Origin of the sequence: Streptomyces sp. NBC_00016, assembly GCF_045040885.1 — a bacterium.
GTDB lineage: Bacteria > Actinomycetota > Actinomycetes > Streptomycetales > Streptomycetaceae > Streptomyces > Streptomyces coriariae.
Genome location: NZ_CP108304.1, coordinates 6521976 through 6637318 on the forward strand (window position 1 = coordinate 6521976; position 115343 = coordinate 6637318).

97 protein-coding genes (2 of these 97 cut by a window edge) are annotated in these 115343 nt (G+C 71.2%); 55 read left to right on the forward strand and 42 right to left on the reverse strand.

The genetic code is table 11. From position 1 onward, the window contains the following. The 4 genes from OG933_RS28885 to OG933_RS28900 form a co-directional block, all read left to right on the forward strand. Positions 1-962 carry the 3' portion of a S41 family peptidase gene (locus OG933_RS28885; protein ID WP_405629552.1) on the forward strand. It extends 2245 nt beyond the left edge of the window, so 962 of the gene's 3207 nt are visible here — the last part of the coding sequence; its start codon lies off the left edge, out of view; its stop codon occupies positions 960-962. A gap of 157 nt (positions 963-1119) precedes the next feature. Next, positions 1120-1473 (forward strand): histidine triad nucleotide-binding protein, encoded by a 354-nt coding sequence (locus OG933_RS28890; RefSeq protein WP_054244874.1) that lies wholly within the window; start codon positions 1120-1122, stop codon positions 1471-1473. A gap of 6 nt (positions 1474-1479) precedes the next feature. Next, the gene (locus tag OG933_RS28895; protein ID WP_405629554.1) at positions 1480-2385 is read left to right on the forward strand and encodes a ribonuclease Z; all 906 of its coding nucleotides are present in this window, start codon (positions 1480-1482) and stop codon (positions 2383-2385) included. A 20-nt stretch (positions 2386-2405) separates the two neighbouring features. After that, on the forward strand, positions 2406-3395 hold the full coding sequence (locus tag OG933_RS28900) for an adenosine deaminase (protein ID WP_362524705.1): 990 nt from the start codon (positions 2406-2408) through the stop codon (positions 3393-3395). A gap of 12 nt (positions 3396-3407) precedes the next feature. On the opposite strand, the gene OG933_RS28905 is transcribed toward OG933_RS28900, so the two are convergent. Beyond that, complete coding sequence (locus OG933_RS28905) at positions 3408-4460, reverse strand: hemin ABC transporter substrate-binding protein (RefSeq protein ID WP_405629556.1); 1053 nt, start codon at positions 4458-4460, stop codon at positions 3408-3410. A gap of 85 nt (positions 4461-4545) precedes the next feature. On the opposite strand from OG933_RS28905, the gene OG933_RS28910 reads away from it, so the two are divergent. The 4 genes from OG933_RS28910 to OG933_RS28925 all read left to right on the forward strand — a co-directional run bounded on the left by OG933_RS28910 (position 4546) and on the right by OG933_RS28925 (position 9863). Beyond that, positions 4546-5334, forward strand: a complete 789-nt coding sequence (locus OG933_RS28910) for a hypothetical protein (RefSeq protein ID WP_405629559.1) — start codon at positions 4546-4548, stop codon at positions 5332-5334. A gap of 32 nt (positions 5335-5366) precedes the next feature. Beyond that, a complete protein-coding gene (locus OG933_RS28915; RefSeq protein WP_405629562.1) occupies positions 5367-6362 on the forward strand; it encodes an HtaA domain-containing protein in 996 nt (331 codons plus the stop codon). A 205-nt stretch (positions 6363-6567) separates the two neighbouring features. Beyond that, positions 6568-7104, forward strand: a complete 537-nt coding sequence (locus OG933_RS28920) for a hypothetical protein (RefSeq protein ID WP_405629563.1) — start codon at positions 6568-6570, stop codon at positions 7102-7104. Positions 7105-7238: 134 nt separating this feature from the next. Beyond that, the gene (locus OG933_RS28925; RefSeq protein WP_405629564.1) at positions 7239-9863 is read left to right on the forward strand and encodes an immunoglobulin I-set domain protein; all 2625 of its coding nucleotides are present in this window, start codon (positions 7239-7241) and stop codon (positions 9861-9863) included. A gap of 28 nt (positions 9864-9891) precedes the next feature. Here OG933_RS28925 and OG933_RS28930 read toward each other — a convergent pair whose 3' ends face one another. Next, complete coding sequence (locus OG933_RS28930; protein WP_405629566.1) at positions 9892-11172, reverse strand: MFS transporter; 1281 nt, start codon at positions 11170-11172, stop codon at positions 9892-9894. A gap of 184 nt (positions 11173-11356) precedes the next feature. Next, positions 11357-12139 carry an IclR family transcriptional regulator gene (locus OG933_RS28935; protein WP_405629567.1) on the reverse strand — a complete coding sequence of 261 codons (783 nt, stop codon included), beginning with the start codon at positions 12137-12139 and terminating at the stop codon, positions 11357-11359. A 116-nt stretch (positions 12140-12255) separates the two neighbouring features. Here OG933_RS28935 and OG933_RS28940 point away from each other — a divergent pair, with 116 nt between their 5' ends. From OG933_RS28940 to OG933_RS28995, 12 genes are all read left to right on the forward strand, one after another. Further along, a complete protein-coding gene (locus OG933_RS28940; RefSeq protein ID WP_362524687.1) occupies positions 12256-13194 on the forward strand; it encodes a 5-dehydro-4-deoxyglucarate dehydratase in 939 nt (312 codons plus the stop codon). Next, positions 13191-14480 (forward strand): glucarate dehydratase family protein, encoded by a 1290-nt coding sequence (locus tag OG933_RS28945; protein ID WP_362524685.1) that lies wholly within the window; start codon positions 13191-13193, stop codon positions 14478-14480. The genes OG933_RS28940 and OG933_RS28945 overlap by 4 nt, the downstream gene beginning before the upstream one ends. Positions 14481-14642: 162 nt before the next feature. Next, positions 14643-15134 (forward strand): hypothetical protein, encoded by a 492-nt coding sequence (locus tag OG933_RS28950; RefSeq protein ID WP_405629570.1) that lies wholly within the window; start codon positions 14643-14645, stop codon positions 15132-15134. Between the two features lie 222 nt (positions 15135-15356). Then, positions 15357-16538, forward strand: coding sequence for a carbohydrate kinase family protein (locus tag OG933_RS28955; RefSeq protein ID WP_405629572.1), 1182 nt, complete (start codon positions 15357-15359; stop codon positions 16536-16538). Between the two features lie 171 nt (positions 16539-16709). Continuing rightward, positions 16710-17768 (forward strand): PhoH family protein, encoded by a 1059-nt coding sequence (locus OG933_RS28960; RefSeq protein ID WP_028806498.1) that lies wholly within the window; start codon positions 16710-16712, stop codon positions 17766-17768. A 13-nt stretch (positions 17769-17781) separates the two neighbouring features. Beyond that, positions 17782-18279: an rRNA maturation RNase YbeY gene (gene ybeY, locus OG933_RS28965; protein ID WP_020127737.1), complete on the forward strand. Its 498-nt coding sequence runs from the start codon at positions 17782-17784 to the stop codon at positions 18277-18279. Beyond that, the gene (locus OG933_RS28970) at positions 18276-19583 is read left to right on the forward strand and encodes a hemolysin family protein (protein ID WP_020127736.1); all 1308 of its coding nucleotides are present in this window, start codon (positions 18276-18278) and stop codon (positions 19581-19583) included. Before ybeY ends, OG933_RS28970 begins: the two co-directional genes overlap by 4 nt. Positions 19584-19595: 12 nt before the next feature. Further along, the gene (locus OG933_RS28975) at positions 19596-19955 is read left to right on the forward strand and encodes an MmcQ/YjbR family DNA-binding protein (protein WP_362524680.1); all 360 of its coding nucleotides are present in this window, start codon (positions 19596-19598) and stop codon (positions 19953-19955) included. Positions 19956-20109: 154 nt separating this feature from the next. Next, the gene (locus OG933_RS28980) at positions 20110-20463 is read left to right on the forward strand and encodes a cytidine deaminase (protein ID WP_028806497.1); all 354 of its coding nucleotides are present in this window, start codon (positions 20110-20112) and stop codon (positions 20461-20463) included. A 266-nt stretch (positions 20464-20729) separates the two neighbouring features. After that, positions 20730-21206, forward strand: a complete 477-nt coding sequence (locus OG933_RS28985; protein WP_362524676.1) for a hypothetical protein — start codon at positions 20730-20732, stop codon at positions 21204-21206. A gap of 171 nt (positions 21207-21377) precedes the next feature. Further along, entirely contained in the window at positions 21378-22718 is a 1341-nt protein-coding gene (locus OG933_RS28990) for a beta-xylosidase (protein WP_405629577.1), read from the forward strand. 173 nt (positions 22719-22891) lie between these two features. Then, on the forward strand, positions 22892-23920 hold the full coding sequence (locus OG933_RS28995) for a WxL protein peptidoglycan domain-containing protein (protein ID WP_405629578.1): 1029 nt from the start codon (positions 22892-22894) through the stop codon (positions 23918-23920). Here the strand turns inward: OG933_RS28995 and OG933_RS29000 are convergent. Both OG933_RS29000 and OG933_RS29005 read right to left on the reverse strand, forming a co-directional pair. Further along, entirely contained in the window at positions 23917-24255 is a 339-nt protein-coding gene (locus OG933_RS29000) for a P-II family nitrogen regulator (RefSeq protein ID WP_142264251.1), read from the reverse strand. The genes OG933_RS28995 and OG933_RS29000 overlap by 4 nt on opposite strands. Beyond that, on the reverse strand, positions 24252-25562 hold the full coding sequence (locus OG933_RS29005) for an ammonium transporter (protein WP_362264579.1): 1311 nt from the start codon (positions 25560-25562) through the stop codon (positions 24252-24254). Before OG933_RS29005 ends, OG933_RS29000 begins: the two co-directional genes overlap by 4 nt. Positions 25563-25736: 174 nt before the next feature. Here OG933_RS29005 and era point away from each other — a divergent pair, with 174 nt between their 5' ends. Continuing rightward, positions 25737-26690 (forward strand): GTPase Era, encoded by a 954-nt coding sequence (era, locus tag OG933_RS29010; RefSeq protein WP_020127728.1) that lies wholly within the window; start codon positions 25737-25739, stop codon positions 26688-26690. A 75-nt stretch (positions 26691-26765) separates the two neighbouring features. Here the strand turns inward: era and OG933_RS29015 are convergent, their stop codons facing one another. From OG933_RS29015 to OG933_RS29035, 5 genes are all read right to left on the reverse strand, one after another. Beyond that, positions 26766-27713, reverse strand: a complete 948-nt coding sequence (locus tag OG933_RS29015) for a hypothetical protein (RefSeq protein ID WP_362524670.1) — start codon at positions 27711-27713, stop codon at positions 26766-26768. A gap of 39 nt (positions 27714-27752) precedes the next feature. After that, entirely contained in the window at positions 27753-28616 is an 864-nt protein-coding gene (locus tag OG933_RS29020) for a CHAT domain-containing protein (RefSeq protein WP_362264583.1), read from the reverse strand. Further along, positions 28613-33445 carry a tetratricopeptide repeat protein gene (locus OG933_RS29025; RefSeq protein WP_405629581.1) on the reverse strand — a complete coding sequence of 1611 codons (4833 nt, stop codon included), beginning with the start codon at positions 33443-33445 and terminating at the stop codon, positions 28613-28615. Before OG933_RS29025 ends, OG933_RS29020 begins: the two co-directional genes overlap by 4 nt. A 320-nt stretch (positions 33446-33765) precedes the next feature. After that, positions 33766-35169 carry an esterase/lipase family protein gene (locus tag OG933_RS29030; protein WP_405629584.1) on the reverse strand — a complete coding sequence of 468 codons (1404 nt, stop codon included), beginning with the start codon at positions 35167-35169 and terminating at the stop codon, positions 33766-33768. Between the two features lie 132 nt (positions 35170-35301). Further along, a complete protein-coding gene (locus tag OG933_RS29035; RefSeq protein WP_362524663.1) occupies positions 35302-36165 on the reverse strand; it encodes a helix-turn-helix transcriptional regulator in 864 nt (287 codons plus the stop codon). A 137-nt stretch (positions 36166-36302) separates the two neighbouring features. Here OG933_RS29035 and OG933_RS29040 point away from each other — a divergent pair, with 137 nt between their 5' ends. Continuing rightward, entirely contained in the window at positions 36303-37160 is an 858-nt protein-coding gene (locus OG933_RS29040) for an NAD(P)-dependent oxidoreductase (RefSeq protein WP_054244954.1), read from the forward strand. A gap of 4 nt (positions 37161-37164) precedes the next feature. Here the strand turns inward: OG933_RS29040 and OG933_RS29045 are convergent, their stop codons facing one another. The 4 genes from OG933_RS29045 to OG933_RS29060 form a co-directional block, all read right to left on the reverse strand. Then, positions 37165-38424 (reverse strand): MFS transporter, encoded by a 1260-nt coding sequence (locus tag OG933_RS29045; RefSeq protein ID WP_405629588.1) that lies wholly within the window; start codon positions 38422-38424, stop codon positions 37165-37167. Beyond that, positions 38421-39743 carry a GH1 family beta-glucosidase gene (locus OG933_RS29050; protein ID WP_362524658.1) on the reverse strand — a complete coding sequence of 441 codons (1323 nt, stop codon included), beginning with the start codon at positions 39741-39743 and terminating at the stop codon, positions 38421-38423. Before OG933_RS29050 ends, OG933_RS29045 begins: the two co-directional genes overlap by 4 nt. A 125-nt stretch (positions 39744-39868) precedes the next feature. Continuing rightward, positions 39869-40135 carry a protealysin inhibitor emfourin gene (locus OG933_RS29055; protein WP_171397159.1) on the reverse strand — a complete coding sequence of 89 codons (267 nt, stop codon included), beginning with the start codon at positions 40133-40135 and terminating at the stop codon, positions 39869-39871. A gap of 21 nt (positions 40136-40156) precedes the next feature. Continuing rightward, positions 40157-41227: a M4 family metallopeptidase gene (locus OG933_RS29060; protein ID WP_362524656.1), complete on the reverse strand. Its 1071-nt coding sequence runs from the start codon at positions 41225-41227 to the stop codon at positions 40157-40159. Between the two features lie 366 nt (positions 41228-41593). Here OG933_RS29060 and leuA point away from each other — a divergent pair, with 366 nt between their 5' ends. The 5 genes from leuA (at position 41594) to OG933_RS29085 (ending at position 48495) form a co-directional block, all read left to right on the forward strand. Beyond that, the gene (leuA, locus tag OG933_RS29065) at positions 41594-43315 is read left to right on the forward strand and encodes a 2-isopropylmalate synthase (protein WP_054244848.1); all 1722 of its coding nucleotides are present in this window, start codon (positions 41594-41596) and stop codon (positions 43313-43315) included. Positions 43316-43501: 186 nt separating this feature from the next. Beyond that, on the forward strand, positions 43502-44197 hold the full coding sequence (locus OG933_RS29070) for a TerB family tellurite resistance protein (protein WP_405629592.1): 696 nt from the start codon (positions 43502-43504) through the stop codon (positions 44195-44197). A gap of 160 nt (positions 44198-44357) precedes the next feature. After that, complete coding sequence (locus OG933_RS29075; RefSeq protein WP_405629594.1) at positions 44358-46451, forward strand: MMPL family transporter; 2094 nt, start codon at positions 44358-44360, stop codon at positions 46449-46451. A 68-nt stretch (positions 46452-46519) separates the two neighbouring features. Beyond that, a complete protein-coding gene (locus OG933_RS29080; protein WP_405629596.1) occupies positions 46520-47824 on the forward strand; it encodes a sensor histidine kinase in 1305 nt (434 codons plus the stop codon). Beyond that, a complete protein-coding gene (locus OG933_RS29085) occupies positions 47821-48495 on the forward strand; it encodes a response regulator transcription factor (RefSeq protein WP_362524650.1) in 675 nt (224 codons plus the stop codon). Before OG933_RS29080 ends, OG933_RS29085 begins: the two co-directional genes overlap by 4 nt. Here the strand turns inward: OG933_RS29085 and OG933_RS29090 are convergent. Beyond that, on the reverse strand, positions 48492-49436 hold the full coding sequence (locus tag OG933_RS29090) for a hypothetical protein (RefSeq protein WP_362524648.1): 945 nt from the start codon (positions 49434-49436) through the stop codon (positions 48492-48494). The two genes, OG933_RS29085 and OG933_RS29090, sit on opposite strands and share 4 nt — an antisense overlap. Continuing rightward, entirely contained in the window at positions 49433-50026 is a 594-nt protein-coding gene (locus tag OG933_RS29095) for a SigE family RNA polymerase sigma factor (RefSeq protein WP_405629597.1), read from the reverse strand. The genes OG933_RS29090 and OG933_RS29095 overlap by 4 nt, the downstream gene beginning before the upstream one ends. Before the next feature lie 80 nt (positions 50027-50106). Here OG933_RS29095 and OG933_RS29100 point away from each other — a divergent pair, with 80 nt between their 5' ends. Beyond that, positions 50107-50559 carry a hypothetical protein gene (locus OG933_RS29100; protein WP_020127712.1) on the forward strand — a complete coding sequence of 151 codons (453 nt, stop codon included), beginning with the start codon at positions 50107-50109 and terminating at the stop codon, positions 50557-50559. Between the two features lie 31 nt (positions 50560-50590). On the opposite strand, the gene OG933_RS29105 is transcribed toward OG933_RS29100, so the two are convergent. Continuing rightward, positions 50591-51061, reverse strand: a complete 471-nt coding sequence (locus OG933_RS29105) for an N-acetyltransferase (RefSeq protein WP_323178963.1) — start codon at positions 51059-51061, stop codon at positions 50591-50593. 168 nt (positions 51062-51229) lie between these two features. Between OG933_RS29105 and OG933_RS29110 the strand changes: the two genes are divergently transcribed. The 6 genes from OG933_RS29110 to OG933_RS29135 are packed head-to-tail and all read left to right on the forward strand — an operon-like array spanning position 51230 to position 57830. Further along, complete coding sequence (locus OG933_RS29110; protein ID WP_405629601.1) at positions 51230-52015, forward strand: SCO2525 family SAM-dependent methyltransferase; 786 nt, start codon at positions 51230-51232, stop codon at positions 52013-52015. Between the two features lie 50 nt (positions 52016-52065). After that, positions 52066-53925, forward strand: coding sequence for an SCO2524 family protein (locus tag OG933_RS29115; RefSeq protein WP_405629604.1), 1860 nt, complete (start codon positions 52066-52068; stop codon positions 53923-53925). Between the two features lie 2 nt (positions 53926-53927). Beyond that, a complete protein-coding gene (locus OG933_RS29120) occupies positions 53928-54848 on the forward strand; it encodes an SCO2523 family variant P-loop protein (RefSeq protein ID WP_028806490.1) in 921 nt (306 codons plus the stop codon). Then, on the forward strand, positions 54845-55843 hold the full coding sequence (locus OG933_RS29125; RefSeq protein WP_405629605.1) for an SCO2522 family protein: 999 nt from the start codon (positions 54845-54847) through the stop codon (positions 55841-55843). Before OG933_RS29120 ends, OG933_RS29125 begins: the two co-directional genes overlap by 4 nt. Position 55844: 1 nt before the next feature. Beyond that, positions 55845-56810: an SCO2521 family protein gene (locus OG933_RS29130; RefSeq protein ID WP_142264235.1), complete on the forward strand. Its 966-nt coding sequence runs from the start codon at positions 55845-55847 to the stop codon at positions 56808-56810. A gap of 51 nt (positions 56811-56861) precedes the next feature. Beyond that, positions 56862-57830, forward strand: coding sequence for a hypothetical protein (locus OG933_RS29135; RefSeq protein ID WP_267020001.1), 969 nt, complete (start codon positions 56862-56864; stop codon positions 57828-57830). Between the two features lie 27 nt (positions 57831-57857). On the opposite strand, the gene bla is transcribed toward OG933_RS29135, so the two are convergent. Then, entirely contained in the window at positions 57858-58760 is a 903-nt protein-coding gene (bla, locus tag OG933_RS29140) for a class A beta-lactamase (protein WP_405629609.1), read from the reverse strand. A gap of 255 nt (positions 58761-59015) precedes the next feature. Here bla and recO point away from each other — a divergent pair, with 255 nt between their 5' ends. The 3 genes from recO to OG933_RS29155 all read left to right on the forward strand — a co-directional run bounded on the left by recO (position 59016) and on the right by OG933_RS29155 (position 62085). Continuing rightward, positions 59016-59765 carry a DNA repair protein RecO gene (recO, locus tag OG933_RS29145; RefSeq protein WP_062649449.1) on the forward strand — a complete coding sequence of 250 codons (750 nt, stop codon included), beginning with the start codon at positions 59016-59018 and terminating at the stop codon, positions 59763-59765. 31 nt (positions 59766-59796) lie between these two features. Beyond that, positions 59797-60648: an isoprenyl transferase gene (locus OG933_RS29150; protein WP_020127702.1), complete on the forward strand. Its 852-nt coding sequence runs from the start codon at positions 59797-59799 to the stop codon at positions 60646-60648. 81 nt (positions 60649-60729) lie between these two features. Continuing rightward, positions 60730-62085, forward strand: coding sequence for a histidine-type phosphatase (locus tag OG933_RS29155; RefSeq protein WP_405629611.1), 1356 nt, complete (start codon positions 60730-60732; stop codon positions 62083-62085). Between the two features lie 114 nt (positions 62086-62199). On the opposite strand, the gene OG933_RS29160 is transcribed toward OG933_RS29155, so the two are convergent. Genes OG933_RS29160 through OG933_RS29175 form a run of 4 tightly spaced genes read right to left on the reverse strand, consistent with a single transcriptional unit; the run spans position 62200 to position 65379 of the window. After that, entirely contained in the window at positions 62200-62619 is a 420-nt protein-coding gene (locus OG933_RS29160) for a Fur family transcriptional regulator (protein WP_028806487.1), read from the reverse strand. A gap of 59 nt (positions 62620-62678) precedes the next feature. Next, positions 62679-63581, reverse strand: a complete 903-nt coding sequence (locus tag OG933_RS29165; RefSeq protein WP_405629614.1) for a metal ABC transporter permease — start codon at positions 63579-63581, stop codon at positions 62679-62681. After that, positions 63581-64402, reverse strand: a complete 822-nt coding sequence (locus OG933_RS29170) for a metal ABC transporter ATP-binding protein (protein ID WP_362524624.1) — start codon at positions 64400-64402, stop codon at positions 63581-63583. The genes OG933_RS29165 and OG933_RS29170 overlap by 1 nt, the downstream gene beginning before the upstream one ends. A gap of 17 nt (positions 64403-64419) precedes the next feature. Further along, the gene (locus OG933_RS29175) at positions 64420-65379 is read right to left on the reverse strand and encodes a metal ABC transporter substrate-binding protein (protein WP_054244835.1); all 960 of its coding nucleotides are present in this window, start codon (positions 65377-65379) and stop codon (positions 64420-64422) included. Between the two features lie 173 nt (positions 65380-65552). On the opposite strand from OG933_RS29175, the gene OG933_RS29180 reads away from it, so the two are divergent. Then, on the forward strand, positions 65553-66935 hold the full coding sequence (locus OG933_RS29180) for a glycine--tRNA ligase (protein ID WP_362524621.1): 1383 nt from the start codon (positions 65553-65555) through the stop codon (positions 66933-66935). Between the two features lie 82 nt (positions 66936-67017). Here the strand turns inward: OG933_RS29180 and OG933_RS29185 are convergent, their stop codons facing one another. Both OG933_RS29185 and OG933_RS29190 read right to left on the reverse strand, forming a co-directional pair. After that, entirely contained in the window at positions 67018-67992 is a 975-nt protein-coding gene (locus tag OG933_RS29185) for an SGNH/GDSL hydrolase family protein (RefSeq protein ID WP_405629618.1), read from the reverse strand. A gap of 244 nt (positions 67993-68236) precedes the next feature. Beyond that, positions 68237-68626, reverse strand: a complete 390-nt coding sequence (locus OG933_RS29190) for a hypothetical protein (protein WP_405629621.1) — start codon at positions 68624-68626, stop codon at positions 68237-68239. 165 nt (positions 68627-68791) lie between these two features. Between OG933_RS29190 and OG933_RS29195 the strand changes: the two genes are divergently transcribed. Continuing rightward, positions 68792-69634 (forward strand): helix-turn-helix transcriptional regulator, encoded by an 843-nt coding sequence (locus tag OG933_RS29195; RefSeq protein WP_362524828.1) that lies wholly within the window; start codon positions 68792-68794, stop codon positions 69632-69634. Further along, complete coding sequence (locus tag OG933_RS29200) at positions 69616-69819, forward strand: DUF397 domain-containing protein (RefSeq protein ID WP_362524614.1); 204 nt, start codon at positions 69616-69618, stop codon at positions 69817-69819. The genes OG933_RS29195 and OG933_RS29200 overlap by 19 nt, the downstream gene beginning before the upstream one ends. On the opposite strand, the gene OG933_RS29205 is transcribed toward OG933_RS29200, so the two are convergent. Next, positions 69798-70910: an endonuclease/exonuclease/phosphatase family protein gene (locus OG933_RS29205; protein ID WP_171397137.1), complete on the reverse strand. Its 1113-nt coding sequence runs from the start codon at positions 70908-70910 to the stop codon at positions 69798-69800. The two genes, OG933_RS29200 and OG933_RS29205, sit on opposite strands and share 22 nt — an antisense overlap. A gap of 188 nt (positions 70911-71098) precedes the next feature. On the opposite strand from OG933_RS29205, the gene OG933_RS29210 reads away from it, so the two are divergent. From OG933_RS29210 to OG933_RS29220, 3 genes are read left to right on the forward strand one after another with little or no spacing between them, the layout of a single operon-like run. Then, entirely contained in the window at positions 71099-72109 is a 1011-nt protein-coding gene (locus OG933_RS29210; protein WP_362524611.1) for an aldo/keto reductase, read from the forward strand. Positions 72110-72134: 25 nt separating this feature from the next. Next, positions 72135-72731, forward strand: coding sequence for a TetR family transcriptional regulator (locus OG933_RS29215; protein ID WP_362524609.1), 597 nt, complete (start codon positions 72135-72137; stop codon positions 72729-72731). After that, on the forward strand, positions 72731-73687 hold the full coding sequence (locus OG933_RS29220) for a UTP--glucose-1-phosphate uridylyltransferase (RefSeq protein ID WP_405629625.1): 957 nt from the start codon (positions 72731-72733) through the stop codon (positions 73685-73687). The genes OG933_RS29215 and OG933_RS29220 overlap by 1 nt, the downstream gene beginning before the upstream one ends. 11 nt (positions 73688-73698) lie before the next feature. Here the strand turns inward: OG933_RS29220 and OG933_RS29225 are convergent, their stop codons facing one another. Further along, positions 73699-74634, reverse strand: a complete 936-nt coding sequence (locus OG933_RS29225; RefSeq protein ID WP_405629628.1) for a LysR family transcriptional regulator — start codon at positions 74632-74634, stop codon at positions 73699-73701. A gap of 134 nt (positions 74635-74768) precedes the next feature. Between OG933_RS29225 and OG933_RS29230 the strand changes: the two genes are divergently transcribed. Next, the gene (locus OG933_RS29230; RefSeq protein WP_405629630.1) at positions 74769-76109 is read left to right on the forward strand and encodes an MFS transporter; all 1341 of its coding nucleotides are present in this window, start codon (positions 74769-74771) and stop codon (positions 76107-76109) included. A 69-nt stretch (positions 76110-76178) separates the two neighbouring features. Here OG933_RS29230 and OG933_RS29235 read toward each other — a convergent pair whose 3' ends face one another. Both OG933_RS29235 and OG933_RS29240 read right to left on the reverse strand, forming a co-directional pair. Further along, entirely contained in the window at positions 76179-76397 is a 219-nt protein-coding gene (locus OG933_RS29235) for a hypothetical protein (RefSeq protein ID WP_020132980.1), read from the reverse strand. A 115-nt stretch (positions 76398-76512) separates the two neighbouring features. After that, complete coding sequence (locus tag OG933_RS29240; protein ID WP_362524600.1) at positions 76513-77943, reverse strand: MFS transporter; 1431 nt, start codon at positions 77941-77943, stop codon at positions 76513-76515. 101 nt (positions 77944-78044) lie between these two features. On the opposite strand from OG933_RS29240, the gene OG933_RS29245 reads away from it, so the two are divergent. Continuing rightward, positions 78045-79133: a helix-turn-helix transcriptional regulator gene (locus tag OG933_RS29245; RefSeq protein ID WP_405629632.1), complete on the forward strand. Its 1089-nt coding sequence runs from the start codon at positions 78045-78047 to the stop codon at positions 79131-79133. On the opposite strand, the gene OG933_RS29250 is transcribed toward OG933_RS29245, so the two are convergent. Then, a complete protein-coding gene (locus OG933_RS29250; RefSeq protein ID WP_405629634.1) occupies positions 79123-80568 on the reverse strand; it encodes an MFS transporter in 1446 nt (481 codons plus the stop codon). The two genes, OG933_RS29245 and OG933_RS29250, sit on opposite strands and share 11 nt — an antisense overlap. A 211-nt stretch (positions 80569-80779) precedes the next feature. Between OG933_RS29250 and dusB the strand changes: the two genes are divergently transcribed. Then, positions 80780-81934, forward strand: a complete 1155-nt coding sequence (gene dusB, locus OG933_RS29255) for a tRNA dihydrouridine synthase DusB (protein WP_405629637.1) — start codon at positions 80780-80782, stop codon at positions 81932-81934. A gap of 20 nt (positions 81935-81954) precedes the next feature. Here dusB and OG933_RS29260 read toward each other — a convergent pair whose 3' ends face one another. The 3 genes from OG933_RS29260 to OG933_RS29270 all read right to left on the reverse strand — a co-directional run bounded on the left by OG933_RS29260 (position 81955) and on the right by OG933_RS29270 (position 87821). Further along, positions 81955-83943 carry a CDP-alcohol phosphatidyltransferase gene (locus tag OG933_RS29260; RefSeq protein ID WP_405629638.1) on the reverse strand — a complete coding sequence of 663 codons (1989 nt, stop codon included), beginning with the start codon at positions 83941-83943 and terminating at the stop codon, positions 81955-81957. A gap of 153 nt (positions 83944-84096) precedes the next feature. Next, positions 84097-86046: a glycogen debranching N-terminal domain-containing protein gene (locus OG933_RS29265; RefSeq protein ID WP_362524591.1), complete on the reverse strand. Its 1950-nt coding sequence runs from the start codon at positions 86044-86046 to the stop codon at positions 84097-84099. Further along, on the reverse strand, positions 86043-87821 hold the full coding sequence (locus OG933_RS29270) for an MGH1-like glycoside hydrolase domain-containing protein (protein WP_405629640.1): 1779 nt from the start codon (positions 87819-87821) through the stop codon (positions 86043-86045). The genes OG933_RS29265 and OG933_RS29270 overlap by 4 nt, the downstream gene beginning before the upstream one ends. Before the next feature lie 120 nt (positions 87822-87941). Between OG933_RS29270 and OG933_RS29275 the strand changes: the two genes are divergently transcribed. From OG933_RS29275 to OG933_RS29300, 6 genes are all read left to right on the forward strand, one after another. Further along, on the forward strand, positions 87942-89165 hold the full coding sequence (locus tag OG933_RS29275; protein ID WP_405629643.1) for an ROK family protein: 1224 nt from the start codon (positions 87942-87944) through the stop codon (positions 89163-89165). Positions 89166-89655: 490 nt separating this feature from the next. Continuing rightward, entirely contained in the window at positions 89656-92403 is a 2748-nt protein-coding gene (gene ppdK, locus OG933_RS29280; protein ID WP_362524585.1) for a pyruvate, phosphate dikinase, read from the forward strand. Between the two features lie 905 nt (positions 92404-93308). Continuing rightward, positions 93309-95024: an ABC transporter ATP-binding protein gene (locus OG933_RS29285; RefSeq protein ID WP_405633553.1), complete on the forward strand. Its 1716-nt coding sequence runs from the start codon at positions 93309-93311 to the stop codon at positions 95022-95024. 480 nt (positions 95025-95504) lie between these two features. After that, a complete protein-coding gene (locus OG933_RS29290) occupies positions 95505-95921 on the forward strand; it encodes a hypothetical protein (RefSeq protein ID WP_405629646.1) in 417 nt (138 codons plus the stop codon). A gap of 66 nt (positions 95922-95987) precedes the next feature. Then, on the forward strand, positions 95988-96674 hold the full coding sequence (locus tag OG933_RS29295; protein WP_405633554.1) for an ABC transporter ATP-binding protein: 687 nt from the start codon (positions 95988-95990) through the stop codon (positions 96672-96674). Beyond that, positions 96671-98968, forward strand: a complete 2298-nt coding sequence (locus OG933_RS29300; RefSeq protein ID WP_405629648.1) for an FtsX-like permease family protein — start codon at positions 96671-96673, stop codon at positions 98966-98968. Before OG933_RS29295 ends, OG933_RS29300 begins: the two co-directional genes overlap by 4 nt. A gap of 73 nt (positions 98969-99041) precedes the next feature. Here the strand turns inward: OG933_RS29300 and OG933_RS29305 are convergent, their stop codons facing one another. From OG933_RS29305 to OG933_RS29320, 4 genes are all read right to left on the reverse strand, one after another. After that, positions 99042-100055, reverse strand: coding sequence for an alpha/beta fold hydrolase (locus OG933_RS29305; protein ID WP_405629650.1), 1014 nt, complete (start codon positions 100053-100055; stop codon positions 99042-99044). 156 nt (positions 100056-100211) lie between these two features. Then, the gene (locus OG933_RS29310; RefSeq protein WP_171397120.1) at positions 100212-100700 is read right to left on the reverse strand and encodes an excalibur calcium-binding domain-containing protein; all 489 of its coding nucleotides are present in this window, start codon (positions 100698-100700) and stop codon (positions 100212-100214) included. Positions 100701-100893: 193 nt separating this feature from the next. Further along, entirely contained in the window at positions 100894-101889 is a 996-nt protein-coding gene (locus tag OG933_RS29315; RefSeq protein WP_405629653.1) for an SMP-30/gluconolactonase/LRE family protein, read from the reverse strand. A gap of 282 nt (positions 101890-102171) precedes the next feature. Next, a complete protein-coding gene (locus tag OG933_RS29320; protein ID WP_362529371.1) occupies positions 102172-103329 on the reverse strand; it encodes an alkaline phosphatase PhoX in 1158 nt (385 codons plus the stop codon). Positions 103330-103568: 239 nt separating this feature from the next. On the opposite strand from OG933_RS29320, the gene OG933_RS29325 reads away from it, so the two are divergent. Further along, positions 103569-104510 (forward strand): oxidoreductase, encoded by a 942-nt coding sequence (locus OG933_RS29325; RefSeq protein ID WP_405629657.1) that lies wholly within the window; start codon positions 103569-103571, stop codon positions 104508-104510. Positions 104511-104705: 195 nt separating this feature from the next. Here the strand turns inward: OG933_RS29325 and OG933_RS29330 are convergent, their stop codons facing one another. Further along, complete coding sequence (locus tag OG933_RS29330) at positions 104706-106493, reverse strand: SulP family inorganic anion transporter (protein WP_405633555.1); 1788 nt, start codon at positions 106491-106493, stop codon at positions 104706-104708. 383 nt (positions 106494-106876) lie between these two features. Next, a complete protein-coding gene (locus OG933_RS29335; protein ID WP_362265101.1) occupies positions 106877-107482 on the reverse strand; it encodes a carbonic anhydrase in 606 nt (201 codons plus the stop codon). 244 nt (positions 107483-107726) lie between these two features. Between OG933_RS29335 and OG933_RS29340 the strand changes: the two genes are divergently transcribed. Both OG933_RS29340 and OG933_RS29345 read left to right on the forward strand, forming a co-directional pair. Further along, positions 107727-108824: a response regulator transcription factor gene (locus OG933_RS29340; RefSeq protein WP_405629659.1), complete on the forward strand. Its 1098-nt coding sequence runs from the start codon at positions 107727-107729 to the stop codon at positions 108822-108824. Next, complete coding sequence (locus OG933_RS29345; RefSeq protein WP_405629661.1) at positions 108821-110398, forward strand: sensor histidine kinase; 1578 nt, start codon at positions 108821-108823, stop codon at positions 110396-110398. The genes OG933_RS29340 and OG933_RS29345 overlap by 4 nt, the downstream gene beginning before the upstream one ends. A gap of 14 nt (positions 110399-110412) precedes the next feature. Here OG933_RS29345 and nirD read toward each other — a convergent pair whose 3' ends face one another. The 4 genes from nirD to OG933_RS29365 form a co-directional block, all read right to left on the reverse strand. After that, positions 110413-110763, reverse strand: coding sequence for a nitrite reductase small subunit NirD (gene nirD / locus OG933_RS29350; RefSeq protein WP_362264674.1), 351 nt, complete (start codon positions 110761-110763; stop codon positions 110413-110415). Further along, positions 110760-113363, reverse strand: coding sequence for a nitrite reductase large subunit NirB (gene nirB / locus OG933_RS29355; protein ID WP_142264200.1), 2604 nt, complete (start codon positions 113361-113363; stop codon positions 110760-110762). Before nirB ends, nirD begins: the two co-directional genes overlap by 4 nt. Further along, positions 113363-114577 carry an FAD-dependent oxidoreductase gene (locus OG933_RS29360; protein ID WP_362529385.1) on the reverse strand — a complete coding sequence of 405 codons (1215 nt, stop codon included), beginning with the start codon at positions 114575-114577 and terminating at the stop codon, positions 113363-113365. Before OG933_RS29360 ends, nirB begins: the two co-directional genes overlap by 1 nt. 130 nt (positions 114578-114707) lie before the next feature. Next, positions 114708-115343, reverse strand: partial view of a DUF4157 domain-containing protein gene (locus OG933_RS29365; RefSeq protein WP_405629666.1) — the final stretch only. It continues 2448 nt past the right edge of the window; only the last 636 of its 3084 coding nucleotides appear in the window; the start codon falls outside the window, past its right edge — the gene reads right to left on this strand; the stop codon is at positions 114708-114710.

Consider the following 115343-nt stretch of genomic DNA (forward strand, 5'->3'; position numbering starts at 1 on the left):
GCGGCGGCGCCCGGCAGGGCCTGCTGGGCGCCGACATCTCCCGTCACGAGGACGGCAGTTGGCGTATCGACCGGGTCCTGCCCTCGGAGACCTCCGACCCCGACGCGCGCTCCCCGCTCGCCGCGCCCGGCGTCGCGGTGCGGGCCGGTGACGCCGTCGTCGCCGTCGGCGGGCAGAGCGTGGACCCGGTCGCCGGGCCCGGACCGCTGCTCGTCGGCACCGCGGGCAAGGTCGTCGAGCTGACGATCTCGCCGTCCGGCGGGGGCGAGCCGAGGCACGCCGTCGTCGTCCCCGTCGCGGACGAGGAGGCGCTGCGCTACCACGCGTGGGTCTCGGACCGGCGGGCGTACGTGCACGAGGCCTCCGGCGGGCGGCTGGGGTATCTGCACGTGCCCGACATGCAGGCGCCCGGCTGGGCCCAGATCCACCGCGACCTGCGGGTGGAGGTGGCGCGGGAGGGACTGATCGTGGACGTCCGGGAGAACCGGGGCGGGCACACCTCGCAGCTGGTCGTCGAGAAGCTCGCCCGGCGCATCGTCGGCTGGGACCTGCCGCGCGGGATGCGGGCGTCCAGCTATCCGGAGGACGCGCCCCGGGGGCCCGTCGTCGCCGTCGCCAACGAGTTCTCCGGGTCCGACGGGGACATCGTCAACGCGGCGATCAAGGCGCTCGGGATCGGGCCGGTGGTGGGCACGCGCACGTGGGGCGGGACGATCGGGATCGACAGCCGGTACCGGTTGGTCGACGGGACGCTCGTCACGCAGCCCAAGTACGCGTTCTGGCTGGAGGGGTACGAGTGGGGCGTGGAGAACCACGGTGTCGACCCGGACGTCGAGGTGGTCTGCGCTCCTCAGGACTACGCGGCGGAGCGGGATGTCCAGCTGGACGAGGCGGTCTCGCTGGCGCTGGCCGCTCTTGAGGAGACCCCGGCGAAGACGCCTCCGCTGCTGCCCGGGTCATAGCTCACCCGGCGTCGTCGTGACCGTCTCCGGGGGCTGCCGCCCCCGGGCCCCCGATTCGGCCTGAACGGCCTCGTCCTCAAACGCCGGACGGGCTGGAACAACGTACCCCCGCTACCATGCCCCCGTACTGATCACAACCGTCTGAGGAGGAACCCGCATGGCAGGGGAACCGCAGGACGACTGTCTGTTCTGCAAGATCGTCGCGGGGAACATCCCGGCGACGATCGTGCGGGAGACCGAGACGACCATCGCCTTCCGGGACATCAACCCGCAGGCGCCCACCCACGTCCTGGTGATCCCGAAGGCGCACTACCGGGACGCCGCAGCGCTGGCCGCCGGCGCGCCGGAGCTCGCCGCCGACGTGCTGCGCGAGACGCAGGCGGTCGCGGACGAGGACAAGCTGGAGAGCTACCGCGTCGTCTTCAACACCGGCGCGGGCGCCGGTCAGACCGTCTGGCACGCCCACGCGCACGTCGTCGGCGGCCGGGGCCTGCACTGGCCTCCCGGATAGGCCGCCGTGTCCGTACGTGAACTGGTGGTCCTCGGCACCGCCAGCCAGGTCCCCACCCGGCATCGCAACCACAACGGCTACCTGCTGCGCTGGGACGGCGAGGGTCTCCTCTTCGACCCGGGCGAGGGCACCCAGCGGCAGATGCTGCGCGCCGGGGTCGCCGCGCACGACCTCAACCGGATCTGCGTCACGCACTTCCACGGGGACCACTCCCTCGGTCTCGCCGGTGTCATCCAGCGCATCAACCTGGACAAGGTCCCGCACCCGGTCACCGCGCACTATCCGCGCTCCGGGCAGCGCTTCTTCGACCGGCTGCGCTACTCCACCGCCTACCGCGAGACCGTCGGCATCACCGAGGTCCCGGTGGACGCGGACGGCGTGCTCGCCACCACCGCGTCCTACCGTCTCGAAGCCGCGCGGCTCTCCCATCCCGTCGAGTCCTACGGCTACCGGATCGTCGAGCCGGACGGCCGCCGCATGCTGCCCGAGCAGCTGGCCGCGCACGGCATCAAGGGGCCGGACGTCGGCCGGATCCAGCGGGAGGGTGCGATCGGCGGGGTGTCGCTGGACGAGGTCAGCGAGGTGCGGACCGGACAGCGGTTCGCGTTCATCATGGACACCCGGCTGTGCGAGGGCGTGCACGCGCTCGCCGACGGCGCCGACCTGCTCGTCATCGAGTCGACCTTCCTCGACGAGGACGAGCAACTCGCCGTCGACCACGGTCATCTGACCGCCGGCCAGGCCGCCCGGGTGGCCCGTGACGCCGGGGTGCGGCATCTCGTCCTCACCCACTTCAGCCAGCGCTACGCGGAGCCGGAGGAATTCGAGCGGCAGGCGCGGGCGGCCGGGTTCGAGGGCGAGCTGACCGTGGCGCACGACCTGCTGCGAGTGCCGGTTCCGAAACGCCGATAAAACGGCCGTACGATGCTTTGATGCCCCTCCCCAAAGCTGAACTGCACCTGCACATCGAAGGAACCCTGGAGCCCGAGCTGGCTTTCGAGCTGGCCGCCCGCAACGGGGTCGCACTGCCGTACGCCGACACGGACGAGCTCCGCAAGGCGTATCAGTTCGAGGACCTCCAGTCGTTCCTGAACCTGTACTACGAGCTCATGGCGGTCCTGCGCACCGAGCGCGACTTCGAGGACCTCGCGAACGCCTACCTCGCGCGGGCCGCCGCGCAGGGCGTGCGGCACGCGGAGATCTTCTTCGACCCGCAGGCCCACCTCGCCCGCGGGGTGAGCATGGGCACGGTCGTGGACGGGCTGTGGCGCGCGCTGGGCGCCAGTGAGGCCGAGCACGGCATCTCGACCCGGCTGATCCTGTGTTTCCTGCGCGACGAGTCCGCCGAGTCGGCGCTGGAGACGCTGGAGGCGGCGCGGCCCCACCTCGACCGGATCACCGGTGTGGGTCTGGACTCCGCCGAGGTCGGGCATCCGCCGGTGAAGTTCCGCGAGGTGTACGAGGCGGCGGCCGCTCTGGGACTGCGGCGCGTCGCGCACGCCGGTGAGGAGGGGCCGCCGGAGTACATCACCGAGGCCCTGGACGTGCTCGGCGTGGAGCGCGTCGACCACGGGCTCCGGTGCATGGAGGACCCGGCCCTCGTCGAGCGGCTGGTGCGGGAGCGGATCCCGCTGACGCTGTGCCCGCTGTCCAACGTGCGGCTGCGCACCGTCGACGTCCTCGCCGACCACCCGCTGCCCGCCATGCTCGACGCCGGGCTGCTGTGCACGGTCAACTCCGACGACCCGGCCTACTTCGGCGGGTACGCCGGCGACAACTTCGACGCCGTGGGCGCCGCCCTGGGCCTGGGCGAGGAGCGGCTGCGCGAGCTGGCCCGCAACTCCTTCGTCGCCTCCTTCCTGGAGGACGACGAGGAGCGGCGGGCGCGGTATCTCGCGGAGGTCGACGCCTACACGTTCTAGGACCCGTCCTGGTCAGGCCCGGTGGATGCGGTCGACCAGGATGTCGATGACGAGGGGCGTGCGGGGGCCGAAGCTCAGCAGCACGCCGTCCTCCAGGTCGACGACCCTGCGGTCCATGCCCGCCGGGGTCTGGGCGATGCCGGGGATCCGGAGGAGGCCGTCGAGGCCGCCGACCGATTCCAGGCCCTTGGTCATCATCAGGATGACGTCCGGCTGGGCCTGGGCGAGCGCCTCGGTGGTGATGGGGGTGAAGGGCTTGTCCAGCCCGGCAGCCGTGCCCGCGTCCACCGCGCCCGCCGCGGCCAGCAGCGAGTCGGCGCCGGATCCCTTGCCGCCGATCAGATAGACGGCCGCGCTGCCGCGCAGGTAGAGGAAGGCGACCTTGGGCGTGCTGCCCTCGGGTACGCCCGCGCGGGCCGCGTCGAGTTCGGCGCTCATGCGCGCGTCGAGTGCCTTCCCGGCGGCCGGGACGCCCAGGGCCTGGGCGATGCGCGTGGTGCGGGTGGTGACGTCGGAGAGTTTCGTCGCCGGATCGAGTACGACGACCGGGATCCCGGCGTCCCGGATCTGCTCGACCGCCTCCTCGGGGCCGGTGTCCGTGTCGGCCAGTACCACCGTCGGCCTCAGTGACAGCACGCTCTCGGCGCTCACGTCGTGCGCCTTGGTGACCTGGGGGAGCTTCTTAGCCTCCGCGAAGGTGGCCGTGATGTCCCGGCCGACGACCCGGTCGCCGAGCCCGAGCGTGAACACGATCTCCGCCACGCCCCCGTTGAGCGGCAGGATGCGCGAGGCGTCCTTCACGGTGACCCGGCGGCCGTCGGAGGAGTCGACGGTGACCGGCAACTTCGGGATGGGGGCCGGTCCTTCGAGGGGGACGAGGGAGTTCTTCGCGAGCTGTTCCTGCGCGGCGGCGGCCCGCGCGCTCGCGGTCGTGGGGGTTGCGTCCCGGTCTCCCGCGTTCCCGCTTCCCGCGCCGCTTCCCGCGCAGGCCCCCGTCAGTACGGCGAGGGCCAGCCCGAGGGCGGCGAGGCATCTTCCGGACCGGCGTCTCCCGGCTGCGCGCATGGCCTTTCCTTTCCGCTCCGCTGGTGCACAGTTGAGGAATAGTTTAGGTTAGCCTTCCCTTAGTTTCGCATGGTGGGGGTGTTCCATGATCTCGGCAAGTGGCCTGCGCGGCCACGGAGTTGGCTGTTCCCTGGCGGTCGCCTCGGCGTCCGTCCTGCTGTTCCCGGCGGCCTCGGCGGCCGTGGCGGCGGGTGGAACGGCGACCGGTCCCGAGGGTCAGAAACTCACGGTGTCCAAGTCGTCCGGCCTCGATCCGGCGGGCGAGACGGTCACCGTGACCGGCTCCGGCTACAACACCGAGAAGGGCGTCTACGTCGCCTTCTGCGTCGACAACGGCGCCGGCAAGACCCCCACCCCCTGCGTCGGCGGCGTCGACATGTCCGGCGAGTCGGGCGCGTCCGTGTGGGTCTCCTCCAACCCGCCGTCCTATGGCGAGGGGCTGGCGAAACCGTACGGCGGCAGTGGGCACGAGGGCACGTTCGGCGTGCGGCTCAAGGTGCGCGCCAAGGACGCCAACACCGACTGCACCGCCGCCGGGGTGACCTGCGCCGTCATCACCCGCAACGACCACACCCGGGGCGGCGACCAGACCCAGACGGTCCGGATCCCGGTGACGTTCGGGGCGTCGGGGGCGACGGGCGGTTCCGGTGCGTCGGCGACGCCGAGCGCGAGTGCGACGGCCGGGTCCGGCGCGACCGGGGGTTCCGGCACCACCAAGGCGGCGGACGGGGCGGCCGACGGGTCGATGGCCAGTACCGGGTCCGACCTCGCGCTGCCCGTCGGGCTCACCGCCGCCGGACTGGTCGGCGCCGGGACCGGCGTCTGGTTCTGGGCGCGCCGACGCCGTACCGGAAGCGCCCCGGACCCGAGCTGATACCACCTCATATACCCGAGGGAGAACCGAAGATGGCGAAGAGACCCGGCGTTCGGTCGCGCGCCGCGGCCCTGGCGGCCGGCGCCCTGTTCGCGCTGTGCTGTCCGACCGTGGCGGCCGCGCAGGTCCGGGCCGAGGGGGAGGCGCTGTCGCGCGAGGTGTCCGGTGGCTCCGCGAGCTGGGCCACGGGCGGCTCCGCGCTGACCGGCCGGGGTGTGTCGCTCGACGTCACGCGGCCTGCCGTACATGCGAGCGCGGACCGCGCCTCGTTCCCGGCCCTCGGTGGTGCCGCCGATCCCGAAAGCGGCTCCGCCGAAATGGAGTTGGGCGGCGCGGCCCGTTTCGAGGGCTCGGGGGCGCGGTCGCTCGTCCTCGCCGGGCTGCGGCTGCGGCTCGCCGGTGACGGGGGTGCCCTGTACGGCCGTACGGTCGTCGACGGGCGGGCGCGCGAGCTGGCCCTGGCCGAGGTGGCGACGGCCGGCGCCGACCCCGTCGTACGGGCGACCGCGGTGACCTGGACCGGGCTGCGGGCGTCCCTGACGGCGGAGGGGGCGGCGCTGCTGTCCTCCTGGAGCGGGGCGCGGTTCACGGCGGGGGACGGGCTCGGCGTCCTCGAGGTGACAGCGGGGACGGGGGAGACGGGAGAGGTGGGGGAGGCGGCGGAGGTCGGCGAGACCGGGGCCGCGGTCCCGGAGGGTGCCGGATCGCCACAGGCGTCCCCGGGCGCCGCAGCGCAAACGCGGGCGGGCGGGCAGGAGGGACCCACCGTCGCCGTGGCCCGAGCCGCGCTCACCGCGGGCGCCGAACAGACGGTCACCGGCGCGGGGTTCACGCCCGGCGCGGTCGTGCTGGTCGCCATCGACGGGGACACGCGCTACCAGGTGGTGGCCGACGCGCGGGGCGGGATCGCGCGGAGTTTCCCGGTGTACGCCAATGCCTTCGAGGGGGAGCACACGGTCGTTCTGACCGTCGTGGGCGGTGAACGGAGCGCGCCGAGCGCCCGGTTCGGGGTCGAGGCCCCCCACTGAGCGGCGTGTCACGCCGTTCGCAGTCGCAGCGAGGAGCGGGCCGGTCGGTCCGCTCCTCGGCATGCCCGAAATCACTGAAAACACAGGTCAGTTGGCATTCTTTGCCGTCCGTTGACAAACGACCGGAGATCGTACTTAGGTTTGCCTTACCTAAGTTTCTTCTTGCGGCACCGCCCGCAGGATCGGACAAGAGAGGCCTTCCGTCATGAGAGTCCCCGCCACCCGCACCGTCGCCCGCGCCGGTCTCGCCGTCGCCGCCTCCGCCGCCCTCACCCTGGGCCTGGCCACCTCCGCCTCGGCCGCCACCTCGACCCGCAGCGTCGTCGACGGCGGCACCACCTACAACCTGTCGCTGACGGCCCCCGACACCGCGTCCGCGGCCGGCCAGGTCGTCACCGTCACCGGTTCCGGCTACAACACCGGCCAGGGCATCTACGTCGGCCTGTGTGTCGTCGACGGCGCCGCGGGCGTGAACAAGCCCACCCCGTGCCTCGGCGGCCAGGACGAGTCCGGCTCCACCGGCGCCTCGCACTGGATCAACAACGTCTTCGGCGGCCTGTTCGCCAACAGTTCCAAGTTCGGCACCGGCGGCACCTTCAGCGTGCAGATCTACGTCCGGGCCACCCTCGAGGACGGCAGCGTCTGCGGCCAGGACGTCGAGTGCGCCGTCGTCACGCGCGCCGACCACTTCGACACCAACGACCGCAAGTACGACGTGCACGTCCCGGTCACCTTCCAGTAGGCGTTCATGGCCCCGACCGGATGCACGGGCCGGTCACCCGGGCCGTCGAACGGGCCGGTCACCCGGCCGGCCCGTTCCGGCCCGTCCGGCTCGTCCCACCTTCCAGTGACCGTCCGTCACCCTAGGAACCCCTCATGACAGACGACAGAACCGGCCGGCAGCGGCGCGGCGGTACGACCGGACCCCGGCTCAGGCGTCCCGCGGCGCTCCTTGGAGCCGTCGCGCTGGTGGCCGCCGGAGCTCTGGCCGTCACCTTCGGCTCACCCGCCGAGGCCGCCGACACCCCCAGGACGGCGCTCGGCAAGGACGGCCAGAAACTCACGGTCTCCGCTTCCGCCGGTCTCGACCCGGACGGCGAGACCCTGCGCGTCACGGGTTCCGGCTACGACGACACCCTCGGTATCTACGTCGCCGTGTGCAAGGACAACGGCGACAACCGCGTTCCCACCCCCTGCCTCGGCGGCGCCGACCAGTCGGGGAACAGCGGCTCCTCGATCTGGATCATCCCCAGGGACGCCTCGGACGAGGGCGCGGGCACGGTCGCCGTCCGGTGGGGCGAAGGCGGCACCTTCGACGTCGACCTCGGCGTCAAGGCCAAGGACGCGGGCCTCGACTGCCTTCAGGTCGCCTGCTCGGTCGTCACCCGCGTCGACCACAACGGCTCCGGCAACCGCTCCCAGGACGTCCGCATCCCGCTCTCCTTCGTGGGCCAGGGCCCGGGCGACGGAGGCGGCGACGGCGACGGCGTGGACGTCCCGGCGGGCACCGTCAGCTATGTGGAGGCGAAGGCCGGCGAGTTCGCCGGCACCAACGCCGGCCGCCCCCTGGACCTGCTGCTGCACCCCGACTCCGGAAAGCTGTACGTCGGTGCGGACAACATCCCCGACACCTCGACCGTGGCCGAACAGGGCCTGTACGTCCTGGACGCGGCGAACGGCACCGCGCTCGGCCACATCGCGCAGGCCCCCGGCCTGAACGGCGCCATGGCCGCGCGGGTGGTCCGCCGGATCATCGCCCCGCTCCCCGGCGACGGCGTCGTCTTCCACTACCCGCTGCGCGGCATAGGCACCGCCAAGAACGGCGACACGGCCGCGCAGGGCATCTGGGCCAACGGCGCGACCTACACCGGCGTCGGCCAGGACGCCGACACCTCCACCGTGCTGATCGCGGCCGGACCCGAGCTGCGCCGCGTCGAGATCGCCACCGGCACCGTGAAGGACACCGTCACCCTGGAGGGCGGCGGCGAGCTCGGCGTGGACGCCGCCCACGGCGCCGCCTGGTCCCTCGGCACCGCCGGCGGCAAGACCGTGCTGCGCCGCGTCGACACCGGCACCTTCGAGGTCACCGCCACGGCCGAACTCACCCCCGACGTCCTCACCTTCGTCGAGCCGGATCCGGCGACCGGCAACGTCTGGGTCGGCAACGGGACGTCCGTGCTCGTCCTCGACCGGGACGCCAAGCCGCTGACCACCCTGACCGGCGTGGACCGGGCCATGGCGGTGGCCTTCGACAAGGTGACCGGGCGGGCGTTCGTGCTGCGCGAGGACCTCGCCGACGGCACCACGGACAACGCCGGTTCGCTGGAGATCCTCGACAGCGCGACCTTCGAGCCGGCCGCCGCCGCGGTCGCCCTGCCGGGCAGTGTCCGGGTCGGCACCTACGCGGGCGTCGCCGTGACCCCCGGCGCCACGTCCGTCTACGTCACCAAGGCGGCCGAGAGCAAGGTCGTCAGGTTCGACGTCCGGATGTCCCCCAAGGTCGTCCAGTCGCCCACCAACCAGGCGGTCGCCCCCGGCGACGAGGTCACCTTCGTCGCGGCGGCCGAGGGCACCCCCGACCCCACCGTGAGCTGGAGCGTCAGCCCCGACGGCGGTCAGACCTGGTCGAGGATCGAGGGCGCGACGAAGAACGCGTACACCTTCACCGCGAAGGCCGGCCAGGACGGCTACGGGTACCGTGCCGAGTTCACCAACGCGGTGGGCACCACCCGCACGTCACCGATCACGCTGACCGTCACGCAGGCGAGCGGCGACGGCGGTACCACCGGCGGTGGCGAGACCCCGTCCGGCCCGTCCGGCACGAGGACCGGCACCGGTACCGCGGGTCAGAAGCTCACCGTCACCCCGGTCAACGACCTCGCCACCGAGGGCCAGGTGGTGAAGGTCATCGGCTCCGGCTACGACGTCGGCAAGGGCATCTACGTCGCGCTCTGCGTCGACAACGGCGACGGCGAGCTGCCGACCCCGTGCGTCGGCGGCGTCGACATGACCGGCGGTTCGCACAGCTCGGCGTGGATCTCCTCCGATCCGCCGGACTACGGCGAGGAACTGGCCACCCCGTACGGCACCGGCGGCACCTTCTCGGTCGAACTCACCGTGGACGCGAAGGACGAGTTCACCGACTGCTTCAAGGCGAAGTGCGTCCTCGCCACCCGCGCCGACCACACCCTCTCCGGCGACCGCTCCCAGGACGTGAAGGTCCCGGTCGCGTTCGTCGGCCAGGACCCGGTGGACACCGACGACGACACCACCACCGGCGGCACGGACGGCGGTTCGACCTCGGGCACCTCCGGCGGCACGACGTCCGGCTCCGGCACGGGCGGGACCGGCGGCACGGGCACCTCGACGACCGGCACCACCTCCGGCGGCAGTCTCGCCTCCACCGGCGCCACCGTCGGCACGGTGGCCGGCCTGGCACTGCTGCTCACCGCGGCCGGCTGGTACGTCCACCGGCGGGCGAGGACGGCGCGAGCCGGGTAGCGGGCGACGACAGGCCGGTCGCGCGGCCTCAGGCACTGGACCCCGGCGCGGCACCAGCCCGCCGGGGTCCGGCCGTGCCGTACGCGTCCCGGACGGGTACCGCCGAGCCCTCCACCGCAATCTCCACCACCTGCGGCTCCGGGGTGCCGCCCCGCCGCCGGACCGAGCCCGCGACCTGCGGGCCGCCGCCCGTGCGCAGGGCGACGGCGGTCATCGGCACCGCGACGACGAGCAGCCCGGCCCCCAGCAGCAGTCCCATCACCGGGAACCCGGCCCACGCCGACAGCACGCTCCCGGTCAGCGGCCCCGCCGCCGTCCCCAGTGAGGACGCCGACCCGACGAGCACCGCCCAGCGGCCGCGCGGGTCGAGCGAGGCGGCCAGTCCGATCAGGTACGACAGCACGATCGGGTAGAGCGTGTTCCAGGCGATCTCGCCGGCCGCGAAACTCACCGGCCCGGTGGCGCGGGCGCTGGCGACGACACAGCCGGCGATCAGGACGGTCCCGGCGCCGATGGGCACCGCCCGCCCGAGCCGCGTCCCGAGCGCCCCCGCGCCCAGCACCCCCGTGAGCCCGGCTCCCAGCGCCACCGCGAAGACGACACCGACGCCGGCCTCGGTGAGGTGCGCCTGGGTCAGGCCGATGCGTCCGCTGACGCCCCAGAGGGAGTTCTGGACCAGGGACCAGCAGGGCATGGCTGCGGCCAGGACGAGTCCGGCCCGCAGCCGGGGCAGCCGCGACCGGTCCTCGCGGCGGGTCCGGACCGGGGCCGCCCGGCCGGGCAGACGCCCCGTCAGCGGCCAGACGGCGAGCGCGGTGAGGGCGATCGCGGCCAGCGGCTGACCGTGTCCCGCACCCAGGTGCGGCACCGTCAGATAGACGGCGCCCGCGAGCGCGGAGACCCCGAGCAGGCCCGCCGTGGAGACGCGGTGCGGGTCGGGATGGGCGGCGATCCGGGTGGCGGCGACCGTGGTGACCGTGCCGGAGCCGAAGCCGCCGAGGACCGCGCCCGCGATGACGGCGGTCACCCCACCGGCGAGGGCGGCACCGCCGTAGCCGAGCACGGCGAGGGTCAGTCCGATCCGGGCGAGGGTCCGCGCCCCGATCCGCTCCACGCGGGAGGCGAGCAGGAAACCGGCGGCGGCCGAACCGAGCAGCAGCGCACTGCCGACGGCTCCGGCCTCGGTGGCGGACAGCGGCAGCCCGGCGTCCAGTCGGCCGACCACGGTCGGCAGCAGATAGGGGGCGAGGTACCCGGCCGTGAACAGGGCGACGACGGGCCAGGGCAGGGTGGTGCGTGGGGCGAACACGGGCGTTCCAGGGCATGCGAAAGGGACGGCTCGGAAGGGGCCGGAGGAGGGGTGGGGCGCCGACCGTCGACGGACAGGAACGCGCGGGCAATTTGTATCAAGCACGCGGTGCGAGATGAAGGGCAGGGTGGGTGATGTGGATCACCATGCGTTTGGGGTGCTGGAGAGCGGGTAGCGGCGGGCGCTAACGCCAGTCGGCGGCGCCGCCGGAACCCGGTGCCGTCGCCTCGATCTTCGCCCTGATCTCCCGCATCACCGCGACGATCCGCTCCTCGTGCTCCGGCGTCAGCCGGGCCACCGGCACCGAGCAGCTGACCGCGTCCTGCGCGGGGGTGTCGTAGCGCAGCGCGAACCCGAACCCGACGATGCCGAGGACGCCCTCCTCGCGGTCCACGGAGTACCCGCGCGCCCGCACCCCGGCGAGATCGTCGAGCAGCGCCTGCCGGCTCGTGCGGGTGTGCGGGGTGAACGCCTCGTACGGCCCGTGGGGCAGCTCGCTGTCCGGCCGTTGCGCCAGCAGTGCCTTGCCGAGCGCGCCGACGTGCGCCGGGAGCCGCCGCCCGACCCGGCTGATCGTGCGCAGGTACTCGTGCGACTCGCGCGTCGCCAGATACGCCACGCCCCGGCCGTCCAGCCGGCCCAGGTGGATCGTCTCGCCCAGCGCCTCGGACGCCTCGTCGAGGTAGGGCCGCACCAGCCGCACGCGCGGGTCGGAGTCGAGATAGCTGGTGCCGGTCAGCAGGGCGTGGATGCCGATGCCGTAGAGGGAGCCGGTCACGTCCGTGCGTACCCAGCCCCGGCTGATCAGGGTCTGGAGCAGCGCGTACATCGAGCTGCGCGGTACCCCCAGCTCGTCCGCCAGCTCCTGGAGCCGCGCCGGCCGGTCGCCGCGCGCCGCGAGCAGTTCCAGCAGCTCGACCGTGCGCGCCGCGGACTTCACCTCGCGGACGCCGCCTGTCTCCGACATGTGCCGATCGTAAGGGTGTGCGGGTCGGGGGGCGCGCACCCATTGACGGTCGGCGTTCGCGTATCTAACCTCCATCTTCATACGTGGATGACGTCTACATAGGGAGATGACCGAGGGTGAGCCTCGACAGGGAAACGGTCCGACGCCTGCGGGACGGCATGGCACAGGGGGTGCTGTCGTTCCCGCTCACGAGCTTCCACGACGACGGCTCCCTCGACCCCGACGGCTTCCGCGCGCATGTCGCGGCGCAGATCGCGACCGCACCCGGCGCCGTCTTCCCCGCCTGTGGCACCGGAGAGTTCTTCTCCCTCGACGAGGACGAGTACCGCCGGGTGGTCACGATCGCCGTCGAGGAGGCGGGCGGCCGCCTGCCCGTCGTCGCCGGGGTCGGCTACGGCTGGGCCCAGGCCACCCGGTTCGCGCGCATCGCGCAGGAGGCCGGCGCCGACGCCCTCCTCGTCCTGCCGCACTACCTCGTCGCCGCCCCGCAGGACGGCCTCGTCGCCCAGCTGGAGCAGCTCGCCGCCCGCACCCGGCTGCCCCTCATCGCCTACCAGCGAGGCCAGGTCACCTTCACCGCCGCCTCGCTGCGGCGGGTCGCCGCGATCCCGGGCGTCATCGGCCTCAAGGACGGCCACAGCGACCTCGACCGCCTCCAGCGGCTCACCCTCGCCGCCCCCGACGGCTTCCTCTTCTTCAACGGCGCCGCCACCGCCGAGATCCAGGCCCGCGCCTACGCCACCGTCGGCGTCCCCGCCTACTCCTCCGCCGTCCACGCCTTCGCCCCGGAGATCGCGAACGCCTTCTTCACCGCGCTGCGCGACGGCGACGACAAATCGGTGGACCGGCTGCTGCGCGACTTCTACGTCCCGCTCGTCGAACTCCGCGACCGGGTACCGGGATACGCCGTGTCCCTGGTGAAGGCGGCGGCCCGGCTGCGCGGCCGCCCCGTCGGACCCGTCCGCGCACCGCTCACCGACCCCTCGCCCACCGACCTCGCCGAGCTCAGGGCCCTCCTGGGCGCCGGCCTCGACCTCGTAGGAGCCGCGCTGTGAACCTCACGATCACCGACGTCCGCCTGACCCCGATCCTGGTCGCCGACCCGCCGCTGCTCAACACCCAGGGCGTGCACCAGCCGTACACGCCCCGGCTGATCGTGGAGGTCGAGACGGCGGACGGGGTCACGGGCGTCGGCGAGACGTACGGCGACACCAAGTACCTGGAACTGGCCCGCCCGTTCGCCGAGAAGCTGCGCGGCCGCCCGGTGAGCGACCTGAACGGCCTGTTCACCATCGCCGACGAGGTGGCCGTCGACAGCTCCCGGGTCTTTGGGCAGGTGGACGTCGGCGGGCTGCGCGGCGTCCAGACCGCCGACAAGCTGCGGCTGTCCGTCGTCTCCGCCTTCGAGGTCGCCTGCCTCGACGCCCTCGGCAAGGCGCTCGGCCTGCCCGTGCACACCCTGCTCGGCGGCAAGGTGCGCGACGCGGTCGAATACAGCGCCTACCTCTTCTACAAGTGGGCCGACCACCCCGAGGGCGTCCCCGCGGAGAAGGACGACTGGGGCGCCGCCGTCGACCCGGCCGGGGTGGTCGAGCAGGCCCGGCGCTTCAAGGAGCGCTACGGCTTCACCTCCTTCAAGCTCAAGGGCGGCGTCTTCCCGCCGGACGAGGAGATCGCCGCCGTACGGGCGCTGGCCGAGGCGTTCCCCGGCCACCCGCTGCGGCTCGACCCCAACGGCGCCTGGTCCGTGGCGACCTCACTCAAGGTGGCCGACGAGATCGGCGGCATCCTCGAATACCTGGAGGACCCGGCCCTCGGCACTCCGGCCATGGCCGAGGTGGCCGCGAAGACCGACGTGCCGCTCGCCACCAACATGTGCGTGACGACGTTCGCCGAGATCAAGGAGGCGTTCACCCGCGACGCCGTCCAGGTCGTCCTCTCCGACCACCACTACTGGGGCGGACTGCGCAACACCCGGCAACTCGCCGAGATCTGCCGGACCTTCGGCGTCGGCATCTCCATGCACTCCAACACCCACCTGGGCATCTCGCTGGCCGCCATGACCCACGTGGCGTCCACCGTGCCGAACCTCCACCACGCCTGCGACTCCCACTACCCCTGGCAGTCGGAGGACGTCCTCACCGAACGCCTCACCTTCGACGACGGCAAGGTCACCGTGTCGGACGCGCCCGGCCTCGGCGTCGAACTCGACCGGGACAAGCTCCGGTTCCTGCACCGGCGCTGGCTCGACGACGACGGCGCGCTGCGCGAGCGCGACGACGCGGCGGCCATGCGCCTGGCCGACCCCGACTGGGTCACCCCGGCCGTCCCCCGCTGGTGACTCCGTGCCGGTGGACCCGCACCGGCAACTCCCCCTACCGGGCCGGCGGCGGGATCGGCGCACGCGGGGCCGACGAGGCGCGCGGTACGATCCGCGCCCGGCCGCCGCGGCCCGGCCGCCGTCCGGCGCCGACCGGTCGGCGAGGCGAAGGGGACGCGTGACGTGACGATCATCGCGGTGACCGGGCACATGGACCTGACCGAGGACAGCCTCCCCCTGGTCCGCTCGGCCCTGGACGACCTGCTCGGGCGGTACACCCGCGACGGCCGGCTCGTCGGCGTCTCCTGCCTCGCCAGGGGCGCCGACCTGCTGTTCGCCGAGGCCGTCCTCGCGGCCGGTGGACGTCTGACGGTCGTCGTCCCGTCGCGGGACTACCGGCTGAGCCAGGTGGGGCCCGCCGAGGCACCCCTCTTCGACCGCCTGCTCGAAGCCGCCGCGGAGATCCTCGTCCTTCCTCGGGAGAAGGCCGGCCGGCAGGCGTACGAGGCCGCCAACACCGTACTGATCGAACGCGCCGACCGGCTCGTCGCCGTGTGGAACGGCGAACCGCCCGCCGGCCGGGGCGGCGGCACCGCCGACACCGTCCTCGAAGCGCGGGCGGCGGGCCTGCCGGTGGACGTGGTGTGGCCGGAAGGCGCTGCCCGCAGCGGCTGAGGCGATCTCCGTACCTCAGCAGCCCCGTACCCCCAGGACCTCAGCAGCCCCGTACCCCCGGGACCTCAGCAGCCCCGTACCCCCGCACATCCCGTACCCCCGCGTCTCCCGTACCTGCTGCGTACCGAAGGGTGGTTGTCCCCGGCTCGCGTGTGACGGACCGCGTGTTGTCGGTGGGGTGGTGCACACTGGCCAGATCGGCACCACGTCAGGGAGCGCACCGTGACCGCGTCCAACGCGTCCACCGGAGAGGGACACCACCGCCAGACCGGCAAGGCCGGCCAGATCTGCCAGGCTGCCCGGGTCGACCCCCTGGCGGTCCGGCGCGCCCCCGACGATCCGCCGTGGGACGTCTACCTCACCGGCACCGTCTTCCTCGACATCATCTTCACCGGGCTCGACTCCGCCCCGGTGCGCGGGACCGAGTCCTGGGCGCGCGGAATGGGCTCGAGCCCCGGCGGCGTCGCCAACATGGCCACCGCGCTCGCCCGGCTCGGCCTGCGCACCTCCCTGGCCGCGGCCTTCGGGGACGACCACTACGGCGAGTACTGCTGGGACGCCCTCGAACAGGGCGAGGGCATCGATCTCAGCGCCTCGCGCTCCGTCCCCGGCTGGCACTCGCCGGTCACCGTCTCCATGGCCTACGAGGGCGAGCGGACCATGGTCTCCCACGGCCACGAACCGCCCGTCGAGGCCGTGCTGACGCAGGAAGGGGCGCCCGAACACCCGCCGCACGCCCGCGCCGCCGTCGCCTCCCTCACCCCCGGCAAGCCCGCCCCCTGGATCGAGCGGGCCGCCGGTCGCGGCACTCGCATCTTCGCCGACGTCGGCTGGGACGACACCGGTGCCTGGGACCTGGCCGGCCTCACCGACCTGGCGCACTGCGAGGCCTTCCTGCCGAACGCGGAGGAGGCCATGCGCTACACCGGCGCCACCTGTCCCCGCGCCGCCGCCCACGCCCTCACCGAGCACGTACCGCTCGCGGTCGTGACCCTCGGTGCGGAGGGCGCCTACGCCGTGGACCGGCGCACCGGCGAGTCCGCCGAGGTCCCGGCCATCGCCGTCGAGGCCCTCGACCCCACCGGCGCGGGGGACGTCTTCGTGGCCGGCTTCGTCACCGGCACGCTGGCCGACTGGCCGCTCGCCGACCGCCTGGCCTTCGCCGGCCTCACCGCGGCCCTCTCCGTGCAGGAGTTCGGCGGCTCGCTCTCCGCCCCCGGCTGGTCCGAGATCGCGGCCTGGTGGCGCAGGGTCCAGTCGGTCGAGAGCCAGGACCCCGAGGCGCTGCTGAGGTACGCGTTCCTGGACGCCCTGCTCCCGACGCTGCTCCCGGCGGCGGAGGAGGCCACCCCGTGGCCGCTGCGCAGAGCCGTGCCGACGATCGGTTTCGGCCGCTCGGCATAGCCGCCGGACGCGGTCGCCGGCCCCCTTGTCCGACCCGTCGCCGGACGCGTCGCCGGACCCGGAAAAGCCCTACGGCGTTGTCAGTCCCCTGGCGTACCCTTGAACTCGCCAGGCCGCCCTCGTGGCAGGCGAGACGCATCCGGGAGGACGTAGAGGCCCTCGGGCCGGCCTATGACTCAGACACCCACAGCTCACACGCCCGCGCAGGGCAAGGCGAGAGCACAGTTCACCGTTCCCGCCCAGCACCCCATGGTGACGGTGCTGGGATCCGGAGACTCCCTCCTGCGCGTGATAGAGACGGCTTTCCCGGCGGCTGACATCCATGTCCGGGGCAATGAGATCAGCGCGGTCGGCGACCCACGGGAAGTCGCTCTCGTCCAGCGCCTGTTCGACGAGATGATGCTGGTGCTCCGCACCGGACAGCCGATGACGGAGGACGCAGTGGAACGCTCGATCGCCATGCTGCGGGCGAGTGAGAACGGGACGAGTGACGGCCAGGAGACCCCGGCCGAGGTTCTGACCCAGAACATCCTGTCCTCGCGCGGTCGCACGATCAGACCCAAGACCCTCAACCAGAAGCGGTACGTCGACGCGATCGACAAGCACACGATCGTCTTCGGCATCGGCCCGGCCGGTACCGGCAAGACCTACCTGGCCATGGCCAAGGCGGTCCAGGCCCTCCAGTCCAAGCAGGTCAACCGCATCATCCTGACCCGCCCGGCGGTCGAGGCGGGGGAGCGGCTCGGCTTCCTCCCGGGCACGCTGTACGAGAAGATCGACCCCTACCTGCGCCCGCTGTACGACGCGCTGCACGACATGCTGGACCCGGACTCGATCCCGAAGCTGATGGCCTCGGGCACGATCGAGGTCGCCCCGCTGGCCTACATGCGTGGCCGTACCCTGAACGACGCCTTCATCATCCTGGACGAGGCCCAGAACACGAGCCCCGAGCAGATGAAGATGTTCCTCACCCGGCTCGGCTTCGACTCGAAGATCGTGATCACGGGTGACGTGACCCAGGTCGACCTGCCGAACGGCACGAAGTCGGGTCTGCGGCAGGTCCAGGACATCCTGGAGGGGCTCGACGACGTCCACTTCTCCCGCCTGTCGTCCCAGGACGTCGTCCGGCACAAGCTCGTCGGCCGTATCGTCGACGCGTACGAGCAGTACGACAGCGAGAACGGTACGGAGAACGGCACCCACAAGGGCGGCCGTAACAAGCGGAAGTAGACAAGCCAGCACCATGTCGATCGACGTCAACAACGAGTCCGGAACCGAGGTCGACGAGCAGGCGATCCTCGACATCGCCCGCTACGCGCTCGCGCGGATGCGCATCCACCCGCTCTCCGAGCTCTCGGTGATCGTCGTGGACACCGATGCCATGGAGCAGCTGCACATCCAGTGGATGGACCTGCCGGGGCCGACGGACGTCATGTCCTTCCCGATGGACGAGCTGCGTCCGCCGTCGAAGGACGACGACGAGCCCCCGCAGGGCCTCCTCGGCGACATCGTGCTGTGCCCCGAGGTCGCCGCCCGGCAGGGCACCGAGGCGCCGACGCAGCACTCCATGGACGAGGAGCTCCAACTGCTCACCGTCCACGGGGTGCTGCACCTGCTGGGGTACGACCACGAGGAGCCCGACGAGAAGGCCGAGATGTTCGGTCTCCAGGCCGCCATCGTCGACGGCTGGCGTGCGGAGAAGGGCCTGACCGGCCCGTCCCCGGCCCCGACCGTCTCATGAGCCCCACCCTCGTCGCCGGCGCGATCGCCCTGGTCGTCGTCGCCTGGCTCGCCGCCTGCGCGGAGGCGGGCCTCGCGCGCGTCTCCAGTTTCCGCGCCGAGGAGGCCGTACGGTCCGGCCGGCGGGGCAGTGCCAAGCTCGCGCAGATCGCCGCCGACCCCACCCGCTATCTGAACGTGGCGCTGCTGGTCCGCGTCGCCTGCGAGATGGCGGCCGCCGCGCTGGTCACCTACGCCTGCCTCCAGGAGATCGACGGCACGACCGGGGCCCTGTTCGCGGCGATCGGCGTGATGGTCCTCGTCTCGTACGTCGCCGTCGGCGTCTCCCCGCGCACGATCGGCCGCCAGCACCCGCTGAACACCGCGACGGCGGCCGCGTACGTGCTGCTTCCGCTGGCGCGGATCATGGGCCCGATCCCGTCGCTGCTGATCCTCATCGGCAACGCGCTGACCCCCGGCAAGGGCTTCCGCCGGGGTCCCTTCGCCTCCGAGGCGGAGCTGCGCGCGCTGGTCGACCTCGCCGAGAAGGAGTCCCTGATCGAGGACGACGAGCGCCGCATGGTGCACTCCGTCTTCGAACTCGGCGACACCCTCGTACGCGAGGTCATGGTCCCGCGGACCGACCTCGTCGTCATCGAGCGGTACAAGACCATCCGCCAGGCGCTGACCCTCGCCCTGCGCTCCGGTTTCTCCCGCATACCGGTGACCGGGGAGAACGAGGACGACATCGTCGGCATCGTGTATCTGAAGGACCTGGTCCGCAAGACGCACATCAACCGGGACGCCGAGGGCGAGCTGGTGTCGACGGCGATGCGGCCCGCCGCCTTCGTGCCCGACACCAAGAACGCCGGTGACCTGCTGCGGGAGATGCAGCAGGACCGCAACCACGTCGCCGTCGTCATCGACGAGTACGGCGGCACGGCCGGCATCGTCACCATCGAGGACATCCTCGAGGAGATCGTCGGCGAGATCACCGACGAGTACGACCGTGAACTCCCGCCGGTGGAGGAACTCGGCGACGACCGTCACCGGGTCACCGCCCGCCTCGACATCACCGACCTCGGCGAGCTGTACGGCCTCGAGGAGTACGACGACGAGGACGTGGAGACCGTCGGCGGGCTGCTCGCCAAGGCGCTGGGCCGGGTGCCCATCGCCGGGGCGTCGAGCGTGGTCGACCTGCCGGACGGGCGCGCGCTGCGGCTGACGGCGGAGGCCGCGGCCGGCCGCCGGAACAAGATCGTCACGGTGCTGGTGGAGCCGCTGGAAGCTGCGGACCGGCCACAGGACGAGACGAAACCGGAGTGACGGAGTGACGGAGTGACACCTCAGGAACTGCGTGCCTTGTGCCTCTCCTTCAACGCGGCGGTGGAGGACTTCCCCTTCCGGCCGGAGATCTCGGTCTTCAAGGTCGGCGGCAAGCTGTTCGCCCTGACGACCCTGGACGCGCGGCCCCTGACGGTGAACCTCAAGTGCGACCCGGACGACGCGGTGCGTCTGCGCGGGGAGCACGAGGGGCTGATCGTCCCCGGGTGGCACATGAACAAGCGGCACTGGAACACGGTGACGGCCGACGGGGAGCTCCCGGACCGGCTGGTCCGAGAGCTCGTGGAGGACTCCTACGACCTGGTGGTCGCCGGTCTGCCGCGGGCCGAGCGGCTGCGGCTCGACCGTCCCTGAGCCCGTCCGGCGGCCGCGCGGCCGTGCGACCCGAGCCCTTCCGGCCATCGGAACGGGCGGGGGACTCGCCCCTGCCGGTGGTGGCGGCACCACCCGTCACGCCGGCGCGCAGGGCAGACGCGGTGCGCGGATCGGTTCTTCGTATGCTCGGGGCATGACCGACAGCAACGCGCTCGATCCCGAGGACCGCAAGATCGTCACCCTGGCCCGCTCCGCGCGGGCCCGCAACGGTGTGCCCGAGGGGGCCGCCGTACGGGACGAGACCGGACGTACCTATGTCGCGGCGACGGTGGAGCTGCCGTCGCTGCGGTTGAGCGCGCTGCGGACGGCGGTGGCGATGGCGGTGGCCTCGGGGGCGGAGTCGCTGGAGGCGGCGGCGGTGGTGACCGCGTCGGAGACGGCCGACGAGGCCGATCTGGCCGCCGTGCGGGATCTCGGCGGGGCGGGGACGCCGGTGCTGGTGGCCGCGCCGGACGGGACCGTCCGGCGCACCGTCTCCGCGGGCTGACGCAGCCGGAAGCAGGGGGCACGAGGGGCGGCCGGAGGTAGGCCGGAATTCAACCTTGCCGTTCTCGCATCGCTCGCGCATCAATGGAACCGCAAGTTCCGACGGACCGTCAGATTCTGACGCCGGATCCGGATGTCGGATCCGGATGTCGGATCTCCACCTGGGCAGGGTGTCCGCACCCATCCCTCCCGGGCGGTGGTCCGTCGGCATCTCCCGTCCATCCACCCCCCACATGGATTCCCGTACTCGGGAAGGGAGCGGATCCCATGAGAGGCAAGCGAATCGGATCAGGTGCGGCAATGCTGGTCGGGGCCCTCGCGGTCACCGGACTGGCCCTCGCGCCCTCGGCTGTCGCCGTCACCCCGCTGACGGCGAACGTCACTGCGAGCTGCGGTCTCTTCGGAGGCGGCGCAGCCACCCTCACGGCCACCCAGACGGGCACGGCCGCCACCCTCAAGCTGACGTCCACCGCGATCACCACGCCGATCGCGATCGGCGCGAACAGCATCAGTTCCACGCTCACGATGGCGAACTCGACCGGTTCCGCCAGGGTCTTCTCCGGCACGGTGAACCCCGCCATGCCGGCCGGCTCGACGATCACGGTCGGTCCGCTCAACGGGACCGTGGCCTCCGGTGACAGCCTGAACTTCTACGGCGGCTCCCTGAAGATGGTCGTCTTCGGGATCACCGTCACCTGTACGACGAGCGCGGCGCAGACGCCGGGTCCGTTCGTGTTCAGCTGATAGCGGTTGGAAACTGAGCCGACAGGCCGTCAGTTTTCCGGCTGTGCCAGGAAGCTGACGGCCCATCAGTTCACCGCGTGATGTCCATTGACTTCTCACGCGATCCGCACCTCAATGCCCCCTGTCGGCGCAGAAGAGCCGCTGCGCCCGCACCCTGGAGGAGGGGGCAACATGGGTTCACCCCGAAGTTCCGGAAGCACCCGAGGTTCCCGAAGACGGCGCTGGGCGTCGCTGCTCGGGGCGACCGCGCTCGCGGTCACCGCCGGCGGGGCGCTGGCGGCCCCGGCCGTCGCCGCGTCCAACGTCGACTTCGCCACGCACTGCATCCCGCCGGCCATCGCGGGCCTCCCGCCGATCGACGGCACCACCACCGCGAAGATCACGGCGGACAACACCAGTCCGCAGGTCGGCGACACCGTCACCGTCACCTACACGGTGGTCACGCCCGCCGCGAGCAACCCCACCGACCTGGCCCTGCCGGCCGACATCATGACGCCGACGGGCAAGGTCACCCTCGGTGGCGCGCAGACCGGCAGCGTCACGGTCACGGGGCCGAGGCAGAACCCCCCGGTACCCGGCAGGGGGGCCTTCCCGTCGTTCTCCATGACCGGCACCTTCACGGTCACCACGCCCGGCGCGATCACCCTCTCGCCCGGTGACTACAACATCCACACCAGCTACATCCTGGAGCTGGACACGCCCTGCACGGTGACCGACCCGCCCGCCCCGGTCTCGGAGACCGTCACCGCCGCCGACAACCCGCCGGCCAACACCCGTGCGATCTCGCTGGGTTCGGCCTCCGGCAGTCCGGGCGCGGCCGTCGCCGTCACCGGCAGCGGCTTCACCGCGGGCGCGACCGTGACGCTGGCCGGGCGTTCCGCGTCCGCCCAGACCGCGGACACGGCGACCGTGACCGCGGACGCGCAGGGCGGCATCTCCGGCTCGCTCGTCGTCAGCGACCTCACCACGACCGGTGTCGTGGCGTACGAGGGCGGCGCGTGGAGCTCGGACCTCGGTGCCGGGCCGGTCGCGTACGTCGTCATCGACGACCAGCCCGTACCGGAGGGCAGCCAGAAGGTGACCACCACGGTCCGGGCGGGCGCGCTGTCGATGTCCCAGGCCGGGGACGCCGTCCAGCTGTCCGCGGTCGACTTCGGCCAGGGCGGGGCCTCGACCGGTGCGCTCCAGACCGTGACCGTCAAGGACTTCCGCGGCGGACCCGCCGGCTGGTCCCTGACCGGCAAGGTCACCGACTTCAGCGGCCCCGGCGCCAAGATCGATGCCGGCAAGCTGAGCTGGACGCCCGCGTGCACCACCAAGGCGGGCAGCCCGAGCACCTGTCAGGCCGGTTCGGCGGGCACGGTCGGCGCCTCGGGGGCGACCCTGGCGTCCACACCCGACGGCACGGCCACCGGCGGCGAGTTCACCACCGGCGCCCAACTGTCCCTCGACGTACCGTCGTTCACGCCTCCGGGCAGCTACGCCGGCGTCCTGACCCTCACGCTCACCTGAGCCGTACGCACCACGTCCACCGGTGGCCGGGCGCCCGCCCCACAGGTCCGCACCCGCCCGACCACCCAGCCGTCGAAGCCCGTTCGTGAAAGCCCGCTCGTCGAAGCCCGTTCATCGAAGCCCGTTCGCCGGGGCCCGCCGACCGGGGCCCGTCCGCTGGGGGGTCCGCACCCATGCGCAAGCCGTACGTCCTCCTCCTGCCGCTGCTGTTGTTCCTGACGCTCGCGACCCCCGCCCGCGCCGCCGACAACGGCAGCTGGTCGGTCTACCCCGTCTCCTCGGCCGTCGCCGCGCGGCCCTATTTCTACGTCTCCGCCGATCCCGGCCAGACGATCGAGGACAAGGTCGTCGTCGCCAACAAGACGGCCGAGCCCCTCACCTTCCGGCTGTACGCGGCCGACGCCTACAACACCGCGCGCGACGGCGGGTTCGCCGTGAAGTCGCTCGGCGAGAAGATGCGCGGCGTGGGCGCCTGGGCCGAGCTGCCGAAGGACCGGGTCACCGTGCCCGGCCGGGCGACGGTCACCGTGCCGTTCACCGTCCGGGTGCCCGAGGGGGCCGAGCCCGGCGACCATCCGGGGGCCATCGTCGCCCTCGACGAACGGGTCGAGCAGGGCGAGGGCGGGGTCGCGCTGGGCGTCCAGCGGGCCGTCGGCGCCCGCGTCTACCTCCAGGTCGGCGGGCCCACGCTGCCCGCGCTCGCCGTCGAGAACGTCACGGTCGGACACGACCAGCCGCTGGTCCCCGGCCTCGGCGACAGCACGGCGACGATCTCCTACACCCTGCACAACACCGGCAACGTCACCCTCGCACCGAAGGTGGAGCTGAAGGCGAGCGGCCTGTTCGGCCGCACCCTCCTGACCCGGGACCTGACGAAACTTCCCTCCCAGCTCCTCCCGGGCCAACGCGTCCGCCTCACCGAACGCTGGCGCGACGCCCCCCAGCTCGACTGGACCGACGTCAAACTGACGGCGACCGCCAAGAACACGAAGGAATCGGCGACAGCGTCCTTCGTGGCGGTGCCGTGGCTGGTGACGGCCTTGCTGGCGGCCGGGGTCGGAGCAGGCGTCTGGCTGCTGATCAGACGCCGGCGAACGCGCCCTGAAGGGGCGCGGGGCGCTGACATTCTGCGGCTCCGCCGCGGGGCGCGACAGGTCCCCACGGACCCGCAGCCGAAACTCAGCCGAACCGCCGGAGGTTAAAGCGCGTCGGGCCCCCGCTCGCCCGTCCGCACCCGCACGACCGTCTCGACCGGCAGCGCCCACACCTTGCCGTCACCGATCTTCCCGGTGTGCGCGGCACGCACGATCGCGTCGATCACGGCCTCGGACTCCGCGTCGTCGACGACGACCTCGATGCGCACCTTGGGCACGAGGTCGACCTGGTACTCGGCGCCCCGGTACACCTCGGTGTGGCCGCGCTGCCGGCCGTAGCCGCTGGCCTCGGTCACGGTCAGGCCGTGCACACCGAGCTCCTGGAGAGCCGTCTTGACCTCGTCGAGGCGGTAGGGCTTGACGATCGCGGTGATGAGCTTCATTCCTGTGGCTTGACCTTCTGGGCGGAGAGGACGGAGTGCGAGCCGACCGGGGCGCCGTGGCCCAGGACGCCGTGATCGTATGCCGTCTCGGCGTGCACCGTAAGGTCCAGGCCGGTGTGCTCGTGGTCCTCGTGCGCGCGCAGGCCGATCGCCTTGTCGAGCACCTTGGCGATGCCGTACGTGACGGTGAAGGCGTACGCCCCCACGACGACCACGGCGACCAGCTGCCTGCCGAGCTGGCCGAGCCCGCCGCCGTAGAGGAGCCCCTCGGCGCCGCCGGTCATGGTGTCCACCGCGAAGACGCCGATGAGCAGCGTGCCGATGATCCCGCCGACCAGGTGGACCCCCACCACGTCGAGGGAGTCGTCGTAGTTCAGCTTGAACTTCCAGCTCACCGCATAGGAGCAGACGACACCGGCCGCGAGGCCGACGGCCAGGGCGCCGAGCAGGGAGACCGAGCCGCAGGAGGGCGTGATGGCCACCAGGCCCGCGACCGCGCCGGACGCCGCGCCCAGCGTCGTCGGATGGCCGTCGCGCCGCTGCTCGACGAAGAGCCAGCCGAGCAGACCGGTGCAGCCCGCGGCGAGGGTGTTGAGGAAGGCGGCCGCCGCCAGACCGTTCGCGCCCAGTGCCGAGCCCGCGTTGAAGCCGAACCAGCCGAACCAGAGCAGACCCGCGCCCAGCATCACCATGGGGAGGTTGTGCGGACGCATCGCGTCCTTCTTGAAGCCCAGGCGCGGGCCCAGGACCAGGCACAACGCCAGACCCGAGGCACCCGAGGTGATCTCGACGGGGAGACCGCCGGCGAAGTCGAGGGCGCCGAGCCGGTCGAGGATCCAGCCACCGGGGCCCCACACCCAGTGCGCCACGGGAACGTATACGAGGAGCGCCCAGACCGGCACGAAGACCAGCCAGGCGCCGAATTTCGCCCGGTCCGCGATCGCGCCGCTGATCAGGGCGGCTGTGATGATCGCGAAGGTGAGCTGGAAGGTGGCGAACAGGAGGGTGGGGACCGTGCCCTGCACGCTGTCCGGGCCGAGGCCCGCCATGCCGGCGTGCTCGAGGCCGCCGATCAGCCCGCCCCCGGCGTCGTCGCCGAACGCGAGCGAGTAGCCGGCCGTCAGCCACACCACCGTGACCAGCGCGATCGACACGAAGCTCATCATGAGCATGTTGAGGACGCTCTTCGTGCGGACCATGCCTCCGTAGAAGAGGGCGAGACCCGGGGTCATCAGCAGGACGAGGGCGGTGGCGGCGAGCAGCCAGGCGGTGTCGCCGGTGTTCGCGTGGGCGGCGGCCAGAGTCACGGGAGTCTCCAACGATGCGGGGGCTCGTCAGAGGTTCACCGCTCCCGGTTTCCGGTCGCGTACAGGTGTGTTTCCGTGACGTTTCGTTGCGTGGAGGTTTCCGGGAGCTCACGGTGGAGGGTGCTGCCGCTCGTGTGTGCGGCGGGGCTTCGTGGATCAGGGAGAATGGGGGCCATGAGCGTTCGTAACCAGTCATCCGAGCAGTCGGCCGAGGCCATCCACCGCGCCGGCTTCGCCTGCTTCGTGGGCCGTCCCAACGCGGGCAAGTCCACCCTCACGAACGCTCTGGTCGGGAAGAAGGTGGCGATCACCTCCAACCGTCCCCAGACCACCCGGCACACGGTGCGGGGCATCGTGCACCGCCCTGACGCCCAGCTGATCCTGGTCGACACACCGGGCCTGCACAAGCCGCGCACCCTGCTCGGCGAGCGGCTCAACGACGTCGTGCGCGCCACCTGGGCCGAGGTCGACGTCATCGGCTTCTGCCTGCCGGCCAACGAGAAGCTGGGCCCCGGCGACCGCTTCATCGCCAAGGAGCTGGCCGGGATCAAGCGGACCCCGAAGGTCGCGGTCGTGACGAAGACCGACCTCGTGGACTCCAAGACGCTCGCCGAGCAGCTCATCGCGATCGACCAGCTCGGCAAGGAGCTGGGGTTCGAGTGGGCGGAGATCGTGCCGGTCTCGGCGGTCGGCGACCAGCAGGTCGGACTGCTGGCGGACCTGCTCGCCCCGATGCTCCCGGAGAGCCCGCCGCTCTACCCCGAGGGCGACCTGACGGACGAGCCCGAGCAGGTGATGGTCGCCGAGCTGATCCGCGAGGCGGCGCTGGAGGGCGTCCGGGACGAGCTCCCGCACTCCATCGCGGTGGTCGTCGAGGAGATGCTCCCGCGCGAGGACCGTCCGGCGGACAAGCCGCTGCTCGACATCCACGCGAACATCTACATCGAGCGGCCCAGCCAGAAGGGCATCATCATCGGCCCCAAGGGCAAGCGCCTGAAGGACGTGGGCATCAAGTCCCGCAAGCAGATCGAAGCCCTGCTGGGCACGCCGGTCTTCCTCGACCTGCACGTGAAGGTCGCGAAGGACTGGCAACGCGACCCGAAGCAGCTGCGCAAGCTGGGCTTCTGAGAACCGGGGCTCCGGGCTTCTGAGAACCGGGGCCTCCGGGCCCCGGCTCCCCCGGGGCTGGTCACCCCCGGCCGTTCATACCGGCCGGGGCGCCGGCGCGGAGAGCTGGCCGGTGGCCGCGAGGGCCAGCCGCGAGAACAGCGTGCCCGAGAAGCCGAAGAGCAGGGCTGTGGCCAGCGCGATCGGGCGGGTAGGGGCGGTCCAGGAGTTCTCGTAGAAGACCTGGCCCAGAAGGTTCAGATCCGGGTCGGCGAGCATGCGCACGAGCAGCAGGCCGCCGATCGCGGCAAGGGCACCGCCCACCGGCGCGAGGACCAGCACACCCCAGGACGAGGACCGCTGGGAGCGCATCGCCCCGATGACAGGGGACAGAAAGCCGCCCAGCGCACCGAGCAGCATCGTTTCCCGGTGGTCGAGCACCCTGCCGATCAGCAGGATCGCGCACAGTCCGGTCAGGGCCAGCCACAGGGCGATGCGCTGCTGGTCGTAGTCCCGCTCGGCCGCGTCGTCCTCGAGGTCGTGGACGCGCTGCGCGGCGGCCAGCACCAGCGCCCGCGCCTGCGTCGAGCCGGTCTCGGCGGCGGCGAGCTTCACGGCCAGCTCCTCATCGACCGGATCGCCCGTCGAGGCGAGCTGGATCAGCAGCAACTCCCGTTGCGCGAGCACCTCCTCCAGAGGTTCGGCCCCGAGGAGCCGACGCTCCGAGGCGTGCAGCGCGCGCCAGGCCGCGGCGAGCTTCGAGAGGGGGATCGCGATCACCCCGTACCGGGAACTCAGCCGCCACACCACCGTGCCGCCCTGCTCCAGATCCGCCAGCCGCCCTGCCACGGCGGCCACCGCCGCCTTCTCCGGCGAGCCGTCACCACAGGTACCGTCCAGATACTCGGCCCGCGCCCGGCAGTCCCGCAGCCGCGCCTGCAGCAGACGGTAGCGGGGTGCGGCTATCAGCCCCCGGCTGGTGATGTAGACGATCAACAGGTAGCAGACACAGACCAGTTCCAGCCCCCAACTGCCGACTCGCATCAGCTGTTCCCCCATTCGTCCCGCGACGCGCGGATCATGTCAGGTGCCCTCCCGACCCGGCGACTGCATGGTGTTGTCGGTATCGTCGAAGCGCATCCACTCGACCTCCATGCCGTCGAACGTGGAGGCGAGACCGGCACGCAACGTGGCCTCGGAGGCTGCCGTTCCTGTGATCAGAGCGGTGAACTTCTTGGCGCTGCCCGCCTGGCGAGCGGTGAGCGCGGTGGGGTCTGGAAGGGCTCCCGGCCGGGTCGCCGGCACTTGGTGTGCGGCGTTCAGCAGGAAGCACGCTTCGGGTTCGACGTCCGGGCGGGACTTGAGCCGTGGCCGCAGATGCTCCGGGGTCCCGAAGGTCCACAGGGACGCCACGGCAGCCCTGTGTGCGGCCCCCACGGACATCCCCGTGCCTACGCAGTGGTACAGACTCCGGGCGAAGGCGATCGTGGTCTGGTCGTCGACGCGTTCCGGATAGCCGATCGCGCATCCCGTGATCTGCGCGAGCTTGTCCGCCGCCGCCTCGGTGTAGCAGGCGTTGAGTACCGCCAGACGGATGCCTTTGGCGGCTGCGGCCAGTAGCTCCCCCAGCCCGTCCGTGTCCAGCGGGGCGTCTCCTCCGTCGGCGGTCAGCACACGCAGGCCGTCGTTGGCTGCGTGACCCGAGAAGTGGAGAACGGTGGGGTCGTGGGCGAGCAGAAGCGGCAGGATGTCCTCGCCCTGGACGGCGGGCGCGGTCTGTAGGGCCAGCGCTTCGCGGTAGCGGACCACCTGGATGACCTGGGCGACCTCCCGTTGCTCGCGTCCGGTGTCCGGACCCCCGCGTTGCGTTCCTACCGCGGACAGCATGAGGACGCACACCGGCGGCGGCGCCGGCGCGTCGGCTGGAGGCAGGGGCGGTCTGTTCATGGACCGGACGGTGGGCTGTCGGCAAGGGCCGCCTGAAGGATGGCGATCAGCTCGGTGGCCTTGTCCGGGCGGGCGCTGATCAGGGCAGCGACTTCGGAAGCGGCTCGGTTGCGCTCCTCCAGGGTGGGTTCGCCGAGCAGAGCCGCGGACGCGAAGGTGGCTTCGATGACAGACCCGGCAGGGAGAGCGGCCGGGGTGGCGCGAATCACTGGGCCGGGCGCGCCGGACACCCGGCTGGTCTCGGGGGCGTCGGCGAGGGCACGGGCTGTCAGCCAGTGCACCGCGGCGGGCCACGCGTCGTCGTAGACACTGTCCTCCGTGACCGAGAGCCACCCCAGTGTGTGCGCGTCCACAGCAAGCAGTGCCCGCTGGACACGGGCATGGAGCCTCTGACGGTCCTGCAACAGGTCGTAGGCGCCCTCGACGCCGTCGCTGATGGCCAGCACCCGCAGAGCCCGGTGGGTCTGGAGCACCGCGTTCGAACCTGGATCGTCTTCCGCCATGCCCGCCAGCACGGCGTCGGTGTGCGGGGAGAACAGGTCTGCGGCGTGCGTGGCGAGGTACGCCGCCGATGCGCTCCAGTCGGCTGCCCCACCGCTGCAGGCGATCCATGCAGTGACGGTCTCCTGCAGGAGCAGGCGACGGTAGGCGTCGTCGACAGAGGTGCCGGCGTCGATCTCCTCCAGCAAGCGCGCATGGGCGATGGCGACGTCGGTGATCAAGGCCCACTCCCGCAACGCGAGCGCGGCCTCAGGCTCCCTCAGCTGCGGATGGGCCAGAAGGAATTCGCGCGAGTCGGCCCAGGTCGGGGTGTTGATCCAGAGCGCGGTCTCCCGCAGGCTCTCTTCGCCGACCTCCAGCCACGCCGGCGGACTCTCGTTCGCGCCGATACGGCGCGCGACCGTCGCACGCTGGTCCGGGTCGGCCTCCAGCGTTTGGACCAGCAGCCGGTGGGCCTGGAAGACGCTCTGTCCGTCGGCCTCGACCGGCGTCGTCAGCAGTTCGCACAGGGTGTCCACGGCCGCCGCCGTGGCTTCGCGAAACAGGAGGAACTCCGCGAGTTCGCAGGTGATCCGCCACACGATCAGGGGGTGCTGTCGGTACGAGTCGATGACGCTTCTGTAGGCCAGCTCGGCCTCCGTTGCGCGGCCGGCGTCCGACAGCTGAACGGCGAGGTTGTTCAGCGAGGAGGCCAGATGGGGGAGAAACGCAGCGGGATCGACTTGGGTGAGTTCCCGGTAGATGTGCACGGCTTCGTCGGCCGCCTCGACGGCTCCCTCCAACTGTCCTATGTTCGCGCGCCGAACGGCGAGGTTGTTGAGTGAGGTCGCCAGGTCGGGGTGATATGCGGTCGGGTTCTGTCGGCTGAGGGCGCGGTGGATGTCGACTGCTTCCTCCGCGAGGGCCAGGGCCTCCGGCAGTTGGCGCGCCTTGGCCTTCTGGACGGCGAGGTTGTTGAGTGAGGTCGCCAGGTCGGGGTGATATGCGGTCGGGTTCTGTCGGCTGAGGGCGCGGTGGATGTCGACTGCTTCCTCCGCGAGGGCCAGGGCCTCCGGCAGTTGGCGCGCCTTGGCCTTCTGGACGGCGAGGTTGTTGAGTGAGGTCGCCAGATGGGGCAGGTGGGCGTCGGGGTTCTGTTCGTAGAGCCGACGGCGAATGGTGACTGCTTCCTCAGCCATGTTGACGGCGTCCTGCAGCCGTCCGACGTCCGCCATCCGGTTGGCGAGATTGTTGAGTGAGGCTGCCAGATGGGAAAGATGAGCCGGGTTGTCTGCCGAGAGCTGACGGCGGATCGCCACCGCTTCCTCCGACAGGTCCATGGCCTCCGGCAGTCGGCCGGTTCTGGTTCTCAGCACGGCGAGGGTGTTGAGTGACGTCGCCAGGTCGGGGAGGAAGGCGGCGGGATGGGCAGCCGTGAGCTCCCGATGGATACGGAGTGCTTCCTCGGCAGGCGCCATCGCCTCCTGCCGCAGCCCGACGTCGGCCAGCCGGTTGGCGAGGTTGTTGAGTGAGGCGGCGAGGTCCGGGAGGTGGGCGGTGGGGTTGGTGGCGGCGAGTTCGCGGCGGATGCGGACGGCTTCCTCGGAGAGTCCGAGGGCTTCGTCCCGGCGTCCGGTTTCGGCGAGTTGGACGGCGAGATTGTTGAGGGAGCTCGCCAGGGCCGGGCGGTAGACAGCCGGGTTGGCGGCGGCGAGTTCGCGGCGGATGCGGACGGCTTCCGCACCCCTGAACGCGGCTTCGTCCCGGCGTCCGCATTCCGCGAGTCGGACGGCGAGGTTGTCGAGTGAGGCGGCGAGGTCCGGGAGGTGGGCGGTGGGGTTGGTATTCGCGAGTTCGCGGCGGATGTGGACGGCTTCCTCGGAGAGTCCGAGGGCTTCGTCCCGGCGTCCGGTTTCGGCGAGTTGGACGGCGAGATTGTTGAGCGAGCTCGCTAGCCCGGGGACGTACGCGGTGGGGTTGCTCTCGGCGAGTACGCGACAAAGCGAAACGGCCTCCGCGGCCGGAGCGACGGCTTCTTGCCGCCGCCCGATGCCGGCCAGCCGGTTGGCGAGGTTGTTGAGTGAGGTCGCGAGGTCGGGGAGGTGGGCGGTGGGGTTGGTATTCGCGAGTTCGCGGCGGATGGCGACGGCCTCCTCCGCCGGGCCCATGGCCTCCGACAGGAGTCCGTTTTCCGCGAGTCGGACGGCGAGGTTGTTGAGTGAGGTCGCGAGGTCGGGGAGGTGGGCGGTGGGGTTGGTATTCGCGAGTTCGCGGCGGATGGCGACGGCCTCCTCCGCCGGGCCCATGGCCTCCGACAGGAGTCCGTTTTCCGCGAGTCGGACGGCGAGGTTGTTGAGTGAGGTCGCCAGGTCGGGGAGATACGCGGTGGCGTGCTTGTCGGCGAGCCAGCGGTAGATGCGGACCGCTTCGTGCCCGGGATCTACGCCCGCCTCACTCAGTCCCGACTCGCCCAAGCGGACGGAGAGGGAGAGCAGGGCCGTGGCCAAGAGGGGCAGAAACGCTGCGGAATTGATCTCGGCGAGCCTGCGCAGTGCGGCGATTCCGCGCCCTCCCGCGAGCACTGCGTGATCAGGCAGGTGACGCAGCAGGTAGGTGTTGGCGTCCTCCAGGTGCTCCCCGTCGCCAGTCTGCCGCAGCACGAGCTCTACCAACGTCTGGACGACAGCCTCCGCGTCCCGGGTACCCTCCTCGGCGGACCGGAGGGCACCGATGCCCCTCCGCAGGTGCTCGATGAGCTCCCGGTGGTAGAGCCGGTACACCGCCTGCTCTTTGTCGCTGTCCTCGACGATGTACCGCCCGTACTGCCGCAGCAACCAGTCGATGTCTGCGGGGTGATAGACCGTCCCCTCTCGGCTGATCGCCTCCCCCGCCTTCTCCCACACCCCGTGTGCCGGCATGCCGTTGCCTGCGGACCAGGCCAGGGCCGTGAGTAGATCGCTTGCCGCGTGCGGCAGTACCACGCCGTCGTCGCGTACCCGTGTCGCACCCGACGCCAGATCGAGGGCGAGCGCATCGGCGATGCTCTCGGGGATCCGCGCTCGTGCCGGACGGCTGAGGTCCGCCGTGTGCTGCCGGACCATGGCCGATGTCACGATGTGGGCGAAGAGGAATCCGCCGCTGCTCGCGACAGCCCGTTCCGCCAGTGTCCGGGCGGTCTTGGCAGCCGTGTCCTCGGGGATGCCGACGGCCAGCAGCCGTCTGTGGATGTATGCGGCGATGTCCTCGGCCGTGTTCGTCTCCTCATCGAGGTCGATCACCTGCACCCTGGCCCCGATGGCGCGGCTCAGCTCGGCGTCCAGCGGCTCCGCAGACACGATGTGGGGCTGGAACGGGCGGGCGCGTGAGGCCAGCAGCACGGCACACAGCCGACTGAGCGGAACCAGTAGTTGCTGGACGATGGGGACGGCCTGGTCCGGAGCCGCCTCGTCCAGGCCGTCCAGTACCAGGACGCGCCGTCCTGCGCCGTCCGCCTCCAGCGCCTCCAGTTCCGCGATCAGGCCGGCTGGAGTCGGCGGTGCTGCAAGGCCCAGCCTCTCCGCCAGTGCCTCGGCCACATCCATCACCCGCATGCCCCTCAGGTGCAGAGCCGCGTCGACGCTGCCTTCACCGGGGTCCGGGTCGTCGACGGTCGGGGGTGTGTGATGGAGGACCTCCTGCCGTTCTCTCGGGTCGGCCAACGACGCGATGCGGCCCGCGATCGCCGACTTTCCCGAGCCCGCGCTGCCGGTCAGCAGCAAGAGGCCTGTCCGGCCCGTGGCGAGCCACGTCGTGATCTCTCGCATGACCCGGAGCCGCCCTGTGAAGAACCAGCCCTCCTCCGTGGGATCGACGCCCCGTGAGGCGAGGAGCAGGTGATCCGTCAGGTCCTTGCCCGCGTCCGGGCGCCACAAGGGGTTGGGGAAGATCGGCTCGGGGAGGCCTCTGGACACCCGGACCAGGGTTTCGTCATCGCCCGGCCAGTCCGCCATGACGCCCCGGGCCAAGGCCTCACCGCTGATGTCTTTATTACGTACGCTCCACTCGTGCAGCAGCAGTCCGTCTCGGTTCCGCTCGGGTCCGTCGCGCAGGACTCGCCGGACTGTGTCCAGCAGATGGCCTGGAGTGTCGTCGCCCCGCTCGTGGGACCTGGAGGCGGCCAACACGCCTACCCAGGCCTTGCGGGAATTCGGCGGGGTTTGCGTGATCATGGAGTTCAGGGCCTGGTTCAGGGCTGAAGCGGCGATGCCCGATCCCGTTTGGCAGATGTCCAGGAGGATCAGTGTCTGTTCGGCCCGGCCGGACAGTGCCCAGTCCGCCAGGTGTTGGGCGGTGAAGCGGTCCTCGTGCACCGCAGGATCCCACGTGGGCCGCGTGATGAGTTGTAGTTCCCCCGCCGTAGTGATCTTGCCGTGTCCCGACCAGATCACTACGGCGGGTCTGTGCCCGCCTTCTGCCTTCCACTGGTTCGACCACCGCGTGAGTCCTGCCGTCAAGGCGTCCTGGTCCGATTCGGTGAGGAGCGTCGGCTGAAAACCGAACGGACTCAATTCCCTTGCCAAGTCCTCTACCGGCCGGATTGCCTCCTCGCGCGGCACGAAGGGTGATGCGTCGTACGATTGGCATGCAACGACCAGGAGCGTTCCCCTGAGTCCCGATGCAGCATCCGCGTTCACATGCCCTCGCTTTCGTCCCCCACCAGCACCAGTGCTGTCACCGCACCGGCGATGTCGTCCCCTGCCGCCCGCACGGTCACTCGGTATGCCCCCGCGGTCCGAGTGGGGAGGGCACCGCCGTAGCGGCCGTCACCGAGGTTGCGCAGAGTGTGCTCCTCGCGTGAGCCGTCGGGGCGTTCGAGTCTTGCCAGAACCGTCAGTTCGTCCGAGCTCGAGCCGGCCGTGGCCCGCACGGGCAGGCACCGACCCGTCGGCACCTCGTCCGGGACACGCAGGCCCATCGGGTACGCCACCCGCGGGCCGCGATAGACGCGCGGGGCGGGAGCCAGCCAGTCGTACAGGTCGTCCCGGACGCCCTCGTGGGTCTTGAGCGCGCCGTGTCTTGCGAAGGCCGACCGGGCTGCCGGGCTGTTCATGGGGACTTCGTCGGGGAAGGCCGCGAACCGTGGCACTCGTCCGTCGCCGCCCTCGTCCTCGCCCAGGATGGTCTCGATCAGCCGCAGGCGTTCGCCCTCCAGCGCCGCGGTCGTCGCCGTGGGCTGCCGTACCCCGATCACCGGCAGGCATTGATGGTCGCTTCCGCCTCGCCGGACGCGCTCCCGTGCGGCCTCGCGGATCTCGGTGTGGAACGCTCCCGCGTCCTCAAGGAGGGAGGAGTCGAGTCCGGGCAGGCCGCCGGGCACTTCGCGTGGGTAGAGCAGCCCCCCGGGGCTCTCCAGGCAGGCGTAGTCGGGGGTGAGCTGGTGCAGAGACGGGAGGCTGCGGGCGAAGCCCGTGAGCGGGCCCACCCTCGGCCCGCGCCGGCTCAGGCGGGGGCCGCTCAGCAGCGAGTCCAGTGCGCCGATGGTGCCCCGGTGCGGGGTGCCGAGGGTGATCAGCTGACGGGTGACCTCCGCACCACCCAGGCATTCGACGTAGTAGCGGCCGACCAGACCGCCCATGGAGTGACAGATCAGCCGTACCTCGGCGTTCGTACGCCGTGGGTCCGATGCCCGCCAGCGGCCCAGCGCCTCGTCGATCCGGCGGGCCAGGAGACCGGCGTTGTAGCGACACGACAGCCGCCAGTCGTACGCGAATTCGATCAGGTTCGACGAGGGCTGGAGCGTGAACATGCGCCGCAGCCAGATCAGGAGGGTGTCGTATCCGTCGGTCAGCGGCCACACTCCGGGTAAGGCGTGGAGGGCCGGGAACAGTCCGACCGGTTCGACGCCGTCCCCCGGATGGCCGTCGCCGACGTCCTTCGGCAGGGTCAGCTGCCGCACCGATCCCGAGAACGTCCTGATGGCCTCCCACACGGCCCCCGCCGATGGCCCCCACACCTCGCGTCCGTCGACAGCCAGACGGCTGCCCATGATGCCCGGGACGACCACCACCAGGTCCTCGACCGACTCACGCCGCATTGCGCACCCCCCGTTCATCGTGCGCAGCGTTTCTAGCAGCCGGGTGATGCCCGATGGGGGCGTATGCCCAAACAGCAGCCCTTGGGTGATGCGACGCGGTGGGGCGCCCGGGTCACCCGGACGCCGGTCGTCTCAGTGACCGCCGGCCTCCACCCCGCTGTGGGTGAAGTCCTGCAATCCCACCACCCGGAGCAACTGGAGCCGTTCGTAGGCCTCCGTGCCCGGGCGGGCCGTGTGGATGACCAGGAGTTGGTGGTGCTCGTGGCTGAGGAGGACCTCGCAGTCCAGTTCCAGCAGGCCGACCAGCGGGTGCAGGAAGCGTTTGGTCGCCTTGTGGCGCAGGGACACCTCGTGTTCGTCCCAGAGGCGGGCGAACTCCTCGCTCGATGAACGGAGTTCGGCGACCAGCGCGGCCGGTTCGGGGTCGTCGGGGCGGGCGGCGGTCACCGCGCGCAGGTTGGCCACCTGGGCGCGGGCGTGGTCCGGCCGGTCCTCCTCCGGGAACAGGCTGCGGGCCTGCGGATCCAGGAAGTAGAGACGGAGCAGGTTGCGCTCGCGCCGGGGGCGGGACATCACATCGCGGGTCAGCGCCCTGCCCATCGCGTTCTGGGCCAGGACCTCGCCGCAGTCGGTCACGACCTGCGCCGGGGTGTCGTGCAGGCGGTCCAGGATCAGCATCAGGCCGGGCGGGACGTGTGCCGACGCCGTCTCGCGGCGCGGGGGCTCCTCGCCGGTCAGGTGGAACAGGTGGTCGCGCTCGTCTTCGGTGAGGCGCAGGGCGCGGGCCAGCGCCGTCAGCATCTGGCGGGACGGGCGCGGGCCGCGGCACTGTTCCAGGCGCGTGTAGTAGTCGACCGACATGCCCGCCAGCTGGGCCACCTCCTCGCGGCGCAGTCCGGGCGTACGGCGGCGGGCCCCCGGCGTCAGACCCACGTCCGACGGGGTCAGACGGGCCCGGCCGCGGCGCAGGAAGTCGGCGAGTTCGGTTCGGTTCACCCCTCCAGGCTGCGGCAGGCCGCCCGTCTTATCCAGGGACTGTCGGTCCCCTGATCGACGGGTCTCTCCCGGTCGTCCCGGCTCCGTCCGAGGCTGGTGGCACCGGACGAACACCGGACGAAGAGGAGTGAACGACGATGTTGACACTGGTGACGGGTACGACGGGACAGGTCGGCCGGCGCTTTGTGCCGAGGCTGCTGGCGCAGGCCGCGGCGGGGGAGAAGGTGCGGGTCCTGGTGCGGGACGCGGCGCGGGGGGAGCGGTTCGCGGAGCTGGGCGCCGAGGTCGTGCTCGGGGATCTGCGGGACACGGAGGTGCTCGGCAAGGCGGTGGCCGGGGTGGACGCGGTCGTGAATGTCGCGGCGTCCTTCCGCGGGGTGCCGGACGAGGAGGCGTGGGCCGTCAACCGGGACGCGGCGGTGGAACTGGGCCGCGCCGCGCTGGCCTCGGGTGTGCGGCGCTTCGTGCAGGTCAGCACGGGACTGGTGTACGGCCTCGGGCGGGGCCGCCCGCTGGTCGAGGACGACGAGGTCCGGCCCGGCGGCGGCGCGATGTGGGGCGCCTACCCCGAGGCGAAGGGGGTGGCCGAGCGGGAGCTGTTCGCGCTGGACGGCCTGGACGTGCGCGTCGGCCGCCTCGCCTTCGTCTACGGCGAGGGCGATCCGCACCTCGCCCAGTCGCTGATGTGGGCCGGCGACTGGGCGGCGGCGCAGCGGCTGCACATGGTCCATCACGTGGACGTCGCCCAGGGACTGCTGCGTCTCCTGCACGCGCCGGGAGCCGCGGGACGGGCCTACAACATCGCCGACGACGCCCCCGTCACGGCGGTCGAACTGCACCAGCTCAACGGGGTCGAGGTGCCCGCCGAGCTCTACGAGCGCACCGACCCCGACCCGTTCTTCCAGCTGACCTCCACCGAACGCATCCGCCGCGAACTCGGCTTCCGTCCGCTGTACCCCAGCGTCTACGCGGCCCGGGACGCCGGAGCCCTCTGACGGGTCAGTCCACCCCCCTGATCCGGCCCACCAGCACCGCCCCCGCCAGCCCGACCGCCGCCGCCACCAGGTACAGCACCCGGTAGCCGCCCAGGTAGGTGACGATCGGCGCGGCGAGGGCGGGGGCCGCGACCTGGGGCAGGGCGTTGGCCACGTTGATGACGCCCAGGTCCTTGCCCCGGTCCCCGGCCTTCGGCAGCACGTCGGTCATCAGCGCGAAGTCGACCGACGTGAACACGCCGAAGCCGACGCCCAGCACGGCCGCCGCGACGATCGCGCCCGGCCAGGTCTGCCAGACCGCCAGTCCCGCCGTCGCCACCGCCATCAGCACGCCCGACCAGATCACGAACGGCTTGCGCCTGCCGACCCGGTCCGACCAGGCGCCCCCGACGACCACCGTGGCGAGCAGCGTCAGCCCGTTCACCGCGGTCAGGATCAGCACGCCCTGCTCGGGGTCGGAGTGGTGCAGGCGGTCGCGCAGGTAGTAGAGGAGGTACAGCAGCACCAGCGCGTTGCTCAGGTTCATCAGGAAGCGGGTCAGCCACGCCCAGCCAAGGTCGGGGTAGGTGCGCGGGCTCAGCCAGAACCCGGCCGCGAAGCCCCGCCAGGACCAGGCCGGCCGGTCCGCCACGGCCAGCCGCAGATCCTCGTACCGGAGCACGTACGGCAGCACGCCCAGCGTCGTGAACACCGCGCACGCCACGTACCCCGCTCCGACGCCCCCGGCGGCCGTCGCGAGCCCGGTGCCGCCGACCACGCCGAGGATCTGCGCGGCGCCCAGCCAGCCGCCGACCGAGCCCCGTTGGAGCCGGGGGACCCGGTCGGGGACGGCGGCCGTCACCGCCGCGAAGGCCGCGTTCAGCGTCAGCTGGACCAGGCACCAGCCCGCCGCCATGGTCCAGACGCCGTCCGCTCCCGCGAGCAGCAGGAGCGAGAGGGCGCCGCCCGCGGTCCCCGCCACGATCCACGGCGTACGGCGGCCCCGGGGGGAGGCCGTACGGTCCGACAGCGCGCCGAAGAGGGGGTTCGCGGCCAGGGAGACCACCGCGCCCACGCCCGTCACCCAGGCCAGCACGGTCTCCTTCGACATGCCCGAGCCGGGCGCGAAGTCCTCGGCCTGGGAGGCCAGCAGGATCTGGAGGGGGCCGTACCAGCCCACCCAGATCGCTCCGTTGGCGAGGGACAGGGCCGAGGTCCAGCCCCGGCCGACCCGCTCGACGGGCTCGGCCAGCGCGGCAGCCGGGGCCCTGTCCGCCGTCGTCATCTCTGCGCCCGCAGGACGTCCCGCAGCCAGGCGTACGAGGCCTTCGGGGTCCGGGCCAGGGTCTCGAAGTCCACGTGGACCAGGCCGAAGCGGCGCTCGTAGCCCTCCGCCCACTCGAAGTTGTCCAGCAGCGACCACACGAAGTAGCCGCGCACGTCGACGCCCGCCTCCACGGCCCGGTGCAGGGCGCGCAGATGACCGTCCAGGTAGGCGATGCGCTCCTGGTCGTCGACGCCCTCGTAGCTGCATCCGTTCTCCGTGATGACGATCGGGGGGAGCCGGTCGCCGTAACGGTCGCGGAAGGTGGTCAGGAGCTCCGTCAGGCCCTCCGGGACGACCGGCCAGCCGAAGTCCGTCACCGGGACGTCCTCTATCTGCTGGACGGAGAAGGGCAGTTCGGCCGGCATGCGGATGCCGCCGAACTCGATCTCCGTGCCCTGCGGGGCGCCCACCTTCGTCGGGGCGTAGTAGTTGATCCCGTACCAGTCGAGCGGCTCCGAGATCACCTTGAGGTCGGCCTGGACGTCCCCCGGCATCAGATCGCCGAGTCCTTCCGGGTATTCGCCCAGCAGCACGGGCTCCGCGAACAGCCGGTTCAGCAGGAGGTCGTAGAAGGCGGCCGCCTCCACGTCGGCGGGTTCCCGGGAGGCCGGCCAGGTCGGGCCGTGCGAGTTGGCGATGCCGATGTCCGTGGCACCGGCCGCGCGCAGCGCCTGGACGGCGAGGCCGTGTCCCAGCAACTGGTGGTGGGCGGCCGGGAGCGCGTCGAACAGCAGTTGCTTGCCGGGCGCGTGGGTGCCGAGGGCGTGCCCCAACAGGGTGTGCTCGGCGGGCTCGTTGACGGTGATCCACTTGGTCACGCGGTCACCGAGACGCCCGGCCACCACGGACACGTACTCGGCGAAACGGGCCGCCGTGTCCCGCTCCAGCCAGTCGAGCCGGACCGGCAGGTCCCAGTGGAAGAGGGTGGGGACCGGGCGGACACCGGCCGCGCACAGCTCGTCGACGAGCCGGTCGTAGAAGTCGAGGCCGCCGGGCGAGTTCACCCGCGGCCACGAGATCGAGAAGCGGTAGGCGTCCACGCCCAGGCCCGACAGGAGCGCCACGTCCTCGGGGTAGCGGTGGTAGTGGTCGCAGGCCACCGCTGCCGTGGAGCCGTCCTTCACCCGTCCCGGCGCGGCGGTGAAGGTGTCCCAGACCGAAGGTTCGCGCCGGTCCGCCGCGCCCTCGATCTGATGCGCGGAGGTGGACACGCCCCACAGGAAGTCTGCCGGAAACCGGGGCATCGGGTTCGCCGCGTCGCGCGGATCGTTCGCCATGGGCGGGATCATCCTTACCGCTGGGTAAGGAAGTCAACGTCCCGGCGTGAACTGCCAGTTATGCCCCTCCCGCAAGCCTGCCGCAAGCGCCCCGCAACCACCCCGCGCGCCCCCGGCGAGCCCCCTCAGGCCCCTTCCTTCAGCACCCGTGAGATCAGCTTGCGCTGCTCCTCCGTGAGCCGGGGATCGGCCGCGTACACCGTCCTGCCGTCCACGGTGATCTCGTAGCTGAAGCCGTCCGGTACGCCGACCGAAGGCACGCCCCGGCCGGCGGCGACCGCCCGCTCGGCCAGGGCGTGCCATTCGTGGGCGTCGGGCCGTCCCGAGGTGTCCACCTCGGCACGGCGCTCGATGCCCGCGAACCCGCCCGTGCGACTCACCTGAATACGCATGGGTCCCTGTCTATTACGGACTCAGAGAATCCGCACCCCCACCTGCTCCCACGCCTTCTCCACGGCCTGGAGCTCCTCCCCGCCGCTGCCGAAGCGCTCGCGCGCGGCTCGCACCGTCAGCTTGGCGAAGTCGGTGAAGAAGGCCCGCTCGGAGAGTTCGCCGCCGGTCAGGACGTCGTACCAGATCTGGCCGGCCTTCTCCCAGGCGTAGCCGCCGAGGGCCGTGGCGGCCAGGTAGAACGCGTGGTTGGGGATGCCGGAGTTGATGTGGACGCCGCCGTTGTCGCGCCCGGTGCGGACGTACTCGTCCATCGTCGCGGGCTGCGGGTCCTTGCCGAGGACGTCGTCGTCGTACGCGGTGCCCGGCGCCTTCATGGAGCGCAGGGCGGTGCCGGTGACGTCCGGGGCGAGCAGGCCCGCGCCGATCAGCCAGTCGGCCTCGGCGGCGGTCTGGCCGAGGGAGTACTGCTTGATGAGCGAGCCGAAGACGTCGGACATCGACTCGTTGAGGGCGCCCGGCTGGCCGTTGTAGGTCAGGTTCGCCGTGTACTGCGTGACGCCGTGGGTGAGCTCGTGCCCGATGACGTCGATGGAGTTGGTGAAGTCGACGAAGATCTCGCCGTCGCCGTCGCCGAACACCATCTGCTCGCCGTTCCAGAAGGCGTTGTTGTAGCCCTCGTCGTAGTGCACGGTGGCGTCGAGGGCCAGGCCGTCGCCGTCGATCGAGTGGCGCTGGTAGGCCTTCAGATACAGGTCGAAGGTGGCGCCGAGCCCGGAGTAGGCGCGGTTGACGGTGGCGTCCCGGCCGGGGTCCTGGCCCTCGGCGCGGACCTTGGTGCCGGGCAGCGAGGTGCCGTGCTCGGCGTCGTAGATCGTGCGCAGCGGCTGGTCCGACGGTGCCTTCGCCGTCGGGGCGGCCAGGAGGCCGTACTCGGTGTTCACCTGGCGCAGGGCGCGCAGCTCGCTGTCGCGCAGGATGGTGCGCCGGGCGGGACCGGAGAGAGCGGGGTTGTCGTTGCGCGCCAGCCGGTCGAGGACGTGTGGTGGTACGACGGTGCAGAAGACGGGCTCGAAGCCCCCGTGAGTCGTCATGCCCGGCACCCTTGCACTGCGTTATGCGGCTGTCACCACCGGCAACCATGATTGGTGAAATACGGTGACAAAGGGGCCTGATCTGCGGCGCCGGGTGGTATGGCGGGAGGGTGACGAGTGGCGTGGCGCACGTTCTGCACCTTTTCCTGTGGTTCATCCCGCCGGTCCCGCATACTGGAACGAACCCGCGCGACCAGAGCGGCTCCGCTAGGCTGCCGAGCACTATGCATTTCGGGCTGCTTCTCCTTAGCTGCCGCGGCGAGGGCCTGTAGTCGAGGCCGACCCCCTCCCCGCGGTGCTTGGTGTTGCGCGTCGGCCGTCCTTCCGCCCGGACATTCTCCGGTCACCCCGAGGAGCCCACGCCCCATGGCGAACCGCCAGCAGCCCAGCCGCATGCCGATCCACAAGTACGGACAGTACGACCAGGTCGACATCCCCGACCGCACCTGGCCCGACAACCGGATCACCGTCGCCCCCCGCTGGCTCTCCACCGACCTGCGTGACGGCAACCAGGCCCTGATCGACCCCATGTCGCCCGAGCGCAAGCGCCGGATGTTCGACCAGCTGGTCACGATGGGCTACAAGGAGATCGAGGTCGGCTTCCCCGCCTCCGGCCAGACCGACTTCGACTTCGTGCGCTCGATCATCGAGGAAGAGGGCGCGATCCCGGACGACGTCACCATCTCCGTACTGACCCAGGCCCGCGAGGACCTGATCGAGCGGACCGTGGAGTCCCTGAAGGGCGCCAAGCGGGCGACCGTCCACCTGTACAACGCCACGGCCCCCGTGTTCCGCCGGGTCGTCTTCCGCGGCTCCAAGGACGACATCAAGCAGATCGCCGTCGACGGCACCCGTCTGGTCGTCGAGTACGCGGAGAAGCTGCTGGGCCCCGAAACGGAATTCGGCTACCAGTACAGCCCCGAGATCTTCACCGACACCGAGCTGGACTTCGCCCTGGAGGTCTGCGAAGCGGTCATGGACGTCTGGCAGCCCGGTCCGGGCCGCGAGATCATCCTGAACCTGCCGGCCACCGTCGAGCGCTCCACGCCGTCCACCCACGCCGACCGCTTCGAGTGGATGAGCCGCAACCTCTCCCGTCGCGAGCACGTCTGCGTCTCCGTCCACCCGCACAACGACCGCGGCACGGCCGTCGCCGCCGCCGAGCTGGCGCTGATGGCCGGCGCCGACCGCGTCGAGGGCTGTCTGTTCGGGCAGGGCGAGCGCACCGGCAACGTCGACCTGGTCACCCTGGGCATGAACCTGTTCTCCCAGGGCGTCGACCCGCAGATCGACTTCTCCGACATCGACGAGATCCGTCGTACGTGGGAGTACTGCAACCAGATGGAGGTCCACCCGCGCCACCCGTACGTGGGCGACCTGGTCTACACGTCCTTCTCCGGCTCCCACCAGGACGCCATCAAGAAGGGCTTCGACGCGATGGAGGCCGACGCGGCCGCCAAGGGCGTCACCGTCGACGACATCGAGTGGGCGGTCCCGTACCTGCCGATCGACCCGAAGGACGTCGGCCGCTCCTACGAGGCCGTCATCCGCGTCAACTCGCAGTCCGGCAAGGGCGGTATCGCGTACGTCCTGAAGAACGACCACAAGCTGGACCTGCCGCGCCGCATGCAGATCGAGTTCTCCAAGCTCATCCAGGCGAAGACGGACGCCGAGGGCGGCGAGGTCACCGGCGGCGCCATCTGGTCGGTCTTCCAGGACGAGTACCTGCCGAACCCGGAGAACCCCTGGGGCCGCATCCAGGTCCGCGCGGGCCAGTCCACGACCGACACCGACGGCGTCGACACCCTGACCGTCGAGGCCACGGTCGACGGCGAGGACACCGTCCTGACCGGCACCGGGAACGGTCCGATCTCGGCCTTCTTCAACGCCCTGGAGTCCGTCGGCATCGACGTACGCCTGTTGGACTACCAGGAGCACACGATGAGCGAGGGCGCCTCCGCGCAGGCCGCCTCCTACATCGAATGCGCGATCGACGACAAGATCCTGTGGGGGATCGGCATCGACGCGAACACGACGCGTGCGTCGCTGAAGGCGGTCGTCTCCGCCGTCAACCGCGCGACCCGCTGACCGGCCTGACCGGGACTTTCGGGGCCCTGACCGCTGTATACGGCGGTCGGGGCCCCGTCGTTTATCGGCCATCCCGCTGTGGAGGTCACGGGAAGGTCTCGTCCTGGGTGCTGACTACACCTCATGGATGTGGCTAACATCACGGAGGCGTGCGGCGATGTTGCCGCGGGGTTACGGAGGTGCGACGTGCTGCCAGAACGGGGACGTGACGGCCGTGTCACCGGGCTTGCCCGCATCCTGGGGACCCGCACCGCGTGGACGCCCGCGGGCGACGGTGAGTTCTTCTGCCCGGGCTGCGGAGGCGACCGCAACTACCAGCGGCTGACCGGCCACCGCCGCTTCACCCTCCTCGGCATGCCGGTCGTGCCACGCGGCGAGACCGGCCCGGTCGTCGAGTGCGCGGCCTGCCGCCGCCACTTCGGCACCGACGTCCTCGACCACCCCACCACCATCCGCTTCTCGGCGATGCTCCGCGACGCCGTCCACACCGTCGCCCTCGCGGTCCTGTCCGCGGGCGGCACCTGTTCCCGTACGTCCCTGGAGACGGCGGCGGGCGCCGTGCGCGCGGCCGGCTTCACCGACTGCACGGAGGAGCAGCTCGCCGCGCTCGTCGCCGCCGTCGCCTCCGACACCGGTCACAACTACGGCGAACCGTACGGCGCGGGCCTCGCCATAGAGCTCCACGAGGCCCTCGACCCGCTCGCCCCGCACCTTGCCGCGGTCGGCCGCGAATCGATCCTGCTCCAGGGCGCCCGCATCGCCCTCGCGGACGGCCCGTACACCCCGGCCGAACGAGAGGTCCTCACGACGGTGGGCGCGGCCCTGACGATCCGCGCGGAAGACGTGACCCGCCTGCTGGTCGCGGCCCGGACGCCGTCCTGATACTCCCCAGGGAGTAGTCCCCCCGTCCGGTCACCCCCGGCAGTACTCCCGAACTCGCCCTCACGCGCGACGCTCCGCCCCCTGCGTGCCGGAAGTCTGGAGAGCGCAACCAGACAGCCGTGCCGAAGGGAGGGCCCGTTTCATGGGGGCCGGAGATTTCATGGGGGCAGCGAAGACGAAGGGCCGGCGCAGTGCCATCCCCTGGGTGGTGCTCGCGCTGTGGGTGGGTGTGCTCGCGCTCGCCTCGCCGTTCGCCGCCAAGCTCGCCGACGTACAGCACGACCGGGTCACCGACTACCTGCCGGCGAGCGCCGACTCGACCAGGGTCGCGAGGCTCCAGGAGCAGTTGCCCGGCGGTGAGAGCACCGAGCTGGTGCTGGTCTACCACCGCGACGGCGGCCTGACCGCCGCCGACCGGACGACGGCGCGGGAGCAGGTCGCCCGGGTCGCCGGGGACCACGCGCTGACCGGGGCCCCGCGAGGCGTCCCGTCCGCCGACGGAGCCACGCTCATGTACCCGGTCGCCACCAACGAGCCCGGCACCGACGAGGAGAAACGGGACGCCTTCGTCGAAGACGTACGCGAAGTCGCCCACAGCGAGGGCGGGTTGACCGTCGAGGTGGGCGGGACGGGGGCGCTGGCCACCGACGCCGCCAAGGTCTACGACTCGCTCGGCGGGCCACTGCTCTACACCACCGTGGGTGTCGTCGCCGTCCTGCTGATCCTGATCTACCGCAGCCCGGTGCTGTGGCTGGTGCCGCTCGCCGTGGCCGGGATCGCCGACTACCTGTCCATGGGGGTCGCCTACGGCCTCAACCAGGCCTTCGGCACCACGGTGTCGGGGCAGAGCTCCGGCATCATGACCATCCTCGTCTTCGGCGCGGGGACGGACTACGCCCTGTTGCTCGTCTCCCGCTACCGGGAGGAGCTGCGGCGCGTGGAGCGGCCGTACGACGCCATGCGGGCCGCGCTGCGCGGCTGCGGGCCGGCCGTGCTGGCCTCCTCCGGGACCGTCGCCGCCGGACTGCTGTGCCTGCTCGCCGCCGACCTCAACTCCAACCGGGGCATGGGACCGCTGGGCACGGTGGGCGTGCTGTGCGCGCTCGTCACGATGCTGACGCTGCTGCCCGCGCTCCTCGTCCTGCTGGGCCGCCGGGTGTTCTGGCCGCTGGTGCCCGCCTACGGCAGCACGCCCAAGGTCCGCCGGTCGCTGTTCGCCGCGATGGGCACCTCGGCGGGGCGGCGTCCGCGGACCGTCCTGGCGGCCGGCGCCGTCCTGCTCGGCGCCCTCGCGCTGGGCGCGCTGAACCTGCCCGGCGCGGTCAAGCAGCAGGACTCCTTCGTCGACCGGCCCGAGTCGGTCGTCGCCATGGAGACCCTGGCCAAGGCCTTCCCGGAGCAGTCCGCCCAGCCCATCGACGTGCTGACCCCGACCGGCCGGGCCGAGGCCACCCTCGCCGCGATCCGGGACACGGACGGCGTCGCCGACGCACGCCGGGGCCGTACCGGAGAAGGCTGGACGGAGATCGCGGTGACCGCCGCCGCACCGCCGCAGTCCGCGGCCGAGACGGCGACCATCGAGGCGCTGCGGGACCGGCTGACCGGCTCCTACGTCGGCGGGCCGAGCGCCCAGCAGATCGACCTGGTGGACACCAACGCCCGCGACCGGCTGATCGTCGTGCCGCTCGTCCTCGTCTCCGTCCTGCTGATCCTGATCGTGCTGCTGCGGTCGCTCGTCGCGCCGCTGATGCTCGTCGCCGCCGTGGTCGCGGTGTGGGGCGCGGCGCTCGGCATCGGCGGGCTGGTGTTCGGGCCGGTGTTCGGCTTCGAGGGCACGGATCCGGGGCTGGGGCTGCTGTCCTTCGTGTTCCTGGTCGCCCTCGGCGTCGACTACGGCATCTTCCTCATGCACCGGATGCGGGAGGAGTCGATGCGCGGCGTCGATCCCGTCGCCGCGGCGCTGACCGCGCTGCGCACGACCGGCGGGGTCATCGCCTCCGCCGGCCTCGTCCTCGCCGCGACCTTCGCCGTGCTGACGAACATGGGGCTCGTCCAACTCGTCGAGCTGGGCTTCGTGATCGCGGTGGGCGTGCTGCTGGACACCTTCCTCGTCCGCACCTATCTCGTGACCAGCGCGAGCGTGGCGCTGGGCAGCAAGGTGTGGTGGCCGGGGCGGCTGTCGCGGGCGCCGGAGACCGAGCAGCGGCGGCCCGAGCAGCCGGGCCGACCGGAGCGGCAGACGGAGCCGGTGTGAGCCGCTCGCGGACCGGCGGGGCGCCCCTTCTCTCCCGGAGGGGCGCCCTCGTGCCGCAGGATGAACCCGTGCAGGAGACCACGACAACGGTGAGGCCCCGCCGGGGCGAGCGGATCATGGCGGCGATCAACCGCGACCCCCGCACCGCCCCGCACGGCACCCGCAACGACGTACTGCTGGCCGCGGCGACGACCGCCCTCGCCACGGCCCTCGCCCTGCTCGGCGTCGACGGGCCCCGGCCCGACGCGCTGGGCTGGACGCTGCTGCTCACCGCGAACGTGCCCCTCGCGTGGCGGCGCCGCCGTCCGGTGCCGGCCCTGCTCGCGGTGGTGGTATGCGTCGTCCCGTACCACGCCCTCGACAACAACCACGCCGCGCCCGTCCCCGCGACCATGGTGGCGCTCTACACGGTCGCGGCGACCGGCACGGTGCGCCGGACACTGATCACCGGGTGCGCCGTCCTCGGCCCGGCACTGATCATCAACGCCCTCACCAACCCGGACGAGGCGCTGGAGCTCCTGCGGATCTCCGGCTGGATCATCGCCGTCCTCTTCTGCGGCATCGACGTCCGCTACTACCGCCGGTACGTCGCCGCCATCGTCGAGCGCGCCGAGCGCGCCGAGCGCACCCGGGAGGAGGAGGCCCGCCGCCGCGTCGCCGAGGAACGCCTGCGCATCGCCCGTGACCTGCACGACCTGCTCGCCCACACCATCACCCTGATCGGCGTGCAGACCTCCGTCGCCGCGCACGTCCTGGCCGCCGACCCCGACCGCCTGGACCGCGCGGCCGTCGCCAAGGCCCTCGACGACATCGCCGGGACCTGCCGCAGCGCGCGCGGCGAACTCCGTACGACACTGGAGGTGTTGCGCGACCTCGGCACGCCGGACGCCCGGGGTTCGCTCCCCGGTCTGCACGGCCTGTCCGACCTCGCGCAGACGGCCCGTGCGGCCGGTGCGCGGGTCGAACTGACGGTACGGTCCGGGGAGGTACCGCCCGCGGTCGGCGCGGCCGCCTACCGGATCGTCCAGGAGGCACTGACGAACGCGGTGCGGCACGGCGGCCGGGACGGCGGACCCGACGACCCGACGGCGGGCGTCGGGGTCCGGGTCCGGGTGTACGAGGAGCAGGACGCCCTGCGGCTCAGGGTCACCGACGACGGAGCGGGCGTGGACACGGGGGGAGACGGCGGCATGGGGAGAAGCGGCGCGGGGGGAGGCGGCCGTGCGGCGGAAGGCGGTCGTGCGCCCGGTTTCGGGATCGTCGGGATGCGGGAGCGGGCGCGCAGCGTCGGCGGCTCGCTGCAGGCCGGACCGCGCGACGACGGGAAGGGCTTCGAAGTGAGCGCCGTACTGCCGCACGGGAAGGACCGATGAAGCCGCTCAGAGTGCTGCTCGCGGACGACCAGACCCTCGTGCGGGAGGCGTTCGCGATGCTCGTCGAGTCGGCGCCGGACATGCGGGTGATCGGGCAGGCCGGTACCGGCCGGGAGACGGTGGCGCTGGCCCGCGGTGAACGCCCCGACCTGGTGCTGATGGACATCCGCATGCCCGACCTCGACGGCATCGAGGCGACCCGGCTGATCGCCGCCGACGAGGAGCTGGCCGGGGTCCGCGTCCTCGTCCTGACCACGTACGACACCGACGAGAACATCGTCGAGGCGCTGCGTGCGGGGGCGGCCGGCTTCCTGGTGAAGGACACCCGGCCCGCCGAGCTCCTCGACGCCATCCGCACGGTCGCCGCCGGCGAGGCCCTGCTGTCGCCGGGGCCCACCGCCCGGCTGATCGCCCGGTTCCTGCGCGGCCCCTTGGGACCGCCCACGGCGGGCGGCCCGGAGTGTCTCTCCGAACGGGAGTGCGAGGTGCTGGCCCTGGTGGCCCGTGGCCTGACCAACGCCGGGATCGCCGAGGAGCTGGGTCTCAGCCCGCTCACCGCGAAGACCCACGTCAGCCGGATCATGAGCAAGCTGGGCGCCCGGGACCGGGCCCAACTCGTCATCGTGGCCTACGAGTCGGGGTTGGTGACGCCGGGGCCGAGCGCGCCCTAGGGCAGCGTGCGCTGGTACGTCCCGTCCTGGTCGGAGTCGTAGACCAGCTTGCCGGAGCCGTCGTAGCCCTTGACGTGCGGGGCCAGCGTGACCTGCTGGTTCAGCAGACCGGCGACGGCGAACCAGCCGTGGTCCAGGGTCGCGGTCACGGGGCCGCCGTCGCCGTAGGACACGGTCACCTTGGCCACCGACGCCTCGACGGTGCCGATCATTCCCCACCTGAACGGCAGCTTCCACCTGCCCTTGTCCATGAACGACTGCTGGTACAGCTGCTCGCCGTTGCTGTCGACCACGACCGGGCCCGTGCCCGGCACCCCGGTGTCGATCGTGCCGGCGCTGATGCCCGAGGCCACACCGTCCTTGACGGAGCAGACCACCCAGCGGCCCGTGGACCGCTGCTCCACCGCGGTGACGTAGATGCCGTCGCCGGGAGCGTTGGAGTCTCCGGTGCTCTTGATCGCCAGGATGATCCGGTAGTTCTCGGGCTCGCCCAGATCCGCGGCGCTCCCGGGCGGCCCGCTCTCGGCGGCCAGGCACTTCTTCAGCCCGTCCGCCGCCTGCGTGAAGGTGATCCCGTCGAGCAACTGCCCGCTCGTGGCCGGCTGCGCGGGCCCGGCCGCCGTGCCGCCCGTGGTCGCCCGCGGGCTCCCGGCCGGGCTGTGCGGGGCGCTGACCGACGGCTTCGGTGCCGCCGTGTCCGCGCCCCGCTCCCCGTTCCCCCCGGCCACGGCGTACGCCCCCACGGGCACCGCGGCCAGCGTCATCAGCGCCGCCCCGGTCATCGCCACGCGCCGCCGCCGCTCGGCCAGTCCACGCCGTCGGATCGCCGGATACGGCGCCGACGAGGGCTGGATGGTGTACGCGTCCTCGGCGAGCAGTTCACGCATCCGCTCCTCGAACCCGAAGTCCCCCTGGTTCACCCGCTCTCCCGCCCCGTTCACCTGCTGCCTCCCTGAACCTGATCCTGAATCGGAACGTGACTGTGGCCCTGACCTCGAGGGCCCTGACCCTGCCCCCGGCCACCGGACACCGTGCGGTCGGCGGCCAGCCCCGGATACATGCGCAACTTCGCGAGCCCCTTCGACGCCTGGCTCTTGACCGTGCCGGGGGAGCAGCCGAGCACGTCGGCCACCTCCGCCTCGGACAGGTCCTCCCAGTACCTCAGGACCACCACCGCCCTCTGCTTCGGCGGCAGTTGGGCCAGCCCGGCCAGCAGGGAGCCGCGCTCCTCCACCCGCCCCGCGCCCTCGTCGCGCCCCGCCCGCTCCGGCGGCGCCGCGGTCAGCGCCTCGGTGACCCGCCGCTTGCGGAACCGGTCACTGTTGCAACTGACCAGCATCCGCCGCACGTACGCCTCCGGGTTGTCGCTGCGCGAGATCCGCCGCCACGACCGGTACGCCTTGGCCAGCGCGGTCTGCGTCAGGTCCTCCGCGTGGTGGACGTCCCCCGTGAGCAGATACGCGGTCCGTACGAGCCGGGACCACCGGGCTCTGACGAACTCCTGGAACCGGTCTTCTTGTTCGGCCTGCATCAAGCACCCTCCTCGCCCTCCAGACCACCGGTTGCGCCGAATCGGTTGCCCGTCCCCCGTGACCGCGTTCGAATGGGGAGATGAGAAACGACGCGTGGGTCTGGCGTGAGGGTGACCCCGGGGTGCTCCTGCTGCCGTCCGGCCGCCTGATCCGCGGCCGCGGCCTGCGCCGCCCGCTCGACCGTACGGCCCCCACCCCCGCGTACGGCGTCTATCTCCTCGGCGCGCGGCCTCCACGGCCGCCCTGGGAGTCCCGCTGGCTCCGCTGGCCCGACTTCCGCCTCCCGAGCGACCGCGCGCAGGCGCGTGCGACCCTCACCGAGGCGTGGCGCCGCGCGGCCGACGAACGCGTGGAGATCGCCTGCGCCGGCGGCCGCGGCCGCACCGGAACGGCCCTGGCCTGTGTGGCGGTCCTGGACGGCGTACCGGCGGCCGAGGCGGTGGACTACGTCCGCCGCCACTACGACCGGCGCGCGGTGGAGACGCCCTGGCAGCGCCGGTACGTGCGGGGGTTCGGGGAGCTCACCGAGTGAGCTTCACGGGGTGAGCGTCACCGGGTGAGTCTCACAGGGTGAGCGTCATGAGGAGACGGTCCTCGCCCGGGCCGAAGTAGTCCGCGCGCGGCCCGCCGGGATCCGGGACGAAGCCCAGGGAGCGGTACAACGCGATGGCCGAGTCGTTGCGCGGCTCCACCGAGAGCCGGACGGAATGGGTGCCCTTCGTCCGTAGCAGGCCGAGCAGTTTCGTCATCAGCTGCCGGCCGAGACCCTTTCCGCGCAGCCCAGGAGTGATGGCGAGGCTGAGAACCCAGCTCTGCGCGTCGTTCGGCGAGGTCGCGAGCACGTATCCGTAGAGGTCCGTGCCGTCGTCCACGACGTACACGAGGCCGGCGCAGGCGGCGACGAGCTGGCGCAGGACGAAGTAGGGGTAGGGGCCGTGAGGGAACGCGTCGGCATCGAGGCGCACGATATGGGGTAGATCCGCCTCGGTGACCGCTCTGATCCGTAAGGGTCTTTCTCCGGACATCTGGCTCATTATCGAACCGGTGCCCGACGGAAAACGATCTCCGGGAAGAGGAGTCATACCGTCCCCTTGTGAATGTCGACAAATCGAATTGCAGCCAGTGTGATTTGCGTACCTGATCTCCATCATTGCTCTGTGCACCCACTCCTTCAAGACCCATGCGTCCTGCTACGCTGAATCATGACCTCGGTACCGCCCGCCGCTGACCAAAAGCTGAATGATGATGTGCTCTGGGACGACTTCGATCCCGGCGTGTACATCAGCCACAATTACCTCGAGATGCAGGCCGTGGACGAGGAGATCCTCTCCCATGTGCGCGATCACTTCAGTGATCACTTCCGAGGTCGTGGGCGGGTCGCTTCCGGTATCGATGTCGGCGCCGGACCCAATCTCTATCCGGCCCTTGCCATGCTTCCCTGGTGCGACCGGATCACGCTGCTGGAGCGGTCCGCCCGGAATCTCGAGTACCTCCGGAGGCAGTGCCCCGACTACGCCCCCCACTGGGATCAGTTCTGGAACGTCCTGTGCAAGGACGAGGCATATGCCACGCTCGGCATGACGCCTCGGGTCCGGTTCAAGGAAGCCATCCAGCAGCCCGAGTCGGGCAGCCTCTTCGATCTCTGCGCCGATACGCGCCGCTGGGACCTCGGCACGATGTTCTTCGTCGCCGAGTCCATCACCACCTCGCTCGCCGAATTCCGGCGAGGAGTGGGATGTTTCATGAACGCCCTGAATTCTGGTGCGCCTTTCGCCGCCGCCTTCATGGAACATTCCGAAGGGTATCGCGTCGGTTCTCACGAATTTCCCGCCCGAGATATCGACGAATCCGAAGTCCGGGCGGTTCTCGGCGGTTACGCGGACCATGTGGAGATTCACCGAACGGCCAATCCGAAGCAGCTTGTGCGGGACGGTTACACGGGTATGATCCTGGCCTGCGGGCAACGTAAAGAGCGGCGCGACGAATAAGATGTCGGAGTTCTTTTACATGGTGATGGGCCTGTGCGAGGGGAATGGGCATGCAGATCAAGCCGAGACAGAACCTGCTCGAGGTGTGGCAGGCCATCGCTCGTCATTCTTTCGACAACGGAGAATGGCAATGGGGTGAATGGGGCGGCCGCAGCAGCGTCGCCGACGCGGAGCGCCTGCTCTGCCTTCTGTACCCCGCCACCGAAATCGAACCGTTCCGTCTGGACGACCCCGACACCACTCAGCTGGACGTGGAGAGGGCCCTCAGGAACGCGGGTGACTCCAGCGAGATTCCCATGAACCTCCTGGAGATCCTCGGCGACTTCATGGAGAACCACCGCGGCGAGGAGAGTCCGACCTTCGCCGGCGGCTACTACTTCGCCCCGGAGAACCCGGAGCACGAACTCTCCAAGGAGCAGGAGGAAGTGGGAGTCGTCGACTCCTACTCCATGTCGATCACGCTCTGCCTGGCCACCCTCGGCTTCCTCAAGGTGTACCGGGGCAAGACCCAGCGGGCCAGCACCCTCGCCCGCATCGACAAGCTGAGAGAGGCGACCAGCGCCCGCCTGACCGCGGCCATGGTGAGCCTGCTGCGCTCCTTCACCGTCAACGTCGTCGACATCGCCTCCGACCAGGGGCAGGCGCTCGCGCGGCTGCTCGGCCGGGGCCGGCTGTCCGACCGCCAGGTCCTGCAACGCTTCCAGGACCGGTTCAAGTCGCTGCGCGCCCTCATCAGCGAGAGCGTCACCCTCGGCCTGGACACCGATGTCGCCGACCAACTCCGCAACGAGAACCGGCTGTTCGAGTGCGGCTGGGCCTGGAGCCTGGTGAAGGACGCCCCCGAGGTCGAGGTCGAGGCGCAGACCGCCCAGGACATCGGCAAGCAGCCCCAGGGCGTCGCCCACGCCGTGCCGTACCTGTACTTCACCGTCGTCGCCCTCGACGGCATCCCCGACCTGTCCTCCGAGCGCACCCTCGTCCTCGGCCTGCTCACCGCCGAACAGCAGAAGCTGGCCGACGCGCTGCGGCTGCGCTGGGAGATCACCCAGCAGTACTGGTCGGGCATCGCCCGCTTCGACGCCGCCACCTGGCCGCTGGAGGAGATCCCCTGGCGCACCACGCTCCAGCAGCTGGAGTCCGAGTACTTCTCCCTGTCGGTGGCCTCGATCCTCGTCCACGACCTGCTGCGCCGCCGTGCCACCGACGACGACCTCACCCGCACCGTCGCCGTCATGGAACGCCTCGCCGAACGCGGCCGCATCACGAGCCGCACGGCCCGTGAGGACCCGGCGATCGGTCTGCACAACCCCGGCGTCACCCTCCCGCTGCTGGGCAGTGAGGAGATCGGCCCGGCCATGAAGTGGACGATGGGCGACTTCTCCGCGCAGCTGCTCAAGCGGACCGTCCAACTGTGCGCACTGTCCCGGAACATCGGCTCGCAGGACCGTCTGCTCGCGCTCGCCGAGAACATCCTCGACCACCTCTGGGCGCGTCGCGTCAGCGACGGCGAGGGTGTCGGCCTGTGGGACAACGTGCACGCCGTGTACCCCGAATCGCCGGTCCGCACAGGACCGTTGTCCTGGAGCATCACCGAGCGCGTCACCGAGTGCATGGTGGCCGCGCACGCCCTCTACGCGCAGGATCCGATCCGCAGCTCCGAGATGACCGCCCTCGCCCAGGCGGCGCTCAGCGAGGCCGCCCACCTGTTCGGCAAGGAGCAGCTGGAGCAGCCCGCTCCCACCCCCAAGAGTCCCCAGGGAGAAGAGATCAAGGGCATCGAGGCCGATCTGCGTCGCGCCCGTCAGCTCGTCGACAAACAGCCCGGCACCGCCCACGCGCTCGCCCTCGGCGTCCTCGCCCGGCTCTACGCCCTGGCCCGCGCCCGGGGCGCAGACGCCCGGGGGGTGTGAAGGTGCTCGTCTTCGCCGCCTCCGACAAGGGAGGCACCGGCCGGTCCGTCACCAGCGCCAACCTCGCGTATCACCGCGCGCTGGACGGGGACGACGTCTGCTACCTGGACTTCGACTTCGGCTCGCCCACCGCCGCCGCCGTGTTCGACCTGCCCGACGTCCTCTCCGAGGCCGAGGGGCGCGGTCTGCACTCGTATCTGAAGGGCAAGACGGGCGAGCCGCTGCGGGTCGACGTCTGGGCGCGCACCGAGCACCCCGTGCTGCGCGGCAGGCCCGGTGGCTCCGGGCGGCTGGTACTGCTGCCCGGCGACCGCACGGCCGGTGAATTCGTCACCGACGAGGAGAACCTGCACCGCTGTGTGGACCTCGTCCTTCGGCTGAAACGCGAATTCGACGTCATCATCATCGACCTGAGCGCCGGACGCAGTTATGCGATGGACCTGGCACTCGCCGCCACCTCGCCCCGAGGCGGACTCGGCCGCCTGAAGAACCGCTGGCTCGTCTATCACCGGTGGACCCGCCAGCACGTCATGGCGGCGGCCGAACTCGTATTCGGGAAACAGGGGATAGTGCAAGCCGGTACGGCCATCGGACACGACCCCGACGTGCTGGGCGGCGCCATCAGGTTCGTCCGCGCCGCGGTGCCCGATCTCGAGTCGCCGTTGTGGTCCCAGGTGTCGCCCGCGCAGTACGCGTGGATGCGGCAGTGCGACAAGGAACTCGAGGAACTCGCGGCCGGCCGAGGCATCGGCAGAACCCGGGTGCTGGCGTCCATTCCGCTGGAACCCGTCCTCCAGTGGCAGGAACGCCTCATCACCGACGAGGACGTGCACGACCGCCGGATCGCCAACAACGAGACCTGGCAGGCCATCGGGGATCTCGCGCAGCGGCTGACCGACGACAAGTTCTGGGGGCAGTTGTGAACGGGCCGGGCACCGTTTTCCGGGAGAGCAGCGCCGACCCGCGTACCGAATCCGTGCCCTTCTCCCATCTCTCCCTGGAATTAGGCCACTTGTACATGGAGGACTTCGCCGAGGGGGCCGCACGGCTGCGTCGGCACTTCGCCGGCGTACGGCCCTGGGTGGAGGCCGCGCGGGCCGGTCTGGGCCCCCTGCCGCCGGGCCGCCGGCCCCGGATCAGCACCTGCTTCCTGATCGACGACTACTTCTCCCGGCTGGCCACCCCCGCCGAGCTGATCCCGCCCCTGCTGGCGGCGGCGGCCGAGGCCGGACTGACCATCGACTACCTGGCCCGTGAGTCGGGCTGCGCCGGCCCTGGCCTCGGCCCCGGCGGCTCCGACCACCGCGACCGGGCCCGGCCGGCCGAGTCCGTCCTGCACCGGCTGGTGGAGTCACCGCCGCCCGGCAGCAACGGCTTCCGGCCGCCCGTCGGCCGCACCGGCTGGCTCACCAACGGCCGCCGCACCCCCTCCCAGCGGACCTCGGCCGCCCTGGACTCCACCGGCGTCTGGCAGCCGCCGAGCGAGACCGAGGCCCGCGGCCACTCCGTGTTCCTGGACGTCGAACTGTGGAACGGGCCCGAGGACGCGCGCACCTGGTCCTGCGCCTTCCTGGCCTCCGTCTGGCAGCTGGTCCGGCTCGGGCTGCTGCGGGACAACGGCGCTGCCGTGCTGACCCCCACCCGCTGGCAGGGGGCGGAGTTCCCGGCCGAGTGGGACGCGCTGCCGCCCGTCCTCCAGCTCAACCCCGCCGCGACGCCCTTCACCGCCTACGTCACGTGCAGCGTCCTGCCGACCCGGTTCCTGCCCGTCGAGCACGCCGTACGCGTCATCCTCGACCAGGTCCACGTCGAGGCCGAGGCACTCCAACAGGTCGCCGCGCGCTCCACCGGTGAGGGCTTCACGGTGCCCGCGGGGGTCGTGGACCGCACGTCCTACGTGTTCCCGCCGGGGTTGTGACATGAGCGGCCTGGGCACGACCGCCGGTCCCGCCCTCATCTGCGGTGAGGTGCGGACCTGTCTGCTGCCCACCCGCAGGGCGGTGGACGAGCGGACGGCCGTGCTGCTGCTGCGGCTGCGCGCCGACGAACCCGTCCGGACCTCGCGCCGCCCCAACCGGCACGCCCTCTCCCCGGACGTCCTCACCGGCGTCGACTGCCGGCTGCCCACCGCCACCGGGGCCAAGGTCCGCGCGGTCGGCACCGTGGCCGCGCACGCGGGACTCGTCGAGGGCCGCGTCCTGCAGTCGACGGCGTACTTCTCCGCCCCGGCCACCGGGCCCGACCGGCGCCGGCCGTGGGGGTACTACCTGGTCAGGCCCGGTTCGCTGGTCCCGGTCGGCAGGCTGCCCGAGAAATCCGTCACCGAGGGCTTCCTGACCGGAGATCAGCAGGACCGGCTGGACGTCGGTTCGATCGCCGAGTCCCTGCTGGCGAGGATCTCCCGCCGGCACGACCTCCTGGACCACGACGCTCCGCTCACCACCACCGACACCAGCCTGCGCTGGACCGCGTCACCGGCCGACGACGGCGAACCGGCGTCGGCACTCTTCACCGAACTCGGCTCGGGGCGGCGGATCGTCGAACTGCGGCTGCCGCGAGGGACCACCCCCGTGGCGGCGGCCACGCTCTGCGAGGACCTCGCCCTGCACGACTGGCTGCTGACGACCGTCGGCGACAAGCTCGACGGCCTGCCGCCCGGCTCCGAGAACCAGGCGGCCGCGATGAAGGTGCTGCGTCCGCTCGTCGACCACCTGCTGCACCTGTGGATGCCCCAGGCGCGCCTGGACCGGGCCCTGAGTCCGCCCTGGGAGGAGCTGGAGCGGCACCCGGGGTTCAGCAGACAGTGGAACACCATGGCACAGCGCATCCGGGACCAGCTGGCACTGCAGAACCTCGTCCGGGGCGAGGTGCCTGCCCTGTCCTGACGGCAACACGACAGCTGTTCGCGCAGCATCCCGACGGGGGGAGACAGAGAGATGCATGCACCGACGAACCCGAACTTCCGGGGCGACCGGATCCGGGACGCCGAGGGCGCCCGGCACGTGACGCAGAAGATCCTGATCACCGTGGTGACGGGTGGCGGCGTCTACCTGCTCACCAATGTCGTCGGACCGTCCGAGGAGGACGGCCCGTGGCAGCTCGTGCTGTCCGTGCTGTGCGGCGGCATCGTGCTGATCGTGCAGTTCCTGGCGTCCTTCGTCAGCCAGCTGGGCGATCTCAGGGAGTCGGTCGACAAGCGGTTCGCCGACATAGGCGAGGCGACGAAGCTCTTCACCGAGGTGGAGAAGCTGCGCGGCGACGGGGTGCCCCGGCTCGCCGAGCACGCCACCAAGGTCGTGTCCATGGGGCCCGACATCCTGCACGAGTTCGCGCATACGGAGATCGACCGTCTCGCCGCGCAGATGGAGGACTTCACCAACCTCAGCGCCGAGTGCGCGGGCGAGAACCACGACTGGCTCCTGACCCTCACCAAGTGCGCCAGGACGAGCATCGACGCCATCAGCACCACCGTCGTCGACGACGGGTTCTGGAACACCGAGCCGGCCGGACGCTATCTGACCGCCCAGCGCGAGGCGATCCTCGAACGGCGCATCTCGGTCCGGCGCCTGTTCATCGTGAAGCGGCCCGAGGAACTGGCCGCCCTGGAACCGATCTGCGCGGAGCAGCGGGAGATGGGCATCCAGGTCCAGGTGGTGGCCCTGGAGGAACTCCCGCTGTACCTGCGCCGCGGCAAGATGATCGACTGCATCGTCTTCGACGGGGTGCTGTCGTACGAGATCCACGCGGACCAGCTCAGCGTGAACACCTCGACGACGGTGAACGCCCGGGCCGACGAGGTCCAGCCCCTGATCCGCCGGTTCGACCAGCTGTGGGAGGCCGCCGCCCCGGGCACTTCCCCGAACGGCGTTCCCGACAGCGTCCGGCTGCGGCCCGACGGATCCTAGGGTCTGGGGCCCGCGGCCTGTCCGGCCCTAGCCCAGCGTCTCCGCCAGCACCCCCGCCGTCTTCACGATCAGTTCGTTGTCGTAGGCCGCCTCCCGGTCCGGCTTGGTGAGCTGGACGACCAGGACGACGGGGGCGCCGTCCGGGGTCCACGCGATACCGGCGTCGTTGTTCGCGCCGTACCAGCCGCCGCCGGTCTTGTCGGCGATCGTCCAGGTCGGGGGCAGTCCGGCACGGAACCGGTTGGCGCTGGTGATCGTGCCGAGCATCCAGTCGGTCAGGCGTCGGCGGTCGGCGTGGGCCAGCGCGTCGCCGAGGACGAGCCGGGCGTAGGTGCGGCCGATCGCGTACGGGGTGGTGGTGTCCGTGACCCGGTCCGGTTCGGCCGAGTTGAGGTCCGGCTCCCAGCGGTCGAGGCGGGTGACGCGGTCACCGACGGAGCGGGCGAAGCGGGTGATCGCCGTGGGTCCGCCCAGCTCGCGCAGGAGCAGGTTGCCGGCCGTGTTGTCGCTGCGCTGGATGGCCGCGGCGGACAGCTCGGCGATCGTCATGCCGTCGGCCACATGGTCCTGGGTGACGGGTGAGTTCTCCACCACGTCCGTCGACGTCCAGAAGACGCGGCGGTCCAGTGTTCCCTCGGGCAGGTCCCGCAGGACGGCAGCGACCGCCAGGGTCTTGAACAGGGAGCAGACCGGGAAGCGTTCGTCAGCCCGGTAGCGGACCGAACGCCCGGTGCGGACGTTGTACGCGAACACGCCGAGACGGGCGCCGTGCCCGGCTTCGAGGTCGCGCAGGCGGTCGGTGACGGGGTCCGTGGCGGCCCCGGCGGGGCCCGCGGTGAGCAGGACGGCCGTGGTGGCCGCGCCGGCCGTCAGCAGGGTACGGCGGGAGGGCCTGGGGGAAAGGTGCGAGCTTAAGATCGTTCTCTCCATCCGTTGAGGATCATGGTCTCCTCTGTCACGGACGTCACTCCGCTCCCATTGGTTGCGCCGTCGATTGCGCCGTCCCTGGTCGCGGGCGCCCCGTCCGAGGGATCGTGGCGGGCGGGCACACCGCTCCCGCGGCGTAGGCGAGAATGGGCGCATGAGCCTGTTCCGCGACGACGGCATCGTGCCCCCCACCCGACAGCCGGGTGCGGCGGACCGCGGCATGCCGCACCCCCGGCAGGCCGCCCCCGGCGGTGCCCGATGAGTCTCTTCCGGGACGACGGCATCGTCCTGCGGACCCAGAAACTCGGCGAGGCCGACCGCATCATCACGCTGCTCACGCGCGGGCACGGGCGGGTGCGGGCCGTGGCGCGGGGGGTACGGCGGACGAAGTCCAAGTTCGGCGCCCGCCTCGAACCCTTCTCCCACGTCGACGTGCAGTTCTTCGCGCGGGGCAGCAGCGAACTGGTCGGACGCGGGCTGCCGCTGTGCACGCAGAGCGAGATCATCGCTCCCTACGGTGGCGGCATCGTGACCGACTACGCCCGCTACACCGCCGGGACGGCCATGCTGGAGACCGCCGAGCGGTTCACCGACCACGAGGGCGAACCGGCCGTCCAGCAGTACCTGCTGCTCGTCGGGGCGCTGCGCACCCTGGCCCGCGGGGAGCACGCCCCGCACCTCGTCCTCGACGCGTTCCTGCTGCGGTCGCTCGCCGTCAACGGATACGCGCCGAGCTTCGGCGACTGCGCCAAGTGCGGAATGCCGGGACCCAACCGGTTCTTCTCCGTCGCGGCCGGCGGCTCCGTCTGCGTCGACTGCCGGGTGGCGGGCAGCGTCGTACCCTCGCCACAGACCCTGGTCCTGCTGGGCGCGCTGCTCACGGGAGACTGGGAGACGGCGGACGCGTGCGAGGCGCGGCACGTCCGGGAGGGCAGCGGGCTGGTGTCCGCCTATCTGCACTGGCACCTGGAGCGCGGGCTGCGCTCACTCAGGTACGTAGAGAAATAAGCAAGCAAGAATCAGAGGAGACGAGAGGCACATGGTGGTACGCGGGTTCCTGGGACGGCAGCGTCGTGAGTACCGGACGCCGGAGCCGCACCCGTCCGGCGCGCGCCCGCCGAAGCTCCCGGGCGAGCTGGTCCCCGAGCATGTGGCGATCGTCATGGACGGCAACGGCCGCTGGGCCAAGGAGCGCGGGCTGCCGCGCACCGAGGGGCACAAGGTCGGCGCCGAGCAGGTCCTCGACGTGCTGCAGGGCGCGGTCGAGATGGGCGTGCGCAACATCTCGCTGTACGCCTTCTCCACCGAGAACTGGAAGCGCTCGCCCGACGAGGTCCGCTTCCTGATGAACTTCAACCGCGACTTCATCCGCAAGACCCGCGACCAGCTCGACGAGCTCGGCATCCGGGTGCGCTGGGTGGGCCGGATGCCCAAGCTGTGGAAGTCGGTCGCCAAGGAACTCCAGGTCGCCCAGGAGCAGACCAAGGACAACGACCGTCTCACCCTGTACTTCTGCATGAACTACGGCGGCCGGGCGGAGATCGCGGACGCGGCGCAGGCGCTCGCCGAGGATGTGAAGGCGGGCCGGCTCGACCCGTCGAAGGTCAACGAGAAGACCCTCGCGAAGTACCTGTACTACCCGGACATGCCGGACGTCGACCTGTTCCTGCGGCCGAGCGGCGAGCAGCGCACCTCCAACTACCTGCTCTGGCAGAGCGCGTACGCGGAGCTGGTCTTCCAGGACGTCCTGTGGCCCGACTTCGACCGCCGCGACCTGTGGCGGGCGTGCGTCGAGTTCGCGTCCCGGGACCGTCGCTTCGGCGGCGCGGTCACGAATGAGGAACTCTTGGCCATGGAGGGGAAGACTCCGGACCAGGAGGCCACCTCCTAGCCTCCGTGCGTTCACCCGGCCCGTCGACGCTGCGGGAGATCAGTCCGGCCCCGGTCTCCCGCTCGCTGAAACGGCCCGCACATGAACCGCGTCACCCCCGCCCTCGCCACCGCCCTCGGCGCGCTGGTGCTCACCGCGCTGCCCGCCCACGCCGCCGACACCGGCGGCTCCGGCACACACCTCGCGCACCGCGACAGCTACGGCACGAAAGCCACCTATGCGCCCGAGCAGAGCGCACGCTCCTACCAGCGGCCGCCGGCCGGCTTCACCCCCGTCTTCACGGAGAACGTCTCCCGGCACGGCTCCCGCTCCGCCACCGACAGCGAGGACGGCGACCTGATCCTCGCCCTCTGGGACAAGGCCGAGGCCGCGGGCCAACTCACCGGCAAGGGTGAGGAGTTCGGCCCGAAGGTGCGCGCCCTCCAGGCCGCCATGGCGAAGGTCGGCTACGGCAACCTGAGCGGCCTTGGCAAGGAGGAGATCCAGGACACGGCCGCCCGCACGGCGGCCCGGCTGCCCTCCCTCTTCGCCGGGATCGCGCGCGACGGCGAGAAGATCGACGTCGTCAGCTCCGGCCAGGGCCGGGCCACCGACAGCGCCAACCTGTACGCGGGCGCCCTCGCCGACGCCGACCCGGCCCTGAAGCCGCTGATCGGCGCGACGCGCACCGACAAGGACCTGCTCTACTTCCACAAGGCCGACGGCGGCGCGGCCTACCGCGACTACCTCGCGAACGACCAGCGCCTCGCGGACACCCTGGCAAAGATCACCGACCGGCCGAAGACCCACCGGGCCGCGTACAGCGTCCTGCGGCGCCTGTTCAAGGCCGCCTTCGTCGATCAGCTCGCCGACGCGGACCGGGTCGCCGCGGCCCGGGCTGTCTACAACCTGTACGCCATCGCCCCCGCGATGAGCGAGGAGAGCCCGGGCGGGAAGGGCTGGGGAATGCAGCGGTACCTCTCCACCTCCGACGCCGCCTGGTTCGGGTACCTCAGCGACGCCGAGGACTTCTACGAGAAGGGTCCCGGCTTCGCCGACAGCGACATCACGTACAAGATGGCGGACGTCCTGCTCGACGACTTCTTCCGGCAGGTGGAGGCCAAGCGGTCCGGCACCAGCACCCTGGGCGCCGAACTCCGCTTCACCCACGCCGAGGAGATCATCCCGCTGGCCGCCCTGATGGGCCTGCCCGGCAGCACGAAGCCGGTCACCGCGGATCGGCCGTACACCTACGCCTCGAACCCGTGGCGCGGCGCCGATGTGGCCCCCCTCGCCTCGAACATCCAGTGGGACGTCTACGAGAAGAACGGCCGGTTCCTGGTCCGCATGCTCTACAACGAGCAGGAGACGCCCTTCAAGGCCGCCTGCACCCCGACAGCCAAGGGCAGCAAGTTCTACGACCTGAACGAACTGGAACGCTGCTTCGGCCGAGGCTGAGCAATCCAGCCCGTCCGGCGCTTGAGGACGAGGCCCGTCCAGGGCCGAAAGCGGGGGTCTGGGGGCGCAGCCCCCAGGGTCCGGTCACCCCACCCGACCCGCACGCACAACCGCTCAGCCGCCGGAGGCACCCGCGCAGTCGGAACAGGTGCCGAAGATCTCCACCGTGTGGGCCACGTTGACATAGCCGTGTTCCGCGGCGATGGCCTCAGCCCACTTCTCCACCGCAGGGCCCTCCACCTCCACGGCCTTGCCGCAGACGCGGCAGACGAGGTGGTGGTGGTGCTCGCCGGTGGAGCACCGGCGGTACACCGACTCGCCGTCCGAGGTGCGCAGGACGTCGACCTCACCCGCGTCGGCGAGGGACTGGAGGGTGCGGTAGACCGTGGTCAGACCCACCGAGTCGCCCTTGTGCTTGAGCATGTCGTGCAGATCCTGGGCGCTGCGGAACTCGTCGACCTCGTCGAGCGCCGCCGCCACGGCGGCACGCTGCCGGGTGGAACGGCCCTTCACGGGCGGTCCAGCGGTTGTCACCGTTGCCTCCTCACGTCTGCGGCTTGCCGGGCCATTGTGCCAGCCCCGACTGTGCGCGGTCAGACGCCGGCCTCGTCCCCCGCCGCCCGGGTGGCCGGAATCGCGCACTCCGCCGGATCGCCGGCGGGTTGGGCCGCCGCCAGCGCGCGGGTGCGGCGCCGGGCCAGCGGAGCGGCCAGCACGCTCAGCGCGATGAACGCGGCGATGGTCAGCAGCACGATCGTCGCACCGGGCGGGACGTCCTGGTAGTACGAGGTGACCGTGCCGCCGATGGTCACCGTCACGCCGATCGCCACCGCGATCGCGAAGGTGGCGGCGAAGCTGCGGCTGAGCTGCTGGGCCGCGGCCACCGGGACCACCATCAGGGCCGACACCAGCAGCAGGCCCACCACCCGCATCGCCACCGTCACGGTGACCGCCGCCGTGATCGCCGTCAGCAGGTTCAGCGCGCGGACCGGCAGGCCGGTCACCCGGGCGAACTCCTCGTCCTGGCTGACGGCGAAGAGCTGGCGGCGCAGGCCCAGGGTGACGACGACCACGAAGGCCGCGAGCAGGCAGATCGCCGTGACGTCCGACTCGGAGACGGTGGACAGCGATCCGAACAGGTACGACGTCAGGTTGGCGTTCGAGCCGCCGGGCGCGAGGTTGATGAACATCACGCCGCCGGCCATACCGCCGTAGAAGAGCATGGCGAGGGCGATGTCGCCGCGGGTTCTGCCGTACCAGCGGATCAGTTCCATGGTCACCGCGCCCAGGACCGAGATGGCGGTGGCCATCCACACCGGGGACCAGGACAGCAGGAAGCCCAGGCCGACACCGGTCATCGCGACATGGCCGATGCCGTCGCCCATGAGGGCCTGGCGGCGCTGGACGAGGTAGATGCCGACAGCGGGGGCCGTGATGCCGACCAGGACGGCGGCCAGCAGCGCCCGCTGCATGAAGGCGTAGTTCAGGAAGTCCATCAGCTCAGCAGTCCCGTGCGGATCGGTTCGGCGCCCGCGGGTGCGTGCGGGTGTACGTGGTCGTGGCCGGGCAGCGCGTGCTGGCCGAGGGCGCGCGGGGGCGGGCCGTCGTGCTGGACGCAGCCGTCGCGCAGGACGACCGCCCGGTCGATCAGCGGCTCCAGGGGGCCCAGTTCGTGCAAGACGAGGAGGACCGTCGTATCGGCCGCGACCTGGTCCTTCAGGGTCTGTGCCAGGACCTCCTGGCTGGCCAGGTCGACGCCCGCCATCGGCTCGTCCATGATCAGCAGTTCGGGTTCGGCGGCCAGCGCGCGGGCGATGAGCACGCGCTGGTGCTGGCCGCCGGAGAGGGCGTCGACGTTGTCCCTGGCCCGGTCGGCCATGCCCACGAGGTCCAGGGCGTGCCGTACGGCCTCCCGGTCGGCCTTGCGGAAGACGCCGAAACGGGTGCGGGAGAGCCGGCCCGAGGAGACGATCTCCGTCACCGTGGCCGGGACCCCGCCGGCGGCCGTCGTGCGCTGCGGGACGTATCCGATCCGCGCCCAGTCCCGGAACCGGCGCTGCGGGGTGCCGAACAGCTCGACCTCCCCGGCGCTGACCGGGACCTGCCCGATCACGCTGCGTACGGCGGTCGACTTGCCCGAGCCGTTCGCGCCGAGCAGGGCGACGACCTCACCGCGCCGCACGGTGAGGTCGATGCCCCGCAGGACCGGGCGCGAGCCCAGCTCGGCGCGGACACCGCGCAGGGAGATGACGGACTCCGACGGGACGGACTCCGATGAGCCGGACTCGGCCTTCGCGCCGGTGACGCTCGCGTCCATGACGCCCTCCGTAGAGATCACTTCGTTCCCAGGGCTGTCTTCAGCGCCTTGAGGTTCGCCTCCTGGACCGAGAAGTAGTCCGTGCCCCGGGACTTCTTCGTGATGCCCTCGATCGGGTCGAGGACGTCGGTCTTGAGGTTCGCGTCGGAGGCGATGGTCTTCGCGGTCTTGTCGCTGACGAGCGTCTCGTAGAACACGGTCGTGACGCCGTCGGCCTTCGCCATCTTCTCAAGCTCCTTCACGCGGGCGGCGCTGGGCTCCGACTCGGGGTCGAGGCCGTTGATGGCCTCCTCGGTCAGGCCGTAGCGCTCGGCGAGGTAGCCGAAGGCGGCGTGCGTGGTGACGAAGACCTTGGTCCTCGTGTTCGCCAGCCCGTCCTTGAACTGGGTGTTCAGGGCGCCGAGCTTCTTCACGAGGGCCGCGGTGTTCGCCTTGTAGTCGGCCGCGTGGTCCGGATCGGCCTTCTCGAAGGCCTTGCCGACGCCCTCGGCGACCTGGGAGTAGCGCACCGGGTCGAGCCAGATGTGCGGGTCGAGGCCGGACAGCTCCTCGTTCTCGTGGTCGTCGTGCTCGGCCGCGTGGCCGCCGACCTCGTTGCCGTGCTTCTCCAGCGTGGTGAGGGAGGCGGCGTCGATCTTGGTCTTGATCTCGGACTGGGCCACCGCGTCGTCGACGGAGGGCTGCAGGTCCTTGAGGTAGAGCACCGCGTCGGACTCCTGGAGCGCGGCGGTCTGCTTGGCGCTGATCTCCAGGTCGTGCGGCTCCTGGCCGGGCTCGGTGAGGCTGGTGACGTTCACATGGTCCCCGCCTATCTGCTCGGCGAGGAAGGCCATCGGGTAGAACGACGCGACGACGTCGAACTTGTCCGTGTTGGCCGCGGCCGCGCTGTCGGAGGAGCAGGCGGAGAGGGTGCCGAGGCCGAGGGCCGTGACCGCCGCGACCGCGGTGCCGGATATGAGTCGTCGTCGTACGTTCATGACAGTCATTTTCAACAAATATGGAAACCGTTGTCAACAAAGCCTGGTAACGGCTGGGTAAGGGTCTGGGTAGGGATCCGATTTGGTCGAGGGGGAGTCCCCGCCGGTACCCTGAAGTCTTCTCTGGAAGCGCATCTCGCTTCGCCGCCCGTCGTCGTTATGAAGAGAGCACCGTGGCCGCCGACAAGATCGACACCATCGTCAGCCTGAGCAAGCGCCGTGGCTTCGTATTCCCGTGCAGTGAGATCTACGGCGGCCAGAAGGCCGCCTGGGACTACGGACCGCTGGGTGTCGAGCTCAAGGAGAACCTGAAGCGCCAGTGGTGGCGCTACATGGTGACGTCGCGCGAGGACGTGGTCGGTATCGACTCGTCCGTCATCCTGGCCCCCGAGGTCTGGGTGGCCTCCGGCCACGTCGCCACTTTCTCCGACCCGCTGACCGAGTGCACCTCCTGCCACAAGCGGTTCCGCGCGGACCACCTGGAAGAGGCGTACGAGGCCAAGCACCACCGCCTGCCGGAGAACGGCCTCGCGGACGTGAACTGCCCCAACTGCGGCAACAAGGGCCAGTTCACCGAGCCCAAGCAGTTCTCGGGTCTGCTCTCCACCCACCTCGGCCCCACGCAGGACACCGGCTCCATCGCCTACCTGCGCCCCGAGACCGCCCAGGGCATCTTCACCAACTTCGCCCAGGTGCAGACCACTTCGCGCCGCAAGCCGCCGTTCGGCATCGCGCAGATGGGCAAGTCCTTCCGCAACGAGATCACGCCCGGCAACTTCATCTTCCGCACCCGCGAGTTCGAGCAGATGGAGATGGAGTTCTTCGTCAAGCCGGGCGAGGACGAGACGTGGCAGGAGTACTGGATGGAGCAGCGCTGGAACTGGTACACCGGCCTGGGCCTGCGCGAGGAGAACATGCGGTGGTACGACCACCCGAAGGAGAAGCTCTCCCACTACTCCAAGCGCACCGCTGACATCGAGTACCGCTTCCAGTTCGGCGGCAACGAGTGGGGCGAGCTGGAGGGTGTCGCCAACCGCACCGACTTCGACCTCTCCGCCCACGCCAAGGCCTCCGGCCAGGACCTCTCCTACTTCGACCAGGAGGCCCAGGAGCGCTGGACCCCCTACGTCATCGAGCCCGCGGCCGGTGTCGGCCGCGCGATGCTGGCCTTCCTCCTCGACGCCTACATCGAGGACGAGGCGCCCAACGCCAAGGGCAAGCTGGAGAAGCGGACCGTTCTGCGTCTCGACCACCGCCTGGCCCCGGTGAAGGTCGCGGTCCTGCCGCTGTCCCGCAACCCGGAGCTGTCGCCCAAGGCCAAGGGCCTCGCCGCCGCGCTGCGCCAGAACTGGAACATCGAGTTCGACGACGCCGGCGCCATCGGCCGCCGCTACCGCCGCCAGGACGAGATCGGCACGCCGTACTGCGTGACCGTCGACTTCGACACCCTGGACGACAACGCGGTGACCGTCCGCGAGCGTGACTCGATGAAGCAGGAGCGGGTCTCCCTCGACCAGATCGAGAGCTACCTCGCCGGCCGCCTGATCGGCGCGTAGCCGCTCGCGGCACCCGGCATACCGAGGCCGGCCTCGACGGGGAGTACCCGTCGGGGCCGGCCTCGCGCCGTGTGCGTGCGGGTCAGTTCACGCCCAGGGCGTTCAGGATCGCCGCGGAGACGTGATCGGCGGCGTTCTTGTGGCCCTTGGCGTTGGGGTGCACGAAGGCCACCTCGAGCGGTTCGACGCTGGTGAAGAGGCCCTCCACCCACCGGCCCGCGTCGCAGACGCTGTGGTTGCGGGTGGAGGGGGCGAGGTCGACGAACGCGTCGCCGTGCTCACCGGCCTTCTTCTCGATGGTCGCGTTGAGCGGGTTCAGGACGTCGCTGCGCAGCCAGTTCAGGTCCCCCGCGGTGATCGAGGCGAACTGCTCCAGGTTGTTGTACGCGCACTTGGAGGTGTCCTCCGGGATGACGGTGGGGTAGCCGACGGTCACGATCTTGGCGTGCGGGGCGCGCTCGTGCAGGGTGGCGAGCATGTCGTCGTAGTCCCCGCTCACCTTGGCGAGCCGGCCGGGGATGTTGTCGGCGAGGTCGTCCCGGCACGGCGTGCCCACGCCACCGCTGCCGCTGCCCAGCTGAAGACAGGTGAAGAGGATGTCGGCGAACCCGAGGGTGTTGCCCCCTGCGCCGACCGTGATCACGTCGGTGCCGGAGCGCACCGCCTCGGACTGGGGAGGCACCGGGGGGAACGGGTAGTCCGGGTCCTCGGAGAAGGGCGGCAGGTGCCGGCCGATCGGATGCTGGGCGTTGAAGGTGATGTCCTCGATGGTGGCGGCGCCGCAACTGACGTTGGTCAGCTCGATCAGCGAGCCGAGGTCACGGTCGATGACCTGCGGGTAGGACCGGTCGGTGCGCTCGCAGCCGTCCCGGGGGACTTCGAAGGTATCGCCCGCCGCCGGGATGACTCCGGCGGTGTAGGAGTCGCCCAGGGCGACCCACTCGTAGCCCGCCGCGGCGGCGGGTTGCGCCCCGGCGAGTTGTGCGGGAGCGAGGGCGCCGGCGGTGAGAGCCGCGGCCGAACCGAGCAGGGTCAGTCGAGTGCGGAACCTTGCCACGAATCCTCCAGGGATGCGGTGTTGGCGACGCTTTGACCTTATGAGGCCGGTAACTCAACGCACTAGATCCAATGCGGACAGTTACAGCCTGTGCGGTTCAGGGTCGGGCGCGGGGCGCGCACGGCGCGCTGCGAACGGACGGGTTCGGTATGTCGGCGACATGTGATCTTCGCCGGTCCGTTCCGGCTCGGCGGGTGAGCGGTGTTGCACGATCACGCTCCGTGTCTAGATGGCCTGTTCGTGGTCATTCATGCCGTTCTCGCCGGTGGCTTCGCAGTAGCACGTTCGCGTCGGTCTCCGCGCTCCAGTCGTGCGCCGCGCGGGCGCTCTCCCGACGCGACCCCAGGTCCTCGCACTCGGCGCAGTCCGGCTCCAGGGCGGGCGGACGGGGCGTGCCGATGCCGACCATGAACGGCGCGTCGGTCCGTGCGCGCCGGTTCGCCGCCCGTACGCCCGCGCTCAGCCGCTGCTCGGTGGTTGCCGGCCGCAGCGTCGCCGGGTCGGCCTGCCACTCCCGGCCGCCGCCGACGGGTCGCAGCATCGCGTAGGGCCCGGACCGGTCCTGGTACTCGCCGACCTTGTCCGTCGCGGGGTCGTAGAGCAGGGCGCCCGGCTCGTGCTGCGCGTCGCGCATGTCTTTCGCTCCTTTCACCCAACTTGCATACTAATTGTGACAGTTGGGCTACTCTGCGTGGTGGGGGTCGTCGTCAGGATGGCCCGCGATCGGGATCGGCGCGCCGCTGACGTGGGGCTCGGCGTCGTCGGGCAGCGCATATTCCACAAATTCCGGAGGGGTGAGATGCCGTCGAGGCGGGTGATCACGGGGCGCAGCCAGGAGCCTCGGCGGCGGTTCGCGGAGGAACTGCGCCTACTACGGGCCGAGAAGGGGGACAGCCTGCGGCAACTGGAGGTCGTGCTGGGCTGGAACGCGTCGACGTTCGGGAAGATGGAGGGCGGCCAGAGTCTGGGCAGCCCGGAGATCGTGGAGGCGCTGGACCAGCATTACGGCACGGCCCCGATGCTGCTCACGCTGTGGGAGCTTGCGGTGGCGGATCCGTCGCAGTTCAAGGAGCAGTATCGGCGGTACATGCTGCTCGAGAGTGAGGCGATCAGTCTGTGGCACTTCGGAGGCGGCACCATTCACGGACTGATTCAAACCCCGGAGTACGCAAGCGAGTTGCTCGCCGAGGGTGGTCTCAAGGGCGAAGAGTTGGTTCAGCAGGTCGAAGCGCGCATCGGGCGGCGGAAGGTGCTGGAGGGGGATGAGGCGCCGCCGTTCCGCGTCATCCTGTCCGAGGCGGTGCTGCGGAACTCGCTGCGAGGCCTCCGGGAGTGGCAGAGGCAACTGGAGTACCTGCTGGAGGTGTCGGAACGGCCGAACATCACGCTCTATGTGCTGCCGTACGGCACTGGGCTGCACGGGTTGATGGACACTCCCGTCACCTTTCTGCGGCTGCCGGACGGACGTACCGTCGCCTACGCCGAAAACGTCCTGCGAGGTGAACTGGTCGAGGAAACAAGCAGGGTTGAGGGATTGCAGCGCAGATACGATGGGATTCGTGACCTGGCATCGAGCCCTGCTGAGTCGCGGACGTTCATCTTGCGCATCTTGGAGGAAGTGCCGTGCGAGCCGTCGACCTGAGCAACGTGACATGGCGCAAGAGCAGCTACAGCAACTCGGAAGGCGGCGCCTGCCTTGAAGTCGCCGACAACGCGACCTCCCTCGTCCCCGTCCGGGACAGCAAGGACCCCGGACGGGGTGTGCTGGTGTTCGGGTCGGTGGCCTGGGGCCGCTTCGTCCGTGTCTACAGGTCGACGTCCACGTAGAGGGACGCGTGGTCGGAGGCCTCGTCGGCCTTCGAGGTCACGGTGTCGAAGGACTTGATGCCGTTCGCGAAGATGCCACGGGTCTCCAGGCCGACGTGCTGCACCTCCTGCCACAACTCCGGTGAGAGCAGCAGGTAGTCGAGCTTGTTCCGCTCGCTCTTGCAGTCGCCGTGGGTGCCGGGCAGCCCGCTGTAGGAGCGATGGCTCATCACGTCACGCAGCCCGGTGGCCCCCAGTGCCGCAGCCGTCTCGCTGTCCGGGTCGTCGTTGAGGTCTCCGCCGACGATGACGTGCGGGGTGCGCTCCAGCGCGTCCCGGTAGATCTCCGCGACCCGCTTCGCCTGGGCCAGCCGCAGCTCGGGATCGTCCTGGAACTTGCTCTTCAGGTGGTTGCCGAGGATCACCAGCGGTGTGCCGTTGAGCTGGATTTCGAACTCGGGACAGTCGCGGCTGAAGAGGCGCCTGTTGGGGCGTTCCGGGTCGGTCTCGAAGAGGTGGGACCGGACGGACGTGATCGGGTGCCGGCTGAGGATCCCGATGTCGATGCCCCGGGGGTCGTTGCCGTCGATCAGCAGGGCGTAGGGGTACGGCCGCCTGCCGAGTGCCCCGGCGAGCACCTGCGTGTTGAAGCGCTCCAGGGTGAGGCGGTCCTCGACCTCCACGGTGAGCAGGACGTCGGCGTCGACCTCGGAGACCACGCGGCCGGTGTTGCGCACCACGTCCAGCTCGAAGTCGTCCTGCCCCAGTTCGGCCCAACCGGCCCACGCGAAACGGCCCTTGGCGGTGACCTCGACGCGGGTGCTCTTTCCCGACCCCGTCGTCTTGAACAGTCCCGAGTCCTTGCCCGGCCGGGCCTGGTTCACGAAGATCGGCGGCGGGTCCGTCGGGTCGACGTCGTACGCCCGGTGCTTCTTGATGAGGTCGGCGATCTTCGTCTTGTCGTCGTCCGTGTACAGCGGCCGGTCGAGGAGGGCGACCAGTGTGGCGAAGTCGTCGAGGATCTCCTTGCGCTGCACCGGATCCTCGATGCGGAAGGCCGTGGGTCGGCGGAAGAGGTTCTCCATGTTGAAGGTGGCGATGCGGATGCTCATGGCAGCCTCCATGGCGGCGCGAAGGGCCGCTCGGTCGGCGGCAGGCGCCGCCGGGGTGACTGCGCACCGACACCTCTCATTGTCCTCGGTGTGCACGGCCCGTCGACCGGAGAGATGGTGAATGACAGAGATGGAGTGACAGCTGACAGATGTTGAAATCTGTCAGCTGTCATGTCAGGCTGGTGGGCATGACGATGCGAACCCGTTCCCTCGGCACCACCGGTCCCCAGGTCTCCGCCCTCGGCCTCGGCTGCATGGGCATGTCCGCGCTGTACGGCGACGCGGACCGGACCGAGGGGATCGCGACGATCCACGCCGCCCTCGAGGCCGGCGTGACGCTGCTGGACACCGGCGACTTCTACGGCATGGGACACAACGAGCTGCTGATCGGCGAAGCCCTGCGCTCCGCACCCGCCGCCCGCCGCGAACAGGCGCAGGTGAGCGTGAAGTTCGGCGCCCTGCGCGACCCGGACGGCGGCTGGAGCGGCTACGACGGCCGTCCGGCGGCCGTGAAGAACTTCGCCGCCTACTCCCTCCAGCGCCTGGGCGTCGACCACATCGACGTCTACCGCATCGCCCGGCTCGACCCCGACGTACCGATCGAGGAGACGGTCGGCGCGATCGCCGAGCTGGTCGAGAAGGGGTACGTCCGGCACATCGGCCTCAGCGAGGTCGGCGCCGAGACCATCCGCAAGGCCGCCGCCACCGCGCCGATCGCCGACCTCCAGATCGAGTACGCGCTGATCTCGCGTGGCATCGAGCGGTCGATCCTGCCGGTCACCCGGGAGCTGGGAATCTCCATCACGGCGTACGGCGTGCTGTCGCGCGGGCTGATCTCCGGGCACTTCACCCCCGACCGCAAGCTCGCCGCGAACGACTTCCGGCTCTACTCACCGCGCTTCCAGGGCGACAACCTCCAGCACAACCTGAACCTGGTGGAGGCCCTGCGGAAGATCGCCGAGCAGAAGGGCGTCTCCGTCGCGCAGATCGCGATCGCCTGGGTGCTGGCCCAGGGCGAGGACATCGTGCCGCTGGTGGGCGCCCGGACCAGGGAGCGGCTGGCGGAGTCGCTGGGCGCGCTGGACGTCGTCCTGGAGGCCGCCGACCTCGCCGCGATCGAGGACGCGGTCCCGGCCGACGCGGCCGCCGGTGACCGCTACTCGGCCGCGGCGATGGCCCACCTCGACAGCGAGCGCTGACCCGCCCTCCGGGTACGGTCTGAGCATGTCACCGACCACCGAGACCCTGACCGCCGAGCGCATCCTCGAGGCGACCGAGGAGGTGCTGCGCCGCCACGGCCCGGCCAAGGCCACCGTGGTCGACGTGGCCCGCGCGCTCGGCGTCAGTCACGGCAGCGTCTACCGGCACTTCCGGACGAAGGCGGCGCTGCGCGAGGCGGTCACGAAGCGGTGGCTGGACCGTACGTCCGAGACCCTCTCCGCCATCACCGCCGACGGGACACGCGCCCCGGAGACCCGGCTGCGCGACTGGCTCGCGGCCCTCTTCGAGGCCAAGCGGCGCAAGGCGGGCGACGACCCCGAGCTGTTCGCCACCTACATGGTCCTGACCGGGGAGACCGGCGAGGTGGTCGGCGAGCACCTCGCCGACCTGACCGGCCAGCTCACCCGGATCATCGAGGCGGGAGTGGCGTCGGGCGACTTCGCCGTCCCCGACCCGAGGACCACCGCCGGCGCCGTCTTCCAGGCCACCGGCCGCTTCCACGACCCCGGCTACCACCGGGTGTGGGAGCGGCCGGGTGCCCAGGAGGACTTCACGGCGCTGGTGGACCTGCTGGTGCGGGGACTGCGGGGGCCGGCCTGATGGCGCCGACGATCCGCCGGGCCGTGATCCCCGCCGCCGGCCTGGGCTCGCGGCTGCTGCCCCTCACGAAGGCCATCCCGAAGGAGATGCTCCCGGTCGGCGACAAGCCGGTGATCGAGCACACCGTGCGCGAGCTGGTGGACTCGGGCATCACCGACATCACCATCGTCGTGTCCGGCGGCAAGAGCCTGATCCAGGACCACTTCCGCCCCAACCCGGCCCTCGTCGAGCAGCTCCGCGCCGACGGCAGGACGGCCTACGCGGACGCCGTCGAGGAGGTCGGCGAGCTGGCTCGCAAGGGCCACATCACCTATCTGGACCAGCGCGGTCCGTACGGCAACGGCACGCCGGTGCTGAACGCCGCCCGCTCCTTCGGGGACGAGCCGGTCCTGGTCCTGTGGCCCGACGACGTCTTCGTCGCCGAGACCCCCCGCGCCCAGCAACTGATCCGCGCCTACGAGCAGACCGGCTGCCCGGTGCTGGCCCTGCTGCCGATGGACCCCGCCGACTCCCAGCGCTACGGCGTCCCCGTCGTCAAGGAGGACCTCGGCGACGGGACCCTGCGCATCACCGGCCTCGTCGAGAAACCCGACCCCGCGCGGGCACCGTCGGCGTACGCGGCCATCGGCGGCTACGTCGTCACCCCCGGCATCATCGACGAACTGCGCGAGCAGACCCGCCGCTGGTACGAGCACCGGACCGGTGAGATCTACCTGACCGACGCCATCAACGCCTACGCCCGCGGCCGCGCGGTGTATGGCCAGGTCATCCAGGGCCGCTGGTACGACACCGGCAACCCGGCCGACTACCTCGTCGCCCAGCTGGCCCACGCCCTGGCCCACCCCGAGTACGGGCCGGTGCTGCGGGGGCTGGTCAGCGACCTCGACGCCCGCGGCGACCGGGCCGCTTCCCTCGCACCGACCGAAGAACGATCAGGTCGGTCCCCGCTCGTGTAGACGCGGCGGGTTCAACGCGGGAGCACCCAGCCCGGCGCCCAGGTCCCGGCGGCGTCGTGGCCGGCCGCCGTGGCGTCGAGGTGGGCGCGGAGGGTGGCCAGCGCCGGATGGGGGTTGTCCCGGTGCCAGAGGAGCGAGTGCGGATAGACGGGCGTCGGGTCGGTCACCGGGATGAGGCGCAGGCCGTGGCCGGCGGGCCAGACGAGGCGCGTCTGCCCGCCCATGAAGGTGGCCAGGGCCGGGGTGTCGGCGATGGTGTCGAGAAGGGCGTCGGAGCCGAAGTTGGGGCCGGTCGCCTCGATGGTGAGGCCGAACTCGGCGATCAGGTCGTCGTAGTAGGCGGTCCACTCGGTTCCGGGGGCGAGGCCGGGCATCCAGATCCGGTGCCCGGAGAGCCGGGCCAGGGGCACCGACCGGGCTCCCGCGAGCACGTGGCCGGAGCCGGTGAGGAGCTGGAGCGGCTCGTCGAGCACCCGGACGGACGCGATGTCCTCGGGCAGCGGCCTGCCGGGCGCGGCGACGGCGCGGAAGGACGCGTCGATCGCACCGGACCGGATGGCGGCGACGGCCCTCTCGATGTCGAACAGCATCACCACGTCGAGGTCGATCTCGGGGTGTGCGCGGTGGAAGCCGCGCATCAGGCCCGTCGCCGCGCCGCGTGAGGCGATCACGTCGACGCGCAGCGGCCGGTGGCCGGTGCGCACGGACGCGACCGCGCGCTCGGTGACGCGCAGCAGCTCGCGTGCGTGGGGCAGGAACGCCTGCCCGTCGATGGTGAGTTCGGCGCCGCGCGGGGTGCGGGTGAACAGCCGCACCCCGAGATTGCGCTCCAGCGCGGCGATGCGCTTGGAGACGGCCTGCTGGGTGATCGCCAGCTCGGCGGCGGCCTCCTGGAACTGCCCCGCGTCGGCGGCGACGACGAAGGTCCGGACGGTGTCGAGATCCATGGCGGACACCCTAGAGATACAACCGATGGTTGTGGTCACGTGGTCCTGCGGTTGTTTGATCCCCGGGTGGGGTGCTCGCTTTGATGCTTCCGGACGCGGATCGGTTGTGCGGATGCGAGGCGGGGAGCGGCGGGATGAGAAGCGGGCACCGGCTGGGCGAGCTGCGCGGACATCTGCGCGGACATCTGCCCGGACATCTGCCCGGACATCGGCTGGGGCGGCGGTTCGGGTGGCTCTGGGGTGCGTACGGGACCAGCGCGCTCGGCACCTGGCTCGCCTTCGGCGCGTTCCCGCTGATCGCCGTCCAGGTGCTGCACGCCGGACCGGCCGAGGTCGCCGCGCTGGCCTCCGTGGGGGCCGCGGTGGGCGCGGTCGTGGCGGTGCCGCTCGGCCCGTGGGTGGAGTTCCGCCGTAAGCGGCCGGTGCTGATCGCGATGGACCTGGTGCGGTTCGGGGCCCTGCTGACGATCCCCGCCGCGTTCGCGTGCGGCGTCCTCACCTTCCTGCAGCTCCTGCTGGTCTCCGTCGTCGTCGCGGCGGCCGACATCACCTTCCGTGCCGCCTCCGGCGCCTACCTGAAGACACTGCTGCCGGCCGAGGACCTGCTCGTGGCCAACGCCCGGTTCGAGTCCACCACCTGGACGACCACGATCATCGGCCCGCCACTGGGCGGCCTGGCCATCGGGCTCCTCGGCCCGGTGGCCACGGTGGTGGCCGATGCGGTGAGCTACCTGCTCTCGGCCCTGGGCCTGCGCGCGATGGGCGGGCACGAGCCGCCGGCCGAGCGTCGGGACGCCGTGCGGATGCGGGCCGGAGACCTGCTCGACGGCTGGCGGTACATCCTCGCCGACCCGATGCTGCGTCCCCTGTTCTTCAACACCGCCCTGTTCAACGGCCTGGTGATGGCCACCCAGCCGCTGCTGACCGTCCTGATGCTCGGCCGGCTCGGCTTCGCACCGTGGCAGTACGGCCTCGCCTTCGCCGCGCCCGCGATCGGCGGACTGCTCGGCTCGCGGCTGGCCCGGCCGCTCGTCACCCGGTTCGGGCAGCACCGGATTCTGGCCGGGTCGGGGGTGCTGCGCGCGATCTGGCCCGTCGGCCTGGCGTTCCTCGGTCCTGGCACCGGCGGGCTGCTGCTGGTGATGGGCGTCGAGCTCGGGCTCATCTTCTGCTGCGGGGTCTTCAACCCCGTGTACGCCACCTACCGCCTCGAGCGCACCGCGCCCGACCGGGTCGCCCGCACACTCTCCGCCTGGGCGGTGACGACCAAGGCCTCGACCGCGCTCCTGACCGCCGTCTGGGGCGTGCTGGGCGGCCTGCTCGGCCCGCGTACGGCCATCGGCCTGGCCGGCGTGCTCCTGCTGGCCACCCCGCTGCTGTTGCCGCGTCGCACGGTGGCGCGTCTTTCCGAGCCGGGGCCGGGGCCGAAGCAGGGTCCGGAGCCTGAGCCGGAGGCGGCACCGAACCGTGCCTGACGGGCCCCGGTCAGTTCCGCCCCGAGGTCAGCTCCCGCCGTGCACCGCCCCCTCCGGGACGGCCGAAAGTCATCGCGGCTCGCGGCCCTCCGAGGGATCCACCGTCGCCTGATGCGCCTCGGCGAGGTGTTCCTCGGCCTTCAGCCAGGGCAGGAACTGCGCCCCCTTGCGCCAGCCGCAGGTGTCACATCTGATCGTGCGCTGCACTCCCGCGCGCCGCACTCTGACGACATGCTCCCGCCCGTGCTGGTCCCAGCGGCTCACCTTGCTCGTGTTGATCTCCAGCACCACGCCTCCCGAAATCTCGGCCAGCAAGGAGTGTGCAGCAATACCAACATCAACAGGGGTTTCGTCCCGTCGAGTTGACCAAGCCGTTCCCCGAGGCCGGTCCGGGGCGCCGGAGTCACCCCACCCTGCGCGGCAGCCGCAGGCTCAGCAACCCCGTCACGACGACCCCGCCCAACTGCACGGCCAGCGTGGTGACCAGGGCGTCCCGCATGCCCATCCCCGGTACCAGGGACAGGAACAGGGTGCCGAGAGTGGCCACACCCAGCGCCAGCGAGGCCTGTTGGGTGGTCACCATCACCCCGCTGCCGACGCCCGCGCGGGCCGCCGGCACCTCGGACATCACGATCCGCATGACGACGGGCAGTTGGAGCGCCTGCCCCGCACCGGCGACCGCCGCGCCCGGCAGCAGCTCGACGAAGCCGACGTCCGGCCAGTCGGCGCGCACCGCCAGCAGGATGAGGACGACACCCACGCCCTGGACCACCGAGCCCGCCGTGACCACCCGGGCCCCGAACCGCGCCACCAGCCGTGGCCCGGCCAGCGAGACGAGGAAGAAGGCCAGGGCCATCGGCGCGAGCGCCAGACCGGCCGGCACCGGGCCCAGCCCCGCCCCGCTCTGGAGCGCCACGGCGATGACGAACATGAACCCGCTGAAGCCGATCGCGAACGGCACCATGATCGTCAGGCCGCGCCGCAGCGTGGTGAGCGCGAACAGGCTCGGCGGCACCAGCGGGGTACGGCCCTGCCGGTCGGCCCGCCGCTCCACCGCGAGGAACGCGCCCGTCACCAGCGGGAACGCGGCCAGCGACAGCCACGTCCACAGCGGCCAGCCCGCCGCCCGGCCCTCGGTGAGCGGGGCGAGCAGCGTCAGCAGGGCGGCGGCGAGGAGCACGGTGCCGGGTCCGTCCGCGGGCTCGGGGTGCTGCGAGCGCGTCTCCGGGACGGCACGGACGGCGAGGACGAGCCCGACGACCACGACCGGGACGTTCACGAGGAACACGGACCGCCAGCCGCTGCCGGCGAGGTCCGCGGCGACGAGCACGCCGCCCAGGATCTGGCCCGCGACCATGGCCAGCCCGGCGGTCGCGCCGTACAGGCTCATCGCCTTGGCGCGACGCGGCCCCTCGGTGGACGACTGGATGGTGGCCAGCACCTGCGGAACCATCGCGGCGGCCGACGCGCCCTGCGCGACCCGCGCCGCGACCAGCGACCACGCGTCCGGCGCGAGTCCGCAGGCCAGCGAGGTCAGGCCGAAGGCGGCCATGCCTCCCAGGAAGAGCCGGCGCCGGCCGAACAGGTCGCCGAGCCGGCCGCCCAGCACGAGCAGTACGGCGTACGCGAGCCCGTACCCGGCGACGACGAGTTCGAGGACGGACTCGCTCGCGGCGAGATCCCGGCCCATGGTGGGCAGGGCGACGTTGACGATGAAGAAGTCGATCAGGGGCAGTGCCGCGCCGAGCAGCACGGTGAACAGCCCGAGCGAGCCGAGCGCGCGGGGCGCCGCGACCGTCCGTGCGGCGGCTGGGGTGGCGATGGTTTCAGTCACGCTCCCGAGCCTGCGCCGCCGCTCAGACGGGTACCAGATGCTTCTTATCCTGGTAGAAGGAGTACCTGGCAACAGGGTCCGGACGGCCGCACGCTGGAGGCATGACGACGATGGCCCAGGAAGCACGCGCGCGCGAGGCCCAGCGGATCCGCGAGACCCAGACAAACCGTGAGGTCCAGGGAAACCGTGAGGTCCAGGGGGTCCGTGAGGTCCAGGGAAACCGTGAGGTCCAGGGGGTCCGTGAGGCGGGGGAGGTCCGCGAGTCGCGCGGGGCCGGCGGCTCGGAGATCCGGCGCCACGAACTGGCCGCCTTCCTGCGCAGCCGACGTGAGCGGATCACGCCCGAGCAGGTGGGCCTCCCGCGCGGAGCGCGCCGCCGGACGCCGGGGCTGCGCCGCGAGGAGGTCGCCCATCTCTCGGCGGTGGGCGTCACCTGGTACACCTGGCTCGAACAGTCCAGGGACATCCAGGTCTCGGTCCAGGTGCTGGACGCCCTGGCCCGCACGCTGCTGCTCGACCCGAGCGAACGGGCGCACCTCTTCCAGCTGGCCGCCGCGACCGACCCGACCCCCGCCTCGTCGTGCGCCGGGGTCACCGACGCCGTACGCGAGGTGCTCGACCAGCTCGACCCGCTGCCGGCCTGCGTCCAGAACAGCCGCTACGACATCCTGGCCTACAACCGCACCTACGCCCGTCTGCTCTGCGACCTGGACGCGATCCCGCCCGAGGACCGCAACTGCATGATCCTCGTCCACACCCACCCGCAGTGGCGCGAGTCGGTCGTCCACCTCGACGAGACCATGCGTCTGATGGCCGCGAAGCTCCGCGCCTCCATGGCCGGCCATCTCACCGAGCCCGCCTGGAAGATGCTGGTCAAGCGGCTCCAGGCGGAGTCCCCCGAGTTCCGTGAGAACTGGGAGCGCTACGAGGTCGTCGCGACCCGCAGCAAGACCAAACAGTTCCGCAACCCGCACGTCGGCCTCCTCGACCTCACCCACACCGACCTCTGGCTGAGCCCGGAACTCGGGGCGCGGCTGGTGACGTACGCACCGGCGGACGAGGTGACACGCGAGCGGCTGGAGAAGCTGTACGCGTTCGCGCAGATGTCTTCCGCGGAGGCCGAGGAGGGCGGCGGGACCGCGGAGATCGCCGAGGCCGCCGCGGCCGTGGAGCGCGGGGTCAGGCGCTGAGGCTCGCGGCCTCCCGGACCTCCGGCGACTCCAGCCGCCGCGCGGTCCGTTCCGCCGTCCGCCGGGCCCAGGGCCCGGTGGTCACGGCGCCCAGGACGAGGACGACGGCACCGCAGCCGGTGAGGATCCACCAGCCGGGGACGGCGGCGGAGACGAAGGTGGCGCGGTACGCCGAGGTGCTCACGCCCGCCGCCAGGACCGCGCCGATCACCGCGACGCCCAGCGTCTGGCCCAGCTGGCGGCTGGTGGAGGCGACCGCCGCCGCGACGCCCGCCTGACCGCGTGGCATGCCGGACACCGCAGTGTTCGTGATCGGCGCGTTCACGAACCCGAAGCCCACGCCGAACAGCACGTACCCGAGGAACAGCGTCACGTCGGCCGTCTCCGCCTCGAAGACGGCGAACAGCAGCCCGCTCGTCGTGATCGCGGCGCCCGAGACCAGCAGCGGCAGCCGCGGTCCCCGGCTGCCGACCAGCCGTCCCGACAGCGGGGCGCACAGGAACATCGGCACGGCCATGGGCAGCATCCACAGCCCGGCGTGCAGGGCGTCGAGGCCCCGTACGTTCTGGAGGTACAGCGTGGACAGGAACAGGAACCCGCCCAGTGCGGCGAACGCGGCGACCGCGACCACGGTCGCCCCGCTGAACGGGACCGACCGGAAGAAGCGCAGGTCGACGAGGGGTTCAGCGCGCCGGGGCTCGTACCGGAGCAGGCCGATCAGCGCGGCCAGCGACACCGCGGCGAAGGGGAGGCTGGTCGAGGCGCCCGCCTCCGGCGCCTCGATGATCGCGTAGGTGAGGGGGCCGAACAGGGCGATGACCAGCAACTGGCCGACCGGGTCGGGGCGGCGGGCCTTCGGCGCGCGGGACTCGGGGACGTACCGCAGGGTCGCCAGCAGGGCGACCAGGCCGATCGGCAGGTTGAGCCAGAAGATCGACCGCCAGCCGACGGACTCCACCAGGAGGCCGCCCAGCAGCGGTCCCGCGGCCATCGAGATGCCCACGACCGCACCCCACACCCCGATGGCGCGGGCCCGCTCGCGGGGGTCGGTGAACGTGTTGGTGATGATCGACATGGCGACCGGGTTCAGCATGGAGCCGCCGACCGCCTGCACCATCCGGGCCGCGACCAGCAGCTCCAGGTTCGGGGCGAGCGAGCACAGCAGCGAGCCGATCGTGAACACGACCAGCCCGGCCATGAAGACCTTCTTGCGGCCGATCCGGTCGGCGGTCGATCCCGCCAGCATCAGCAGCACGGCCAGCACGAGCGTGTACGCGTCGATCGTCCACTGGAGGCCGGCGGTGGAGGCGTGCAGATCGCTCTGCATCGCGGGCAGGGCGACATTGAGGACGGTGACGTCGAGGCTCACGATCAGCAGGCTCATGCAGCAGATCGCGAGAACCAGGAGCCGTCGGCGAGGGCTGAGCTCGGGCATGCGGTTCATCGTACGCCGATATCAATAGTGCGCCTAACTAATGGTCGCTACATGAGATGCCTGCGGCCGCGGGGGCGGTGACGGGTGCGAGCGCGGGGTCCGGGGGCGCGGGTGGAGGTGGGGGCGCGTGCAGGGGGGAGGGGAACGGGGGAGGGGGCGGGTGCGGGAAACCTGCGGCCGGGCACACCGTCCGATGCGTGACAATGGGTGGATGCCCACGACCGCGCCCACGAAGAACGCGACCCTCCGGATCGGCCCGCACCCCGTCATCCCGCCGGTCGTCCTGGCCCCCATGGCCGGGATCACCAACGCTCCCTTCCGGACCCTGTGCCGGGAGTTCAGCGGGGGCAAGGGCCTGTTCGTGAGCGAGATGATCACGACCCGGGCGCTGGTCGAGCGCAACGAGAAGACCATGCAGCTGATCCACTTCGACGCGACCGAGAAGCCGCGTTCGATCCAGCTGTACGGCGTCGACCCGGCGACCGTCGGCAAGGCCGTCCGCATGATCGCGGAGGAGGGCCTCGCCGACCACATCGACCTGAACTTCGGCTGCCCGGTCCCCAAGGTGACGCGGAAGGGCGGCGGCTCCGCGCTTCCCTTCAAGCGCCCTCTGCTGCGCGCGATCCTGCGCGAGGCGGTGAGCGGGGCCGGCGACCTGCCGGTGACGATGAAGATGCGCAAGGGCATCGACGACGACCACATCACCTACCTCGACGCGGGCCGTATCGCCGTCGAGGAGGGCGTCACCGCGATCGCGCTGCACGGACGCACCGCCGCCCAGCACTACGGCGGCACCGCCGACTGGGAGGCGATCGCCCGTCTGAAGGAACACGTCCCGGAGATCCCCGTCCTCGGCAACGGCGACATCTGGTCGGCCGAGGACGCGCTGCGCATGGTGCGCGAGACCGGCTGCGACGGCGTGGTCGTCGGACGCGGCTGCCTCGGCCGGCCCTGGCTGTTCGCCGACCTCGTGGCCGCCTTCGAGGGACGGACCGAGGACATCGCCCGGCCCTCGCTCCGCGAGGTCGCCGACATCATGGTCCGGCACGCCACCCTGCTCGGCGAGTGGATCGGCGACGAGCCGCGCGGGGTCATCGACTTCCGCAAGCACGTCGCCTGGTACCTCAAGGGCTTCGCGGTCGGCTCCGAGATGCGCAAGCGGCTGGCCATCACCTCGTCGCTCGCCGAACTCCGGGCCGGTCTCGACGAGCTGGACCTCGACCAGCCCTGGCCCACCGGCGCCGACGGCCCCCGGGGCCGCACCTCCGGCAACAACAGGGTCGTGCTGCCGGACGGCTGGCTGAAGGACCCGTACGACTGCGCGGGCATCAGCGAGGACGCGGAACTGGACACCTCGGGCGGCTGACGCGACGCCCCGCCCGGCGCTCAGCCCGTCGTAGGGTGCGGGGTCGAGCCGTACGCCTTCAGGAACCTGTCGCGGAAGGAACTCATCTTCCACACCGGGGCGTCGTGGGCCGGCTTCAGGCCGTCCGTCCAGTTCCAGGCGGCGATCTTGTCGAGGACCTTCGGGTCCTTGGCGACGATCGACACCGGCACGTCCCGGCTGGCGTTGTTGCCGCTGACCCGGCTGATGGGCTGGTGGTCGCCGAGGAACACCAGGACGGTGTCGTCGGTGCCGTAGCGCTCCAGCCACTGGGTGAGGGCGGTCACCGAGTACTGGATGGACCTGCCGTACTCCTTCTTGGACCTGTCGGAGTCGGCGATGACGTCGGACGCCTTCTCACCGTCCGCCTGGATGTCCTCGAACACCGAGCCGTCGCCGAGCTCGTCCCAGCCGACCATCTTCGGGATCGGCGCCCAGGGCTGGTGGCTGGAGGTCAGGATGATCTCCGACATCAGCGGCTTGTTGCGGTCGGTGCGGCCGTGCTCCAGCCGCTGGAACGCCTCCAGGGCGTACTGGTCGGGCATGGTCGACCAGCTGAACTTCGGACCCTGGTAGCCCATCTGGAAGGCGTTGTAGACCTTGTCGAGGCCGTAGAACTTCTGCTCCGGCCAGCCCTTCTGCACGCCCGGCATGATGCCGACCGTGTCCCAGGCGCCGGTCTTCTGGAACACCTTGGTCAGGGACAGGTGGTCGCTGGCCATGACCGTGCGGTACCGCTGCTGGGTGTCGACCCACAGGCCGGACAGGGTGGTGGAGTGGCCGAGCCAGCTGCTGCCGCCGTACGTCGCCGAGGTCAGCCAGCCGCTCTTCGCGCTGAAACCGGCCTTCGTCAGGGCCGCGGTGCTGGTGTCCAGCGTCTTGTCGACGCCCGGCGCCATGCCCGGGTCCTCGACGGCGCTGCGGCCGTAGCTCTCGATGAAGGCGAAGATGACGTCCTTGCCGCGCAGGTCCGGCACGAGCTGGGCGGCCGGGGTGGCCCCGAACGTGTCGCTGCGGGCCACCTTCCCGAAGGTCGCCTCGTCCTGGAGGGTCGCCCGCACCCGCCTGGCCTCGGAGGTGAGCGAGTTCACGACCTGGTCGGAGGCGACCGGCAGCCCGGCGTACTGGACCCCGAGGACCGAGCAGGTGATCCAGACGGTGCCCGCGATCAGCGTGCCCCTCGTCGCCCGCCGGGTGTCGCGCACCAGGATGCCGCTCAGCCGGACCGTGGCCAGCGCCATGACGGCCATGATCAGTACGACGAGGATGATCAGCCCGATCGTCGCGGCCAGCGCGACGGTCCCGCCCATCGAGTCCGCCACGTAGGACTGCGCGTCGTCCAGCAGGATCCAGTCCAGGACCAGGTCGAAGGGGCGGCCCAGGTACTCCACGAACTGCATGTCGAGCACGTTCAGGATGGTCAGCGCGCCGAGGGCCGCGCCGGCCAGCGCCGCCAGCGCCACCCGGGGCCGACGCGGCAGCGCCAGCAGCGCGGCCGCGCCGATGATCGCCTCACCCGGCAGCCGCACGAACCGGCTCAGGTGCAGTGCGAAGAGACGATTCGGCAGCGACAGCGCACCGAACACGAGCAGCAGAGAAGCGACGGTCGCCGCCCACCACACCACCCGAGCGGCCCGCGGATACCGCCCCCGCCACCCACGCCAGTACGAGACCCGCGCCCGAATCCCCCGAGCCTTGACCACCTCGGTGTACTCGTCGGCCTCGGTGGGCTCAGCGGGGTCGGTGGACTCAGTGGGCTTGTCGGTCTCGGTGGGCTTGTCGGGGTCGGGGACCTCGCCGGTCTCGGTGGCCTCGGCGGACTCACCGACCTCGGCGGACTCACCGACCTCGGTGGGGTTGCTGCCCTCGGCGGGCTCGCCCGGGGCGGTCGGGGTCCGTTCCGACGGGGTCTCGGCTGACGCGGTCTCCGCCGGCAGGGTCTCGGGGTCTTGCGGTGTGGGCGGCTGGGATGAGCGAGTGGTGACAGGCACCCGAGGGTCCTTCCGTACGAAGCCCGGCGGTTCGGGGGATCCGGCATGGGGCCGGATCCGCCACAGTTTCGTACGGCCTGCCTCGGGCTCGCGTTCAGCCGCCCTCGGCCAGCGCTCGGCAAACACCGCGCAAACGGCGCGCCAAGCAACCGGTCACGCGCCCCCGACCGCCGTGAGCAGCGCCAACGGGGCCGCCGCCGAACGGGACTCCCGTACACACGCGTGCGGGTACGGTACCGGCTCCGCGTGGGTGTCACGGCCGTAGCCCGCGAGAACCTCGGGGAGACGGTGCCCGGTCGCGGTCGCCGCGTCGACCAGCGCATGGGCGACCGTCCGGGCCTCGTCGTGCAGGCCGTAGCGGGCGAGGCCCAGCGTGATCAGCGCGTTGTCGTGCGGCCAGACCGAACCGCGGTGGTAGGAGAGCGGGTGGTAGGCCGGCTGCCCGGACGCCAGGGTGCGTACGCCCCAGCCGGAGAAGAAGTCCGGTTCGAGCAGCCGCCGGCCGACGAGCTCCCCGTACTCCTTGTCCAGCAGGCCCGACCAGAGCAGATGCCCGGCGTCCGAGGCGAGCGCGTCGACCTGGCGGCCCTCGCCGTCCAGGGCGATCGCCGGGAAGGAACGCTCCCGCATCCAGAAGTCCCGCTGGAACCGGTCCCGCAGGTCGGCGGCCGCCTGTTCCAGCAGGGCCGCGTACTTCTCGTCCTCCCACACCGTGCGCGCCACCCACGCCGTGCGGCGCAGCGCGTCGTACGCGTAGCCCTGGGCCCCCGCCGCCATCACCGCTCCGGTCGCGCGGGTGCCGTCCGCGGAGCAGATGGCGCCGGGGGAGTCCTTCCAGTTCTGGTTGGCCAGGCCTCCCTGGTCGGCCCGGTACACCAGGTAGCCGCGGGAGGTGAGCCCGCCGTGGTCCAGCATCCAGCCGACCGCCGCGCGGGCGTGCGGCTCCAGCCGGCGGGCGAGCGTCACATCACGGGTCTGCTCGACATACGCGCCGAGGAGGACGAGGAACAGCGGCGTCGCGTCCACCGAGCCGTAGTAGCGGCCGTACGGGACCTGCTCGAAGTGGGCGAGCTCGCCGTGCCGCACCTCGTGCACGATCTTGCCGGGCTGGGACACCGTACGCGGGCCGGTTTCGGTGGCCTGGGCCGCGGCGAGCGCGAGCAGCGTGGCGGCGGCCGGACGGGGCCGGTAGGGGAGGGCGAACAGCGAGGTGAGCAGGGCGTCGCGGCCCAGCAGGGTCAGGAACCAGGGGGCGCCCGCCGCCGGGACGCGCAGCTCCTCGCCGTCCGGCCCGGTCGCCTGGACCTGGAGCGAGGCCAGGTCCGCGAGACCGCGCGCACAGGCCGCGGCCAGCTCGGGCCAGCCGGTCGGGAAGGCCACCCCCTCCAGGAACTCGCCCTCCTGTGCGAGGAGTTGACCGGTGACCGAGGCCGGTGAGCGGGGCACCCGCAGGGCCCGCTTCTCACCGTGCGGCCGGGCCATCACCCGCAGGGTCAGCTCGGCGGAGCCGTGCGGTTCGAGCTCCAGCTTCCACACCAGCCGGCGGGCGCCGGTGCCGGTCTCCTCGATTCCGTCCGGCACGGGCTCGGCCGTCACCGTCGTACAGGACTTCCACTCGCCGCGCCGGTAGGTGAACTCCACGCCGTCGTCGAGGATCTGGCGGCGGCGGACGACGCCGGTCTTCGCGTACGTACGGTGGTCGGAGCGCAGTTCGAACTGGTCGGTGAAGTCGGCGTCGGCGGTGACCGCGAGGCGGACCGTCGTCGGCACCGGGCGGTTGCTGACCACCCGCAGCGACTCCACGAACGAGCTGTCACCGACGGCCTGTTCACGGAACAGCGTGCAGGACGGCGGCTCGTTGCGGCCGCCTCGCGGGACGAGCACGCACCGCGTGGTGTCCCCGTCCGCGACCGGCGAGAGCACCTCCGGCACGGCGCCGTCGACCGTCAGCTGCCAGCGGCTGAGGTGCCGGGCGTCCCGGACGAACAGCCCCTCGGGGGATCCCGCGGCCACCCCGGAGCCCCGTACGCCGCTGATGTCCCCGCGGTCGCCCACGGCGGCGAACGTCCCGCCGTACACGAGCAGATGATGTCGGTCCGTCATCCCCGGTCCCCTCCCTTGAGAGCCGTGATACCCGTGCCGGCCGGGATTCCCGGGCCGGCCATGACACCCGTGCCTGACGTGGTGTCGTCGTGCAGCAGGTCGAGCGTGAGCGCCGCGGTCCAGCTGAAGCCGGTCGCGCCGCATGCCTCGCCGGTGTACGGGTCGACGTACTCCGCGAAGTCGGAGGTGTCCGCGATGTCCAGCACGGCCCCGCGCAGCGCGTCCGCACCGGCCTGGTCGCCGTGCAGCCTGAGGCCCCGCTCGAGCAGCCAGCTCGTGTTGAACCAGGCCGGGCCGCGCCAGTAGCGGTGCGGGTCGAAGGCCTCGCCCCGCAGGTCGTAGCTGGGCACGAGGCGGGTGGTGGTGCCCAGGCCGAAGTGCGGGCCGCGCAGGGTGTCCACGAGAGCGGCGGCCACCTCGCGCGGCAGGCCGGGCAGCAGAAGGGGGACGAGGCCGGAGACGCCCCGCTCCGGGACGAGGGCGCCGGTGAGCGGGCGCCGGCCCGGGTCCGGATCCCCGCCGCGCAGATCACGGCAGAAGAACATGCCCTCCGCCGGGTCCCACAGCCGCTCGACGAGCGCCGCCGTGAGCCGCTCCGCGCGTGCGTGCCGGGCCGTCCCGGTCGCGCCCAGCTCGTGCGCGATGCGCGCGAGGGCGTGCTCGGAGGCGATGAGCAGCGCGTTGAAGGCGGGATCCTCGACGGCGAACTCCGCGCCCCCGGCGCCGCCCCCGCCCCCCGCACCGGACGCGTTCTCGTAGCCGCCGCCCGGCTTCCGCCCGTCCTGCGGCCTGCTGCCCTCGTCCCGCCCGCCCTGCTCCCGGCCGCCCTGTTCCCGACCGTCCTGCTCCCGGCCGCCCTGTTCCCGGCCGCCCTGCGGTCGGCCGTCGAGGTGTCCGCCGTCCCGTACCCGGCCGTCGCCGTGTCCGCCGTCCCGCGCCCCGCCTTCGCCGTACGCGCTGTCGCGCACTCCGCCGTCGCGGTATCCGCCGTCCCGGTACTCCGTGGCCAGCCGCACGTACCGCCCGTAGTCCAGGTCCGTCGGACGGTCCTCGGGCGCCCCGTGGTCGAGGTCGGCGCGCCGGAACGAGCGGGCCGGGGCCGGGGCGACCCGGGAGAGCGGCGCGTCCCAGCTCGGCGCGTTGTCCATGCCCTGCTCCCACGGATGGACGACGGACACCAGCCCGCCCCCGCCCAGGTCGCGCCGGTGCAGCAGATAGCGGTGCCAGGCGGCCAGCCGGGGGTACACCCGGGTGAGGAAACCGCGGGCGCGCGAGAGTCCCGGATCGGCGCAGTGCACCAGCCAGGCCGCGAGCGCGTGCACCGGTGGCTGCACGATGCCGGAGGTCTGTACGGTGCGCGGGGCGCCCGCAGCGCGCCCCGCGGTCGAGGAGCGCCAGAAGTCCGGGCTCGGGAAGTACGCGTCGAGCGGCACGGAGGGGTTGAACACGATGTGCGGGATGCGCCCGTCGCCCCACTGGGCGTCCAGCAGCGTCTCCAGCTCCGTCTGCGCCCGGCGCGGCGAGACGTGCCGCAGGCCGATGGCGATGAAGGCCGAGTCCCAGGACCACTGGTGCGGGTACAGACCGGGTGAGGGAACCGTCGACGTACCCGTCCAGTTGCCCGCCAGCACGCTCGCCGCCCTACGGCGCAGAGCGGCGAGGTGCGGAATGCCGGGTGCCGGGGCCCCGAGGTGCGGCGGACCCGGCGGACCCGCCGGATCGTATGCAACGGCGTACTCCGCCGGGCGGGCGATGAGCTGGGCGGTGCGATCCACTCGGGGCTCCCCGAAGACGACAAGGCCGACCGGTTCGGCAGTGGCTACCATAGGGTTACGTCTATTTAACACGCAAAACTCAATATGTAATGCAGGCTTGAGAAACACAAGGGGGTGCGCATGACGGGACGAGGCCAGGCCAGCTCCGGAGATCTGCTCGAACTGGTGCGCAGGGGACGGGCGACGACACGTGGTGCCCTCCAGCAGGCCACCGGCCTCTCCCGCGCCACCGTCGGCCAGCGCCTGGACCGGCTCTTCCGCGCCGGCTGGCTGCGCGAGGGGGCCGGCGGCCCGGTCGACTCCCCGCTGGGCGGCCGTCCCTCGATCACCCTGGAGTTCGACGACGCCCACGCCGTCGTCCTGGCGGCCGACCTGGACACGCGGCACGCGCGCGCGGCCGTGCTGACGCTGACCGGGGAGATCCTGGCCGAGCACGGCGGCACGCTGGTCATCGAGGACGGGCCGGACGCGGTGCTCGGCGAACTGGGCGGCTGGTTCGCCGAGTTGCTGGAGAAGGCGGGCCACCGGCCGGACGAGGTGTGCGGCATCGGACTCGCCGTGCCCGGCCCGGTCGACAGCGAGACCGGCCGGGTCGTCCAGCCGCCGATCATGCCCGGCTGGGACGGCTACGACATAAGGGGCCGGCTGTCCCGTGCCTTCACCGAACGGACGGCGGGCGGGAGCGCGGGCGGATACGGCGGCGCGGTCGCGGTCCCCGTCCTCGTCGACAACGACGCGAACCTCATGGCGTACGGCGAGCAGCGCACCGGATACGCCGACTGCACGGCGTTCGTGCTGGTCAAGGTATCGACAGGCATAGGCGCGGGGGTCGTGGTCGGCGGCTCGATCTTCCGCGGCATCGACGGCGGGGCCGGCGACATCGGGCACATCCGGGTGGGCGCGGAGGCGCTGTGCCGCTGTGGTTCCTACGGCTGTCTCGCGGCGGTCGCCAGCGGTGGCGCCGTGGCACGGAGGCTGGCGGAGTCGGGTGTCCCGGCGTCCTCGGGATCGGATGTGCGCGACCTGCTCGCCGCCGGTCACCCGGAGGCGGCCGCCCTGGCCCGTGAGGCCGGGCGCCGGGTCGGGGACGTACTGGCGACCGTCGTGACGCTGCTCAACCCCGGGGTTCTGATGATCGCCGGAGATCTGGCCGGAACCGCCTTCCTGACGGGCGTGCGCGAGTTGCTCTACCAGCGCGCGCTGCCCCGCTCCACGGCCCACCTCGATGTGGTGACCTCGCGGCTGGGGGAGCGGGCGGGCCTGGTGGGAGCGGGTGCGCTGGTCGTGGAGCACCTGTACGCGCCGGAGCGGGTCGAGGAGCGGTTGCTGGCGCTCGGGGTGTGAGGGACGCTCGTGTGACGGGACTCCCGGGAACCCCCGGGAGGCTCGTGTGACGAGCAGGTTTCCATCCCTGGGCGGGTCTTCGGGTGCGTCCGCATCGTGAAATCGGGGCGTCCGCACAAGGCTGATTCCAGCGTGATTCTCGCCACCCCTGAGGGGGGTAGTGCTCAGATGAGCGAATCCGGAGCGACTGCACTTCTCCAAGGGGTGGCACTCAGTGCCACCCCTTGATCGTTCATCGATCGAAATCAATCGTGCCGCACAGTGCTCATCTGAGCGTAATATGGGGCATGTGAGAGGCCGTCGGGAGGTGCTTGCGTTCAAGAAGTGAAAACATCGGCGGCCGTGCGCTTGCCAAGCCTTGACTTTCGATCCGCTGGCGGACGGTTGGTTACGGGCACATGACGCGCGAGTGGACGTACCCAGGAGCCTTCGATCTGGGTATGTTCCTGGCCGTCAGGGCAGCCACCGAGTCCTCGAGGAGTCGAGACCCGTGTCGGAAAACAAAGATCTCCAGGTAGCCGAGCAGGCCGCGACCGTTGAGGGCGTGAAGTTCGTCTACGACTTCACCGAGGGCAACAAGGAGCTCAAGGATCTCCTCGGCGGCAAGGGCGCGAACCTCGCCGAGATGACCAACCTGGGCCTTCCGGTCCCTCCCGGCTTCACCATCACCACCGAGGCCTGCAAGGTCTACCTCGACAGCGGCGAGGAGCCGGCGGCACTGCGTGACGAGGTGAGTGCGCACCTCGACGCGCTGGAGCAGCGCATGGGCAAGAAGCTCGGCCAGGCCGACGACCCGCTGCTGGTCTCGGTCCGCTCCGGCGCCAAGTTCTCGATGCCCGGCATGATGGACACGGTCCTCAACATCGGCCTCTCCGACAAGTCGGTCCAGGGCCTCGCCAAGCAGGCCGGCGACGACCGCTTCGCCTGGGACTCCTACCGCCGCCTGATCCAGATGTTCGGCAAGACGGTCCTCGGCGTCGAGGGCGAGCTCTTCGAGGACGCGCTGGAGGCCGCGAAGACCGCCAAGAAGGTCACGGTCGACACCGAGCTGGAGGCGTCCGACCTCAAGAAGCTGGTCACCAAGTTCAAGCGGATCGTCAAGACCGAGGCCGGCCGCGACTTCCCGCAGGACCCGCGCGAGCAGATGGACCTCGCCATCCATGCGGTCTTCGACTCCTGGAACACCGACCGCGCCAAGCTCTACCGCCGCCAGGAGCGCATCCCGGGCGACCTGGGCACGGCCGTCAACGTCTGCTCGATGGTCTTCGGCAACCTGGGCCCCGACTCGGGTACCGGCGTGGCGTTCACCCGCGACCCCGCCTCCGGCCACCAGGGCGTGTACGGCGACTACCTCCAGAACGCCCAGGGCGAGGACGTGGTGGCGGGCATCCGCAACACCGTCCCGCTCGCCGAGCTGGAGTCGATCGACAAGAAGTCGTACGACCAGCTCATGCAGATCATGGAGACGCTGGAGAACCACTACAAGGACCTCTGCGACATCGAGTTCACCATCGAGCGCGGTCAGCTGTGGATGCTCCAGACCCGCGTCGGCAAGCGCACGGCGGGCGCGGCCTTCCGCATCGCCACCCAGCTCGTCGACCAGGGCCTGATCGACGAGGCCGAGGCGCTCCAGCGGGTCACCGGCGCCCAGCTCGCCCAGCTGATGTTCCCGCGCTTCGACGACGAGGCGAAGGTCCAGCAGGTCGGCCGGGGCATCGCGGCGTCGCCGGGCGCGGCGGTCGGCAAGGCGGTCTTCGACTCGTACACGGCCGTCAAGTGGTCCCGCTCCGGTGAGAAGGTCATCCTGGTCCGCCGTGAGACCAACCCCGACGACCTGGACGGCATGATCGCGGCCGAGGGCATCCTGACCTCGCGCGGCGGCAAGACCTCCCACGCGGCCGTGGTGGCCCGCGGCATGGGCAAGACCTGTGTCTGCGGTGCCGAGGAACTCGAGGTCGACACCAAGCGCCGCCGGATGACGGTCCCCGGCGGTCACGTGGTGGAGGAAGGCGACCTGATCTCGATCGACGGGTCGTCGGGCAAGGTCTACCTGGGCGAGGTCCCGGTGGTCCCGTCCCCCGTCGTGGAGTACTTCGAGGGCCGGATGCACGCGGGCGCCAACGACGCCGACGAACTGGTCGAGGCGGTCCACCGGATCATGGCCTTCGCGGACCGGAAGCGCCGCCTCCGGGTCCGGGCCAACGCGGACAACGCCGAGGACGCGCTGCGCGCCCGCCGCTTCGGCGCCCAGGGCATCGGCCTGTGCCGTACGGAGCACATGTTCCTCGGCGACCGTCGTGAGCTGGTCGAGCGCCTGATCCTCGCGGACACGGAGACCGAGCGCGAGGAGTCGCTGAAGGCACTCCTGCCGCTCCAGAAGCAGGACTTCGTGGAGCTGTTCTCCGCGATGGACGGTCTCCCGGTCACGGTCCGGCTCCTGGACCCGCCGCTGCACGAGTTCCTGCCCGACATCACCGAGCTGTCGGTCCGGGTGGCCCTGGCGGAGTCCCGTCAGGAGCCCCACGAGAACGAACTCCGGCTCCTCCAGGCCGTCCACCGTCTGCACGAGCAGAACCCGATGCTGGGCCTGCGCGGCGTACGCCTCGGCCTGGTCATCCCCGGCCTGTTCACCATGCAGGTACGGGCGATCGCCGAGGCCGCCGCCGAGCGCAAGACGGCGAAGGGCGACCCGCGCGCGGAGATCATGATCCCGCTGGTCGGCACCGTCCAGGAGCTGGAGATCGTCCGCGAGGAGGCCGACCAGGTCATCGCGGAGGTGGAGGCGGCGACCGGCGTCCAGCTGAAGCTCTCGATCGGCACGATGATCGAGCTGCCGCGCGCCGCGCTGACCGCCGGTCAGATCGCCGAGGCGGCGCAGTTCTTCTCCTTCGGCACGAACGACCTGACCCAGACGGTGTGGGGCTTCAGCCGCGACGACGTCGAGGCCTCCTTCTTCACGGCCTACCTGGAGAAGGGCATCTTCGGCGTCAGCCCGTTCGAGACGATCGACCGGGACGGCGTGGGCTCCCTGGTGAAGCTGGCGGTGGAGGCCGGCCGCGCCACCCGCCCCGACCTCAAGCTGGGCGTCTGCGGCGAGCACGGCGGCGACCCGGAGTCCGTCCACTTCTTCCACGAGGTCGGACTCGACTACGTCTCCTGCTCGCCGTTCCGGATCCCGGTGGCGCGGCTGGAAGCGGGCCGGGCGGCCTCGCAGTCGACGGGCAGCGACCACCGCTGACGCCCCGATAACCCCGGAGCCGCCGCCGGTCCCCGACCCTCACCGATCGGCGACGGCCCCGGCGCACCACGGAGGACGGCACCCTGTGCGGGGGTGCCGTCCTCTCGCGTTCTCTTCCCGCGCGTTCTCTTCCCGCGCGTTCTCTTCCCCGCCATCCGCCTGCGCGGTCCGCCTGCGCTGATCAATTCACGCAGGTCAATGCGGCACTCCTAATGAATACCAAGGAAAATACAAGGTTTTCACAGCATGTTTTCGCGCATTGAATTCTGAGTTTTCTCTTCGGGTCCTGACGGTGCGTGTTAAGTTCCTTCTCGTCGGGCGGCGGGATCGCTCAGGGTGACGACTCTGATCCATGACCCGCTCGTGCGGAATTCCCCTCCCGTGCAGATGCCGCAAACTCAGAAGGAGTCGCTATGAGCTTCAGGGTGATTGCACCGCTCGGCCCCCGGCGGAACGCGGACGCGAATGCGAACGCCAACCCGAACCCGAATCCCGGTCAGGTTCCGCCGCCTGCCCAGCAGTCGAGGCGCCGTCGTCCGCGTCCCGGTGAGCCCGCGCCCCAGCGCCCCGGCTTCTGACCGAGAAATACCTGGGGAAAGGGGAGGGCCGTCGGTGTTCCGGCGGCCCTCCCGCCGATCGGGTGAAGCCATGGAAGCAATGTGCGCCCGGTCGAATGTGAGGGGAGAAATATGCGTGCGCCCGAGAAGTATTCAGGGACCGATTATCCTCGGCATATCCCACCGGGTATGGAACTGTCCGCATACGGCTTACCGATAGCCCGGAACACCGGTGACGACGCTCCCGGTGGCGAGGCTCCCGGGGACGACACTCTCGGTGACGGCGACGGCACGCCCCCGGCGCCCCCCACCCTCTCGCCCCGCGCCGCCTTCCGCCGTTTCTGGCCCATGACCAAGGGGCTGCGCCGCTGGCTCGTGGGTGTCTGGCTCTGCACCGTGCTGGGCGCGCTCGCGGAGACCGCCGCGATCCTGCTGTTCGGCGACCTCACCGACAACGCGCTCCAGAAGGGCTCACTGGACGCCTTCTGGTCCCCGGCGGCCCAGTGGCTCGGCATCGCCGTGGTGGGCGCGGCCGTCGGGTACGCGGGCGGCTCCCTCGCCGTCTGGGTGTCGGAACGGTTCGTGATGCGCCTGCGCGAGCACGTCTTCGACCATGTGCAGAAACTGCCCCCGCACTTCTTCCAGCGCCACCGCCAGGGAGACCTCCTCTCCCGGCTGACCGGCGACGTCGAGGCGATCGAGCAGATGGCCGTCTCCGGGCTGATCGGCACGGCGTCCGCGTTGTTCAGCGCCGTCTTCTACGCGGCGGCGGCGTTCTGGCTGCGCTGGGAACTCGCGGCGGCGACCTTCCTCCTCGCCCCTCTCTTCTGGCTGGCCGCCCGGAGGTTCGCCGCCGGTGTCCGGTCCGTGGCACGCGAGGGCCGGGTCGCCGACGGCGCGGTCACCTCGGTGGTGGAGGAGTCGCTCGGCAACCTCGTCCTCACCCAGGCGTACGGCCGCCAGGACGCCGAGCGCCGCCGGCTGAGCCGGGAGGCCACGGCGTGGTTCCGGGCCGCCGTCCGCTCGGCCCGGCTCAACCAGGCGTACGGGCAGCTCGTCCAGGTCATCGAGACCGTGTGCGTCCTGGCCGTGATCGGCATCGGGGTCTGGGAGATCTCCGAGGGTCAGATGACGCTCGGGCAACTGCTCGCCTTCGCCGCCCTCCTCAGCTACCTCTACCCGCCCATCCGCAGTCTCGCCCAGCTCGGCCTCCTGATCTCCGGCGCCACCGCCGGCGCCGAACGGCTCGTCGAGGTGCTGGACACCCGGCCCGCCGTCGCGGACCGCGCCGGCGCCACCCGGCGGGAGACCGGACGCCCCGACGGCGTCGTCGAGCTGCGCGACGTCTCCTTCCGCTATCCGGGGGCGCCGACCGCGGCCCTCGAATCGCTGACCTTCACGGCGCGGCCGGGAGAACTGGTGATCATCACCGGCCCGAGCGGCGCGGGCAAGTCCACGGTCTCCAAACTCCTCCTCCGCTTCTACGACCCCGACGCCGGCTCCGTCCTGCTGGACGGCACCCCGCTGCACGACTTCCCGCTCGAGCGGCTGCGCGAGTACGTCACGCTGCTGCCGCAGGAGACCCTGGTCCTGCACGACACGGTCCGCGCGAACATCGCCTGCGGCCGGCCCGGCGCGAGCGACCACGCCATCGAGGAGGCGGCCCGGGCGGCCGACGCGCACCAGTTCATCACCGCGTTGCCCGAGGGGTACGACACCTGGATCGACCCCAACTCCGCACGGCTGTCCGGCGGCCAGCTGCAGCGCCTCGCCATCGCGCGGGCCGTGCTGCGCGACGCGCCGGTCCTCGTCCTCGACGAACCGACCACCGGACTGGACGCGATCGCCACGCGCCGTATCGTCGAACCGCTGCGCCGGCTCATGGCGGGCCGCACCACGATCATGATCACGCACGACCTCAACCTGGCGCCCGACGCCGACCGCATCCTCGTCGTCGACCGCGGCCACCTGGTGGAAACGGGCCGCCACGAAGCCCTCCTCACCCACGCCGGCACCTACGCCCACCTCCACGGCTCCCAAACCCTCACCTGGGCGGCGTCCTGACCTGCCGGCCCAGCTGCCGTCACATGCGATCAACAACGGCGTGATCGTTCAGCTGGGCGCAGTCTCGGTCTGCAGGTCCGCGAAGCGTCCTACCTGCCCAAACTGACCATCGCCACAACGGCAGCCCTCCCGGCCCCAGCAGACGGAACCCTGACCTTGACTGTCGACGACGCCCCGACCGACCCTGCGGCGGGGACAACCTATGCGGGGTCTCTGGTGGTCAAGAAGGCAAGGCAGGGCTGAGGCGAGGGTACGAAGTAGCGGCGCCCGCCCTTCACCGGTCGACGGCGCTGGCGCATCGAGGAGGACGGCGTCTTGTGCGGGGGAGCCTTCTCGCGCGTTGGCGCGAGGTGTCTGAATTTCGATCACCTGATGTGGTGGTGAATGGACGAGTGAAGGTTTCAGCACGTTAGGTTTCCACTACTTTCTGTGATTACCGGTGGTCGTTGGGGTTGCTGGGGCATGCAGAGGGGTCTAGGGATGAAAAGGGCTGTTGTCGGCGCACTGGCGTTCGGACTGTTTCTCGTGGGGGCGGGAAGTGCGGTCGCGGACTCCTGGCGCGACATCAAACTCACGACGACCACGGGTGCTGTCTTCGAGGGTGCGGAGTACCGGTTCAATCCGCCGGAGCGAAACCACGGCTCCTTCGAGTGGCGAGGGAATCTGCGGGACGACGACTTCGGGGATGGGCACAACATCTACCTGCAGGTTCGAGTCGAAAGCCACGGATGGGTCCGCTACAACGGGAAGCAGCGGCAGAGCGTGCGCCTGCATCACTCGAACTGGGACGGGGCGCAGCGGTACACCGACAACGCTGAGATTCGGGTCTGCCGTAACCGCGGGAGCCTGCATCCGGACAACTGCTCCCCTACCCGGAAGTTCTCGGTCACTCGCTAGCAGCCTTCTGTACTCCACAGCCCAGGTGTCCGCATCTGGGCTCCCTCTCGTCATAGAGGAACCAACATCAACACGTCAGAAGTTCTGTCTGCCAAGGGTGTCGACCTCTTCTACGGTGAGACGCCCGCTGTCCGGCACGCCGACATCAGTCTTCGCCGTGGCGAAGTCGCGGCGATCACCGGGCAGAGCGGATCCGGTAAGTCTTCGTTGCTGTACTGCCTCGCCGGGGTCCTGCCCGTGGCGCGCGGGGAGGTCCGCTTTGAGGGGCGCGCCCTCGGTGAACTCGATGACGAGGCACTCAGCGCGCTGCGCCGTGAGCGCTTCGGATTCGTTTTCCAATACGGCGAACTCCTCCCTGAGCTGACCCTAGAGGAGAACGCCGCTCTGCCGCTGCGCCTGGCCGGGCAGCGCAAGGCGGAGGCGCTAGCCGTTGCTGGCGAGGTTCTCAGCCGGTTGGGTCTTTCCGATTTGCGGCAGCGGCGCCCTTCGCAGGTGTCCGGAGGGCAGAGTCAACGCATCGCCGTAGCAAGGGCGTTGGTGCATCAGCCCGCTGTGGTGTTCGCCGATGAGCCGACGGGTTCACTCGACAGCGCCAACTCCACGACCGTACTGGATGAGTTTCTGTCACTTGCGCGTTCCCAGGGGACGGCGGTAGTGCTCGTCACGCACGATGCCCAAGTGGCCTCCCGAGCCGACAACCGGTACACGATGCGCGACGGTGTTCTTTCGGTCCTAGATCGGGAGTCGAAATGAAAGAACTCCTTTTGGGCCTGCGGCTCTTGTCGCGCAGTGGGAGAGGAAACCGCGTGCGCTTCCTCCTCATGGCCGGAGGCAGTGCGATCGGTGTGTGTTGCCTGGCCATGGTGCTCGCGATTCCAGCGATCCTGGCCACTCAGGACGGACGCAAAGCGGCGCGTGAGGCAGATTGTCGCCGCGATGATCGCCGGGTCTGTATCGACTCTGACAGGGCTCCTCTTGAGCTCGACCTAACGGACCCGTACGGCTCTCGGCCCATGATCCGCATCTTTCATGCGCCGGGCGCCATCACCATCGCTCCTCCGCCAGGGCTGAGAAAGCTTCCGTCTCCTGGCGAAGTATTCGTGTCCCCAAAACTGCACGAGGAGCTAAGGAAAGAGCCGGGCCTCGCCCAACTGGTGCCGGGGCGCGAACAGGGCCTCATTGGCGCTCAAGGGCTTGCCCATCCTGACGAGCTGTACGCGTACATCGGCGTCAGCCGCGATCAGCTGAAGGATGGACATGCCGTGACTTCCTACGGGAGGTCGTATACGCATGACGAGACAGTGGAGCCCTCGACGCTGGATATCGTGCGCTTCACGCTGGCGGGCGTCGTACTGCTCCCATTGGCTGTCTATCTGTCGGTGTGCGCACGGTTGTCGGCTGCGGCTCGCGCTCGTCGACTCGCAGCCCTTCGGCTGCTCGGATTGAGTAAGAAGGGCGTTCAGCGGGTCAATGCGGCTGAGACGGTCGCTGCGGCGCTGCTCGGAGCGGTGTTCGGTCTGGGTATCTATGCGGTGGTCAATCAACTCATCTCCCGCGTGGGCCTTCCTGGCTTTCGGTGGTACCCATCGGACGGGTCGCTGTCCCTCTCTAGCGCTCTAATCTGCCTGATTGGTTGTCCGGCGCTCGCCTGGTTCGCAGGATCGGTCGGAGCCAGGAAAGCTGCGGCGAACCCGTTGGCTGTGCGGCGCGGTGCGGTTGAGAAGCCGCCTGCCAGGTGGGGATTGCTTCCGCTCCTGCCAGGTCTGGGTGTCATCACTGCGTATTGCGTGGCTGGCGCTACAGGGCACGAGCCTCGGGATTCCTCTCTCTCGTCGCTCTTGATGCCGCTCGCCGTCGTTTCAGTGGGCGTCGGGCTCGTGCTGGCGCTTCCGATTCTCTCTCGGACCTTGTCCCGGTCGGTGGCTCGTACCAGCCGTTCCCTTCCTCTCGGCCTGGCAATGCGGCGCAACGAGATGGAACCGGGTGGGGCCCTGCGGGTTGCGACCGGCCTGATCCTGTTGGTCTACGCGGCATCGCTCGCGCAAGGCGTGCTCATCGAGCTCGACCAAGTGACAAAGAATAGTTCGCCTGTTCAGCCCTATGTCCTGCCCCTTGAGGGTATTTCCGAAGAGAAGCAGCGAGCTTTCGAAGAAGTGGCGGGCGTCAGAGGTCACTTCGTTCGAATGAATTCATGGTGGGATCACAGCAGTGACGATTGGCCTCATACCCTGAGCATGGTTGTCGCAAATTGCGATCAACTGCGCAAGATGGTGCCGACGGCGCACGGTTGTCTGAACGGACGCTCTGTTCGACTTGTGAGCGATGGCCAGATTTATGACGAGGACAGCAGGCCGGGCTCTGTCTTTCCGTTCCTGCTGCATGACAGCAAGGGCCAGAAGCAGTTCCTGAAGGTACGGGTACCTGAGCGGACGCTTAAATATCAGGACGATGATGGAGAGGCTCTAGTCGATAGCGGAGAGATGTTTGTCCCGCCTTCTTCTCTCCCTGCGGGCTTTCGCCCTGATTCCGCAACACTAGTCCTCCTCAGCAGCTCAGCGCCCGAAACTGTGCGCTCGGTCCTCGACGGTCTTGGCGGAGTCGATCCCACCGCCCAAGTCGAGACTCCCGGCGTAGTGGTTACCGCCCTTCAACAGATCACCGTGGTCAAGACGATCCTCGCCATGGGTATGGTGCTCGGTCTCATCATCGGTGTAGCCGCTTACCTTGTGGCTGCCACTGACCGCGCGGTCGAACGTCGGCCTCAGGTGACTGCCCTGTCTCTGCTCGGTGCCAGGCCTCGGACGTTGCGGGCTGTGCAGGTGGCGCAAGTTGTGTTGCCGCTTGCGGTGGGCTTGGTGTTGGCGGTCGTTGCCGGGAAAGCGGCCGAGTCCAGTTACCTGGTCACCGGTGGTGGCGAGGTTTTCTGGGACGGGGCTGGTGTGCCGTTGCTGTTGGCCTGCGCTCTAGGCGTGGTGGCGGTCGCCGCCGTCGGGTCCCTGCCGCTGATCGGTCGGCGTATCGATCCGGAGTTGATTCGGCGCGATTGACGGGTGGCGGTCGGATGTGGATGCGGGCGGCACCCTGTGTGAGGGTGCCGCCCTTTGTTGTGGTGGTGGGGGGTCAGGGCTTCGGCAGGGTGGACAGCCAGGTGGTCAGGAGGTGGTTGGTTTGTTCGGGGTGTTCCTGTTGGAGCCAGTGGCCGCAGTCTTCGAGGATGTGGGACGAGGAGAGGCCGGGGAGGGTCGTGGGGAACGCTTCGATCGCGGCGGCCAGCCAGGTCGTGGAGGCGTCGAGGGCGCCGCCGATGAACAGGGACGGCTGGGTGATCGGGGCGCCGTTGAAGGGCGTGAGATCCGCCCAGTCGCGGTCCATGTTGCGGTAGCGGTTCAGGGCGCCGGTCAGGCCGGTTCGCTCGAACTCCTCCGCGTAGACGTCGAGATCCGCCTCGGTGAGCCAGGCGGGCAGCGCCCCGGTGGGGAAGCGGTCGCGCAGCTTTCCGCCCCGGGTGACGAAGTGGGGGTCGGGGGAGCCCGCCGCCGGCATGGTGTCCGCGGACAGGGCGGCGTAGAAGCCCGCGAGCCAGCCTCGTACGTCGGGCTCGATCTCCGCCTCGGCGCGGCCGGGTTCCTGGAAGTAGGAGACGTAGAAGTCCTCCTCCCCGCCCGTCCCGCCCGTCGCACCCGTCCCGCCCATCTGAGCGAAGACCTCGCTCGGCAGCGGTCCGCCCGGTGGGGTGTAGGGGACGCTCAGCAGACCCACCGCGTGGAAGACGTCCGGGCGCAGCAGGGCGGAGTCGGCCGCGATCGTCGCACCCCAGTCGTGACCGACGATCACCGCGGACCGTTCGCCCAGGGCCTGGACGACCGCGGCGTTGTCCTCCACCAGTTCCCGCATGCGGTACGCGTCCGTGGCACGGGGTTTGGAGGAGCGGCCGTAGCCGCGGACGTCGAGGGCGGCCGCGCGGTACCCGGCCGCGGCCAGCCCCGGCAACTGGTGGCGCCAGGAGTACCAGGACTCGGGGAAGCCGTGCACGAGCAGGACCAGGGGGCCCTCACCCTGCTCCACCACGTGGACACGGCCTGCGGGCGAGGGGACCAGGCGGTGTTTCACGTCGTTCGCGGTCTGCTGCGACATCGACCCTCCGAGACTTGAGATCGTCCATCGGTTCCGAGGGTGCGGTCCCGGCACGCAAGTCGCGAGTTCTGTTGCCGGTTCGGCAAACGCCGGCGGTCGCCGGGCGTACCGGGTCCACGACTCCGGCGGCGGCTCGCGCCTTCGTTCCCTGTTCCCCTATTCGCAGCCCACGCCGTCGCCGTCGCGGTCCAGGTGGCGCCCATAGCCAGGGTCGCCCACGCGGACCGGAGCGGCGCCGGCCGCGCGGGCGGCCGTGCAGTTGGCGTAGTAGGCACTTCCGGAGTCGGCGGAGTCGGCGGAGTCGGCGGAATCGGCTGAGCTGTCGGACTCGTCGGATCCGGAGTCGGCCTCGTTCGCCGCCGCCTTCGCCGTGACCGTCTTCGTCACCTTCACCGTCTCCGTCGCCGTGGCGGTCACCGTGCCCGCCGGCTCGGGGACGGCGGTCTCCGTCGTCGTGGTCGTCACGGTCACCGTGGGCTGCGGTTCGGCGGACGTCGGCTTCGCCTCCGTCGTGGTGCCGCCGTCGGCTCCGCCGATGCCCGCGCCGAGGAACAGGGCCAGGGCGAGGGCGGGCAGGACGTATCTCTTCCTGGCCCACCGGGGGGTGGGGTTCTGGGTGGGCGCGGTGGTGTACGGGTTGCTCATGTATGTCCCCCGAGCTGTGGTGTGAGGGGACGACGGTATGGCCGTTTTGCATGAGGTGTGGGAGGAGTGGCCGTTCTGTGACTTTCTGTGCGCATCGCCCCGGTCGCCGGGGAGGGGCGGGGGCGGGGGCGGCACCCTCGCTCGTCGAGTGCCGCCCCCGGCCCCCCGGCCCCCCGTCAGGCCGGACGGTTCGTCAGATCGAGACCGCTACCGCCGTGAAGGTCGTCTCCGGGAGCTGTGGGCTGGTGAAGCGCGCGTTGACCAGGTAGAGGCGGTCGCCGTAACGGGCGGCCGTGGTGGGGACGTCGAAGCGGGGGTCGGTGATGGTGCGGGTGAGCGTGGCGGTGGTCGCCGTGCGGTCCAGGGACCAGACGCTGATCAGGTTCAGACGGTTCTGGACCACGTACAGCGTGCGGCCGATGCGGTAGAGGCCGTCGCCGTTCACCACGTCCGACGCGCCGACCAGGGTGATCCTCGTGGCGTGACCGGTCCTGAGGTTCACGTTGTACAGCTCGCCGGGTGTGCTCTTGACGACGATCAGACCCCGGCCGTCCGGTGTGCCGACGATCCCGTTGGCGTTGTTCACGTCGGGGAGCTGGACCCAGTCGCCGATGAGCGGAAGGGCGCGGATCTCGCCGTCGGTCCGGCCGCGCGGGACGCCGTACAGCACGGCGTCCCGTGAGTCGGTGAACCAGGCCCGGTCGCCGAGCAGGGTCACGTCGTTGATGAAGTGGCCCGCGGCCGGGCTGAGTCGGTGGGTCGTCAGCAGCTCGCCGGTGCGGGAGTCGATCACGCGCGCCACTCCCGTGCTGCCCGCCACGTACAGCAGGCCGTCGTGGTCGAGCTTCAGGCCGACCGACACCTGGCCGGTGCCGCCCGCGTACAGGACCGTGCCCTCGCCGGTGCGCAGGTCGGTGCGGAGGATGCCGCCGTTGGCGCGGGATCCCTGGTAGGCGTACGGCTTGCCGCCGATGGCGATGCCCTCGGGGAGCCAGCCGTCGGGGAGGGAGTACTCGGTCGGCCAACCCGCCTCACCGGTACGGGACTTGGCGGCATCGGAAGGGGAGGGGGCCGCGGTCGCGGCGGGGACCGCCGCGGCCGTCAGGGTGAGGGCGGCCAGGGCCGCGCCGCCGAGGACGGTGCGGCGGGACGGGGTGGGGGCGGGCGTGGGGGTGGGAGCGGGGGTCATGGTTACGTGCCTCCGTGAGTGGGGTGCGGGCGGCGAACGGCGTAACTCTGCGAACGGTGTGATCTCCTAACGGTGTGACTCTGCCAACCGTGTGACTCCGCGTACGGCGTGACACGGCGAACCGTGGCCATGCCGGGTGGGGCGGTGGCCGCCGGTGTGCGGTCTCACTCCGCTGGGACTTCGTTGGCGAGTAACGAGCCGCCGCCCGGCCGCGTTCCTCCGTTCTGCTGTCGAGTTCCTGTCAATCCTGGCCCGCAAGCCGAAGTGCCTGCCCAGGCGTCCCTATGCCCGGAACGGCCCCTTCACCTCGTAGGTGATCCCGCCCGACGAGCTGCCGCTCGTACCGCGCTGGCTGGAGAAGTACAGACGGGTGCCGTCCGGGGAGAAGGCCGGGCCCGTGATCTCGGAACCCGACTGGCCGTCGATGCGCAGGAAGGGCGCGACCACGTCGTCGGGGGTGATGAGGCAGATGTCCATGGTGCCGCCGTCCTCCGCCACGAACAGGTCGCCGGAGGCGGAGCCCGTGACGTTGTCCACCCCGGTGAGGGGGGCCGTGCCGGACGTCACCAGCGAGTCGTCGTAGGCGAGTTCGATCGTCTGGGCGGCCGCGTTGTACTGCCAGACCCGGTTGTCGCCCTTCGTCGTGAACCAGCAGGTGTCGTCGGCGTAGTGGCAGCCCTCGCCGCCGTTGAAGCGCTTGGCGCCGGAGACCTGGTTGCGGGTGGCGGTGGCGCCGGTCGGGTCGGGCACCGGGGACCAGGTCACGGGGCCGCTCGTGGCCGTGCCGGCCACCAGGACCTCCAGCGTCCCCGAGGACAGGTCGCCCCAGTTCGTCGGCCGGAAACGGTAGAAGCAGCCGTCGGTCACGTCCTCGGTCAGGTAGAGCACCTTGCGGACCGGGTCGGCGGCGGCCGCCTCGTGCTTGAAACGGCCCATCGCGTCCCGGCGGACCGCTGCCTTCGTGCCCCAGGGGTCGGTCTCGTAGACGTACCCGCGATCGACCTCCTCGCAGGACAGCCAGGTGTTCCACGGGGTCTTGCCGCCCGCGCAGTTCTGGCGGGTGGCGGAGAGGATGCGGTACGCGGCCGTGATCGTCCCCGTCGCGGAGAACTTCACCGCGCTCGCACCGCCCGACGGGTTGATCTCCGAGTTGGAGACATAGATCCAGCCCGTGCCGTCCGTGTAACAGGCCCCGCCGTCAGGGGCGTTGTGCCAGGCGTACGAGGTCCCGGACACCGTCTGGCCGGAGCGGGCGATCACCCGGCTGGTGAAACCGCTCGGGAGCCGGATGCCGTTGGCGTCGGCCGCGCCGAGCGCCCCGTACGGGCCCGCGCCGGGCTGGGCCGGGGCGGCGTAGGCGGCGCCGCGCCAGAGGGTTCCGCCGAGTACGGCGGAGGAGCCGCCGATCGCGGCCGCACGCAGGAAGGTACGACGTTCCACGCTCACTCCCAGGGGTGGTGTGGTGAACCGGCCCGTACGCCGGTCCCGGCGACGGGGTCGTTCAGGGTCGTGCGCTGCCGAACGCTAGAAGCGCAGGGTAGCTGTGTCGTGGACATGTCGTAACGGGGAGATGCGGGATGGGTGACCGGGAGCGCCGTAGGCTGCCCGTGCACACCGCGGGCCGTGCACTGCTGCCCGTGCGCACCGCGGGCCGTGCGCACCGCGGAGGGAGTACGGCCATGTCAGGCTGGAGCGCGCACGACATCCCCGACCAGGGCGGTCGCACCGCCGTCGTCACCGGGGCCAACAGCGGGCTCGGGTACGTCACCGCGCGCGAGCTCGCCCGCAAGGGGGCGCGGGTGGTGCTCGCCTGCCGCAGCGAGACGCGGGGGCGGGAGGCCGTCCGGCGGCTGCGCGAGGAAGTGCCCACTGCGAAGGCGGAGTTGCGGCGGCTCGATCTCGGCGACCTCGCCTCCGTAAGGGAGTTCGCGGACGCCCTGCCCTACGACCGGCTCGACCTGCTCGTCAACAACGCGGGCGTGATGGCGATGCCGTACGGCACCACCGCCGACGGGTTCGAGACGCAGTTCGGGGTGAACCATCTCGGGCACTTCGCCCTCACGGGGCTGCTGCTGCCCGCGCTGCTCGCCGCGGCGGACCGACCGGCCGGCGCGACGCGGATCGTGACCGTCTCCAGCATGGTCCACCTGCTCGGCAACATCGACCCGGACGATCTCAACTCCGGACGCACATACCGGCGTTGGATCGCCTACGGACGTACGAAGACCGCCAACCTGCTCTTCACGCACGAGCTGGCGCGCAGGCTCACGGCGGCCGGGGCCGAGGTCGTCGCGGCGGCCGCGCATCCGGGGTACGCGGCGACCAACCTCCAGACGGCGGGGCCCCGGGCGGAGGGGCGCCGGGTCGCCGAGCGGCTGATGGCGCTCGGCAACCGGGTCTTCGCCCAATCCGCCGAGGCGGGCGCGCTGCCCGCCCTGTACGCGGCGACCGCGCCCGGTGTCCGCCCGGACTCGTTCACCGGGCCGTCCCTCGCCATGTGGCGCGGGGCGCCGGCGCCATCGCGGCGGGCACCCTGGACCCTCGACGACCGGGTGGGGGAGCGCCTGTGGGCCGCCTCCGAGCGGCTGACCGGCGTGTCCTACGAGGCACTCAAGGGCTGAGCCCCGGCCGCTTCGCCGCTCACCTCAGGGGCCGGTTGCGGCCCGTGGAGACACGGACCCTGTCGGACCAGGCGTCGGTGGCGGTGTCCCACACCGTCACGGTGGAGTCCCTCGCTCATCGACTGCAAGACCAGCCGGTTCCCGCGCCGCACGCCGTGCAGTCCGGCAGACCCGTGGTCGCGCCCGTGCCCGCGGTCACGCCTGCCCGCGCGCGAACCCGGAGGTGTACTCGTCCGCGTACCCCTCCGAGTACCCCCGCGGATATCCCTCCGCATACCCCGGGGCGTACTCCTCCGCGTACCGCTGCGCGAAGTCCTCCGGCATCGGGGTGGTGTCCAGGTAGAACCACTCGGCGGTGGGGCCGGGAGCCGATCCGGAGGTGGCGGTGGCGGTGGCGGGCGCGGGGGCCGTCCGGCGGCGGGGCAGCGGGTCGGAGGGCTGGAGGTCGGAGGGCCGGGGGCCGTCGCCCGCCGGTGCCGGTTCCTCCTCCGCGGGCGGTCGTTGCGCCGGGCCCGGCATCAGCAGTTCCACCCGCAGGCCCTTGCCGCGTTGCTGGGCGGTGAACTCCTCCACCTGGCTGCGGCAGGCGTGGTCGAGATGGGTCACGCCGGTGAGGTCGAGCCGGATGCGGGGTCTGCCTGCCTCGGCGGCGGACTCCAGGGCCTCGATGACCTGGGGCAGTCGCAGGAAGGTCGCGTTGCCGGCCATCACCACCTTCGCGGTGTCGTCCTCGGTGTGCTGCCGGATGACCGTCTGGGACATGCGCACCGCGGCCAGCACGATGCCCGCCGCGAGGCCGATCAGGACGCCCTCCAGAAGCGCCGTCGCCACGATGACCAGGGTGGTGAGCGTCATGACGGCGAACTCGCCCCGGTCCTGCCGCCACATCTTCGGGAACTCGTCGGGAGCGAAGAGCTTCCAGCCGCTGTGTACGAGTACGCCCGCCAGGACCGAGATCGGGATCAGGGCCAGCACCTGGGGGAGCAGCAGCGCGAACGCCAGCAGCCACAGGCCGTGCAGGGTGCGGGAGAGCCGGGTCCTGGCGCCCGCCTGGACGTTCGCCGAACTGCGGGCCACCACCGCCGTGATGGGCAGGGCGCCGAGGAGTCCCGCGAGCGTGTTGCCGGCGCCCTGGGCGATCAGCTCGGGGTTGTAGCGGGTGCGCGGACCGTCGTGCATACGGTCCACCGCGGCCGCCGTGAACAGTGATTCCGCCGAGGCGATCACGGTGAAGGTCAGGATCGCGGTGATGATCCCGGCGTCCGCCAGACCCGCGAACTGCTCCGCCCCCGGTACGTCGACGGAGGCCAGCAGATTGCCCACCTGGAGCGTCTTGACGTCGACGCCCGGCAGCGCGGCGACCGTGATGCCGATGCCCACCGCGACCAGGGCCGCCGGCACCTTCTTGACCGGTCCCGGTGCCTTCTTCCACAGGAAGCTCAGGACGACCGTGACGATGCCGAGCCCGGCGGCGATCATCGCCTGCGGGTCGGCGACCGTGTCCGCGAGCAGGCCGGGGATGCCGGCCATGTTCTCCAGCGGGGTGCCGGGGGCCTTCGCGTCGGCCACCGGGTACGCCTGGCTGAACATCAGCGGCAGGCCGATGCCCGCGAGCATGCCCTGGACGACGGCCAGGGAGATCGCCTGGAAGAACCGGCCCAGTTTCACCAGGCCGAGGACGATCTGGAGGAGGCCCGAGAAGAGCACGATCACGCCGAGCATGGCCACGCCGTACTCCAGCACGGTCTCCGCGACCAGCGCGGCGAGACCGGCGGCCGGGCCGCTCACCTGCAGCGTGCTGCCGCGTGCCGCGCCCACCACCAGGCCGCCGATGACGCCCGAGATGATGCCCAGCTCGGGGGAGACGCCCGAGGCGACGGCCACGCCGATGCACAGCGGGAGCGCGACCAGGAAGACGACGAGGGACGCGGTGATCTCGGTGGCCAGGTCACCCTTCGGCGCAGCCGCTTTCAGGGCGGCCATCGCCGAGCCCGTCGCCGAGCCCTTCGCGGTGCCCGTTGCTGTGCCTTTCTCCGTGCCCGGCGCCGCGTCCTTCGAGGCGGCCTTCGCGGTGGTGTCCCACCCGGTCGTCGGTGTCGGTGTCGGTGCAGGCGTCGGCGCGGGCGGGCGCGTGGGCGTCGGAGGGGACATGGGCCGCGGCGGTGGCGCCGGCCGGGGCGGCGGACCGGTCAGCCCGGCCGCCTGGCCGAATGTGCGGCCCCTTCCGTCACTGGCCCCGGAGCTCCAGTCCGCGCCCGCTCCCAGGTCGGTGCCCGTGTCCCACTCTGCGCCCGGGTCCCACTCCGCGCCCGGGGCGGTGCCCGCGCCCGTTCCCCGGCCCCGGGCATGCCTGGCGTGTGCGCCGCTCATGCCGCGTGCACCCGGAACAGACCGTCCTCGTCCAGCTCGTGCACCTGCCCGGTGTGCACCTCGTAGTACCAGCCGTGCAGGCGCAGCTGCCCGGCGTCGAGACGCCGCTGCGTCGCCGGGTAACTACGCAGCACCGCAAGCTGGTTGACGACGTTCAGCTGGGCGACGTCCGGCATGGACGGGTCCTCGACGTCGCCGTCCAGGACGGGCGCCAGCCTGGGGCGGGCCAACTGGAGCCAGGCGTCCACGCCGGGAAGGGCGGACAGGTCGTCGCCGGACTTGAGGGCGCCCATCGCACCGCAGTGGGAGTGGCCGCACACCACGATGTCCTGAACGCCGAGCACCTCCAGTGCGTACTCGATGGTGGCCGCCTCTCCGGAGGCGCCCTGCCGGCCGTGCGGCGGAACGATGTTTCCCGCGTTTCGCAGCTCGAATATCTCACCGGGCCGCGCGCCCGTGATCAGTGCGGGTATCACCCGTGAGTCCGAGCAGGTGATGAACAATGCCTCGGGATATTGGCCCTCGGCCAGTCGCCGGTATTCGCCGCTTTCGAAGTCGACCCGCCGTTTGAACGAGCGGGCGCGGTCCAGCAGTGCCTTCACGGATCCTCCCAGGTCAGAGCTGGTCGGCATGGGGGTCCGACCAGTTCCTCATCACCGTAGAGGAGTCAATGCCAGGCGAAGGTTAGAGGAACACTAAACCGCCGACAAGAATGGGACAGTTTTCGTCCGGAGTTGAGCCGCTGCTCACATTGTCCGGGAGATCTGAGGCGTATTCCTGACCGTTCTTGTAGCGTGACGGATCCACGGAACACGTGAATTCGGTGCACAGGAGAGACGGGAACGCATGGGTGTACGAGTCCTGCTCATCGAGGACGACCGGACGATCGCCGAGCCGCTCGTCGAGGGCCTCGGGAACTTCGGGCTGGCGGTGCGTCATGTCGGCACCGGCGGCGAGGGGTTGAGGGGGCCGTACGGCGATGTCGTCCTGCTCGACCTGGGGTTGCCCGACATCGACGGCATCGATGTCTGCCGGGGCATCCGGCAGAACTCCGACGTTCCCATCATCATCCTCAGCGCCCGGGGGGAGGAGGCCGACCGGGTGCTGGGTCTGGAGCTGGGCGCCGACGACTACCTGGCGAAGCCGTTCAGCATGCGTGAGCTAGTGGCGCGGGTGCGCGCGGTGACCCGGCGGACGCACCGAGGCCTGGCCGAGCGGGAGTTCACGGGACAGGAGCCGGTCGGCGGGGAGTCCTTCGCGCCGGCGGCCGCCGCCCCTCCCGCCTCACCGACGTCCGGGACGAGCGAAGCCTTCGGGGCGACCGGAGCCTTCGGGGCGACCGGAGCCTACGAATCGTTCGAGGCGTTCGAGGGCGCCGCGACGGTCACTGCCACAGCCGCCGCCGCCGCAGCCGCCGCCCCGGCAGCCGTCACGTCCGCCGCCCCGGCAGCCGCCCCGGCAGCCGTCACGTCCGCCGCCGGTCCCCTGGTCGTCGACCGGCGGACCCGGCAGGTGTGGGTGGGGGAGGAGGCGGTGGCCCTGACGCCCAAGGAGTTCGAGCTGCTCGCGCTGCTCACCGAGGATCCGGGGGCCGTGTACTCACGCCAGCAGATCCTCGACCGGGTCTGGGACCCGCACTACCAGGGGCCGACCAAGACGCTGGACGTCCATGTGGCCACCCTGCGAAGGAAGTTGGGCAACCCGGCCTGGATCCAGACACTGCGCGGAGTGGGTTTCCGGCTGGCGGTGCACACCTCCTCCCCGAGCGCGCGACAGCCGTACGAACCACCGGCTCCCGCCCCACCGGCCACGGCCCCACCGGCGTTCGCCCGGCCCGCTGACCCCCGGCCCGCCCATCCCCAGGGCGGCTACGAGCCGTGGGCCCACGAACCGCACGGCTACGAGCCGCACACCTACGACCAGCACTCGGCGGTCTACCGATGACCCGTCGGCTGCTGCTCAGCTATCTCACCCTCGCCGCCCTGGTCCTGCTCTGCCTGGAGATCCCGCTGGGCTTCGTGTACTCGCGAGGTGAGCGGGAGCGGGTGATCAACGCGGCGACGGACGAGGCGGAGTCGGTCTCGGCGTTCGCCTCGCTGTCCATCTCGGCGGGCCGCGCGGCGCAGGACCTGCCCGAGCGGGCCGCGCACTGCGCCGAACGCATCGGCGGCAAGGTGCTGATCGTCGACGGGAGCGGCACCCTGCTGGCCTCCTCGCATCCGCTCAACCCGAGGGAGGAGAGCGGCCTCGCCTCCTGGCCGGGCATCGCCGCCGCCCTGCGCGGTACCGCGACGGCCGACGTGCGCACCTCCACCATCGGTGGTGTGCAGTACCTGGCGGTGGCCACCCCGGTACGCCACGGCGTCGAGGAACAGGGCGCCGTCCGGATCACCGTGCCGACCCGGATGGTGTCCGAACGGGTGCACCACGTCTGGCTGTTGCTGGCCCTGGGCGGACTGGCTGCGCTCACCGCGGTGGCCGCGCTCGGGTTCGTCATCGCCCGCTGGACCGGTCGCCCGATCCGTGAACTGGAGCACGCCACCCATGAGTTGGCTTTTGGTGGCACCGCCGTCCCGGTGGCGATCACCAACGGGCCGCCGGAGGTCCGCAGTCTCGCCGCGACCTTCAACCGGACCGCCGCCCGCCTGGAACACCTGCTGGCCTCCCAGCGGGCCTTCGCCGGTGAGGCCTCGCACCAGCTGAAGACGCCCCTCGCGGCGCTGCGGCTGCGGCTGGAGAACCTGGAGAACGACATCGCCCTCAATGCGCGGGGCTCGCTCACCGCCGCGCTGACCGAGACCGACCGGCTGGCCCGGATGGTCGAGGGGCTGCTCGCGATGGCCCGGCTCGACGAGAGCGCCGTGGAACGGGAGCCGGTCGATCTGGGCCGGGTGTGTGCGGAGCGGCACCGCGCCTGGACGCCGCTGTTCGAGCAGCACGGCGTGTGGCTGGCGCTGGCGGGGGACTACGCGGGCGAGGTGCTGGCACTGCCCGGGGCCGTGGAGCAGATCCTCGACAACCTGCTCTCCAACGCCCTCAGGGTGGCGCCCCCGGGCTCCACGGTCTCCGTCGATCCGCGCCACCACACGCCCCACGAGCGCCGCTTCCCGCACCGCCACCCGCATCGGCATCCGCACCGCCCGGCCGGTCCGGGCTGGGTCGAACTGCACGTCATGGACGAGGGTCCCGGCATGACCGAGGAGCAGCGCCGGCGCGCCTTCGACCGCTTCTGGCGCGCTCCGGACGCCCCCAAGGGCGGCACCGGTCTGGGCCTCGCCCTGGTGCAGCGCCTCGCCCACGCGAGCGGTGGCGAGGTGGTCCTGCGGCCCGCGCCGCGCGGCGGCCTCGACGCGGTGGTCCGGCTCCCGGCGGTACCGGCCCGGCCCGGCGGCACCGGGAACACGGGCGGCACCGGGAACACCGGAGGCAGCGCGAACACGGTCGGCGGCGCCGGCACCGGCATCCCCGCCCAGCGTCCGGCCAGACGCCTCCAGTCCACGACACCGGGCCGGCGGTAGGCGGGGGACGATCGTCAGGCGGTGCGCACCCGGTAGGTGGCGATGCGCACCGTGTCGTCGTCCAGGCACTCCCCGCTCAGCAGGTCGAAACGCTGCTTGAGCAGCGGGGAGGCGACGAACGTGCGGCCCTCGTGGGTCCCGGTCAGACCGCGGGAGAGGACGGCCGCGCCGCCGAACGGATCGCGGTTGTCGACGGCGTACACCTCACCGGCCCGGTCCCGGAACAGGGCGACCTGGCGGCCGTCGGGCAGCAGGGCGGCCACCCCGCGGCCGGGGATCAGCTGGCTGAGGTCACAGACCGTGAACCACTGCTCCTCCAGCTGCAGTTGGACCTTGAGGTCGGTTGTCTCGAGTGCCAGGGTCATCGCTGGGCGCTCCCTTCCAGGGGACGGTGGCCGATGGACAGCAACGGCAGGTCGGGCTTGATCTGGTCGCGCTCGGGCACGAAGCCGACGACCGGGTCGGGGGTGTCGGGCGCGTTGACGAAGGACACGAACCGGGCGAGCTTCTCCGGGTCGTTGATGGTGGTCGCCCACTCGTCGGCGTAGTGCGCGACGTGGTCGGTCATCAGGGACTCCAGCTCCTCGCAGATGCCGAGCGAGTCCTCCACCACCACGTCCCGTACGTGGTCCAGCCCGCCGGGGATCCGGTCCAGCCAGGTCGAGGTGCGCTCCAGGCGGTCGGCGGTGCGGATGTAGAACATCAGGAACCGGTCGATGAGACGCACCAGTTCGGTGTCGGTGAGGTCCTGGGCGAGCAGGTCGGCGTGGCGCGGGGTGGCGCCGCCGTTGCCGCCGACGTAAAGGTTCCAGCCGTTGGAGGTGGCGATGATGCCGAAGTCCTTCGACTGGGCCTCGGCGCACTCGCGGGCGCAGCCCGACACCGCCGACTTGAGCTTGTGCGGGGAGCGCAGCCCCCGGTAGCGCAGCTCCAGGTCGATCGCCATGCGGACGGAGTCCTGGACGCCGTAGCGGCACCAGGTCTGGCCGACGCAGGACTTCACCGTGCGCAGCGACTTGCCGTAGGCGTGGCCGGACTCGAAGCCGGCGTCCACCAGCCGGGTCCAGATCAGCGGGAGCTGCTCCACCCGGGCGCCGAACATGTCGATCCGCTGGCCGCCGGTGATCTTCGTGTAGAGGCCGAAGTCGCGGGCGATCTCCCCGATCACGATCAGGCCCTCGGGGGTGATCTCACCGCCGGGGATGCGCGGGACGACCGAGTAGGAGCCGTTCTTCTGGAGGTTGGCGAGGAAGTGGTCGTTGCTGTCCTGAAGGGCCGCCTGCTCGCCGTCCAGGACGTAGCCGCTCGCGCCGATCGTCGGGGCGAGGGAGGCGATGATCGAGCCGACGGTCGGCTTGCAGACTTCGCAGCCGTCGCCGCCCCGGGCGCTGTCCCGGCCGTAGCGGTCGAGCAGGTCCTGGTAGGTGTTGATGCGCAGGGCGAGGACGATCTCGTACAGCTCCTCGCGGGTCTGCGAGAAGCAGCCGCACAGGCCCTTGTCGACCTCGACGCCGCTCGCCTCCAGCTCGGCGGTGACCAGCTGGCCGAGCACCTTGACGCAACTCCCGCAGCCGGTACCGGCCTTGGTGCACTTCTTCACCTCGGGCACGGTGGTGCAGGAGTGCTCCGTCACCGCGCCGCGGATCGTGCCCTTCGACACGTTGTGGCAGGAGCAGACGATCGCCTCGTCCGGCAGTGCGGACGGGCCGAGCTGGACGGACTCGCCGGCACCGGCCGGCAGGACCAGCGACTCGGGGGCGACGGGCGGTACGGACCCGGTGAAGGCGCGCAGGGTGCCGTACGCCTCTGCGTCGCCGACCAGGATGCCGCCGAGCAGCGTGCCGTCGCGGCCGATGACCAGCTTCTTGTACAGGCCCGAGCGGGAGTCGGAGTAGACGACGTCGAGGCAGTCCTCGGCGGTGCCGTGCGCGTCACCGAAGGACGCCACGTCCACACCGAGCAGCTTCAGCTTGGTGGAGAGGTCGGCGCCGGTGAAGGTCAGCTGCTCGGACTCGTCGGCGGCGATCGTCGCGGCGACCGTGATGGCCTGCTCGTAGCCGGGGGCCACCAGGCCGTACACCCGGCCGTCGGCGGCCAGCGCGCACTCGCCGATCGCGAACACGTGCGGGTCGTTCAGCGTGCGGCACTGCTCGTCGACGGCGATGCCGCCACGCTCGCCGACCGTCAGGCCGGACTCGCGGGCCAGCTGGTCGCGGGGACGGACGCCGGCGCTGAACACCACCAGGTCGGTGGCGAGTTCGGAGCCGTCGGAGAGCTTCATGCCGGTGACGGCGCCGGACTCGTCGACGACGATCTCCTGGGTGCCCACGCCCGTGTGGACGGACAGCCCCATGTCCTCGATGGTGCGCAGCAGCGCGGCGCCACCGCCCTCGTCGACCTGGACCGGCATCAGGCGGGGCGCGAACTCCACGATGTGGGAGGTGAGCCCGAGGCCCTTCAGCGCACCGGCCGCCTCCAGGCCCAGCAGCCCACCGCCGACCACGGCACCCGTCGTCCTCGTCCTGGCGTACTCCTCGATCGCGAGGAGGTCCTCGATCGTGCGGTAGACGAAGCAGCCCTCGGCGTCCTTGTTCGGGACGGGCGGCACGAAGGGGTAGGAGCCGGTGGCCAGGACGAGGATGTCGTAGTCGACCGCCAGTCCCGAGCGGGCCGTCACCTTGCGGGCCTCGCGGTCGATCGTCTCCGCGGGGTCACCGACGTACAGCTCGATGCCGTGGTCGGCGATGAACCGCATGTCGGTCATCGACAGGTCCTCGGGCGTCTTGCCCGAGAAGTACGAGGTGAGCTGCACGCGGTCGTACGCGGGACGCGGCTCCTCGCAGAGCACGACCACGCGGTGCGTGGCGGTCAGGCCGCGCTCGGCGAGCGCCTCGAGGAAGCGCTGGCCGACCATGCCATGGCCGACGAGCACGATCGTGGGGGTGCCCCCGGGGGTGGCGGTCATCAGGAGCCTCCGTCGTTGGTGAGCAGGTGGAGCAGGGGGCCGCCGTCGGAGGGGAGCGGCTCTGCTCCCTCCCAGGCGCGCGCCAGCGCGCCGACGGTGCCGAGTTCGCCGACGAGGACCCCGCCGACCAGGCGGTCGTCGCGGACGACGACCTTGCGGTAGGTGCCCCGGGTCGCGTCGGCGAGCTGTACGACGTCGTCGCCGGGGCGCGGCTCCGTCTCGCCGAACGCGGCGAGGTCGAAGGCGCTGTTCCCGGCGAGGGTGAGCCGGGTGAGGGCGCGGGTGCCGGCGTACCGGGAGCCCGTGTCTCCGGCGAGCGACTCGGCGAGGACGTCCGCCTGTTCCAGCGCGGGTGCGGCCAGCCCGTACACGTTCCCGTCGTGCTGTGCGCAGTCGCCGATCGCCCGGACGTACGGGTCGGACGTGCGGAGTTCGTCGTCGACCAGGATTCCCTTGTGGACGGCGAGCCCCGCCGCCTTGGCGAGTCCGGCGCGCGGGGAGACCCCGCAGGCCAGCACCACCAGGTCGGCGCCGAGGGCGTACCCGTCGGCCATCTCCACCGAGCGGACGGCGCCGCCGACGCAGCGCACGTCGCGGACCCGGCACTCGGTGTGGACCTCGACGCCGAGGTCCCTCAGGTGCCGGAGCACCAGCTTGGACGCGTTCGGGTCGAGCTGGCGTTCCATGAGCCGCTCGGCCTGCTGGGCGAGGACGACCTGCGCGCCGCGTACCGCGAGCGCACGGGCCGCGGAGACCCCGAGGAGCCCGCCGCCGATGACGACCGCCCGCACGCCCGGCCGTACCGCCTTCGACAGACCGAGGCAGTCGTCCATGGTGCGGAAGGCGTGGACGCCCTCCGGCAGGACGTGGTCGGGGGTGAACAGACCGCGCAGGGGCGGCAGCACCGGGTTGGAGCCGGTGGCCAGGACCAGGGTGTCGTATGCGATCTCCGAGCCGTCCGCGCAGGCCACGGTCCGTCGGTCGCGGTCGATGCCGGTGACCCGGCCCCGGACCAGTCCGGCGGGCGCGGGCAGCGCGATCACCTCGGGGGCGTACCGGCCGGCCAGCACCTCGGCGAGCAGGACCCGGTTGTAGGGCCGGTGCTCCTCCTCGCCGATCAGCAGCGCGGGCGTGCCCAGCTCGCCGAGCCGGCGGGCGAGTCGTACGCCCGCGAGGCCGGCGCCGATCACCACCACACGCGAATTCGAGGTCATGTCCAGGAGCGTGCGTTGTCGACGTTACCCGACCGCATCACCGTTGTTTCCCGCGAGGAACGCTGCCCTCAGCGGGGCCGGGGCGGGGGTGTGAGGGTTACGCCCCGCGCCCGTCGGCCCGGCCGTGCTGTCACGCCTCGGTGGCCCAGACGTGCTCGTACCAGTCGCTGCCGCCGTTCGCCGGGTCGTGGCCCGGGTCCTGCACCCACTCGCTCTTGTCCACCTTGAAATTGGCGCCCGGCATCAGCAGGACCTCCGCCTCGGTGCCCTGGTACTGGTGGAACGGGTCGATGTCACGGCCGTACTTGCCCGTCAGCGTCAGCTCCAGGAGGATCCGGTGCGTCTTCGTGCCGGAGACCCGCTGGCCGCGCATGAACCCCAGGCCCACGGACTTCTCCCTGCTGGTGCTGTCGAAGGAGGACGTGAAGATCGAGCCGGGCCGGTAGTTCAGCGCGGCCTGCTTGCCGAGCCGGTAGACCGATTCGTCGCCACCGGCGTTCCAGTCGCCGCGGAAGACCGTGCCGGTGACCGGAGGCAGCCGGGTCAGCGCCTCCATCGTCATGTCGGCGTGCGCCTTCAGCTCCTCGAAGAGAACGGGGGCGAGGACGTCGATCCGGGCGTCGATGACGGCCATCGCCGCCTTCTTGGCCACCGGGTCCGTGCCCCGGGCGGCCGCGAGCTGCGGCTCGATCACCGGATCCTCGTCGAGCGTGGGCACCCACTCCTGCTGGGGACTGTCGTTCTGGGCGGCCCAGCTCAGCTGGCT

Excerpts from the sequence above, each read along its gene's own strand:
- OG933_RS28890 (WP_054244874.1), top strand. The coding sequence starts at position 1,120 with ATGGCAGGGGAACCGCAGGACGACTGTCTGTTCTGCAAGATCGTCGCG.
- OG933_RS28900 (WP_362524705.1), top strand. The coding sequence starts at position 2,406 with ATGCCCCTCCCCAAAGCTGAACTGCACCTGCACATCGAAGGAACCCTG.
- OG933_RS28905 (WP_405629556.1), bottom strand. The coding sequence starts at position 4,460 with ATGCGCGCAGCCGGGAGACGCCGGTCCGGAAGATGCCTCGCCGCCCTC.
- OG933_RS28910 (WP_405629559.1), top strand. The coding sequence starts at position 4,546 with ATGATCTCGGCAAGTGGCCTGCGCGGCCACGGAGTTGGCTGTTCCCTG.
- OG933_RS28915 (WP_405629562.1), top strand. The coding sequence starts at position 5,367 with ATGGCGAAGAGACCCGGCGTTCGGTCGCGCGCCGCGGCCCTGGCGGCC.
- OG933_RS28920 (WP_405629563.1), top strand. The coding sequence starts at position 6,568 with ATGAGAGTCCCCGCCACCCGCACCGTCGCCCGCGCCGGTCTCGCCGTC.
- OG933_RS28925 (WP_405629564.1), top strand. The coding sequence starts at position 7,239 with ATGACAGACGACAGAACCGGCCGGCAGCGGCGCGGCGGTACGACCGGA.
- OG933_RS28935 (WP_405629567.1), bottom strand. The coding sequence starts at position 12,139 with ATGTCGGAGACAGGCGGCGTCCGCGAGGTGAAGTCCGCGGCGCGCACG.
- OG933_RS28960 (WP_028806498.1), top strand. The coding sequence starts at position 16,710 with ATGACTCAGACACCCACAGCTCACACGCCCGCGCAGGGCAAGGCGAGA.
- ybeY (WP_020127737.1), top strand. The coding sequence starts at position 17,782 with ATGTCGATCGACGTCAACAACGAGTCCGGAACCGAGGTCGACGAGCAG.
- OG933_RS28970 (WP_020127736.1), top strand. The coding sequence starts at position 18,276 with ATGAGCCCCACCCTCGTCGCCGGCGCGATCGCCCTGGTCGTCGTCGCC.
- OG933_RS28980 (WP_028806497.1), top strand. The coding sequence starts at position 20,110 with ATGACCGACAGCAACGCGCTCGATCCCGAGGACCGCAAGATCGTCACC.
- OG933_RS28985 (WP_362524676.1), top strand. The coding sequence starts at position 20,730 with ATGAGAGGCAAGCGAATCGGATCAGGTGCGGCAATGCTGGTCGGGGCC.
- OG933_RS28990 (WP_405629577.1), top strand. The coding sequence starts at position 21,378 with ATGGGTTCACCCCGAAGTTCCGGAAGCACCCGAGGTTCCCGAAGACGG.
- OG933_RS28995 (WP_405629578.1), top strand. The coding sequence starts at position 22,892 with ATGCGCAAGCCGTACGTCCTCCTCCTGCCGCTGCTGTTGTTCCTGACG.
- OG933_RS29000 (WP_142264251.1), bottom strand. The coding sequence starts at position 24,255 with ATGAAGCTCATCACCGCGATCGTCAAGCCCTACCGCCTCGACGAGGTC.
- era (WP_020127728.1), top strand. The coding sequence starts at position 25,737 with ATGAGCGTTCGTAACCAGTCATCCGAGCAGTCGGCCGAGGCCATCCAC.
- OG933_RS29015 (WP_362524670.1), bottom strand. The coding sequence starts at position 27,713 with ATGCGAGTCGGCAGTTGGGGGCTGGAACTGGTCTGTGTCTGCTACCTG.
- OG933_RS29020 (WP_362264583.1), bottom strand. The coding sequence starts at position 28,616 with ATGAACAGACCGCCCCTGCCTCCAGCCGACGCGCCGGCGCCGCCGCCG.
- OG933_RS29030 (WP_405629584.1), bottom strand. The coding sequence starts at position 35,169 with ATGCGGCGTGAGTCGGTCGAGGACCTGGTGGTGGTCGTCCCGGGCATC.
- OG933_RS29040 (WP_054244954.1), top strand. The coding sequence starts at position 36,303 with ATGTTGACACTGGTGACGGGTACGACGGGACAGGTCGGCCGGCGCTTT.
- OG933_RS29045 (WP_405629588.1), bottom strand. The coding sequence starts at position 38,424 with ATGACGACGGCGGACAGGGCCCCGGCTGCCGCGCTGGCCGAGCCCGTC.
- OG933_RS29050 (WP_362524658.1), bottom strand. The coding sequence starts at position 39,743 with ATGGCGAACGATCCGCGCGACGCGGCGAACCCGATGCCCCGGTTTCCG.
- OG933_RS29055 (WP_171397159.1), bottom strand. The coding sequence starts at position 40,135 with ATGCGTATTCAGGTGAGTCGCACGGGCGGGTTCGCGGGCATCGAGCGC.
- OG933_RS29060 (WP_362524656.1), bottom strand. The coding sequence starts at position 41,227 with ATGACGACTCACGGGGGCTTCGAGCCCGTCTTCTGCACCGTCGTACCA.
- leuA (WP_054244848.1), top strand. The coding sequence starts at position 41,594 with ATGGCGAACCGCCAGCAGCCCAGCCGCATGCCGATCCACAAGTACGGA.
- OG933_RS29075 (WP_405629594.1), top strand. The coding sequence starts at position 44,358 with ATGGGGGCAGCGAAGACGAAGGGCCGGCGCAGTGCCATCCCCTGGGTG.
- OG933_RS29085 (WP_362524650.1), top strand. The coding sequence starts at position 47,821 with ATGAAGCCGCTCAGAGTGCTGCTCGCGGACGACCAGACCCTCGTGCGG.
- OG933_RS29095 (WP_405629597.1), bottom strand. The coding sequence starts at position 50,026 with ATGCAGGCCGAACAAGAAGACCGGTTCCAGGAGTTCGTCAGAGCCCGG.
- OG933_RS29100 (WP_020127712.1), top strand. The coding sequence starts at position 50,107 with ATGAGAAACGACGCGTGGGTCTGGCGTGAGGGTGACCCCGGGGTGCTC.
- OG933_RS29105 (WP_323178963.1), bottom strand. The coding sequence starts at position 51,061 with ATGAGCCAGATGTCCGGAGAAAGACCCTTACGGATCAGAGCGGTCACC.
- OG933_RS29110 (WP_405629601.1), top strand. The coding sequence starts at position 51,230 with ATGACCTCGGTACCGCCCGCCGCTGACCAAAAGCTGAATGATGATGTG.
- OG933_RS29115 (WP_405629604.1), top strand. The coding sequence starts at position 52,066 with ATGCAGATCAAGCCGAGACAGAACCTGCTCGAGGTGTGGCAGGCCATC.
- OG933_RS29130 (WP_142264235.1), top strand. The coding sequence starts at position 55,845 with ATGAGCGGCCTGGGCACGACCGCCGGTCCCGCCCTCATCTGCGGTGAG.
- OG933_RS29135 (WP_267020001.1), top strand. The coding sequence starts at position 56,862 with ATGCATGCACCGACGAACCCGAACTTCCGGGGCGACCGGATCCGGGAC.
- bla (WP_405629609.1), bottom strand. The coding sequence starts at position 58,760 with ATGGAGAGAACGATCTTAAGCTCGCACCTTTCCCCCAGGCCCTCCCGC.
- recO (WP_062649449.1), top strand. The coding sequence starts at position 59,016 with ATGAGTCTCTTCCGGGACGACGGCATCGTCCTGCGGACCCAGAAACTC.
- OG933_RS29150 (WP_020127702.1), top strand. The coding sequence starts at position 59,797 with ATGGTGGTACGCGGGTTCCTGGGACGGCAGCGTCGTGAGTACCGGACG.
- OG933_RS29155 (WP_405629611.1), top strand. The coding sequence starts at position 60,730 with ATGAACCGCGTCACCCCCGCCCTCGCCACCGCCCTCGGCGCGCTGGTG.
- OG933_RS29165 (WP_405629614.1), bottom strand. The coding sequence starts at position 63,581 with ATGGACTTCCTGAACTACGCCTTCATGCAGCGGGCGCTGCTGGCCGCC.
- OG933_RS29170 (WP_362524624.1), bottom strand. The coding sequence starts at position 64,402 with ATGGACGCGAGCGTCACCGGCGCGAAGGCCGAGTCCGGCTCATCGGAG.
- OG933_RS29175 (WP_054244835.1), bottom strand. The coding sequence starts at position 65,379 with ATGAACGTACGACGACGACTCATATCCGGCACCGCGGTCGCGGCGGTC.
- OG933_RS29190 (WP_405629621.1), bottom strand. The coding sequence starts at position 68,626 with ATGCGCGACGCGCAGCACGAGCCGGGCGCCCTGCTCTACGACCCCGCG.
- OG933_RS29195 (WP_362524828.1), top strand. The coding sequence starts at position 68,792 with ATGCCGTCGAGGCGGGTGATCACGGGGCGCAGCCAGGAGCCTCGGCGG.
- OG933_RS29205 (WP_171397137.1), bottom strand. The coding sequence starts at position 70,910 with ATGAGCATCCGCATCGCCACCTTCAACATGGAGAACCTCTTCCGCCGA.
- OG933_RS29210 (WP_362524611.1), top strand. The coding sequence starts at position 71,099 with ATGACGATGCGAACCCGTTCCCTCGGCACCACCGGTCCCCAGGTCTCC.
- OG933_RS29215 (WP_362524609.1), top strand. The coding sequence starts at position 72,135 with ATGTCACCGACCACCGAGACCCTGACCGCCGAGCGCATCCTCGAGGCG.
- OG933_RS29220 (WP_405629625.1), top strand. The coding sequence starts at position 72,731 with ATGGCGCCGACGATCCGCCGGGCCGTGATCCCCGCCGCCGGCCTGGGC.
- OG933_RS29225 (WP_405629628.1), bottom strand. The coding sequence starts at position 74,634 with ATGGATCTCGACACCGTCCGGACCTTCGTCGTCGCCGCCGACGCGGGG.
- OG933_RS29230 (WP_405629630.1), top strand. The coding sequence starts at position 74,769 with ATGAGAAGCGGGCACCGGCTGGGCGAGCTGCGCGGACATCTGCGCGGA.
- OG933_RS29245 (WP_405629632.1), top strand. The coding sequence starts at position 78,045 with ATGACGACGATGGCCCAGGAAGCACGCGCGCGCGAGGCCCAGCGGATC.
- OG933_RS29250 (WP_405629634.1), bottom strand. The coding sequence starts at position 80,568 with ATGCCCGAGCTCAGCCCTCGCCGACGGCTCCTGGTTCTCGCGATCTGC.
- dusB (WP_405629637.1), top strand. The coding sequence starts at position 80,780 with ATGCCCACGACCGCGCCCACGAAGAACGCGACCCTCCGGATCGGCCCG.
- OG933_RS29265 (WP_362524591.1), bottom strand. The coding sequence starts at position 86,046 with ATGACGGACCGACATCATCTGCTCGTGTACGGCGGGACGTTCGCCGCC.
- OG933_RS29275 (WP_405629643.1), top strand. The coding sequence starts at position 87,942 with ATGACGGGACGAGGCCAGGCCAGCTCCGGAGATCTGCTCGAACTGGTG.
- OG933_RS29285 (WP_405633553.1), top strand. The coding sequence starts at position 93,309 with ATGACCAAGGGGCTGCGCCGCTGGCTCGTGGGTGTCTGGCTCTGCACC.
- OG933_RS29290 (WP_405629646.1), top strand. The coding sequence starts at position 95,505 with ATGAAAAGGGCTGTTGTCGGCGCACTGGCGTTCGGACTGTTTCTCGTG.
- OG933_RS29300 (WP_405629648.1), top strand. The coding sequence starts at position 96,671 with ATGAAAGAACTCCTTTTGGGCCTGCGGCTCTTGTCGCGCAGTGGGAGA.
- OG933_RS29305 (WP_405629650.1), bottom strand. The coding sequence starts at position 100,055 with ATGTCGCAGCAGACCGCGAACGACGTGAAACACCGCCTGGTCCCCTCG.
- OG933_RS29310 (WP_171397120.1), bottom strand. The coding sequence starts at position 100,700 with ATGAGCAACCCGTACACCACCGCGCCCACCCAGAACCCCACCCCCCGG.
- OG933_RS29315 (WP_405629653.1), bottom strand. The coding sequence starts at position 101,889 with ATGACCCCCGCTCCCACCCCCACGCCCGCCCCCACCCCGTCCCGCCGC.
- OG933_RS29325 (WP_405629657.1), top strand. The coding sequence starts at position 103,569 with ATGTCAGGCTGGAGCGCGCACGACATCCCCGACCAGGGCGGTCGCACC.
- OG933_RS29330 (WP_405633555.1), bottom strand. The coding sequence starts at position 106,493 with ATGGCCGCCCTGAAAGCGGCTGCGCCGAAGGGTGACCTGGCCACCGAG.
- OG933_RS29340 (WP_405629659.1), top strand. The coding sequence starts at position 107,727 with ATGGGTGTACGAGTCCTGCTCATCGAGGACGACCGGACGATCGCCGAG.
- OG933_RS29345 (WP_405629661.1), top strand. The coding sequence starts at position 108,821 with ATGACCCGTCGGCTGCTGCTCAGCTATCTCACCCTCGCCGCCCTGGTC.
- nirD (WP_362264674.1), bottom strand. The coding sequence starts at position 110,763 with ATGACCCTGGCACTCGAGACAACCGACCTCAAGGTCCAACTGCAGCTG.
- nirB (WP_142264200.1), bottom strand. The coding sequence starts at position 113,363 with ATGACCGCCACCCCCGGGGGCACCCCCACGATCGTGCTCGTCGGCCAT.
- OG933_RS29360 (WP_362529385.1), bottom strand. The coding sequence starts at position 114,577 with ATGACCTCGAATTCGCGTGTGGTGGTGATCGGCGCCGGCCTCGCGGGC.